Raw genomic sequence first — 115,343 nt, 5'->3', positions numbered from 1 at the left:
TTTCTTAGAAAGTCATGTGTTAAGAGCAATGTATACTGACAAGCCTGGAACGCAGCCTTCACTATTAGGACCCTATTTTGTTGAAGGAACGCCTCTCATCGAAGCTAAGCCGGGACAACCACTTGTATTGACACAACGCCCTAATGAAGCTGGTGATGTCATGTACTTTAGCGGAAGTGTTAGTAGTACAAATGGAGAACCACTTGCCAAAGCAAGAGTAGAAATGTGGCAAAATGATGCATCTGGTAAGTATTCAGCATTTGATTCGGATGCACCAAAATATAATTTCAGAGGACATTTTTATACAGATGAAAATGGGAACTTTGAAGTTAAAACAATAGTACCTCTTCCGTATTCAATTCCGACTGATGGACCGACAGGGGAATTTTTAGAATATACTGATCAGCATCCAATGCGACCAGCACACTTACATTTAATGTTTGAGGCAGAAGGTCATGAAACACTAATTACCCAAGTGTTTTTCGAAGGCGATGAATGGCTAGAAACAGATGTAGCAGACGGTGTTCGCTTAGACTTAATGACAAAGCTCGAAGAAAAAGACGGGCATAAAATCTCCTCCCTAGACTTTGTAATGCGCACTGTATAAGTAAAATTCAAGAAGAGAAGGGTTTTATCCTTCTCTTTTTGTACAATTGAGAAAGCGAGGCGACTATTATGATTTGTTTTCAAAACAATCAACTAGAATTGAATCAATCTGTTGTGACGATTGGTGCATTTGACGGGATTCATAGAGGACATCAAGCTTTGATTAGGCAAGCTAAGGCACAAGCGGATCATTATGGGGTACCACTAGTTGTTTACACATTTGATCCCCCACCCAAAGTTTATTTTCAAAATCAATCCATGCTGACTTCGCTACCTGAAAAGAAAAAGTTTCTTGAAGAGTTAGGTGTCTCCTATACCGTTTTCGCTTCGTTTGATCAGGTGTACGCGTCAAGAAGTGTGCAAGATTTTATCAATGAATTAAGTAAAATTAATCCGAAAGAAATTTGGGTTGGATCTGGCTTTCACTTTGGAAGTGGGAAAAGTGGTTCGATTGAAGATTTAACCAAACATTTTAATGCATTTCAACATCCTGTAGTTACGTGTTCAAAAGGTGAAGTTATCTCGTCAACACGAATCCGTGAACTTTTCAGTCAACAAAAAGCAGAACAAGCTTATTACTTATTAGGTAGGAAGCCATATGCTTTAATTAATGCACAATAAAATTATTATGGGGGACATATAAATGGATATTAAAGAATTTAGAAACTGCATGGGGAAATTTGCAACTGGCGTAACCGTTGTGACGTGCAAAACAGAAAATGGATCTCATGGATTAACAGCGAACTCATTTACTTCCGTATCATTAGATCCACCTCTTGTATTAGTGTCAGTGGACCGTAAAACAAAAGCATTTGAACATATGAAAAACAATGCATTTACCGTTAATATTTTAAATTCTGGCCAAGAGGAGGTCGCGATGCATTTTGCAGGACGACCGAAAGAAGTTGCACCTTTTAACTGGATTGAAGGTGAACATGCCCCTCGCCTAGAAGAGTCGCTTGCTTATATTGAATGTAAGCCATGGCAAGAATATGATGGCGGTGATCATGTGTTATTTGTTGGTGAAGTACAGAACTTCGTAAATAATGAAGGGGATGCTCTAACATATTTCGCTGGCAAATTTGGGAAACTAACAAAAGAGATAGTAAAAGTTTAAACATAATTAATATGGAAATTGCTTATGCTGAATTGTGATGTATCAGTGTAAGCATTTTTTCGTCTTAATAAGAAATAATCATCAATAGAACCCCATATACTGTACCGCTCAGACTTTAGACTGATGTACAGTTCAGTCATCTGGTGGACTCAATTTTATCAAGTTTCGCTTATGATAGAGTAAAGGAGTGGGAATATGCGGAAAACATTGATAACGTTGGTAGGAGTAGTGCTGTTAGGCGTAGTTAGCTTTTGGGTATATGACTGGATGAAAACAGACAGGGTTTCTGGTGCATTATCCATTGAAAAGGACCATGCGAAGTCACTGGATGTTGCTATACGTTTTGGTGCGGGTAAACTTCTAATTGAGGGCGGAGCCACGGGATGGGTGAATGGGGACATTGATACGAGTGTGAAAAAATGGTACCCGTCCGTTACGTATAAGAATAAAAGAGATGTAGGATATGTGGAGATTCAGCAGAAAATGAAAGGTTTTTCAGCATTGCGGAAGCAACGAAATGATTGGAATCTTCAACTGACAAATGAAATACCTGTAAATCTTGACGTTGAAATGGGTGTATCCGATTCAGAACTGAGATTGGCAGGAATTCCACTTAATCATTTAGCAATTGACGCTGGCGTTGGTGATACCCTAATCAATTTAGATGGCGAATGGAAGGATGATTTTGACGCGGATATCAACTTAGGAGTGGGCGATGCAAAAATTTATTTACCTAAAGGGACTGGAGTTAAAATATCCGTTTCAAAGGGTATTGGTAGCGTGGGAACGAAAGGCTTACTATCTAAGGGTAAAGACATCTATGTAAATGAAGCATACGATCATTCGGATATTACCATTCATTTGAAGGTTAATGTTGGTGTAGGGAGTGTAGATTTTTTACTTATGGAGTAGCAGGAAATTTACAGTAACCCACTGAAAATGAAGCTGAATTCTGAGATGATACACAATCGAAGTAGATATGCATAAAGATATCTGCAGACACACAACGCTAAACCTGACCGCAGACATTACGTGATATGACTAATGAAGGATTGTTCTATAAAGATAGTATAAGGTAGCAAAAATGCGTGAGGGCAATGTCATGATGGCAGACAAGGCTACCACGCATTTTTTATGTCTAGAGAATTAGACACGCAATGTAACTACCGGAATGGCTTCGTCTACGAGTATGAATTATAATACATAACTATATGCATTAAATGGGACCATCAACGCATGTAGTAGACTGGGGGGATAAAGGTGGAAACACAGCCTAGCGCGAAGCCGTATGTACTCACAATTGCAGGAGCCGTCTGTTGGGGATTGATCGGTTTATTCATAGCGCCACTGTATGCACGAGGATTCACGGCTTGGGATGTGGTAGCGATTCGAGGAATCCTAAGCTTTGTATTTTTAATTGCCATTATGATGCTGTTTTTTCGTGATCAGTTACGGACACGAATAAAAGATCATTTGTTTTTTGCGAGTGCAGGTATTTTCAGTCTTGCGCTATTTAACTACTTTTACTTCGAAGTGTTTTCACGATCCAGCTTGTCTCTTGCCGTGACGTTATTATATACAGGGCCGATATTCGTGATGGTTTTATCGCGGATCTTCTTTAAGGAACCGCTGACCACACGCAAACTTTTAGCATTGGCATCAGCTATTGTAGGTTGTGCATTGGTGGTTAGACTATTGCCGCTTGGATCGGAAAGTATTCCTATTCAGACGCTGTTCATGGGTGTTCTTTCGGGGTTTTGCTATGCATTGTATAGTGTTTTCACCAAGCCGATAACGAAAAGATATTCGGCATTGACGATTACTACGTATACATTCTTTTATATGGCCTTGTTCATGTCGATGACAAGTGATGTCTGGCGCAAAGTCGATACATTTCAGCATGTTGATGTGTGGATAGCTGCTTTACTACTAGCGCTAGTATCCACTGTGGCAGCGTATGTGTTGTATACATCGGGTTTGAAATATTTGGAAGCAGGGAAGGCATCGATTCTTGCGACAATTGAACCCATTGTTGCAGTTGTAGTTGGTGTATTATTTCTTGGGGATCAATTGCTTCTGTTGCAGTTATTCGGCATCGCACTGGTGTTGTATTCGGCCATTCTAATAGTAGGTAGGAAAGTGAGAGGGGAGAAAAATTCGTGAGAGGAACTAACCGCGTTTGACGAAACAAGCGAACGGAATATCTTCTCTCACAAATGCGCTTTATAATTTGAGTTTCCCTATCTCATCCGCAACCACAAATGCCAAATCATCATTCCCGAATAGTTGCAGCACATCCAGCATCGTTTCATTATCTATATGTAGCTCGTCGAATTCATCATTGCTTTCCACGACTTCCTTTAGCGCGGGATTTGCTTGTTGTTCTGGATATGCTCTCTGATAAAGTGCTTGCGGGTCCAGTTTATGATTCGCGCACCACTGGACAAACAAGCGGATCATCAAGTTTTCGTCGTCTTTATATTTTTGAATGACTTGTTCCTCGATACTTTTAAACTCCATAGTGCAGACCTCCCTAATTGTTTGGTTGTTTTAAGTATAAACGATAGGGAGACTATCTAGTAGTAAATGTGGTTGATATTGATTGGGATAGAAAAACGCTGCTCTATTCTGGCAGCGTTTTTTATTTATCAATATTATTTCTTTTGCTTCACAGCAGTTAACTCCGTATAAACTTTCCCATTTGTATCTGTGCTTTTGATAATTCCAATACCTTTTGCAAGATATTCCCTGGAACCGTTCGGGTAACGAAGTATGACGACATTGCGGAAAGAACCGGCTTTAACTTTGATCGTCTTTGTCGTGCTTTCCACTAAGACTTTATAGTTTTGTTCAAAATGGTATTCGGTAAAGCTTGTACCTTGTCTTAAAGGAAGTACGGCATCAACAAAAATAAAGTCAGATTCTGCCACTCCCATTAAAAGTCTATTTTTGTCCTCATGATATACAAATTCTGCATAAGAGAAAGGCGATTTTTTATTCTTATTGAATAAGTAAGTAGTTTCTCCATCTCTTCTAGTAATAAAAGTTTCTTTAGTATTAACCATAAATGAAGGCTCGTAAGTGAGGGTCAGACCACCCACTGGTGATAAACCACCGTTTACTATAGTGGGTGCGGCGTTAGGATTCTTTTTAGACAATGCGGACGTATACACGAATCCCTTACTCTTGCCTGCTTGTACATGTGACCATCCATTGGATGAAGAAAAGACCGTTAACTTGGAATGGTTTTTGATAGTACCCATTCTTTCTGCATTTTGGGATGGCTTTGTGCGTAGTACGATGTCATTCTTTGCATCTACATACATAGTAGTCGTTTTCGCTGCTGCATTTGTCCCAGTAGGAAGAGCGATGGAAAAGGCGAGTACTATTAACATACATGCAAATACCATTTTTCTCATGTCATTCACTCCTTATTTGTAGTTATTTATATGCATAATTACGAATGAGTCGTAATAGGTCCATACTATCAAATCATACTATTTTGCTTGCTAGTTTGGCAAGCTAGTTTACAAGTTATTTATTTTGTGTTGCACGACGTATTTACCAGTGCAAAGGCAGACGGATGATTTTGTATTCTTACAAAGTTTGCTACACTAGTAGTATCACCGCTAGTCAATGATACAAAAGAAAGTGTACGTACAGTTTTGATGAAATAGCGGATACTATAATCGGGGAGGTTTTTGAAATGGCGGAAGATCGCTATCAACGTGGTTTGGAAAAGTTAATGGAGCTTACGTTATCGGGTGAAGATAACCCAGCAGGTGAGATGGAAATTGGAGAGAGCTTCAAAGATGTTGCACCTGATTTGACTAAATATGTTGTAGAATTTGCGTTTGGAGATATTTATTCGCGACCAGGATTGGATAATAAACAGAAGGTCCTTACGACGATTACGGCTCTTGTGGCACAAGGCAAGCCGCAAATTCAGATGCATATCAAAACAGGTCTTGATGTAGGCTTGACACCAGACGAGATTATCGGTTGTATTATGCATCTAATACCGTACACGGGATTCCCGAGCGTGCTGAATGCTTTATCTGTCGCTCAAACAGTATTTACAGAACGTGGAGTATCGATTACGAAAACGGACGAGACCTGAGCGTATTTATTTCGAATGGTTCATCATAAAGTGGTTTCAACCGGTGACTTTTAAAACGGTTGAAGCCACTTTTATTATCTTTGAAATGGACTAACTACTTCACTATAATAAACTCGTGAAGATCGATAACAAACAGTACACTATATTGCGTAAACGACTAGGGGAGAGATATCACATGTTTTCGAAAGAAGAAAAAGATGCAATTTACAAAGTAATTTATAATAGAAGAGATGTGCGAAGTTTTTTACCAACTCCCATTCCGGAAGATGCGATACATAACATATTAAAAGCCGCTCACCAAGCACCTTCCGTCGGCTTCATGCAACCTTGGAATTTCGTGATCGTTTCATCTGATGAAACGAAAGAAAAGTTGGCGTGGGCAGCTGATAAAGAAAGACGCGCGCTAGCGATTCATTATGAAGACGAGGCAGAAAAAGAGACAAAGTTCCTTGGCTTAAAAGTACAAGGATTGAAAGAAGCACCCATCACTATTTGCGTAACATGTGATCCGACGCGTGGCGGCTCACATGTCTTGGGACGTAATTCCATTCCTGAAACAGACATGTTATCGACTGCTTGCGCCATACAGAATATGTGGCTAGCAGCATGTGCAGAAGGACTGGCAATGGGCTGGGTGAGTTTTTATAAAAAGAATGATATACGTGATATTTTGAACATACCTCCTCATATTGAACCGATTGCTCTTCTATCTATTGGTTATACGGAGCATTATCCTACTGCGCCTATATTAGAAACAGCAAATTGGGAAAAACGAAGAAGTTTAAATGATTTAATTTTTACAGATCAGTGGAATAATCGATAATTGTATAGTGGTTAGTGACTACAGTTGACGTGGCCATGACAAATAGGAGTAGTTTACTAATAATTTGTGGTGGTAGCTCAAAGAAGTGGAATTCATCGATGCATTTTTTGTATAATAGTAAGACTGGCATCTGTAAGGGATAAGTATATGTAATAAAACCATTTCTGTACATGCAGGTGCAAGTTATGAAGAGAGGATTTGAACGTAACGATGAGTACTAATTTTTGGCGTGATTTACCACGGCCATTTTTTATATTAGCACCGATGGAGGATGTGACGGATGTGGTTTTTCGTCACGTAGTAAGCGAAGCTGCACGTCCTGATGTATTCTTTACCGAATTCACAAATACGGAAAGTTTTTGTCATCCAGAAGGAATTTTCAGCGTGCGCGGACGTTTGGCATTTACAGAAGACGAACAGCCAATCGTTGCTCACATTTGGGGGGACAAGCCTGAACATTTTCGCGACATGAGTATTGGAATGGCCGAACTTGGTTTTAAGGGATTGGATATCAATATGGGATGCCCTGTGCCAAATGTAGCAACAAAAGGTAAAGGCAGTGGTCTGATTAACCGTCCGGAAACAGCTGCGGCAATTATCCAGGCAGCAAAAGCTGGCGGATTACCTGTTAGTGTAAAGACTCGTCTTGGCTACACAGATATAGAAGAGTGGCATACATGGCTCAAACATGTACTGGAGCAAGATATTGCGAACTTGTCGATTCATCTTCGTACCCGTAAGGAAATGAGTAATGGGAATGCACATTGGGAATTGATTCCGGAGATCAAGAAACTTCGTGATGAAATAGCGCCTGACACACTGCTGACGATCAATGGAGATATTCTTGACCGTCAAATGGGTCTGGAGCTTGTGGAAAAATACGGTGTCGATGGGATTATGATTGGACGCGGAATTTTTAATAATCCATTTGCATTTGAAAAAGAGAAGAGAGAGCATGATCATAAAGAGTTACTGGATCTATTGCGTCTTCATCTGGATCTATTTGATAAATATTCGACAGAACTAGAACCGCGGCTATTTAAACCGTTACGTCGTTTTTTTAAGATTTACATTAAAGGCTTCCGTGGAGCGGCTGAACTTAGAAATGAATTAATGAGTACGAATACGACAGATGAAGTGCGTGCATTACTGGATAGTGTGGAACTCGATTAATACATTTTAGATAATTCATAGCGGACATGATCTGTTTATATAAGCGAAAGCCTCCTTGCCATTCCAGGAATACTGGTATGAGTAAGGAGGCTTTTTATATAATGAGGTGATAGCGGAATGATTTCTTGTTACTTAAATAAACCGAGCTTTTCAATACGGCGAACCGCTTCTTGCAATCGTTCTTCACTTTCTAACAACCCGACTCGAATATATCCTTCGCCGTATACACCAAATCCGTTCCCTGGCGATACCGCGACATCTGCTTTATCCAGTAATAAATTGGCGAAGGTTTCACTTGTAAAGCCTTCTGGGACAGGTAGCCAAGCGAAAAACGAACCAGTAGGTGCTGTAACGTCCCAACCTATGCGTTCACATTCCGTTAGCAATACCGTCAGACGACCTTCATAGAGCGCCACTAACTCTTCGACGCATTGTTGGGGACCCGTCAATGCTTCAATAGCTGCACGTTGAATTGCTGGGAAGATGCCAGTGAATAAATGGTCTTGCAATACGTTTAATGCTTCTATTATTTCAGAGTTGCCGACTGCAAAACCGACTCGCCAGCCTGCCATATTATACATTTTGGACAGAGATAGCATTTCAATGCCGACTTCCTTTGCTCCTTCAGTTTGTAAAAAACTAATCGGTTTCTTACCTTCAAAACCAATGCCACCATACGCAAAATCTTGTAAGACCGCAATCTGATGTTCTTTGGCAAATGCCACCGTTTTTTCATAAAATTCGGGTGTGGCTGTAACACCCGTTGGATTACTAGGATAGTTTAAGTACATGAGTTTGGCATCTTTTTTCTGATCATCCGTTAATTTATCGTACTCAGGAAGAAATCCATTCTCCTTACGTAGCGGCATTGTATCATATCGAATGCCTGCTAAGCTGACGCCGGATAAGTAATCAGGATAACCCGGGTCTGGCAGCAATAATAATTCACCTTCATTCATAATAGCAAGAGGTAGTTCTACGACACCTATTTTTGTACCGCCAAGTACCGCAACTTCTGTTTCGGGATCAATCGTGACATTGTATTCACGCTGATAATATTCAGCGACTGCTTGTTTTAAAGCAAGTGTCCCCCGAAATGGAGAGTAACCGTGTGTAGCTGGATCTTCAACGGCTTCTTGCAATGCTTTAATAATATGAGGAGGTGTTGGCTGATCAGGATTTCCACGTCCTAGGTTAATCACATCTCTGCCTTCATCCATAGCCTTTTCTATTTTATTTAATAATAATGTAAAGAAATGCGGAGGGAGTTGTTGTAATCGGTTGGATAATGCCATAGTCTATTCCTTCTTTCTTTGATAGGGTATGTGCGTTAAGTATACATAGATCATACTAGACTTTTCAATAGAAGGATGGTTATTCGATTCTAGAGGATTGCCAAAACTAGTCAATGGAATTTAAAACTGATAGAATAAGTCGGGTATTCTAATAAATTGGCGTTATTCACCTTGACAGTTTTATTAATTCAGATTAGTATATGTTTTATGCATATAATTTAATAGCAATCTCTTATCAAGAGCGACGGAGGGAAATGGCCCGATGATGTCCAGCAACCCCTTGAATGATACAAGGAAGGTGCCAAATCCTACAGTATGGTTTTCCATCTGAGAGATAAGCTGAGAATATTTCAGTCCCTCTTTCATTTAGAAAAATGAAAGATTTTTTTATTTAGAATAGAAATAAACTATAACCAACTGTTGATGATTATTATTTACTTGAATGTAGAAAGAAGTGAGAATATGATCCAAATTCAACATTTGTCTAAGGAATATCGGACAAAAGAAAAAGTGATAAAAGGTGTAGATGACGTATCACTAGACATCGAGACTGGAGAAATATTTGGCATTGTCGGTTATTCAGGGGCCGGAAAAAGTTCGCTTATACGTTGTTTGAATTTGTTGGAGAGGCCAACGAGCGGCACTATTTTAATAGATGGTGTAAACTTAACGAAACTTTCGGGGATCGAGCTTCGGCAGGCACGCTTGAAGATCGGAATGATTTTTCAGCACTTTTATTTAATTAGTCAAAAGACCATTTTTGAAAATATCGCATTCGCTTTACAGGCAGCGAAAATGCCTTCAGATAAAATAGAGAGCCGCGTAATGGAACTTCTCGAAATGGTGGGGCTGTCTGACAAACGCAATGTATATCCTGCCCAGCTAAGCGGGGGACAGAAACAACGCGTTGGTATTGCGAGAGCACTAGCCAATAATCCATCCGTTTTGCTTTGTGATGAAGCGACATCTGCACTGGACCCTAACACGACCATGTCCATTTTACGATTGTTAAAAAAGATCAATCGAGAATTGAATATCACCATTGTTTTAATTACGCACGAGATGAATGTGGTAAAAGAGATTTGTGATCGCATGGCGATTATGCAAGACGGAAAAGTGATAGAAGATGGGCAAGTATATGACATCTTTTCTCATCCAGTTCAACCATTAACGAAGGAGTTTATCAGCAGTGTGGTGTCTTACGACATTCCTGAAGCCGTCATGTCCAATTTGGTCGGTACATTGATAAAAATCACATTTAAAGGTGAAGTAGCGATGGAGGGTGTAATTTCCGATACTATGCAGAAATATAAGGTCAAAGGAAACTTCCTGCATGGTTCGATTGAATATATTCAAGAACGAGCACTTGGGATTTTCTTGATGGAATTACAAGGTGAGTGTGAAGAAGTAGATCAAGCGATTGCATACATACTCGAACAAAACGCACAAGTGGAGGTGATCCGACAACATGTTTGATCTATCTCACATCATGGAACTCATGCCGGATATTACAAAAGCATTTGGTGAAACATTGTACATGATCGGCATCTCGCTTACGATTGCGCTGATTATTGGATTGCCGCTTGGCGTTCTGTTATTTACAACAGATAGAGGATTATTTTTAGAGAACCGTGCAATTAATTCGGTTGTTGGGTTTCTCGTCAACATCATTCGCTCCATCCCATTTATTATACTACTTGTGGCTCTAATACCTTTGACGAAACTGATTGTCGGAAGTACGATTGGACCAGCAGCTGCCAGTGTATCGCTTTCCGTTGCAGCCATTCCTTTCTTTGCTAGGATTGTTGAAACATCAATGCGTGAAATTGATAAAGGGGTTATAGAAGCAGCAATTTCAACGGGTGCTTCGCCCTGGATGATTATTTGGAATGTGTTATTGCCTGAATCAAAGTCGAGTATTATCCAAGGACTTACACTGACGTTAATTAACTTAGTTGCCTATTCGGCAATGGCTGGATTTGTTGGCGGAGGTGGAATTGGGGACCTCGCAATACGTTTTGGCTATTACCGATATGATGACAGTATTATGCTTGTCACCGTCGCCATTCTAATAGTACTGGTGCAGTTGATTCAATTTGGTGGGGATCGTTTTTCAAAAATGATAGATAAAAGATAATAGGGGAGAGATGGATTATGAAGAAACTGGTACTTGCATTCATTCTAACTGCGTTAGTTGCGGCATTAGCGGCTTGTGGAGAAGAAAAGTCTACTGAAAAATCGGATGACGATAAAAATATTCACTTTGGTGCAACTGCAGGTCCTTATAGTGACATGCTAAAAAAAGCAATACAACCTGGACTTGAGGAAAAAGGATATACCGTTGAAATCACGGAGTTTAGTGATTATATACAACCCAATATTTCGTTGGATAGCGGAGATATAGATGCGAACCTGTTCCAAAATATCGCGTACTTGGAAAACTTCGAGAAAGAAAATAAAATGGAACTCTCTGAATTGATTATCGTACCGACCGCGCCATTAGGTATTTATTCAAACAAATATACATCTCTTGATGAAATTGAAGAGGGATCAACTATTACTATTCCAAATGATCCAGTGAATGCTGCGAGAACGTTATACGTATTGGAAGATGTAGGGTTAGTGAAAATGGATGAAGGCATTGACCAATTAACGGCATCTGAAAAAGATATCACGGAGAACCCAAAAAACTTAGTGATTCAGCCGGTTGAAGCAGGGCAATTGCCTCGTTCGGTAGAGGGGGCTGACTTGGCTGCAGTACCTGGTAACTTTGCAATTGCAGCAAATATGGATTTGTTAGACGCATTAGCTTTAGAAGATATGCCCGATCAGTTCCGTAATGTTGTAGCCGTGAAAACAGAAAACGTAGATAAGCAATTTGCGAAAGACATTATTGAAGTAGTAGAATCTGAGCAGTTTTTAGAAGTGATTGAATCCGAATTTAAAGGTTTCGGTAAACCAGCTTGGATGGAAAAATAATAGTTGGATGTAAAGGAATACGGTAAAAAATATACCAGACTTGAAGACAATAGAAAGTGTCTTCAAGTCTGGTATTTTACTGCGTGTTTATTCTGTCTCTACTAATACAATATCATCAATAATAGGCACGTCGCGTTTTAACTCCGTAAGCATTTTTTCATCTACAGAGCTATCGATTTCACAAATCGTAATAGCGGGGCCGTCAATTGCAAATCGTTCATTCGCCATACGGGCAATATTGATTCCTTTTCTCGAGAGAATACCTAAAAGATCTGCAATGACGCCTTTTTGATCGGTGTGGCGAATCAATAGTGCTGGACGTTCGCCTGAGAATTTTAATGGATAATCATCAAGTTCCTGTACTTCGATTTTGCCTCCGCCAAGTGAACTGGCGAGGACTTTTATTTTGTTGGTCGGTCCTGTTAACTCGACGAGCACGGTATTTGGATGATAGCTCCCAAGCACACGTTTCGTAAATTCATATTCTAATCCTATCTCAATCGCAAGTTCTATCGCATGCGGAATTCTATCATCTGTCGTATTGTACCCCATGACACCAGCAAGAAGTGCCAAGTCGGTACCGTGTCCTTGATAAGTCGTTGCGAAAGAACCCATTAGTGAAAACTTCGCATGAATGGGTTGCTCGTTCAATAGCTGATGTGCAACGTTTCCAATTCGTACGGCTCCAGCAGTGTGGGAGCTTGATGGCCCAATCATGACAGGACCGATGATTTCATAGGCACTTTGGTATTTAGCAGGCGCACCACTGCTTTTTTCTTTTGACTCTTTTTCTTTCCCGAATACTTGGTTTTTCAGTTTTTGCCCTGTGGGTGTACCAGCTAGGCCACCGATACCCGTTTCGCGCAGTGACTCTGGCATATTCTGTCCGACTTCGTGCATGACATGGATCACTTCGTCTGGAGGGATGATACTCACCACTCCTGCCATCGCCATATCTGCAGCCGCTTCAGCTGTGATGGCATGTAGTCCATTTCGAATGATACAAGGGATTTCTACAAGACCCGCCACAGGATCACAAACAAGTCCCAATGAGTTTTTCAGCGCAATACCTATTGCATGACCGACTTGGTCAGGTGTGCCACCGGCAAGTTCCACTAATGTTCCTGCCGCCATTGCAGTAGCAGAGCCGATTTCTGCTTGGCATCCTCCTGCAGCTCCAGAAATGGAAGCGCGATTTGCGATGACTAAGCCTAGCGCGGAAGCCGTGAACATGGATAAGACAACTTGTTCGCGTGTGTACTTGCCACTATCTAGCGCATGTACGAGAACGGCAGGCAAGATTCCTGCTGATCCCGCAGTAGGGGTTGCGACGATTCGTCCCATATTCGCATTTACCTCTGAGACAGCTAGCGCATTTGCAGCGGTGTGTAGAGTAGAAGGATGAACGAAAGAATTCCCCTTTTCGGCATAGTCATATAAGCGCTGTCCATCACCGCCAGTTAGTCCTGTGCGTGACATTACGGATGTAGTTGTCCCTTTACGAACAGCTTCTTCCATCACCGTAAACTGTTCTGACATTTTCTTGATGATAGTTTCCCTCTGCATGCTTTTTTGCTTAATTTCGGATTGAATCATTAACTCGTATATTGGTTTTTGACTCTGTTCCGCATGCTCGATCAGTTGGTTTAAGCTTGTGAATGCCATATGTGCTTGCTCCTTAATGAGAACTGTTCGAATATAAAGATTCAAGAAACGTTCTCGTTATATTTAATATAAATCATTGTATATTTGAAAGCGCTTACCTTTTATTATTTGTTATATTACGTGAAATGTCAATCAATCGAATAGATTCTAAAGCATCTAAGGCCCAGTATCTTTTGTATATATTTACTAACTTTACAGATCTGATAGCAAATAATGATACGAGTTGTTGTATGAGTTCCGTAATCTCGCTTGTATCGGGTTGATAAGCCGTATAATTAAACTCCTTTGATTGGATATTTACTAATTTAGTCTATCGTGTTAAATGTATAGTTTCAACGATTTGCAACGAACTGGATAAGTCCAACACGATCATCTTATGGTATGATTAATCCATGAAAATATAAGTATGTGAATATACAATATTACTTGCTAGGTGGGGGATTCTTACATGAATGGAGAAACAAATTCAGCACAAGAAATTACAGAACTTAGAAAACAAATGATAAAGTATGAGAAAATTATAGAGGATTTATCAGCGCCAATAATTCCTTCTATCGTACCAGAAACCATTTTAGTTCCGCTAACCGGAGTTCTTTCAGTAGGACGCTTTATGCATATCCAAGAAAAGATTGTGCAAAGAATATCTGCTAACAACATACTTACAGTAGTCATTGATTTTACCGATATCAGCACATTGGCAGTAGAAGAAAATATGGGGTATGAGTTATTGAGTGAAAAAATTAATGAATTGGTCAGTGTGTTGCAATTAATGGGCACAGAAACCATTTTTGTAGGTTTTTCACCGGAGTTTGCTCAAAATTTAATTCTATCCAATGTATCGAAATTTAATCAAATTCGTGCGTTTACGAATTTCCGTGAAGGTCTTCGATACTTATTGGATCAAAAGGGAATGGAAATTGTTTATAAAAAATAAACGAATGCCTGTGTAACAGCGGATTTTTAAGTCTACTGTTATACAGACATTCATGTATTATTTTACACTACCTCGGACGACCAATACGTCACAGGATGCAGTCAAAACAATTGCCTCAGAGACAGAGCCTAGAAAAAAATGCTCTGCGTTCTTCACACCTTGAGCACCGCAGACGATTAAGTCGGCTTCTATTACTTGAGCAAGTTCTTTGGAAATACTTACTTTCGGATCACCATGTTTGATGTATGTTTCCACATCGTCAATACCTTTATCTTTAGCAAGGGTTTTACAGCTATTCAGCAAATCCCCTATGCGTTGCTCTTCCCGTTCTAGATAGGAAGTGTCATCTTCGTCAATCGAAAAGATATCAATGACGCTGACGATGTGCAATCTCGCATTTTCTTCTAGCTTTACAACCTCTATCGATTTATAAAAAGCCCGTTTTGCCTCACTTGAACCATCTACCGCGACTAGAATATTCATATATCCATTCATCTTAAAATCTCCTCCCGAAAATCAGAGTCATCTTTCATTAGTCCGATGTAATAACGATAGTATGGTAATAATCTGCTTATTATTATACCATGTTTATAAGTGAAATCTGTTAATCCATAGAAAAATCCGAGAGATCTGTGAGGTAGTACCTTTACGTTTTCTAGTCACCGGGCACAGTATGACCATTAATTTTCGTATGATAGTTTGAAAAAATGGCTCAACTACTTGTATAAAAAATTAAAATGAACATACTACACCTAGTAACCAGTGCGTTAGAGTGAATAAGGAGGAAGAGAACATGACAAATGTAAATAACAGGTTATCAACAGAACAACTGGAAAAAATCCTCGAAACACTTCAATTACGTTTCGTGAATAATATGTTTCGCCACGCAGATATGGATTGGTCTTCATTACATGCCAAGCTTTTAGAAAACGGGGAAAAGCTATGGTCCCTTAATGAAATGGAAGTTACAGGAGGGGAACCAGACGTGGTGGATTATGATGAAATCACGGGCCAATATATCTTTTTTGATTGTTCAGCAGAGAGTCCTGTCGGTCGCCGAAGTGTTTGCTATGATCGAGAAGCTTTAGAATCTAGAAAGAAGAACAAGCCGGAGAACAACGCGATGGATCTGGCGAATGAGATGGGAATTGAATTATTGACGGAGGAACAATACCGTTGGCTCCAACAGTTTGGGGAGTTTGATAGAAAAACATCGAGCTGGGTGCAGACACCAGAAGAAATCAGGAAACGTGGTGGAGCTCTTTTTTGTGATCGTCGATATGATCAAGTATTTTTGTATCACAATGGAGCAGAGTCGTATTATGCTGCAAGAGGATTCCGAGGCTCACTCAGACTGTGAACTAGAAAGTACTATAATCTGTGTAGTTTCAATTAACCATTCTCTTTTCTAGTGTATTTCATCTGTGGTAAGATTGAGAAAATGTAGTTTGATATGGGGATGTATTATGAAGTATAGAGGTAGAGTAGTGGCGTTGTGTATTGTTATATTGTTCAATATCTTACGCTATTGCTATTACAATATCTATTTAGGTTATCTGTTCGAAAAGAGTTTCTTTATTTTGACAGGGATTTTTTTGCTGGTTGCCTGGATCGGTGGTAGACAATACGACGTAGCCAAGTTTTACGCAGAGAAAGATCCGCTAACCAATGCATATAATCGGCGGACAATAGATAAAGTATTTAGGAAACAGATTTCCCAATATAGTAATCAAAGGAAGAAAATTGGCGTAGTATTGATTGATCTTGATGATTTTAAGAATATAAATGATACATTCGGTCATCAAACAGGTGATGAATTATTACGTCAAGTTGCCGAACTAATTATGAGTAATGCGAAAAAAGAAGATTATGTTGTGCGATGGGGTGGCGACGAGTTTGTGCATGTAATTCTCGATTTAAAAGAGGATACTCTTTCAGACTATGTTCGGTGTTTAAGAAGTAAATTATCCAATTTGGATATAGAATCGGTCAACGTTGTTAGCGCTTCAATGGGAATCGCAGTTTATCCGGATGATGGAGAGACTTTTGAGGCGTTGATTCAGAAAGCAGATACATCCATGTACGAAATGAAAAAAGCATAATTAGTTTCTAATCCTAGTTCAGTCTGCATAACAGACTGAACTAGGATTTTTGATGTGAAAAAATGTTGGTGATGTATTAAATGTACTATGCACTTCGGTAAGAGTTTAACGAATGATGCGACTCGGATATACAGGATAGCTAGTAGTTATGCCTAAACTTCTCACGTTCTCTCAATAGTCGCTGTAATTTCCACACCCGTCAAAGCCTGTGTGGCTAGACGGTCTGCTTCGCTGTTCTTCTTGCGTGAAATTAGTTCATACCGTGGTTGGAATCCTAAAGATTCCATCTTTTCTTCAATTTTATTCGCCCAACTGTACAGTTCTTCTTCAATTACAGGCCATTCTTCGCTTAAATGATTGATTACGACCCGTGAGTCACCCATAATCTCAATGGGTAAATGGTGCGCTCCAAGCGTTTCAAGTTCTTGCAAGCACAGATGAAGTGCTGCATATTCTGCTTCGTTGTTTGAGGATAAGTGTGTAGCAATGGCATTTTTTCGTAGTCTATAAGATTTACCATTTTGGTTATAATAGAGTACGCAACCGAGACCGGCCAACTTTGTATCCCAATCGAATCCACCATCGAAGTATACAGCGATATTATGTGGCTCTGTTTCGATGCCCTTCAAATAGCTTTTTAATTCCTTAATAGTCCAGGAACTATCAAATTGATCTGTAAACATGATTTGCTTTGTGCGACCTGTTTTCTCTAAGTCCTCAGCAATTAGCAGGGCTTGGTCTGCAGGTAATTCTCCGGACTTGAAAACGGTTGTTGTTCCTTTTTTTGATTTATAGTGCCATTCAATTAATACATTCAAAGTGATCCCTCCCATGTATTCAGTTTATCCGATAAAGACATATAAAAACCTATTAATAAGTAAATGATATCGACATAACGGAGATAATGAATATGATCTTGAGCCATACTTTTATGAAGGTACGAAAACGTATGCTTATGAAGTCTATGAACAATTTCAAGGGCATACGGTGAAGTCGGTCGTGAATGAAGTAACTCTTGCGGAAGGTTTTGCCATTGAGTCACCAGCCTGGTCCAAAGAAATAGTGGAAGCTATTAGGGAGACTGGAGGTATGTTCATTACTATCTCTGAAGATGAAATTTTAGAAGCCCGCATCAGTTTCCAACATGACAAAAAACTGCACGGAAAGCTGTCATGTTTTGTGCACATGAGAGTTTCCCGTACAGGAATTAGTGAAACTTATGCAATTTCCGTATTCTTTGGCGCCTTTTCAACATCTGGCTCACCTAACACACCTTCTGTTTGCGCAACGATAACAGCACATGCAGCGTCACCGGTAATGTTGACAGCTGTACGCACCATGTCAAGTAAGCGATCTACTCCGAGAACGAGCGCAATTCCTTCAACCGGAAGTCCGACTGATGTCAGAACCATTGCTAGCATGATGAGGCCCGCACCTGGAACAGCAGCCGTTCCAATACTAGCCAGTACCGCTGTTAAAACAACAGTGAGTAACTGTCCTATAGTTAATTCAACGCCATAAGCCTGTGCGATGAAGATTACAGCTGCCCCTTGCATAATTGCGGTACCGTCCATATTAATAGTGGCCCCAAGGGATTGCGTGAACGAACTAATAGACTCGGGTACTTTTAACTTTTCCTGCGCTGTTTTCATTGAAATCGGTAGTGTTGCAGCAGAACTTGCTGTACTGAATGCAACAACTTGTGCTGGAAAGAAGTTTTTAAAGAACCAAATTGGGCTACGCTTACCGATCAATGCGATTGATCCGCCATAGACGAAAATGGTATGGATTACGAGGGCTCCGAGAACCACTCCCATATACATACCCATTACCTTCAGTGCATCTATACCCTGGCTTCCAACAGCTGATGCAATCAAACCGAATGCCCCGTATGGCGCGAACTTCATGACAAATGTAATCAGATACATAATGAGTTCATTTGCTTGCTCGAAAAACTCTTTTACTCTTTCAACTTTACTACCCATCATGGCCATTCCAAAGCCAACCAATGCTGCAAAGAAGATAATCTGAAGCATATTACCTTCTGCCATAGCACTAACCGGATTTGTAGGAATAATTCCTAATAGGGTTTCTGCTACTGGTGGAGCTTCTTGTGCTTCGTAAGTGGCATTGGCTGTTTCAAAATTACCTCCTTCACCAGGCTTTAATAATAGACCGAGTGAAATGGCAATGACTAGGGCGATGGCTGTAGTTATCAAGAAATAGCCGATGGTCTTCCCACCAATTCTACCTAATTTCTTCGGATCACCAATTCCAACCGTTCCAAGGACGATAGAAATGAACACCACGGGCACGACTAGCATCTTCATCAGATTCAAGAAGATTATACCAAGTGGTTTAAAAAGAAATGCGTCAGCTTTTGTAAAAAGACTAGGAGTGAAGATATTCAATAGTAAACCGACGACGACCCCTGCGATTAGGGCTATAATAATATTTCTGGCCAACTTCATACATATCCCTCCTTAACATAATCTATTCAATTAGTAAGTTAAAAATGTAAGCGCTTTCTTTCTATTATTCGATATATTTTGCAGAATGTCAACTAATCTGTTATATACATAACAGATTAGTAAATAGTTAAGGAGAAACAATGAAAGCGTGTAAAGTTAGTTTGGTGGTTATTCCCAACCAAGCAATTCGCAAAAGAAATAAACTTTGCGTAAGTTGAATTTCTGTAGCACCCATTCGCCAGAAAGCGTCCAATCCATAGTATACATACTATTAAATTATATCTGTCGTGAGTCGTATGTATAACGCCTTATAAAAGTGTAATAGTTAATATTAATATATAGTAAGAATAATTTAATCAGAACAAGTAGATTGATATCTTTTAAAATTCAATATATTGTTTGGTTTTATTCGCATATCGCTGTACAATATAATATATATATGAATAATTTTTATATGAAGATGGGAAGTGGGTTAACTGAAAAAAAGAGGCCGACGAGTAGGGGCAGATGGCGAAAAAAGTCGTAAAACACTTTTGGAAATTTCCGCTACACAATTCGCTATTCATGGTTTTTATAAAACGAAGATTAGTGAAATCGTGAAGGAAGCAAATGTCACACAGCCAACGTTCTACTTATATTTTAAAAGTAAAGAAGCTGTATTTCAGGAATTAGTCGATATATTCAAAGAAAAATTATATCATCAAGTAGCACAAAGCAAACTTCCCGCAGATATAGCAGAAGAGGGGCTAATGGAGCGTATTGCTTATGGTTTATGTGCTGTTTTTGAACTATTCCAGCAGAATGAAGAAGTTGCACGGATTGGTTTTGTTGTTTCGGAAGAAGCCGCTAACATTAAAGAACAAATGACCGCACAATTAGAACGTAATCTTAAAGAAGAAGCAGAGCTTGGATATTTTCATACCAATATAAACTTTGGCGTTGTCGCTGCAGCAATGGTTGGAGCTATTGAATATCTCGCGATCACCAAACTTTGGACGGGCACACATACACCAGAAGAACTGGCTGAAGAGATTACACTCTTATTTTTACAAGGGTTGAAAAAATAAGAATTGAATACACAAGCATAAGCTCAAATATAGAGTTTATGCTTTTTACTTCTGAAAACATATCAAAATAGGTTGTTAAGCACATGTGAGATGGGACTCCAGTTGAAGGGGTATAATCCATGGATAAATACAAAAAAGAATCAAATCAGACAAGATGATGAAGAATCGCATGAAGGCAGTGAGATCAAACAGTGAAATCATTCAATTTTTCGTAATGCTTAGAATTGATAACATAATGGAAAAAGATGCGTATTTGCTAGGTGGTTTATTACCTTCAGTGGCTAAAATGATAATGGAAGTATAAAAGTCTGAAAAAGTGTAATCCATCTAACGTCCTAGAGTAAACAAATAACTAGAAACGATTGACACATATATTTATATACTATAAAATACATGTCAACGCTACTTAAGGAATGGTTTACTCAAAGGGGATTAAAGAAATGATAGACTCACGAAATAAATTGAAAATGATGATTGTAACCGCATTATTCGCGGCCATTATCGGTATTATGGCACAGCTAACGATACCACTGCCATTAGTTCCGATTACAGGACAAACACTTGCAGTTGGCTTAGCAGCTACTATTTTAGGTTCACGTTATGGAACGATTTCTGTACTAATATATTTAGCTATGGGAGCGGTAGGGATGCCTGTATTTTCGGGTATGTCTTCAGGGTTCGGTGTGATTTTTGGACCTACCGGCGGATTTCTAATTGGCTTTATCCCAACCGCATTCATTACGGGTTATTATATGGAGCGCACAAGTTTCAAACTATCAAATGCAATTATTGCAAATATCATTGGAATGTTCATCGCCTTAGCGTTTGGTACAGTATGGCTAAAGTTTATTGCGGAACTTTCTTGGACAGCTGCTGTCATGGCGGGCTTTGTTCCATTTTTAATCGGTGGTTTCATCAAAGCATTTCTTGCAGCGTGGGTGGGTATTACAGTTCGCGGAAGATTGCTCGCTAATCGATTATTGCTCGCTTAATTTAATCTCACATTATAAAAAACGTTAATTCATATTATATGAGTTAACGTTTTTTTCAGATGTGTTAGTCCATTCGTATTCCACATTGATTGGATTACTGAATATTATCGTCTTCTGGTATATACTAACAATAGTGATTATTCGAAACAATGGGGGGCTGTTAGTATGAAAATTGCTGTAGCTATAGATGGTTCTGAACATGCTTTTCGTGCAGCGAAATATGCGCTGACACTTTTAAAAGATGCACAAGACGCGGAGCTTGAAGTAATTTCTGTAACCGACTATAACAAAGTGGAAGATGAACAACTCCTGTTGCAAAATCTAAAAAGCTTATCCTTATATCAAGATCGAATTGTGAGGCCAGTAGTGAAATTGGCGGAAAAAGTCGGAGTTAAAACGAGTATCACGCTGTTACGAGGAAATCCAGACCATGAAATCATTAAACATCTGCAGACAGCAAATGTTGAGCAATTGGTACTGGGTAGTCGTGGAATGAACATAATGCAGGAAGTAGTGCTTGGTAGTGTAAGTCGCAGTGTAATGGAGCAAGCAAATTGTCCAGTCACAATTGTTAAGTAAATGAAGTGGTCATATTGTCTTGTTACTGGACTTTAATATTAGAATTATGGTTTTATAGGAAGCTGATTGTTGGATTTTTGTTAAATAATTGGTAGAATGATTTTGGATTGATAGAACAGGTATTTACTGCTGGACTATATGATTCGTGAAAAGGGTATAGAGTATGAGAATGGAATGTTATGTCTGTGACGGAAGCTGAGAGAAGATCTCAATTGTACAAACGTAGAAAGTAGTTTTAGGAGGTTTTATCATGAAGATTGCTGTGGCGGTAGATGGCTCAGATAATGCATTACGGGCAACAGATTACGCGATCATGTTAATGAAACAATTTTCTGGAGCGAAACTGGAATTGATCCATGTGATCGACTTTAATAAAGAGGATGAGCGATTGTTAAAACAAAGTCCTAACAGTCTTGCTATGTACCAGAAGAAGAAGATGCAATCGGCATTGAAGTTAGTCAATGATAGTGGAATCGTAGCAGAAGTTACAATGCTCCGGGGAAATCCGCATCAGCAAATCATTAAACACGTAAACACGAATGAAATTGATCATCTCATCCTAAGCAGTCGCGGTTTAAAATTACTTAAAAAGCTAGTTATGGGTAGTGTCAGTCAAAAAGTAATTAAACATGTGAATAGCTCTGTCACGATAATTAAATAAACAATATAAAGCAGAACTGCCGTAGCGTATCCTACAGATATGTTACGGCAGTTTTTTTAGAGTCTTTTACTGTCCACGTATGCTGGTTCTGGACTATGCATTTTCATGTCGGTAATTGAAGAATTACCTTCCCACTTATCTAGTATCACTGCATTGGCTGTATTGCCAAATACGTTCAACAATGTGCGGAAGCCATCAGTCAAACGATCCACTCCAGCGACAAGCGCAATACCCGCAAGAGGTAAGTTGGCGGCAGCAAGTACGGTGGACATCATAATGATACCTGCCCCTGGAACACCTGCTGTACTAAATGACACGACAAGTGCACTGACAATGATCGCTAGGATTTGTGTGCCACTAAGTTGGATGTCAAATAGCTGAGCAACGAATAAAGCATTGAATGTCTGTAAAATGCAAGCACCGTCACGCTTCAAGGCAGTTCCTAAAGGTATTGCAAAGCCTGCAATATCCTCCTTCATTTTAAATTCTTTTTTGCTATTTTCAATAGCGACCGGCAACGCAGCATTGGAGCTAGCAGTACCGAATGCGATACCGAATGTCGGCTGGAAGCTTTTCCAGAAGTGCTTTGGAGACACATGTAAGAAGCTTAGAATAACAAAGTACGCGATAGCCATCAGTGTCAAAGCTAAGATTAATCCTAAGATATAAACAAATAACTTCTGCACAATATCAAGACCTTGGGTGGCAATTACGGAACTGATTAAGGCGAAAACACCTATTGGAGATAATTTTAAAACAAGCATTGTAATCTTTTCTACGATAGCATGTACGCTTTCTACGAATGAAAGAAATGGTTTTGCATGACTGCCAGCCATACGAATTCCAATGACAACAATAATTGCCGTGAAGATAATCTGCAACAAATTCCCTGTTGCAAATGCTTCGAATGGATTGGTAGGAACTATCGAAATTAACCATTCAAGTATACCTTGTCCTTCCTTTGCCTCGCCGGCTGCCAATTCCCCTAAGCCATCTACCATATTCCCTGGTTTCAAAACTGAAGCGGTAATGTAGCCAATGACAAGCGCGAGTATGCTTGTGCTTATGTAAAGGAATAATAACTTCCCTGTCAACCGTCCAACTTTTTCAGAGTTATCTATACTAGAAAAACCTACAATCAATGATGTAAAAACAATGGGTACTACTACGAACTGGATTAAGCTCAAGAAAACTTTACCGATTGGAGAAAGTACGTATTCATTCAATAGAGGTACTGCTTGTGGGAGAAGGATATTTAGAATAATCCCGAAAACAATGCCGAACACGAGACCGACTGTGATTTTTGTTGAAAGTTTCATAGAAAACAACTCCTTAAAATCTTATTGATATAGTAGGTTTAATATAATGAAATGTATATGCTTTGTCAATACTAATAATTCTAACTATTCGAGAGTGCATACTATTCGCTAGGTTTGTTGAGTCTTGTTCCATAAGAACAAATGGTTTCGTGATTATTTGAAACGACTACCCCAATAAATAGCAATTACGTATATATCAAATATTAAATAATTTACTATACCCATGCAGGTATATAAGGAGAGATAGATGAAAGAACAATAGTATAAAAACAATACACGCGTAAAACCTATGCAATACTATTTTTGGTTACCATTAAGCTTTCTATTGCTTTTGATAACAGCAATCTATGAAATTTATCAATTTGTAAAGCATGGTTTTTCCAATGCAGATTATGCTATTATTCGCTGTTATCGTTCTCGCTATTATTCCAGGAATGCTCACACGTATTTATGCGTTGTATTTGCAAGATCGGTTAATTGTCACGGAAGAGCAGCTTCGTTACTTCATGCCGACGGGTAACAGTTTACCTACAAAATTGATGAAATCACAATGGATTGCATGGCGATTTGCTTCAGATAGAGATTTATGTGGAGCTTATGGATTGGTATCGGGCAGTATTTGAAGAGCTGTCACCCCAGAAGCTAAAGAAGTCCGTAAAATCATTAGCATGTGGAATGTAAAAAGAGAGCACAGAATCTGAACTAGAACTGTGCTCTCTTTTAATGTGGTTATACAGGATATGTGTTGGTTATCGAGTAACTATTTATAAACAGATAGTAAAAAAGCTAGAGATAAACTACATATCATGACGAGTACAAAAACCACGTCTATTCCATTATACCGTGTAGGATAATAATACGTCCTTGCAGCACCCATCTGATACTGTTTCGCTTCCATCGCAACGGCAATGCGTTGCGCACGGCGTATACTTTGGGCAAAAAGAGGAACGGTATAGGATTGCAATCGCGCATACACACCTTTAATCCCTTTGGAAAACTGTATATTTCGTACTTTCAACGCGTTCCTGCGAATTTGCAGCTCTTCAGTGACAGCAGGAATTAAACGAAAAGCTGCAATAAAGCTATAAGCATATTTGGACGGCAGACGAAACTGCTGCATCATAGCATAAAAGAATAGTATGGGTTGGATTGTTAAGATAAACGTAAAACCGACGAAGCCAAATGAAAGTGATTTACTCCCGAGCAACAGCGCGTGTTGAATACTCTCCTCGGAGATCTTGAATAGTCCCCATTGCCACAACACCGTTTCACCCTTACCGAATAATAACATCGTCAATCCAGTGGATAGGAATGAAATGACTAACGGAATGGAAAGCAATAAAAGTTTCTTTAGTGAATAGCCACTGAATACATAAAATAATATTCCATATAGAATAGCCTGTGAGATAGCAAAAGGTAAACTTTGATTCACAAGCGTAATGATCAAGAACGCAAAAAATACGATGAATTTTAGCGCTGGATTGACTCGGAATAGCCAGGTTTCGCGTTTAGGTGTGAACCAATTGAACATCCATCGCACCCCCTACGCCACTATCCGTTTGCACAACGCCATCTACTACAGTCCAAACAGCAGTAGCAAAGTTCTCCACAATTTCCGTATCATGCGTAACCATCAAAATTGTCATGCCTTTCGTGCGCAACTGCTCCAGTTTCTCAAGAATAGCGAATGTGTTTCGTGCATCCTGTCCAAAAGTAGGTTCATCGAGTAACAAGATATCCGTACTAGGAGTAAGGGCAGTTGCTACACTCAAGCGACGCTTTTGGCCCGTAGATAGTTGATAAGGATGGCGTGAAACGGAATCGGGCAGGTTAAATAAGCGCATCAATTCCTTCGCATACATGTTTGCATCGGCTTTTGGCATACCGTGCAAAGATACTGTTAATTCTTCCGTAATCGAGTTCGTTACAAATTGTAGTTCGGGATTTTGAAAGACGAGCGATAGACCTTTCGGGAGTTGCCGTTTCTTCTTTTTCCATACAATGGCTACGCCGTTCACTTCATAGACGCCGTTAGTCCGAAGCAATTGCATAAGAGATAAAAGCAATGTACTTTTACCTGAACCATTTTCCCCTACAATTGTAATCCAGTCACCGGCCTGTACAGTCGCATGCTTGGCAGAAATCTTCTCCACTTGACCACGATAACCGTGAAAATCCTCGATATGAATTTTCTCTTGTGATGAAACCGCTTGACGATTTAGCATCATCAATTGAAATGCATCAGAAGTTTTATATTCTTCCCATACCCCTGGATACCAAATGCCATAACGTTTCAGTTCTTCCTGAAAGTTTGCAAAAATATCTGCAGGTGAACCGTCTGCTAGTATGACACCATGATCATTAAACAACACAACACGATCTACCCAGTCAGCAATCAAATCGATTTTATGCTCCACGATGATCACAGTTTTATCAGCGGTTGCTTCTTTAATAGAAGTCCAAATCTGTTGCGTGCCTTCCGGATCCAGTAATGCGGAAGGTTCGTCCAGAAATAGCACGTCCGGTTCCAATAATAAAACAGAAGCCAATGCCAACCGTTGTTTCATACCTTGAGACATTTCGTTGATGGGCGTGTGGGCATCTATCAAGTGCAAGTTTACACGCTTCAACACCTCCTCAATAAGAGGGGCCATTTCTTCACGCGGCACTTGAAGATTCTCCAAAACGAATGCGAGTTCTTCATCGACGTAGGTCATACAGAACTGTGTATCTGGGTCTTGGAAAACGAACCCCCACGAGTCAGGTAACTGAATGCTTGTTGCTTTCATTGGCAGTTCGATAGAGTTCGGGATAATGCCACTCAGTACTTGAAGTAAAGTGGATTTCCCACAACCGCTAGGACCGAGCATAAGAACTTTTTCACCGGGCTGAACAGAGAAGGAGAGGTCCTTAAAGACCAAAGCATCTTCTCCAGGAAACTTCAGTCGTAAATCGGTAACGCTGATGTTATTCATAGTTGGATCATACCTCCGCTTTTACTGATCAAGCATCGTATATTCTTTCTTATCGACGGGGCGAATTAGCGATGTCACACCTGTTGCTTCTAGCGCTTTTACAATAAACACAGCGAAAATACCTGTGAAGATGAATGCGCTGATTGCACGTAATCCGTATTTCACAATGAGTGCCCATGTTTCGAGTGCTGCATAACCATAAATCAAATCAAGTCCGAAACTTGCAAGACATGACGCGACTCCTGCTAACCCTGCAATTAAAATAGAATAGCGTCGATAACGGAATGCAGCGAACAATAATTCAGCAGCAAGTCCTTGTACGAATCCATACATCAATACTTCAATACCATGGCCGGCAAATGCAGACAAGGAAGCCCCCGCAATACTTGCGATGAATGCAGTACCGGGCTTTCGTAATAATAGGAAGGCAAACGGCCCCACCATGAACCACATACCGTAAAGCAGTTGACGTGCAACAGGCATGATCGGTTTGACGACAGTGTATAAATCATCCCAAAACTTCATGAGCACGCCAAATACAACGCCGATCATGATGGTGATCAATAAATCGGTAAACTTTAACTTTTTCAAACTCTTCCACTCCTCGTTATTTTTTATACAAAAAAGCCGTCTGAAGAGCAGACGGCCGAGGAAGGAAAGAGATTCCTGTATAATTCCATCGATCACGCTCTCTACGCTGGCATTACCCAGATCAGATTAACGGTCAGCAGAGGATTCATCTGCTATCTCAGCCTGATTCTCTCAAGCACCCGGACGGACAATCATGTAAGCAATCCTAGTATACAGCACGTTGAATTGTGTGGCAACTTATGAAATTACTAGACGTTCAATTAAATGCTGACAGTTCAAATGGAACATATTGTATTGAAATCCTGATATACTAAAAGGATAGAACTGTTCATAATTATATTCTCGATATCATGCAAATAGAGTGTAAAAGGAGTTTTCACATGACAAAACATATAGCATTTATTGACGTGGAGACAACAGGCATGCGTGCCGAGACGAGTGAAGTAATCGAGTTAGGGGTTATGCTTGGAGAGTATGAAGATAATCGTATTGTTCGAGTGGCAGATGAGTATTGCGAGTTTCAAGAACCGTTCTATTCTATCTCCCCGATAATTACCCAGCTCACTGGCATTACCGATCAGATGGTTAGAGGGAAGTCGCTTGATATGGATAGAATACTAAAAATACTAGATCAAGCAGACGGTATAGTAGCACATAACGCATCATTTGATAGGGGCTTCGTCAGTCGACTATTACCTGAAACGCTCGACATGGACTGGTATTGCTCCGTCAGACAAATCAAATGGAAAAATTACGGATTTGAAAACGGCAAACTGCAACAATTGCTGAGAGCGCACCGAATTCAAGTGCATAACGCCCATAGAGCGCTCGATGATGCGAAGAATCTAGCTGTGTTGCTGAACTCATCCAATCCCAGCTTGGCGGATGATACATTCATCTCGTATTTGATGAATAAAGCCCCAATGAAGAAACCAGCAAAATCAAGATTTTAACTACTAGAAAGACCAGTCATCATGGGATGACTGGTCTTTACCTTTTCGATACGACTCTTGGGTTACTGCGGCCATGTGGTTTGTATGCTACTACTATATTTAGTCGCGCGTCATGTCATTGATACAAAAAACTACAAAAATCTACTGTCTTTGGAATAGTTTATATCGATAAAAGGGTATGGTAAATAGAAGTATGTGACTTACTAAATAACTGAAAGGAATGAGATAATGAAAGTAATTACAAAGAAGTCACATAAGACATTACGTCTTCTATTTCAAGCCTTTTTCGTCATGATGGGTGCAGTGATTACAGCGTATGGACTTGAGTCAGTCCTTATTCCAAATAATGTATCGGATGGTGGGGTTACAGGACTAAGTATTGTGGGTTCTAAAGTTTTTGGACTTCCGTTAGGTGTATTAATTGCGATTTTAAATATACCGTTTATCTTCCTTGGTTACAAACAGGTAGGTAGGCGCTTTGCAGCACTTTCTGTGGTGGGCATCGTATCCTTAAGTGCCAGTACAAGTTTAATGCATCATATTCCCATCATTGTACAAGATGATACATTATTGATAACTGTCGTTGGCGGAATCATTATTGGAGTCGGAATCGGAATAGCTTTGCGTAATGGTGGAGCACTCGACGGTATTGATATGCTCGCAGTATTGCTTTCGAGAAAACTTCCATTTGGGACAAGTGATCTAATTTTACTCTTAAATATCTTTGTCTTTATTGTCGTTTCAACCGTCTTTGGGTTGACTGGTGCGATCATGTCAGCAATTGCTTATTTCATCGCATCGAAAGTCATATCTATCATGGAAATTGGATTTAGTGGTTCCAAAACATATAAGATTGTAACGGATCAACCTGAATTGATGATAGAAGAGATTCACGGACGTTTAGGTCGGAGAGCAACATATCAAGTAGTGCAGGAGAGTTTTACAAAAGAGGAATTCATAGAAATCACTTGTAATATTTATCATTTGGAAGATAGTAAGATGAAAGAAATCATTCGTGACATAGATAAACATGCATTTGTAACGGTATATGAAGTTGTAGAAATTAAGCGAGGCAATTTTGGCAGAAGTCAAGCACGTTAAATGGATGTGGATTGAAAAAATATTTGTCTGCAGAATATAATTGTACAGTAAGTAAGTCTAGCTTTGGTAAAAGAGTGTAGGGATTAAAATATTACAACTTCGCAAAAGGAAAACAACAAACAATTACACATCTGTTTTAAAGGGAAAAGTATCTAGAATACTAATCACATATGTGAAAGCATTATTATTAGCCCTTCACTAACGCAGTGATCTTGATGCTTATTCGTCTATTTTAATAAGACAAGTGTTGTAACATGTACGGAATTCTGTATGTAAATGTATTGTAAACAAAACCTTATTAAGTGGAAGTGAATATGGATTCCAAAGTAGATAGTCTTCAATATGATCGATTAGGAAACAATCATGATACAAAAGTTAGACCTGTAGATGTGGAACCACTGATCTTCTAGTATGCGAACCTTAAGGAAACATAAAAATCCAGATAGGTTCGCGCATTTAATTTATGAAAAACTGCTGAATTAAATGTCGTTTAACTTTTTAGAGTAGTAAGTTATAATGGAATAGACAATATATAGATTTGGATTAAGTTTTTTGTTTATATATTGCGGTCGCTCCCTGTATAGAGGGTGTGGATTGAAATACCACAATGGTTCAATACTTGGATGTCTTTTATCGTCGCTCCCCGTATAGGGAGTGTGGATTGAAATTGTCGGGAGAGGTTGCAGAAGGGATATTTATTTCTCACCCTTTAAAAAATAAAACGAATCACGTAAAAGCGTCTGCATAGTAGCAGACGCTTTTTCAATCATAAAGTAAATTTTCGTACAAGCGCATTGAGTTCTTCAGCCAATCGGGCTAAATCGTCGGAGTTACTTGCTATTTCTTCTATTGCGCTACTTGCTTGTTGTGAAGATGCTGAAGTTTGCTCCACACCTGCAGCAGACTCTTCAGTAATCGCTGCAATCTCTTCGATGGACCCACTCATTTCCTGACTGCTTTCCGAAATATCTTGAAGGTCGTTCGAAATACTTTGGATCCGATTGACCATATCCGTTACGGCGTCACTTATATTATCAAATGTTTCATTAGTACGTTTTATTTGGTTTGTCCCTTCCTCCACTTGCTTATATCCTTCTTGTAATGAATTGGTAACCATAGTGGACTCAGTTTGAATCCGATTGACGATTTCAGTGATATTGGTAACGGACGCGGAAGATTGTTCTGCCAGGGTCCGTACTTCATCGGCCACCACAGCAAATCCTTTACCGTGTTCACCAGCTCGAGCTGCTTCGATCGCTGCATTTAACGCTAATAAATTAGTTTGTGCTGCAATTCCTTGTATAACCAAAACAAGTTGGGAAATTTGTTGTGTATGCTTGTCTAATCCTTCTACATTTGTCACTGCATTATGGACGATTTGATCGATAATCTGCATCTGTTCCAATGAAGAATTCATCACTTTGCTCCCAGTACTTGTCATGTTCAGCACTTCATTTGATGACTGGTGAATATGGACTCCATTTTCATTGGCGTCCATTACTTTAGAGACGAAGACTTCCATTGAAGTCGATAAACTACTCGCGTTAGTGGCTTGGGATTCAGTGCCGTAAGCTAAGTCTTCCATTGTAGTGGCGATCTGAGTAGTACCTATCTTTATTTCTCCAGCAGATTGAGTCAGTTCTTCACTTTGTGATGAAACCGTTTGAGCCACAGTATGTATCTCATCCAATAGTTTGTGCGTATTATTACTCATCTCATTCGTAGATGCGAACAGTTGTCCAATTTCATCTCGCAAATTTGTTTCTAAAGGCGGACTGCTTAAATTCCCGGTAGCGATACGTTTCATTCGTTCCATTACCACGTGAAGAGGCTTGGAAATAGAATTGGCGGTAATGGCGGCAACTACCATGCTCAAAAGAATAACTAAGGTTATTATACTTGTAACCAAAATCAATGTATTTTTGCCACTTGCAAGCAAATTCTTTTCAATATCAATAATGATGACTTCACGATCCTCAGCTGCTTTTTCGTATGAGTGCATTAAGCTGCGTGCCTCATCATTCGAGGCCAACAAATTACGTTCAGCCAACTCTTTGTTACCACGTTCATATTCCGCGAAAACATTTTCTGTGATGTACTCCCGCCATTCGACGGTTCTTTGAATCAAATCCTGTATTTCCTTCGAATTTCCCAGCTCACTAACAGTGGTTTGATGCTTTACACCATCTTCTGTATATGTATCAAATATCTCTTTGTAGCTTGATTCTCCTGTCATAATATATCCCCTGGAGGAGGCGATCCGATTCGCCATACCAAGTGCCAACTGCTCGTCTGCAATTAATAGAGGCAACTCTTTTTCTAGAATGTTTTTCGTTGCTTCATTATTTGCTTGGAGGGTAGAGAAAATAAATATACCTAGTAAAACTATTAATAAAAGCACAATAGAGAAGCCTGTTAGTAGTTTTGACTTAATACTATTGAATCTAATCATCAGAAATCCTAACTCCCGTCTGTTTTTATTTCATTATACATCCTGGTGAAGTTTAAATCTATGAAAATAGGTTAAAAGTCTATTACTTACACTAAATAACATATAGGTCTAGTTTCTTACAATATCAAGAGGTTAAAATCAATTATTTATCTTTAACGTAGAAGACGGTACATTAGATGAAATGAGCATTAAATTATTCTAATAACACGGTCTATAATTTGTTGGAATAGATAAGGATGGCTATTTTGGATCCATTGCGATAGACAAAAATAGTCAGATGTAAATAGTTAGTTACTATTTGAGGTTGATGAGGATTGATTATCTAAATAGTGATAAAATGTTGACTTACTGATACCAGTTTCTTCTTTGATATCGTATATAGTGTTAGGAGGTGTATTGTTTGATTAGTTGGCTGTTCACCTACAATCGGACGAATATATCTATACACTATGTATCCAGATTGTTTCCTAAAATGATTCAATTAAGGGGTTAGAAATGATATGCTGTTTGTCTTCTAACATAGTATGAACTTTTCCATAACGAGAGGGGAACAATATGCAAACTTTACAACAGCAATGGTTTGGTAATGTGCGTGCCGATATATTAGCAGGTATAGTCGTAGGACTAGCGCTCATTCCGGAAGCATTGGCTTTTGCGTTTATCGTCGGGGTTGATCCGCGTGTCGCGCTATATGCATCATTTACTATTGCCATTATTACTGCGTTTGTCGGAGGCAGACCTGGATTAATATCGGCTGCTACGGGTGCCATGGCATTAGTACTTGTCAGTTTAATGGCCGATCATGGTCTCGAATACGTACTGGCAGCCACTATTTTAACGGGTATTATTCAATTGATTTTAGGCTCACTAGGAGTCGCAAATTTAATGCGCTTCATACCGAACTCCGTGATGTTAGGATTCGTAAATGCGCTAGGAATTATGATTTTTATTACACAGCTACCATATTTGATTGGTTCGGGTATGATGACGTATGTATTTGCGATCGCTACATTGATTTTAGTATATGCAGTACCGCGTTTCTTTACATTGATACCGGCTCCGCTGATTGCGATTGTGGTTATGACAGCCATTGCGCTGTTCAGTGGAGTTAGATTACAATCGATCGGAGATTTGGGGGCGATGCCGAGTTCATTGCCAACATTCTTTTTCCCTAATATTCCATTGAACTTTGAGACCCTGAAAATTATTTTACCGTATTCATTGGCACTGTCGATTGTCGGGTTACTAGAGTCGTTGCTGACTTCGCAAGTGCTGGATGACATGACAGATACATCGAGCAATAAAAACCGTGAAGCACGCGGACAGGGTATTGCTAACTTCATCACTGGATTCTTTGGTGGAATGGCAGGCTGCGCGTTGATAGGGCAATCCGTCATAAACGTCAAATCGGGTGGTAGAGGTCGATTATCTACATTGACTGCTGGAGTATTTTTACTGTTTTTGATTATGGTATTAGGGGATTTGGTCTCCAAAATTCCGATGCCTGTTCTTGCAGGCGTCATGGTTATGGTAGCGGCTACGACTTTCAACTGGGGATCGTTTAAATTTCTTCGAACTGCACCACGATCAGAATCTATTGTTATGCTGATAACAGTGGTGATTATTTTATACACGCATAACTTGGCAATTGGTGTAGTGATTGGGGTTGTTCTAAGTGCATTATTCTTCGTTGCGAAGATATCGCGTGTCTCGGTAACGAATAAAGAGGGTATCTATAAAATACAAGGTCCATTATTTTTTGCTTCTACGACGAAGTTTATCCAGACATTTGATGAGATAAATGAAAAGCAAATTGTCATTGATTTTGAAAATAGTCAGCTGTGGGATGAATCTGCAGTGGGTGCCATTTTAAAAGTGGTATCAAAGCTTGAAAGTAAAGGGACAGCAGTCACGATTCGTGGACTAAATTCTTCAAGTGAACAATTATATGAAAAATTATTGTGAGGGAGTGAACCATATGAAAATAGCTGTAGCGATTGATGGGTCTGAAAATGCGATGCGTGCCGCAAAACATGCGATTATGCTAGCAGAATATTTGCCTAAAGTTACGTTAGAGATTATCTATGTGCAGGATTTTAGCAAGGCGAAGGACGAAAGACTGTTAGAGCAGAGCCCTGAGAGCTTAGCACTGAAACGCGAACAAAAGATGCATCCGATTTTAGCTATGGCGAAGGAAGCGGCAGTGGAAGCAAAAGTGATTATACTCAGGGGGAATCCTAGCGAGGAAATCATCAACTATGTAAACGAAAAGAACATTGGTAATCTAGTCATCGGCAGCCGTGGGTTAAATTCATTTCAAGAAATGGTTTTAGGTAGCGTCAGCCATAAGGTAATGAAGCATGTTGTGTGTCCTGTGACCGTTGTGAAATAAAGATATGCGTCTCTTAATAAATAAAAACCGTCTTCCTATGAATTGATTTATAGGAAGGCGGTTTTACCAAGCGTTGTTTTATCTTCTATAGCATTAAGTTGTAGCCCCTTGGATGCGTTGGTGTATCTGCGAGTATGTGTCAAATAGAAGAGAATAATTTCGAGATACTTCACAGGCAATGTTAATACAGCAATAGCCATGATGGATTGTTCTTCTTATGATCAATTGGTCATGTTCAATATGTATGGTTTCTGTCCAATGTTTTTGAATTTCAGATTATGAAAAGACCTGTATCGTAAATGATCTTTACAGCGGTTGACTGTTAGTTTGGTTAAGTAAGCTCGTAACTTTCCTTATTCTTGATAGTTCGACTTCTCATAAAAAGAGATAAAAACTTCCTATATGATATCCTTCGCCATGTCACGGTCATGTAAAAAAGTATGCCATCTTCACTAAATATTTTCCCTACCTATCCACTATGTGCTCCAGTTGTGCCGAATTCATTTCCATCACCGCCACACTACTACACTAACGAAACTTAAATTGAAATAGTTATAAACTGCCAAAACTTTATATAATAAATAAAAAACACGACGAGAAATTCTCGTCATGTTTTCATGAAAATTAGTTTACGACCTGATCTTCGAGATTCTTCCACAGATGGTGGGCTTCTCTCGCAATATGTTCCAGTAAATCAGGCGGAGCCGTCGTAACCGCAGCACAGGCTTTGATCAGTTCACTTAATTCCAGCTTAAAAGCTTCAAGTGCTTTTGCTTCTTTTATCACCATTTGATTGAATGTATTTAACACAGGTGATACTTCATTACGTGGTCTACGGATGATGGTCTTCAAAGCTTGCGCTTGTAGTAAAAGGTTTTCAAACTTCCTAGTCATCGCGCGCACTTGATCGTGTAATTCATAGTTAGAAGCATCCACGTAATGGCTGATGAATAGTAAGTGGTCAAGCATTTGACGAAGCCAGAAGTTGCTCTCATGTAGTGTGGCATCTGCTGGTGTGATGTAAGAATTCGTTTCAATTAATTTGAACACACGCTCTGCTTCCTCAGCTTCCCGAATCATGTGATCAAGAAGGGAAGTAGGGGTAGAAATAATTACATCGCAATGTAACGCACGATCCATCGTATGCAGGAGTAAATCAGCGAACTCTTTTGTAGAACTCTTTGCCTCGTCGATAATTAATCCGATGTCACCGGTTTTAGATTCAGTCTTTTTAAAAATTTTCCCCATGCGGTCGATCATTTGCTGATTGGCGCGTGCTAACTCTAACTCATGATGACTGATTTCTCGATCGAAAAACTCACCATGTTCAAAGTTATTGCGCACCCAAAAATCAATAATACCGTACGTATCCCGTTCATAATTATCTGTATAACCAGCCACTCATACATACCCCCTAATTTATCTATCTGTTATCCATACCATCCTATTCGTACCTTGTGTTTTTTATGTATAGATAGGGTATTGAAGGAGAAAGTCATCTATTTCTGAAAGAAGTGTATATACTGAAGGAAGAGGTGTTGTAAAATGAAAATCGGCATAATCGGGACTGGCAATATTGCGCAGTATCTTTTAGAAAGTATTAACGGGAACAGCAAAGTGGACGGTGAAATTATTTCCATATTCGGTCGAAACCAAGAGGTGGGACCGGTACTAGAATCACAGTACAGTGCAACGTTCTATACAGACTTTCAGGAGTTCATTCAATCTCCTATGGACGTTGTCGTGGAAGCTGCAACGATTGAAGTAGCGATGAAGCATATGGAAGAAGTGCTGGTGAATAAGAAAGACATGATACTAAGTAGTATCGGAGCATTTAAAGATGTTGCATATTTGAATGAAATGAAAGAAGTGGCGCGGAAGAATCAGCAACATATTTATCTGCCTTCAGGAGCGATTGGTGGATTGGATCTCCTACAATCAGCAAATTCTCTAGGTGGATTAAAGGAAGTACGCATTACGACTAGAAAGTCCTATCCATCACTAGGACTTGATGTGAAGTCTGTAGAAGAATGCATTTTTGATGGCGTGGCATTGGAGGCAATTGAAAGATTCCCTAAAAACGTCAATGTTGCATTACTCCTATCCATTGCAGGAGTTGGTGCGCATAAAACGGCAGTACGCGTGATAGCAGATCCGAATATTCAACGAAACACACATCTTATTGAAGCAAAGGGTGATTTCGGTAAAATGAATTTACTGATCGAAAATGAGCCAATGCCAAACAACCCTAAAACAAGCTATCTTGCGGCATTAAGTATAGTATCTACTTTAAAAAATAGAGGAAATGCGATTACCATAGGAAGCTAATTAGAGAGAAGATTTTTCATATATATGGAGACAAAAAGAAGAAATTCTATGTAAAGTCAGCAGATGACAACCTGTCGCTAGGTAGAATATGTTTTAGGTAATCGAAATAAGGAAGTAGAATAGGTATATGAGATGAAGACTGGAAAAGTTTTTCAGTATGATATTGGTTCACTTTCTTCCACATTCAGGCGCAATTGTTTAATAACTATCTCTATTTTTTGAACAAACAAGTGCTTTATTTGAAGATTATTGAGCTATTTAGACGGCCTTTTTTGTTCAATTAAAGTGGCAGTTTAGTTGAATAAGGATAATTAAAATTAAGAAAGAAGGAAAACGTTTTGATGTGGGGATGGGGAGAATTTCTTGCAGGATCTATAGCAATATTTATACTGATATTTGGAATTTTTTACTCGGAGGAATACCATGAAAAGAACAGGAAAAAATCGAGTTCAGGTGATGGAACTATAATAGGTGAGCTACTCGCCGCTACCTTAACAAATAGTCCCTACTACGTTTTGAAAGCATTCTTTATTTTGGTAGCAATCTTTATATTGGTTTGTATTGTCATATCGAAAATGTAAAAAGCAGTTAGTGGAAGTATAGTATATTGAATTTGGAAATTAGCGGGAGTGGTACTATTGAAAGCAAAAATGAATTTAAAGGTTTGTGAAAAAGGACATACTTATTACAAAAGTAGTGACTGCACAAGTTGCCCTACTTGTAATAAAGAGAATAAACCAAAAAGTGGATTTCTATCGAAGTTAAGCTCACCTGCCAGAAATGCATTAGTTCATAATGGTATTGATACTCTGCAAAAACTATCAAAATACACTGAAAAAGAAATTCTAAAAATCCATGGCATTGGACCCGCTTCCTTACCAATTATGAGAACTTTTTTAGAAAAAGAGAGTTTATCATTTAAAGAATAATACTGTATTTTCTTATAAATTATACTTAGGTGGATAGATGATGCTGGATGTCAACGTTGAGTTGATCCATCATCCAGCAAGAGGACTCTACCTATGAATTCTAAATGGAAAGAGAAACTTGATTAAGTCATTGAAACCACATTAGTCATGGATTGCTAAGAGCATCTATGACTAATGAGTTGTCGACGGACGAGGACATATTTTCCATAATGCCTTTGCTGTACATCAATGCAAAGAAGGCTTTGAAGCAATTTATCAAAGAATTCAATGAGATAAATCTTACTAAAAATTAATACCCCTTAAACTAGACTTTTACAAAGAGTCTAGTTTAAGGGGTATTTTTTATACAGCGTGAAGAGCGTTGTTATTATTTTAGATGGTTAATGTGTTTATCGCTCCTAAAGAACATACCTGCCATCAGTAATACTATACATCCTACTAAAATTACGCTGGCAATAAATGTTCCAAGTGTATCTTCGTCCCATCTAGTAAAGATTATATAAACTTGAAAGATACTCAAGAGAATGATTCCAACTTTTAACGGTAATGTTTTTGTTTTCATGTCGCTCACCTATTTTAGCTATTATAAGCAGTTATTATACACATTTCTAAGATTAAAGAACACTAAGAATAAGAGTTTTGCATCGCCTGATTGTGAAATACCAGTAATATCCCGCAGTACGTAAGTAGTTATCTAATTCTTGTAACGTATCATGAAAACATACTCAGAAAAGTACTAATGGACGAATTGATAGTGGATAAAAGAAGTAAGAAAAGTAGACAGGGTACTGTAAAATTAGTAAGTCCAAAACTCTTATCATAAATTAAAGGCTAGACATGAGAATACGATTGATTAGGCAATAATCCATGAAGGAATTATGGATTGAGCGGTTAAAACCTTTCTATTACAGTCACACTGTTACATAAAGAAAACAATGATTCGTTATTATGAACTGAGGGGATGTCTATATGGATACTACTATAAAGAAGTTACATGAAATAAAAAAGGCATTGAATGCAAAGTTCTTTGAACGTGAAAACGAGGTAGAAGGGATCTTAATAGCTCTCCTATCCAAACAACATATGTTAATGATTGGGCCAGCTGGTACAGCGAAATCTGCACTATCAGTAGAACTAGCAAAAATCGTGAACGGCACGTCCTATTTTCAATGGTTACTGACAAGATTCAGTACCCCGGAGGAAGTATTTGGACCACTGTCGTTAAAAGATTTAGAAGAAGGCGTATATAAGCGCAATACGGCAACAAAAATGCCAGAAGCACATTTGGTATTTTTAGATGAAATCTTTAAAGCAAATTCTGCCATATTAAACAGTTTATTGACCTTAATCAACGAAAGACTATTTTATAATGATGGACAACCTATTAAAGCACCCTTAATGTCAATCATTGGCGCTTCCAACGAATATCCCGAGGAAGGCGAAGGTCTAGAAGCTTTATTTGACCGCTTCCTATTACGATTTGAAATTAATTTCATTGCAGATGAATCGAACTTTGTATCCATGATGAAAGATGAAGGCGAACATGTCGAAATGCCGACTATGCATTTGGATGAGTTAGTGCAACTTCAAAGTATGACCAATAAAGTGCATATTTCAGATGAAGTATTTGATACATTGTCTACAATTCGAAGAGAACTCCAGGACGAAGGAATACAGCCGTCAGATCGTCGATTCAAACAATCTTTAAGTATCTTGAAAGCGAGAGCTTTGATCAATCAAAGAGAATCTGTACAGCCGGATGATATGGTGATTCTTGGGAATGCACTCTGGGAGACTTTGGATCAAAAAGAGACGGTTTGCCGTATTGTCCGTAGACATTCACAGGATAGTTTAGCACAAAGACTTTCAGCAATTGAAAATGAAGCGAATGAGATCTATGATTGCGCATTGCGTGATGAGTCAACAGAAGCAGGTATGGAAGCGGTCCAGAAAATTTCTGCCTTATCAATAGAACTCAATAATTTAAAAGAGCAAAATGGGAGCTGTACTACTGAAGTGGATCATTTACAAAAACAAATTATTTCCTTGAAAAATGAAGTAGAAAGTAGCCGAATGGATACTGCTTACTACGGTGGAATGAACGAAAAGAAAGATGGAAATAGTGAGCGGCGTGGTATCTTCTTCAGAATGTAAAAGGAGTGATATTTTATGAAAAGAAGTAAAATAATTAGAGATCATCGCTCCGTACTGAATACAGATGCATTTGATAAAAGACGCTTTAAAGAACTGTTCGGGATGTCAGACGGTTTGCAAAAGGTCAGGGAAGAAGGACAATTACCTACTACGGAAGCGTTGCTTGGCGATGTCTGGGCATCGTTATATAAAATGAAACCACGAATTTTACCTGAGCAAATGGATCCAGCACTGAAAACGAATAAAACCATTATAGTAAAGCTAATGAAAGATGAAAAGTTTGAGGAATATAGAAATTTTACTCGACTGGATGATCTCGCTGCAACTGTTTGTACCGTAAAGTTGGTTGAGAAAATTAATCAATGGCTAGCGGAAGCACTGGCTATGGATGAAGACTTACTGAAGAAATTGGAAACTGTAAAAGCGCTACAAAATGACGTGCCAATTGTACATTTGGATCGACAACAGGACGAGATAGAAGATGGACCTATCCAAGAACTGGCCGATGCTACTGATAAGTTAAACGATCAGCTTGAATTAACACTTGAAACGAATGGCGAACGATTTATGCAAGCGATCGATGAAGCGGTTGAAGAATCGATCAAAGTAAAAGATAGTCTGATTTCTTTGATGGGCGGGAGTAGTGTCGGTAAAGGGGACGCAGAGTTAAAAAAAGTACCATTGCGTGAACAACTGGCAGTAGCAGATCAAATAGCAATGGATCCCAAAATACAGGAAATTGCAGAGTGGGCTGGTCGTTTTCAAGAAGTGGCGCGGAAAAAGCAGAAGACGAACTATGTGGAGGCGATAGAGAGACGTGGCGTAACTATTGGAAATGAAATAGAACGTCTCCACCCGATGGAATTAGGACTATATTCAAATGACTCGACGAAAAAAGATTTTCTGCGGCGCTTTGCGGAAGGAAACACCATGCAGTTTGAACAGAAGAAGCGAGAGAATCTTGGCAAAGGCCCAATTATTTTTTGTCTTGACCAATCGGGAAGTATGAAGTTGCTTGATAATCAGTCAAAAGGGTTCATCTTGGCGTTTTTATCCATCGCCAAGAAACAACGCCGGGATTTATGTGTTCTTTTATTTTCTAAGACTATTCAAAAAGAAGTATTCACTAAAGGTAAGATCACTTCAAATGAACTTGCACGACTGGCCAGAACATTTTTGGGTGGTGGAACAGATTTTACACTATCACTGCAAGGCGTACTTGAAGTAATGGAAGACAGTACATTCAAACATGCAGATGTCATTTTTGTTAGCGATGGAGAAGACGAGATTAGCGAAAGTTTTCTAACGGAATTCAATGATAAGAAAAAACAAAAGGAATTCAATGTACTTACCCTAGCAATAGGAAATGATACAGCTGTCGCCGAATTATTCTCAGATCGTATCCTTCATATAACCGATTTTGATGACGAAGGAAGCTTTATCGCTTTTGAAATCTAGTCGATGCAAATCCTAAAATCCTTCAGTGAGCAGAGGGTCTTTTTTGTTTATCATAATATTCATTTTTCGGGGTATTCTAATCAAAACATACAAGCTAGTTGAGGTGATTGGAATGCTAATTGAAAGATCGTCTTCTTGGAAAGAAGGATTTATTCAACGACTTGAAAACCATGAACCATGGAATAATGCGGTGCTGTATAACATGAGTTATGACATCACGAAAAACAACTTAATTACTGATTTTACTGGATTGCAGTCACTTGCTTATTTACCTAATGTAAAACCGTTACCTCATCAAATAAAAGCGGCTGAACGAGTGATTGAACAGATGAACGGTAAAGCGATTTTGGCGGATGAAGTTGGGCTTGGTAAAACCATTGAAGCAGGTCTGATTATCAAGGAATATTTGCTGCGAGGTCTCGTGAAAAAAGTGCTGATACTAGTACCAGCTTCTCTAGTTAATCAATGGGTGGAAGAGCTATATACGAAATTCCATATCCCTGCGCTGTTGTACAAAAAGAATTATGAGCTAGATTATGTAGATGTAGTCGTCATGAGTATGGACACAGCCAAACGCAGTCCACATAAGGAGAAAATTTTTGCGCAAGATTATGATTTGATTATTGTAGATGAAGCGCATAAATTAAAAAATCATCAGACGATCAGTTATGAATTTGTACAAAGTTTGAAGAAGAAGTTTTGTTTACTGCTTACAGCAACACCGATCCAAAATGATACGTTTGAATTGTTTTATCTAGTGACGTTACTTAAACAAGGCCATTTAGGAAACTATGAGGAGTTTTCTTCCGTGTTTTCTGCTAAAAATCGTGATGAAGAGCGAGATAGTTATTTAAAAGAGCTAGTCAGCCAAGTCATGGTACGTAATAGGCGGCAGGATACGGGTGTGGAATGGTCTACACGAAAAATTCATACAGTTCCTATCACATTCACGGACAATGAAAGACAGGCCTACACCGCTATATCCAATCTGAAACAAATATCTCCGCTATTCTCCGATGCATTTTCCACAATGACTTTACAAAGGGAAATGTGTAGCAGCCCCGATGCCACGGTTGGTACATTAAGGATGAAACTGCAGGAATGTAAACAAGCGGAAGAAATCTCCTATGTGGAAGATGTCATCGATCAATTGGAAAAATTGACGATTCATTCTAAAGCTAAAAAGGCGGCCGAATTGATTGCACAAGCGAACGAAAAAGTGATTATTTTCACTGAATATCGTATGACGCAATTATATTTGAGTGACTATCTGTATGCGAATGGGATTTCGAATGTTATTTTCAACGGTAAGTTAAGCAAAAGCAGCCGGGAGTGGATTAAGCATTTATTTAAGCAGCAAGCGCAAGTGTTAATCGCGACAGAGTCTGGAGCAGAGGGGATTAACCTGCAATTTTGCCATCACGTCATCAATTATGATCTTCCTTGGAATCCAATGAAATTGGAACAGCGGATTGGTCGGGTACATCGACTAGGACAAGAACACGATGTACAGATTTATAATTTGGCTGTAAAAGAAACGATTGATGACCATGTGGTGAAAGTGCTGCAAGGAAAGATTGAGACGTTCGAACAAGTAGTAGGCGAACTAGATGATATTTTGGAAATGAAAGAACAGTCTGTGTGAAGGAGGAGAATGTATGCATTCGACAGAAATCCATACGTATCTTCACAGATTCTTCACGGAAAATGACTGTGAAATACTTCATGGAAATGAACATTATCTAACTGTGCAACTAACCATCGATATGGATAAACGAATTATGAACCGCCCTTTTTATTGGAGGTATATTGAAAGCGTCAATGAAATACCGAATCCGGCACAGCTCACGCTAATTACAAATATGCAGCAGTTGCAAAACGGGATGAAAGGAGAAGTAATTCATCTAGGATCTCCGCGGCTACATCAATTATTTCGATTGACCAAAGAGATGGGGCAGTATGTGAAAATGTACGAGCGCATAGTAGACACTAACGAACAGCGGATTTTAACTCCGTGGGTGGGTGTAAATTATAAAGTGTCATTCACCAGCCATCAAACGAAGGAAATACTGTATTCAGTAGGCATCAATTTGATGACGGGTACTGTCGTAAAAGAGTTCCAGGAGACTATTGGTATGCGGGATTTGTCCGAGCAATCGTCTGAACAAGTATTTCACTTACCTTATATCATCACGCCTATTCGCGCACTTGATCGATTGGATGCTGTGATCTCTCAAGTAATTGAAGGTGAAGATCTAACGTGGGTGGAGGAAGCGGAAAAGAGATGGAAGAAAGACCAAGCGGTATTAGATTATTTCTATGAGGGGCAGGAACCGAAACCTGAGTGTTATGAGATGGAGAAGCAAGCAATGGAAGAGCGTTTTAAACCGCGCATTACGGTGGATGTGGTGAATGGTGGGTTATTTTATTTAATATAGAAATCAAATCAGCGCGCAAGTGAATCTACTTTCACTTGCGCGCTGTTTTGATTCTGACTGTTTATAGGATAAACTAATAGCAATGAAGAAAAGTGTGGTGAGTTCATTGTTTACAATTATGCTGATCGAAGATGATCAAACATTATCTGAGGAAATAAAAGAACGTTTAACGCAGTGGTCTTACTCTGTGGCGGGAATCGAGGATTTTGGAAATGTACTGCAAGAATTCACAGAAATCAAACCGGACCTTGTCATCATCGATATCCAATTACCAAAGTTCGATGGATTTCATTGGTGTCGGATGATAAGAACGCATTCCAATGTCCCAATTATTTTCTTGTCTTCACGGGATCATCCCACTGATATGGTGATGTCGATGCAACTTGGAGCCGATGATTTCGTTCAAAAGCCCTTTCACTTTGATGTATTGATTGCAAAGATTCAAGCGATCTTACGCCGTGTGTATAACTATAGTGCCGATCAGACATTGGAAGTGAAAACATGGTGTGATGCCGCTGTGGATTTCTTGAAAGGTACGCTCACCAATGAAAAAGGAACTATTGAATTGACGAAAAATGAAATATATATCTTGAAAGTATTGATAGAAAGAAAGAATGAAATCGTATCCAGGGAAGAAATCATCACGAGCCTTTGGGATGATGAACGATTTGTCAGCGATAATACGCTGACTGTCAACGTTAACCGTTTACGGAAACGGATCGCGGAAATCGGCTTAGTAGATGTTATCGAAACAAAAGTGGGGCAAGGGTATATGGCAAAGGAAGGGCAACTATGATCGGATTCTTTCTTAAAGAACGGGCGAGTTGGATACTGTTCTTCGTTTTCTTGCAATTGCTCGTTCTGACGATGGGCTATTTGGACACGAGCATTCCATTTTTGTCTACTGTCTATATAACATTCATTTCCTGTTTATCTTTCGTTATATTTATAACCATACGTTATGGAAAAGAAACGAGGTTTTATAAACACTTACAATCCTTAGAACCATCATTCGATCTAACTGCAATCCCTGAAGCTAACAGTCCTTTCGAAGCCATTACTTCTGAAAGAATTTCCGAACAAGTTCAAGTGTTTAAAAATCAGTTAGATGAATTACAAATTAGTTTAGAGCAAGAGAAAGATGACATGTTGAATTGGATACATGAAGTGAAAACACCGCTAACAACTCTGCAATTAATGATTGAACGCACGAAAGATCCTGTGCTCCGATCACAGTTAATGTACGAGTGGCTTCGAATCCATTTGTTACTCGACCAACAACTACATCAAAAGCGCATCCCATTCATCCAGAATGATTTATATATCGAAAAGACGAATGTGCAGAAGTTACTATTTCAAGAGATAAAATCGTTAAGACAATGGTGTATGCAAAAGCGCATTGGTTTTGATATATCTTTGGAAACAGAAGAAGTATTGACTGATGCAAAATGGCTCGGCTTCATTATCAGACAATTGCTGACGAATGCGGTGAAATACAGCGAGAATTCGGACATACATATCCGGGGTACTAGTAAGGAAGGAATTACCACGCTATCGATTAAAGATTTTGGGCAAGGAATTGCTCCAAGGGACTTGTCTCGCATATTCGATAAAGGCTTTACTGGAACAGCTAACCATCAACATCATGCTGCCACAGGAATGGGGCTGTACTTAGCAGACGAAGTAGCAAAATCCCTCTTGATTACATTTAAAGTAGAGTCAACAGTAGGTGAAGGTACGAGGTTTTCTTTGATCTTTGCGAAAGAAAACGAATTGATTCGTATAGCGCGTATGTAGGAGCATGTGACATAATCGTCACATGCTTTTTCGAATTGTCATATTAAAGGCAGGAGAAAAATCTGTACATTGATTAAGATAGAATGAACAAGGAGTGATAGACATGGTGATTTTACAAGCAACAAAAATTTATAAAACATACGGTAATAAATTCAATAAACAAGAAGTATTGAGTGCACTGGATCTAAAAGTGCAAAAAGGTGAATTCGTCAGCATCATGGGGGCATCGGGCTCGGGGAAAACGACTCTACTGAACGTGCTTTCATCCATTGACCGCGTCAGCCAGGGGACGATCAGCATAGAAGGGCAGAACCTCAACGACATGAAAGAAAAGCAAATGGCAGAATTCCGAAAACGTCATTTGGGCTTCATCTTTCAGGACTATAACCTACTCGATACGTTAACGGTAAAAGAAAACATACTACTTCCATTATCTGTGCAAAAAGTGTCTAGAAAATTAGCCAATGAAAAATTCCTTGCAGTGGCGGAGGAATTGGGTATTTCAGAAATTGCTACTAAATATCCAAATGAAATCTCGGGTGGACAAAAGCAAAGAACGTCTGCCGCACGAGCATTCATCCATGATCCGAGTATCATTTTTGCGGATGAACCAACAGGCGCTCTTGACTCAAAGGCAGCATCCGATTTGTTAAACAAATTAAGTGATCTCAATACGAAACGAAATGCCTCTATCATTATGGTCACTCATGACCCTCTTGCCGCAAGTTTTAGTGAGCGTGTCGTGTTCATCAAAGATGGACAAATTTATACGCAACTGAATAAAGGAGACCAAACGCGGACCGAATTTTTCAATGATATTATCAAAACGCAAGGTGTACTGGGCGGTGTGCAACATGACGCTTAATCAGCTAATCTTCCGGAATATCAAGAAAAACCTCAAGCATTATTATGTGTATATCTTTGCACTGATTTTTAGCGTAGGCTTATACTTTTCATTCGTAACCTTGCAATTCGATCCAGCATTGGACGATGCAACAGAAGGGAGGAAAGGTGCGGCAGCCATTAAATCAGGTTCAGTTATTCTGATTGTTATCGTGTCTGTATTCCTGCTATATGCTAACAATCTATTCATTAAACGACGCAGTAAGGAAATTGGATTATTCCAATTGATCGGGATGACAAAAGGAACTGTTTTTCGTATTTTAAGTGTGGAGAATTTCGTTTTATATATCGGTTCACTCATTGTAGGGATATTCTTAGGGTTTTCGATGTCACGATTACTCATGCTGATTCTATTTAAGGTTACCGGTGTAACGGATGTCGCGACTTTGCGTTTCTCTTCGGAGGCATTACTTCAGACGCTGATCGTATTTGCAGCAATCTTTGTATTGATTTTGATCATGAATGCACTATTCATTAAACGTCATAGTATATTGTCTTTGTTTCGTGTGACGACCGTGACGCAACAGCGGGTGAGAAAGATGACAGTGTTTCAGGCGGTCATTGGTGTGTTCGGTATTCTCCTCATTGTATTCGGCTATTATTTATCATCCCGATTATTTAGTAGTGTATTTCTTGGAAATCAGCTATTTCTAGTGATGATCGTCATACTAGCTTCTGTGATCGTAGGCACCTATTTATTTTATAAAGGATCTGTCAGCTTTATCTTTAACTTGATTCGTAAACGCAAAGGAGGATATCTGAACGTTAACGACGTGCTATCACTCTCTTCGATTATGTTTCGAATGAGATCCAATTCTCTTTTATTAATGATTATTACATCTTTATCTGCACTATCCATAGCATTACTTTCATTAAGTTATATATCGTATTACTCAGTAGAAAAGTCAGTAGAGCGTACGATTCCCGCCGACTTTACCATTCCGGATACTACACGCGCAGTGGAATTCACACAGTCACTTGAAACTGAAGGTATTGCCTATACGGAATCAGCTATTGATCTATTGACTATGCCTGTTGATTTATCGAGAGTTCTATCTATTCCAGGCGGAGAAAGTCAAGAGATGAGTTACACCGATATGCAGATGATTGTCATAAGTGATGAAGTATTGTCGGAGATAGACGTAGAAGAAAAGCAATTGCTCTTCGTTAACTCCGATAGTTTGACGGAAAACTTTATGAAATTCCAAGCGGATCAGCAAATCGTATTTCAAGGCAAAGAGCATATGTATGATCTGACACTGAAAGGGACGGAAAGAGTAGCTGTTCTTCCAACGCGTGTAGCTTATGGTTTTGTTGTCGCGGTAGTGGATGATCGGGTGTTCCAGAAAATGAATGTAGATAAAGACCCTTCCATAACGCCTGAATTCACTGAGTATCATGGAGTGGATATTACTAATGAAAATGATCTCGAAAAAGCGAATGAACTATTTAATGTGTTGGGAATAAACGAATGGGCAGGGCATGAATCAAAGCTTGAGGAAAGAACGAAACAGATGCAAAGTGCTGGCATGATCATGTTCATCGTGGGATTCCTTGGCCTTGCTTTCCTTGTTACGTCTGGCTGCGTCTTATACTTTAAACAGATGGACGAAAGTGAAGATGAAAAGTCGAACTACACTATTCTTCGTAAACTAGGCTATACACAAACGGATTTACTGAAAGGGATTCAACGAAAGCAGTTATTTAATTTCGGTATTCCATTAGTCGTCGGTCTCTTACATAGCTATTTTGCTGTAAAATCCGGCTGGTTTTTATTCGGTACTGAAATGCTGACACCAACGATTATCATAATGTTAATCTACACAGCACTATATTCAATATTTGGTTTGCTTTCCGTGTGGAATTATAAGCGTGTGATTAAAGATTCTCTATAACAGATTAATCCCCCTGACAAGGCAAGGACAGGGGGATTTTATTATGAATTAATTACTACCTACTAATTCAGCTACTACGATTTGATATGCTTTATCTAAATTAGCCAATTGTTTAGCTTTTTCTGCTGAGTTGTAGGTATGATCTTCGGAAATTTGTTTCTTTACATCTTTCACCAATATAGGAAGGGGGGTAGAGTGAGTACCCACACGTTCCGACATCAATGTGTCCTTTAATAAGTTTGTAAAGTCGTTAATAGTTTGATTGCACATCATTCATTCTCCTCATCGTGTTTGTATTAGTTCGTTGACATAAAAAACATCCATCCAGTAAATACCTGGAAGGATGTTAAGTGGGAAGCCATGACGAATTAAACGGTTCGGCAGGAAAAACATTTACGTTGGATCGACAGAAACTATATCGAAGCCTCCTAAAGAATGTCCTGATTCCGTTTTTTCGTACGTCGGCTTGTGTATGATTTTTCATAAGCCGCACTTGACACCTCCTATCCGCGTAGGGTATTGGTGTGTACTGATCTAGGCAGGTCTCCTGGCTCGTTTTCATCGTATAATTCACCTTCCCATTTCCCTTGCGGTGAAACAGTGGTAACGAATTATACTCCAACTCACAGTTGCGGGACAGCATCGGTTTTTCACCGATTTCCCTTTTAAGCGTTTAAGAAAATAAACGCACCTATCTCTAACACGATATTCAGTTGCCCTTTTAGTATATCACTCTTATTTAGAAAGGAACAAAAATAGTACAGCATCCTCCACTACATGACGAACACACCCTAATCCTACGGGTCGCGCTACTTGGAACAACGATTTATGTTTCCGGCCTATTCTATGGCTTAAAGTCTACCCAATTAAAGAATGCCGTGTAGCGTTTCGTTGATATATGAAAACACCTACAAACACGACAAACTCAGACGCTGGAATAGATAACCAAATACCGTTCAATCCAAAGAAGCGAGGTAAAATCATTAAGAAAATCAACATAATGATAATTTCGCGTGAAGCTGTGATCCAAGTTGCCATCCGTACATTGCCGATAGACTGATAATAGGTCATCATGACAAAGTTCGTACCTGTAAATAAATAAGCAAAGAAGAATAAATTAATTCCTGTAGTAGCCAAATCTCTTACGGCTTGTGGGAAGTCCTCGAAGATCGATACGATAGGGCTTGCCGCGAATTGACCGACAAGGAAGAACACAGCACCTGCCATGACAACGGTGAGAGTGGCCTTTTTTACAGTTTCCCTCATCCTTGCCTGGTTGCCGGAGCCTTGATAATAACTGATAAGTGGCTGAATCGCACCACCCATTCCAAGGAACAGCATGAGCATGACACTGTGTACATAGTTCAAAATAGAGAAGGCCGCAACACCTTCCGTGCCGGCCATCCGTTCGAACGCGATATTATGTGTAATGGTAAAGAAAGAGATCCCTAGCTCGGAAAGGAAGCTCGGAAATCCAACAAGTAGAATGGCTAGAAACAGCTTTTTATTAAACTTCAAGCGAATCAGTTTCAAGTTATTGTTCTTTTTTAAGAAGTGGGTTGCGAGTACTAGCATACCTATGAATGATGCAATAATGGTGGCGGATGCAGCACCGGCAACACCGTAATCAAAAATAAATAAGAATATATAATTCAGGACGATGTTAACGACAGATGTCACAATTAGCCCAGCCATTGAAAGATTCGGTGCTCCATCGTTGCGTACGAAAATACTAAAGGTGTTTTCTACAGTAAAGATAAAGCCAAATAGTAGAATGACAAATAAATATTGTGAAACATAAGGGAAAGTGGTCGTATTGGCTCCAAGTGCATAAGCTAACGGATCCCTATAAATAAAAGCGGTTAAACCTACTATAATGGTGGATAAGAAAATGGAGAAAATTGCATGTGTGAAAATCGAACGAGCTTTCAGCACATCTTTGGAACCCATTGCCATCGAGTATTTCGTGGCGGCGCCTATACCGATCCATAGGGAAATAGCAAAAAAAATCGTATAAACGGGAGCCGAAATTCCGACTCCCGCTAATGCTTCTGCACCTAATCGATTACCGACCATGATGCCGTCCGCTACAATATTGATTGCCATCAGCAACATACCGATAGTTGACGGTATTAAGTACCGTAAAAAGATACGTCCTACTGGCTCCGTATCCAATAGATTTAACTTGGGTGAAAAGCTCACTGCAAAGGACTCCTTTGAAGGTCAAGCTCCATGATAAGACAAGGGAATTCACCCAAATCATCAATTTGTCCATTTAACTTAAATCCGAACTTTTCATATAAGTGTTGTGCTGCTTTATTATCTGGATAAATACTTAAATAAATCTTGTCACATTGATATTTTTCTTCCATTCTGGTAAGTAGAAGTGTTAGGAATCTGCTGGCATAGCCTTTTCCTTGGTGATGCTGATCGATCATAAAGCGATCAAGCCATACATTGCCTGTATCTGCCTCACGTCCATGCATTGCATAACCGACTAAATCTTCTCCATCATATAATCCAATGGACTTCCATTCTGGTTCAAATTGCGATTGTGCTAGTGAAAATGAATTACTTTCAATAAAGTTCTTTTGGTTTTCGTGTACGGATAAATAGGCAACATCTTGCCAATTTTCATTCGTTACCTCACTTGCGTGGAGGCTCATAATTCCATCTCGCTTTCAATTTTGTGTAAAACGGTAAAACTATTTTTGTTTTATCAGTTTATTTATTCATCGCTTTATAATAAACCCAAACAACAAAATATCCACTATGGAATCCAGTGCTTCGGTTACAGTCATACGATTTTCATAGAAAAACTTTCGATCAAGCGTGGAGTTCGTTGCATCTATGATCAACTTCATCAGTAACTCTACGTTTTGATCTGCAATGATTCCTTCATGAATTCCTTGTTCAATCAATTCGCGAAGTTCATCCCATTCATTAAGTGCTGCGTGGACGCGTTCCCATTGTTCGGGATGCGTTTTTTTCATCTGATCAAGGATTTGCCAGTTATAAAAATCATTGTATTTCGGAATGACTGTAATGACTTTCTTGATCTTATCTACAAGAGGTAGTTCTTGGTCGTTCATAATCTTATCGGTTTTTTCGTCGAACTCCTGTAATGTTGAGTCTATAATTGCATCTAAAATTTCCGTTTTGGAAGAAAAGTGTTCATACAAAGTCCGTTTGCTAATACCCAGTCTTTTGGCTAGATCATCCATTGTGAACTTCATACTTTTCTCATGAACTTCTTCGAGGAAAGCCTTCATAATACGTGCTTTCATTTATCGTACTCCTATCCCTATATACAGAATGGAAACTAAAAAAACATATATAGTTTTCATCGTTCTTGTATTAGTATAAACATATTTTATATAAAAAGCAAAAACTATTGCTTAAAATAGTATTATTTAAATAAACAGGCTTATAAAACTCTTAAATAGAGTGATTTTATTGTATACGTACAGGAGGTTGTGTGGCTGTTTGGGAGAAAAGAAATTGGTTGTAGCTGTTGCGGGTGCGAGTAGATATATTGGCCATAATTTATTGGAAGACTTAAAGGAAAAGCCAAAGTGATTAGTCTGTCGCAGAATGGAGATCAGCGGAAAAATACAGATGAATTAGAGTGGCGATCTTGTGATTTGTTTTCTATGAAAGATGCAGAGAAGAGCTTGGCTGGTGCTGACATTGCGGTATATCTTGTGCATACTATGCTGAAGACAGCGAAATTATTTCAAGGTGTTTTTGAAGATATGGATGTCATTTTATCGGATAACTTTGCGCAATAAAGTTCTTGTTACTGCATTACGTGCAGGGCTGATTGTCGGTCCACAAGGCACTTCCTTCCCAATTGTAACGAAGCTAGTTAGACGACTCTCAGTAATGATTTTACCTAAATGTTGATGATGAATTGAATTGTCGCATCTAATGTACGATAAAAATCCGGATTCGTAGTATTGCACTGTGAATCCGGATTTTTATCGTCTGGAATGAATGTGCCCTGCTTGCGCTAAACACTCAGGCTGTTCTTAATAAGCTTCAAATGTTAGGTTCATGCAGTACAGGTTACGTTATTCTAAGAATAAAATTACCATTTTTACATAACCGCAAAACGCACGGATGTTGTATAACAAAAAGCAGCCGAAATCTATTCGGCTGCAGGGGTTATTAGGCATTTAGAGTTGCTTGCTTAGCTTCTACAAGCGGACCGCCTTCTTTTAAATACTTCTCTACACCTTCTGCTGCACGATATGCCAACGCGCCAATAGTTGAAGTGGGGTGATGACCTCCGAATTGGGGAAACGCTGAACCGCCGACAACGAATAGGTTGTCCATTTCCCACATTTGAAGGTAATTATTTACTGCAGAGGTTTCAGGGTCTGCTCCCATGATGATGCCGCCCGCATAGTGACCGCCTGAATATATGTGGTCAAACTCTTCTGGAACCTCATCTTCGTCTATGATATCTGCACCCATTTCTTTCATGATTTCGCTACATTTTTCAATTCCGAATTTAGCAATGTTGCGGTCTTGATCTGTGTAACGATTCGTAATGCGCAGTAGGGGATCTCCGTATTCGTCTTTGTACGTTGGATCAAGATCCACGTAATTATGCCACCATGACATGACAGCAGGTGTATACCATACAACTAGCGAACGATTCGCGTAATGGATCGAGTTTTTCTTAAACTCAGGTCCCCATTTCGGTGTCCCTCTAGGAACATGGTTCGTCGAAATAGCACCATCCCCGTATTGGCGCATTTCGATGCCGCCACCGTTAATGAAATCCAGATTAGAGTGATCAAAGTTATCGCCGGCGAAGTCACTCATAGCACCACCAAGAGCACCTGCCCCCATATAGAGGTTAAACTTCTTCTTTTCAAAGTATCCTCTTGCTCCAAGGAATGTAATGTTAAATTGTCCATTAAAGTTCCGTCCAATTGTTCCTTTACGTGTTGTTGGATCATACTGTGTCCCAATCTCGGAAAGCATCAATAAGCGATTATTGGTAAAGGAAAATGCACCTAATACGACAACGTCTGCAGGTTGTTCATATTCAATTCCTGTACGTGTATCAGTAAATAGTACACCGGTCGCTTTTCCATCTTTATGCAGAACGCGACGCACTAAAGAGTTGGTCCGAATTTCGCAGTTTCCAGTTTTTCGGGCAGTTGGAATAACTGTAGCCAATGGGTCCGATTTAGCCGTGAAGTCACAGCCGTACATCGTACAATAAGAGCAGAACATACAAGCATTTAATTTTTCGCCATCGGGATTCGTATACGCCTGTGATAAATTTCCAGAAGCAACTTGGTAAGGGTGATAACCCATTCTCTTTGTGGTTTCTTTAAATAACTTTACAGCTGGCGATGCTAGCATAGGAGGATTAGGATAATCATTAGAACGCTTATCTCCAAGTGGATCGGGTTCGCCTGAAGTACCGGCGGTTTTTTCCCACTTATCGTAATAAGGTTCCATTTCATCATACGTGATGCCCCAGTCTTGAATCGTCATACCTTCAGGAATTTTCTCTTTGCCGTAACGTTCAATGGTTTTAGAACGCAATTCAAAGTCGATCGGTCTCCATCGATATGTCGCACCTGCCCAGTGGACACTACCACCGCCTAAATCGGTACCAGCCATCATTTCTGCCCTTGTCCGGACAGGAAGGGCAGTATCTTCTATGTTTACGCGTGACGTAATGGTTTCAGGAGATAGATTTTGCATCATCTCGTAACGATTAGTATAGCGTAATTCATCTTTAACACCGATATAGTCCCGTCGGTCTTGTTTTTTGCCACGTTCTAGTGTTACTACTTGATAGCCGGCTTTAGCTAATTCAGCAGAGACTACTCCACCTGCCCAACCACTTCCTACTACGACAACATCTACTTTTTTTAGTTTTTTCGCCATATGAGTTCCTCCCGTTATCAGTGACCTTGGTAATTACGTAAGCTTTCAGGTTTCATTGCTATGAAGTCTTCTTTTTCAATATCTGCTGTATAGCTCATACGTGGACCAGGGAATTCTTTCATTCTCCAGCCTTCCATATTACGGTTCCCTCCATAGACTGGGTCAGCATACGCACCTTCAATGGTTGTTTGTAGTAACAGATTAAAGAACGTCGTCGAAGCGACACCGTTCACTTTCCCTTTACCCTCATCGAACATGTGCAAAATCTCATCTTGCTGCTCCGGTTCTAAATTACGAAAGTTTGTTTCGAATTTCTCTTGTGCCGTTTGTTCCAATGCATGTACGCCTTCCGTGAAAATATCTCCTCTTGTCATGGGAGTCTGATACCTGAAGGCTGGTGTAGGTACTTGCGTTTCAGCATTTGGACCTTGGTCTTGCGTCGTATCTTCTTGGTTTTCATATGGATCTGTGGCACCTGTTTGCAAAAACGGCCCTTTCATATATTCTTTTCCGTTCATTCCCCATTCCCCGGCAAGTTGTCGATCGATAAAGTAGGGGACTCCTAGTTCAATAGCGCCTGGGCCTAAATCATCTTTGGGAAACAGCCTTTCAGTAGCGGCGGAAAGTATAAGAAAGTCTTCGGCATTACTAAAGAAGGTACGTGCCTCCAATAAGTGGTTATCTTCTTTTCCCGTGTTTGTTGGTGCGCCTGGTTTTTGGAGCTGGTTAGTCAATAATCCACCGAATAGTGATCCACCAACTAGACCACCAGCTAATAGACCGGTGTTTTTCATGAAATTCCTACGACTCATTCCTTTTTGTGTATCTTCAGGTTGTCTAGGTTCTGTCACGTTGCTCTCCTCCTTGTATATATGACTTTCATAATTTACCAATGCACCACTACTTCTCATAGTGTGATGAATGGGGAAAAATTATACGTAGTGCCAAGATCTTACACAGTAAAAATGGGGAAAATTGAGGGAGTAATAACTCAGAATGAATATGTAAAATAAAAACCCCTCTATAAATCATCGTATTTGAGTGATTATAGAGGGGACTGTTCATACTATAGGTTATTCATCATTATTTTTAACTTCAGTATCTGTGTCCGGTTCCGGTTCCGGTTCCATATCTACTTCTGGCTCGTCCACATTCACATCATCATCTGGCGTTACATCAGCGGGTTGATCTACTTCAACATCGTCATTTTCATCTATAACGGGATCATCATCTCCGCAAGCACTAAGAACACCCACAGAAAGAATGGCAGCTGTTCCTACTTTCAATAAATTACTTTTCTTAAGTTTATTCAAATTCATTAGTAATTTCCTCCTTTAGATGTTTGATAGACTTTCTTATGTTGTACATATCCTATTTTTTGTTTTGTAAACCTGAAAGTTCGGAAGTGGTACTTTAGTCATGATAATGACCGTACAGGAAAAGATAAAATGTAGTGAAAAAATGCATACTCCAAAAGAATACGTGATTACAAGTGGAGAAAACTGAAGAAAGATGGTGAAAGTGCTATGATGGATATAGACATGCCTACTTCAAAAGTGATGGACAAAATCTGTTACGTAAATTGGCTTATTTGTAAAGGAGAGAATGTTTCATGACAAAAGAAGAACAACAGAATTTATTCAAAGAAATTATGGGGAATTATCCCACTGGTGTAACAGTGGTGACTGCAGTAACTGAAGACGGCACACCAGTTGGATTGACAGTAAACTCTTTCGCCTCTGTATCCTTGGATCCGATGCTTCTCTTATGGTCTATTGATCATAGAGTTTCTTCTATTAAAGCCTTCACAGAAGGCGGTAAATTTGCTGTGCACGTACTAGCAGGTGATCAACAAGAGCTTTGTAATACGTTTGCGAGTCGCGTAGAAGATCGTTTCTCTACATGTAAATGGGAAATGTCAGATAACGGATTACCAATTATCGAAGATGCATTCGGTGTATTCGAATGTAAAACGTTCCAAACGATTGAAGCGGGAGATCACACTATTCTTATAGGCGAAGTAATCGATTTAAAAATCGAGAAAAATAAAGATCCTATGTTATATCACCGTAGGGTATTTGGATCTGTGCCACCCGTTTTCTATCAACAAGATGACAAAGCTTGAATTTGGAGCATTTCATAACTACACAAAAGCCGTCTTCAAAGAGACGGCTTTTTTCATGCGTATTTTATTAATTATGTTTTTCGTGTTTTCACAAGTAGCTTAATCCTACCCTAGTTTATCTTCTGCAGTAATATCATTTGGCTCCCGTACTAAATAATATTTGCCTTTTGTATACATGGCGATGATTACTGTCAATACAGCAGCTAATATAGCAGCCATAAATGCAGCTGTAGACTGTAGGAATATCCCAAGATATCCAGACGCCGCGACAGATCCGAATGTGCTGGCTATAAGTAGCGAAGCAACACCAACAGGGTTCCATTTGTACAAATACTCTTGTCTAGCAACATAATAGGTCGGACCTATTTTCAGCCACTTTTTGACGACTACTGCATCTGTCACAAGAATAGCAGCCCACGAAAATAAGAACACACCTTGGAATGTCATGACAGTATCTAAGTGATCCACGATTCCACCAAGCATTAATAAGATAGCACTTACAGCTGAGATAACTACCCAGAATCTGCGTCCGGGCGTGAAGCGGAAAACATTCTCGAAAAAATTTGATAGCGATAAAGAACTACTGTAGATATTGGTTACGTTAATACGCAACTGTGTCAACATCGTAAATAATGCACCACCGATACCTAACAACAGTACGATGTATACGCCTGGATCTTTTTCCAAGAATCGCACTCCGAACCAAATACCGAGTCCGCCCATTACTCCATAACAGAAAATCTGCGGAATGAAACCGATTGCAATTGAACCGAACTTTCTATCGGACGGCTTTAGGAAACGTGCATAGTCTGATGCGAGTAAAGCCGTTAACCCCATAATTCCATTGTGCATCCCGATACAGAACAATAATGCTGTTCCTCCAAACTGAACGCCTTCAGGCATATAAGAGAACACAGGTCCTGTATAAACAGCCGGTTTGATGAACGATAATACAATGGCCGTGACCAGGAATACCATAAATATTGGCATGGACCATTTTTGAAGCTTGTCCAATTGCTCAATTCCGAACCAATTCAGTGGAATAACAAGCGTACCGAAAATGATAATTAAAATCCACTTGGGAAAATCAGGCATAAAAAAGTGTACAGCGGAAACGAGGATTAACCCTTCAAACGCACAATACATAATAAAGTTCGAAGCATAAATCAATGATGTTAGCGATGATCCGATATAGCCAAATCCGCCACCTCGTGATAATAGATTAACGTTCATGCCAGATTTAGCAGATAAATACGCAATGACTGTACCAAGCAAACCGGCGACGATAATAGCATAGATAGCCGAAACGATAGCGTTTGGTGCACCGAATTGCAAAGCCATGACACTACCCATTTGAAAATAAAAGATAGCAGTTGCGATTCCGAACGTGATGTTCGTAATGCTCAGCCAACTTTTATTTCGGTCTTCCAAAGGTACACGATCCAAGGAATAATCCTTTTCCGTTTCATCTTCTTCCATAGTATTCAATATTCTTTCTTCTTCCGTAGTCATACACATCAGCTCCTTGTAATAAGTAGTCAACCCCTCCTGCCAGCCTAGCTAGCATGTTCTGATTCATGCAAAATGATGAATTTAATCCGTTCATTGAATTGACACGTTGCTAGTTTAACAAAAGTGTAATAAAAAAATCAAGTTTGAAATGTATTTGTAAAAATAACAATACAAAAGTCTGATTTTGCACATGATTATAGATTCATAGGAAAATGACTCGTAGAAAAAATCCTTAAAAATATTAATTTATAAATGAAAACGGTAATACTATAAAATACCATTGGGATTTTGGTACATAGTTGTAAATTCTTTTTACTAACGTCGTGTTGCTTAGCTGATTCATCGGGCTACGCGGAACAAAAATGTATTAGTGGATCAAAGACGAGAGATCTTCTGTTAATTTATATGAAAAGGGTTTATCGTAACGTTCATGTTTCGTTATTTCAGTTGTTGGGCAGGCAATAGTGGGGAGTATCAATTAAAAACTACTTCTTCAGCGTATTGTGTTGGTAAGTGTAAAAGTATAGATTCCTCTCGTTCAACTAAAGAAATGAGTTCATTTTCTATAAAAGTGCGGCCATTATAATCAGTACTTTGAGGAAGAGTTGCCATGTAAATAAGGTAGCTTGTCTCGCTGGGGAATTGCTCTTTATAAGTATGCATGAATAGAATAGGGCTGAATACCTGAGTATTAATTAAATCGTATGTAATGCAACATACGTCGTGTGTAAATCAAACCTTCACGTAGTAATATACCCTTCATTGATTAAAAATAACCCAGATAAGAATATAGAATTTAGTATCAATTACAGCAATACAACTTTCAGTAGGGGTACTCTAGAGAACAATTTTTAGATTGCTTTAAAAGTGATATAGTCTATTAAGACGGCTATTATTTTTTCTGCAGAATGTACTGATTTATTAGTGTATGAATTATTATTGCAATTACTCTATACTACAGATTGTAAAAAAAAGATGACTTCGGCACCATACCGAAGTCATCTGACAGCAACATAATTACTGCAACTCAATCTATAAAAGATCCATTAAATAGGTTTAGCTGAAAGGATTGGAAAGTCTCCTATTTACGTATCATCCAGCTCTCTAACGAGTGAATAGCAATTCCACGGAACCCTTCAGCATGACTAAATGATCTTTCAACTTCTTTTAACTGTTTTTCCATATATGCGTTATTTTTACCGAAGAAAGATAGATAATCGCCTTCAGAAGATTTACTAGTTTCTATGGCAACGCGCGCTTGCTTGCCTGCAACGCTAGCATAATTTATTTCGCTTTTTGCTAAACTGATCATTCCATTGTGTCCATCCGCCTTGTTACGGTAAGCCATGACATTTATACTATCGGACTGGTCGATCAGCCATTCTGAAAGTACACCTTCACCTATGACATTCGAATAGTTGATGGAATCAAACCAAAACGGTATATCAATTCCAAAATGTAATCCAAGGTTAGCGGATTTGTCAGCTGCAAATCGAATATTCTGCTGATAGCTCTGAACGGTCCCTTGTAAATTAGAATCCCATGTAGGCAAAATATACGGTTCGATATCCAAATGAATACCGGTAAACTGTTCAGTGTTTTCGGAAACTGATTGATATTTTTCTACCCATTGAAAGAAATTTTGAGCAGATTGTTGGTCAGTTGCCCAATATGGCGCGCCATCCAGGGCGTGTACTTCTATATTTCGCTCACTCGCTTTGCGAATAAAGCGTTGGTAAGCATCATTTGGTATATCTGCGTTAATTTGCAAATACAGCGTGGATACATTTTTTTTATCTAAAAACTCGATGAGTGTACTAGACTGATTAAGTATTTGCGATGTATGCCACAACCATGTGGCTTTTGGTTGGTCAATGCGCATTGTTAACATTGGTTTTAACCAAATAAAGTTAGATAGAATCAATAGAATCGCTACCATCCAAATACTTCGGGATTTTTTAGACATAGTAATCACCTTTCTCTACTTACGCAGATAGAATAGAATTTCATGATATTTTAGTACTATTAATTAATTATACACTAACACAACCTCAGTTTTCTAGTATATTTATACTGTTATTACGTACTGACAGATTGTTTGAAAGAATACTAGACAGTATAATAAGAATGGATTTGAAAAATTAACTAGTAATCAATATATGTAAAGGAGAGACATCTTAGTGAAAAAAATAGCAATAGCTATACTGTTGATTTTACTCGTGTTGTCTCCACGAATTTATTGGGCTTTCAAAGAAGAGAAAATACTGGATATAGCAGTGATCGATAAATCGGTCGCGAAGGAAGATTATCGTGAGCATAACGGTTTATTTCATGTATTAGAAGGAAAGAAAATCGTGCGGCCTGACAAGGAACCTTATGATAAAAGTCTTGATTATTATGGGTTCGATCCGTATGACCAAGTCGCGATGGAGCCATTTCACGAACGGCCACTTGATATGATCTATGTAGCGGATACGTATGGTGTATTCAGCGATGATCTTAAAGCTAAACCTGATGGTTCACGATCGAAACTATTATACGGTGGTATGGAATTGATGGAGTGGAACGAACTCATGGCTAGCAAAGGTGAGGATACGACATTAATCGCAGAATTCAATAGTTTTGCATCACCAACAAGTGAAGAAATAAGTACGATCATGCAAAAGGAACTAGGGATTACTTGGACAGGATGGATTGGACGCTATTTTACTGATTTGTCGAATGCAGAAGTACCCCAATGGCTTATCGAAGGGTATAAAGAGGAGAAGAATAGTGAATGGTTGTTTGCTGGTTCAGGTCTCGCGTTTGTTCATATATCTGGAAAAGTGATTGTCTTAGATGGACAAGAAAATAAAAGTGCTGCCCATTTTAAGTTAACGAAAGATGGAAAAGAAAAATTCCCAAAAGTATATTCATCGAATTATATGTATTGGTTCGATGTAGTCGAACCGTTTGAACAAACCAAAATATTGGCGACATATGAATTTAATTTGACGGAAAAAGGTCGTAGTGTATTACAAGAGGCCGATATTCCTCAAGTATTCCCTGCAGTGTTACATCAAGAACAGGCGAATACCTATTATTTTGCGGGAGACTATGCAGATTTTGATAAGAATCCCATTGTTAAATGGCAAGGGGTACATACCGTATACAAATACTTTGCTAAAGATGTTTCGGCTTTCTATTGGCTGACATATTACCCGATGATGGAAGAGATCTTAGATGAAACCTATAAGAGAAAAAACAGTCAAAAGGGTAGTGATACCTTTACTGGAGAATGAGCGTAAGCTCACTAACATAGCAATGATAGATTCACTTACTACGCATAGTCTACTTGAAGAAAGATTAACAATAAGTTAGCTGAGGAAGGGTGTAATGAGTATGCAAATAAATAAAAATGAACTGAATATCTTGGATGCTTCACTCTTTCGTTCACTCTTTCATTGGCAGATGGCCAACACCAAACGTTTCCGGCAAGTGTTCACCCTTGTCTTTGTCAAAAGCCCTGAAAGTCCTGAAATGAAGCAAATTCTTCTGGAGCAGATGCGTACTTCAGATTTATTATTCAGTTTCCCGATAGGTGAACCGGATATCATTTTAATGGCGAATACCGGAGAAGATGAAGCAGATGTCTTTATTGAAAGATTGCGCCGCACCGAATCTACTCGTTCTTACCGAGTGGGCGTTTCGGTAATTGAAATTCGTAATGGAGATGCGATGTTTGAAGATGTGTTACAAGTTGGAAAAGATTCGGTAAACCGTGCATTGCAATTACGAGGTGATACGCCTTATGTAAAAGATCGTTCTTTTAGAAAGTTAGAGCGACAATGTGTGCGAGTGAGTATTATAGAAGATGACCCCGTTGTCACGATGATTATACAGAAGCTAGTGGAGCGTATTTCAGTAAAACAACTGGACCTGGATATCCAAGTGTTCCGTGATGGACAATATTTCATTGAATCCAATTGGTATCAGTCTTCCCACACTCATTTAGTCATTATGAATGATATTCTTCCAAGAAAAAATGGATTAGAAGTATTATACACACTACGCAAATTGCCGAATACGCAGAAATATCACGTCTTTATGATGACCAAGAGAAAAAGTGAAGCGGAAATGATTTACGCTTATCAATACGGGGTCGATGAATACATAACGAAACCATTCAATCCGAAATTATTTGAATCACAAATAAAGAAAGTATTGAGACGAATTTATCATGGATAAGATATTACTATCATTGCTACTAGTCATCGTAGTGTTGCTGATTATACTTTTCGCTCTGTTCTTTTTACTTGTGTTTTATAGAATGCAAGAAGTGAAAAAAAAAGAGGCGATTGGAAAGTATATCGAAGATCGTCAAGTCGACTGGTATGAATATTTATTCGGAGACGGATTGTCACATGTAGCGCTTAGACCTCATAAGAATCTAGAACTCGAAGCGATTGATGAGTTGTTTTTTCGCATTAGCTACCACTTTTCCTCAGATGAAATTAATGACAAGGTAAATACTTTTGCTTCGTTATATATGAGTGATTACTATAGTAAAAAGCTCACTAGTCGGAGTAGGGAACTGCGTATTAATACGCTCAATAAAATCAGCTTATTCAACTTACAGTTTATGCTAGACCCGGTTTCATCGTTATTGGAAAAAAAGAAAAAGCATTCGAAAACAGAATTATTATTGATTTATGAGATTATAGTAAAGTTTTCTCGTACTGATTTCGTAACTCACTTCGTGGCTCCGAAAGTTCCACTAGGTGAATTTGATTATAAAAAATTGTTGATGGAGTTAGATGAAGAACAGATTAATTTACTAGCGGAAGATTTCAATGTTTTGCCTGAATTGCTTCAGCTGACGATAATCGAAATTATAGGTGTTCATCATTACCTTGATTGGCTTCCTTTATTGCATCAGTGTTTAGACAATCGGGCGCAAGAAATACGGATTAGAGCATTAAAAAGTATTGCTGAGCTGGAAGTAGCGAATTCGCTTGAGTTATATGAATCATTCTCCCATTCAACCATCTGGGAAGAACGTCTGATGACAGCGAAGATTTTCCGTTTTGCACCGACGGAAGAAGCATTACCTATACTTGAACGTTTAATCAAAGATCCAAACTATCAAGTTCGTGCCCAAGCTGCTAAATCGATTAAATCTTTGAAAAATGGTCACCAAGCACTTTACTCTGTCATAACGATGTCTACAGATGAGTTCGCAATCGATGTAGCGGAAGAGATGTTCGGGAAGGAGTACTAAGATGAACGCACCTTTAATCACGTCTTCGTTTTTTGGGTTTGTTGGCTATATATTGCTCGTCTATATGCTGGCTGTTATTTTTTCGTATTCATCCATGTTACTTATCGCTTTTATTCAGTTAGGAAAAGAACGGAAGTTGCAGAAAAAGTTATCGGATGAAGGAGCGGTAGATTTTATATATACGCAACCCGTAACGATAATTGTTCCTGCTTACAATGAGCAAGAAGGTGTGCTTGGAAATATTTATTCGTTGTTGGCATTGCAGTATCCCCAATTTGAAATATTAGTAATCAATGATGGGTCTATAGATAATACGGAGGATGTCGTAATTGAGCATTTCAATATGAAGCCAATTCGGAAAGTAGTGAATCAACAACTTGAAACACAACCTATTGAAGCTATCTATCAATCCGATATGCACCCCAATTTACTGTTGATTACGAAAGTGAACGGTGGAAAAGCGGATGCCTTAAATGTGGGAATTAACGTGTCAAAATACCCGTATTTCTGTTCAATCGATGGTGATTCGATATTGGACAATACATCACTGCTACGTGTAATGAAACCTATCATGGAATCTAATAAAGAAGTGATTGCGACAGGCGGCACTGTGCGGATCGCCAATGGCTATGAAATACAAATGGGGCAAGTCGTCAGGGAAGGTTTGCCGAGCTCAACTATCGTCATAATGCAAATTATAGAGTATATGCGTGCGTTTCTTATGGGGCGGATGGCGCTTAGTAAATACAATATGGTGTTAATCATATCGGGAGCATTCAGTGTCTTTTCAAAGAAATGGGTATTGCAAGTAGGCGGATATACCAAGAATACAGTTGGAGAGGATATGGAATTAGTAGTTAAGCTACATGAAGAAATATCAGATCGAAAAGAAGATAAAGAAATTGTGTTTACACCAGATCCTGTTTGTTGGACAGAAGCTCCTGATAACTTCAAAGATTTACGTACTCAGCGTCGACGTTGGCATCAAGGACTAGCCGAAAGCCTATGGTTACATAAGAAAATGGCGTTTAATCCCAAGTACGGTTCTGTAGGGCTACTATCTATTCCGTATTTCTTGTTTATTGAATTGCTTGGACCGGTAATAGAATTGGCTGGCTATGCCTATATGGTCCTATGTCTATTTATGGGAGAAGCGTATATAGTTTTCGCTGGAATTCTTGGGTTATTATTCATCTTATATGGATCCCTGTTTTCGATGGCATCCATCTTATTGGAGGCGTGGAGCCGTAATACGTATCCTGCAGTGAAAGATCTATTTCGTCTAGTGATTTTGTCATTAACCGAAGTGTTTTGGTATAGGCCATTGACTCTGATTTGGCGCACGGAGGGAATTAGTAGTGCACTGCGCAGAAAACGTGAATGGGGAAGTATTCAACGTAGAGGATTATCAGAAGATCGTGAATGAAAAATGAGGCTGGGACAAAACCTCAAAAGGTATGAAGGAGAAGACACCTTCATACCTTTTTTAATTCACTGAAACTTATTTATAAAGTTTAATTAGTTAGTAATCAAGAGTGTAGCGTAGGGGAACGGACTGTTTTTTAAGTTATGTCCCAGCCTCATTTCTTAGTAAATAACGGGATGTTTTTCCATATTTTCAGCCATCCAATAAAGGTTTCAGTAACTAACTGTAGAAACGTTAACGATTGACCGCCATTATTCATGAATGTATGTTTGCAAACTTGGTCTGAATAGGATGACTAAAATGGTAGTGTCGAAAAATATGCTGTTAAAACTTGTATAATTTTAAATTAAAGTTTTCATCTTTTTACCTAACGCCACGTCGCTTGGCAGATTCAGCATATGCTTTGGAACGAAAATGTAATATTGGGTCGTCACTGCATTCTATTCCTTCTATAGTGACTGTTGGATCAAAGATGAAGGACTCTGCGTTATCTGCACGAAGAGATTTCAGTGTCAGGATTCCTGCTTCAATTTTTTCTCGATCATCGGGCCAGGCGATAGTAGGATCATCAATTGCATCTCCTGGTTCAGCGAATTGTATGAGTAAGCGAAAACGTATAGACTGGTCTAGTTTAACCTTATGAATGAGTTCATTTTCCATAGAGTTGTTGACATTCCCATCATCATTTTGCGGAAGAGGTTGCCATTCGAATCGGACGGCTTGTCTTTGAAAGTCCTTATTTATCAAATAATACGCATGGATAGAATAGTAATGAAGAGACTCGAAATTACGAAAAGGGTGTAGTTTTTTAAAAATGGAACCAAATGCTTTGTGCTCTGTATCCTGTATCAGTGCATTTATTCGTTGTGACCATGTACTATTGGAATCGAATGCCTGTATTAGCCGAATAAAGGCATCTGGAGTTTTACTGACGAAGATGGGTATATTGGCCATAGTCAAGTTTGTGAAAGTACCATCAAATAACTGAAAGCGCACTGCCATTCCTTTAACTGGATTCAATTGCTCATTTGAGTTTCGGCTTGTAGAACTGTGAGAAAAACGTACAACAGCAGGAACTTCTGTTTGTTGTAGATGAGCAGCTATTGTCCAAGGTACAGCAGCCCCAGTTGGCTGGAAAGTCGCATCAAATGCGACACCTATTGCGTGTGCACGACGTAAATGATTTTCTGTACGCACTGCTGATTCAATAGAATCAATAGCTTCTTTAGCGGTTAAGGAACCTTGATTATTCATAAGAATCACTCCTTTACGTACAACATACCCTTCATTAATTAAAACTAAGCGATTAAAACATAGAAATATGGGTAACAATAAAAGTAAGACAACTTTTAGGAGGAATAGTATATGAATCGTCTGTTACTAACTGGAATATCTGTCATGGCACTCAGCCTCGCGGCATGCGGGACTGATACAAAGAATGATACTGTGGAAAAAAACTCAGGCACAACGCCCCCTGTGGAACAACCTTTGGAGCCTGCAACTGAAGATGCTAACAAAAACACCGTCGACGAAGGTAACACAGACGCTGTACAACAATCAGATTCTGCGACGGATAATATGAAAGCAGATATGGATAAACTTTCATTTGAAGAAATCAAGATAGAGGTTTCGTACAGTGGAGATAAAGAATACGAAGCAGAAATTGAACAAGACAAAAACGAACCAATTGAAGCGAAAGTGAAAGATGAGGTAAATGACGTATACCTAAAAAATCAAGAAGCATTTGATGATTTATACCCTAAGGTTAAACAACTCGATTTGACAAAAGATAGCACAAACCAGGAAGCGATTGATCAAGTGCTGAAAGTCTTTGGCTTGGATGCAAATTACGAGAAGATTGAAGTGGAAATTAAATTTAATGATGGAAGTAAATTAGACGTAGAAGAACGTAAATAACTACGAAAAGAGCCTTTCCTTAAGGAAGGGCTCTTTTAATGTGGAAAATAATAGACCTAAGGTGTTCTGTCAGGATTAAAAATTATAAATAGTATACCAGAAGCGCAACAATCATCAAAAGGAAAGTTGGGATACCAGCGGTGAAAAACCATGCCGGACTCATTGATATCGTCTCAGATGGGGCCCGCATCGAATCTAGCGCTTCCCTCTGGCCTTTTAAAGCAAAGACCTTTCGTGTACTCTTCATGAAAAAGTCAAAAGAGCCTGTACGGATAATGAATACCACTGCACCGATAAATAGCAGAAACCCACTGACGAAAAAGGAGACATTAATATAGCCGAGTAGCGAAATTTCATCGTATACTGAATAAACGGAAATAACAATTACTAATTGAGATAGTAGAAATACAATAATATTACGTTTCATATGGAATCCTTCTTTTCATTTATAGAGTGAGTAACTACTTTCTATCATACTAGATATATATTAAAATGTGTAGAATCTTCCATAATGGTTCAAAATTACGACAATAGTGTTGTTAGCGTTTACATCTATACATTTTTCTTGTATAATGAAAAAGTTAGGACTACAAAAACATCAAAGGGGAGGTCAACAATTTGAAGAGAAGTAAGTGGCTTATATTAATGGCACTAACATTAGTCTTAAGTATGTTCTTAGCTGCATGTGGCGGTTCGAAAAACGAAGAGAAGCCAGCAGCAGACGGAGACGACAAGGACAAAGATGCAGCAACTGAAGAAAAAAAGCATGCCAAAGACGAAGACGGAGAGCCAGATGCAGAACAGGTTCTTTACTTGGCAGAACGGGCAGCTATCCCATCTGTTGACTCATCCATCGTAGAAGATCAAGTAGGCTTCAACGTTTTAAACAATATCAACGAAGGTTTATATCGATTAAACCAAGAAAATATTGCAGAACCTGCAATGGCTGCTGAGGAAGCGGAAGTAAGTGAAGATGGATTGACGTATACATTCAAACTTCGCGATGCTATGTGGGCTGATGAAACACCTGTTACAGCAAATGATTTCGTGTATGCTTGGCAGCGTGCAATTGATCCCGCAACCGGTTCACCTTATGGACCATTCATGATGTCTGGCGTAGTGAAAAATGCGACAGCTATTTCTGAAGAAAAAATGGAAGTATCTGAGCTTGGAGTTAAAGCTATAGACGAAAAGACATTTGAAGTAACACTGGAACGTCCAGTACCTTATTTCTTGTCACTTATGTCATTCGGAACTTTCTATCCACTTAAAGAAGAGTTTGTAGCTTCTAAAGCGGATGCATTTGCAACAAACTCTGATAACCTTCTTTCAAACGGACCATTCGTTTTAACTAAATGGGATGGAACGGGAGATAGCTGGACTTATGTTAAGAACGAACACTACTGGGATGCAGAAAATGTTAAGCTAAATGAAATTCATGTAAACGTAGTAAAAGACCCTGCAACCGCAGTAAAACTTTATCAGAATGGAAAATTGGATCGAGCAGAAATGTCTGGTGATCTAGCTCAGCAATATCGCGATGATGAAGAAGCAGTGGTTCAACCAGAAACATCTGTATTCTATTTCAAATTTAATCAAGAGCGCGATGGTAAAGAAACACCACTTGCTAATGAGAACATCCGTAAAGCTATTGCTAAAGCTTTCGAAAAGGAAGATATGACAGATGTAGTACTAGCTAACGGTTCATTACCAGCAAACTTCTTAGTACCAACAAATTTTGCATTTGATGAAAATGAAAAAGATTTCCGTGAGTTAAGCGGCGACCACTTGGAGTACAATGTGGAAGAAGCACAAGATCATTGGAAAAAAGGCCTTGAAGAACTGGGCGTTGAATCTCTTGATCTTGAAATTCTAGGTGGAGATACAGAAGCTTCCAAGAAAATGGATGAATACTTCAAGTCTCAACTAGAAAGTAACCTTGAAGGACTAAAAATTTCATTGAAAGAAGTACCATTCTCTGTACGTCTGGATTTGGACGGTAACCAAGACTATGATATTCAAGTATCAGGTTGGGGACCAGACTTCCAAGATCCAATTTCATTCTTGGATCTATTTGTAACAGATGGAACAAACAACTTAATGTCTTACTCTAATCCTGAGTACGATAAGTTGATTGAAGACTCCAAAGGCGATTTGGCGCTTAAACCACAAGAACGTTATGAAGCATTCGCAAAAGCTGAGAAAATTCTACTTGATGAAGATGCTGCAATTGCACCAATTTATCAGCGTGGTTTGATTTTCTTGCATAAGCCTTACTTCAAAGGCTTAGTGGATCACCCATTTGGTGCAGATTATAGCTATAAGTGGGCGTACATTTCAGGTAAATAATTGTAGTGTAGTAAAGATTTAAGTTTAATAGGGGAGAGTATATGGGGGTAGATATCCATATACTCTCTTTTTAGTAACAACGAATAATTTCAATATTTAATTTACTGTCGAAAAATGTCAAGTGGTTACTTGCATAATAAGTAAGAAACTCTTTTGGAGGTGTAACATACCGTGGTTAAGTATATTGGAAAACGTATAGTATATATGTTCATAACGTTGTTTTTAATTGCAACGGCCTCTTTTTTCCTTATGCAGACATTGCCAGGTTCACCGATTGCTTCTTACAACAAATTGAATGATACACAGAAAGCAATTGTTGAAAAGAAGTATGGAATCGATAAGCCTAAGCCTGTGCAGTATGCAATCTATATGAAAAACTTGGCGAAAGGTGATTTGGGTACGTCTTTTGTATTTAAAGGAAAGAGTGTCAACGATTTATTGGCTACAAGATTGAAACCTTCTTTAATCTTGGGAGCGCAAGCGATGGTCTTCGGGACTATTGTTGGAATTCTGCTAGGTATGCTTGCTGCATTGAAGCATAATACATTCTGGGATTACGGAAGCACCTTTTTTGCGATACTAGGTATTTCCATTCCGTCCTTTGTATTTGCATCGTTGCTACAATATTGGATTGCTTCAGAGTGGCATCTATTACCAGTCGGATTGTGGAATGACGGTTGGAAATCTAGTGTCCTGCCATCGCTTGCACTCGCTATGGGGCCACTTGCCCTATCCGCGCGCTTCATACGGACTGAGATGATTGAGGTATTGAATTCAGATTATATTATGTTGGCTAAAGCAAAAGGTGCCAATGGTTTCGAAATTGCTTTCAAACACGCATTCCGAAACGCATTAATTCCTTTGATTACAGTTCTTGGACCACTAGCAGCTGGTTTGGTGACGGGTTCACTTGTTGTAGAACAAATTTTCGCTATTCCAGGAATAGGTGAACAGTTCGTATCGTCTATCATGACGAATGACCACGCCACGATCATGGGTACGACATTATTGTTCTCGGCTTTCCTTATTGCAGTTATTTTTATTGTGGATATTTTATACGGGGTTATCGACCCACGTATTCGTGTGTCTGGAGGTAAGGGATAATGCGCAATGAAAACGAACAAGAAAGATTAACACCAGAAGATTTTGAGCGATTGACAATCGACGCGCATCATTCCGAACGAATTGAGAAACCGAGTTTAAGTTTCTGGCAGGATGCGTGGTTAGGCCTCCGCAAGAATAAAGCTGCTATTGTCAGTATGATTATTCTTTTAGTAGTTATAATTATGGCGCTCATCGGCCCCCATTTAAATGGACATGCGGGAGATGCGCAAAACTTACGCCATGCAAACTTACCGCCTAAAATTCCGGGTATTGAAGCAACAGGATTTTTTGATGGGGATGGTAAGCTAGCAGGGAAGACTGTCAATCTATACGAAATGAAAAAAGTCGATGAATATTATTGGTTCGGTACAGATGGACTTGGTCGAGACTTGTTTACGAGACTATGGGAAGGTACTCGTGTTTCACTATTCATCGCATTCGTAGCCGCGGCTATTGATATGGTTATAGGTGTTGCATACGGAGGGATTTCTGGATACTTCGGTGGACGTACAGATGATATCATGCAACGCATTGTCGAGATCTTGATTGGAATTCCTACATTAATTGTCGTTATTTTGATGATTATGATTATGGACCCTGGAATAACCGCCATCATTGTCGCGATCACCATAACGGGTTGGATAGGAATGTCACGTATTGTCCGTGCTCAGACATTGAAATATAAATCACAGGAATTCGTATTGGCATCACGTACGCTAGGCGCCAAAGATGGAAAAATCATTACGAAACACTTACTGCCGAACATGCTAGGGATCATCATCATCAATACGATGTTCACGATTCCAAATGCGATTTTCTTTGAAGCATTCTTGAGCTTTATTGGAATCGGACTCCAGCCACCAGCTGCTTCATTAGGTACATTGATCAACGACGGATACAAAGTGATGGAGAATCAGCCATACGTATTATTGTTCCCGGCCATTGTCATTAGTGTTCTTATGATTGCATTTAACCTGATAGGTGACGGACTGCGTGATGCACTAGATCCTAAAATGAAAGATTAAGAGGAGGAGAGCAAGTTGACAAACATATTAGAAGTAAAAGATCTCGAGCTTTCCTTCCATACATTTGCAGGTGAAGTGAAAGCAATTCGTGGGGTAAATTTTGATTTGCAAAAAGGAGAGACGCTCGCTATTGTAGGGGAGTCGGGATCCGGTAAATCTGTAACGACGAAATCTATCATGAGACTTCTTCCTGAATCAAGTGCTGAATATAAGAATGGAGAAATTCTATTTGAGGGAAAAGATTTGACGAAAATTCCTGAAAAAGATATGCGAAAAATTCGGGGAAAAGATATATCGATGATTTTCCAGGATCCAATGACTTCATTAAATCCAACTATGACCATTGGAAGACAAATCATGGAGCCGATCATAAAACACCAGAAGCTCAATAAATCAGCAGCGCGTAAAAAGACAATTGAACTATTGAATTTGGTCGGTATACCGAATGCGGAAAATCGGTACAAGATGTACCCTCACCAATTTTCTGGTGGACAGCGTCAGCGAATCGTTATTGCGATTGCGCTTGCATGTAATCCGAAAGTATTGATTGCAGATGAGCCGACAACAGCGCTAGATGTCACGATTCAAGCGCAGATTCTCGAATTGATGAAAGACATCCAAAAGAAGACCGATACTTCTATCATATTTATCACGCATGACCTTGGCGTAGTAGCAAACGTTGCTGATCGGGTAGCTGTTATGTATGGTGGACGAATCGTAGAAATTGGTACAGTAGATGAAATCTTCTATAATCCCCAACATCCTTATACATGGGGCTTACTAAGTTCAATGCCGTCTATGGATTTAGAAGATCAAAAGCTGTATGCGATTCCCGGCACACCTCCAGATTTATTAAATCCTCCAAAAGGTGATGCATTTGCATTGCGCAGTGAATATGCAATGAAGATCGACATGGAGCGTCAACCTCCCTTCTTCAAAGTGAGCGATACACATTACGCAGCGACATGGTTATTGCATTCTCAGGCACCACAGGTTGAACCGCCTGCCCTTATTATTGAGCGTATGAAAACATTTAAAGGTAGCCGGTACTATGTTGATCAGACGGGAGGTACTGTGTGATGTCAGACAATTTAATTGAAGTACGTAACCTTAAACAATATTTTAATGCAGGGAAATCTACTGAAGTCCGTGCGATAGATGATATTAGTTTCACTATAAAACGTGGAGAAACATTTGGTTTAGTAGGGGAGTCAGGTTGCGGTAAATCCACAACAGGGCGTACAATGATCCGATTATATGATGCGACAGCGGGTCAAGTTCTCTATAATGGTGTAGATGTACACGCACCAAAAAGTAAAAAGGAAAATCACGAACTGAATAGAAAGATGCAAATGATTTTCCAAGATCCATATGCTTCTTTGAATCCACGGATGAAAGTTTTGGATATTATTGCAGAAGGACTAGATATACATGGTCTAGTAAATGGTAAAAAGGATAGAAAGCAACGGGTCATTGATTTGCTTGAGATTGTTGGCTTAAATCGTGAACATGCTGAGCGTTATCCGCATGAGTTCTCAGGTGGTCAGCGTCAGCGTATCGGAATTGCACGTGCATTAGCTGTGGATCCTGAATTCATCATTGCGGATGAACCGATATCTGCACTAGACGTTTCAATCCAAGCGCAAGTCGTCAACTTGTTAAAAGAATTACAGGTAGAAAAAGGGCTGACATATTTATTTATTGCTCATGATCTATCGATGGTTAAATACATTTCCGATCGTATTGGCGTGATGTACTTCGGCAAACTGGTGGAGATGGCTCCAGCGGATGAATTATATCGAAATCCAATGCATGCTTACACAAAATCTTTGCTGTCAGCGATTCCACTACCGGACCCAATTTATGAACGTTCCCGTGTGCGCCACCCGTATAACCCGAAGGATCATCAATATGGACCTGACGATAAAGTGGAATTTCGTGAAGTGGCACCTGAACATTTTGTATTATGTTCAGAGAAAGAACTTGCTGAGATGCAAGCTACACATGTATAAAACAACATCCCTCTGATTTGCAAGTATCAGAGGGATGTTTCTTTTTATCATAGTAAAGCCAACGATGATTCAGATGATTTGTATGTTTTATGAAGTAATATGCTACTATTAAAATAATAAATGTCATATGAATTGATAGGATGTGTTTAAAATAAAGAAATTAACGGCGGCGGTTCAAAGTCAATTGATGGAAGCGATCATTAATGGAAGTAGAGTTGGAGCTTTGGTAACGGATGATTCGAAAGATGATAATCCAATAATTTTTGCTAACAAAACATTCGAAACGATGACAGGGTATACTCAAGAAGAAGTACTTGGGCGTAATTGTAGATTTCTTCAAGGTAAGGATACAGATCCTAGTACAGTCTCGAAAATTAGAAAAGCGGTTTCAGAAAGAACACCTCTTACAATCGTATTGAAAAACTATAAAAAAGACGGTACGTTATTTTGGAATCGACTCAGTCTTCGTCCAACCGTTATTGATGGGGTACCATATTGTATTGGTACACAGACAGACGTTTCTGTACAATACAGGCAAATTGAAGAGCTACATACAAAGGATCATGAAATAGAACAACTCATGTTACCCATCATGAGAATTTACGATAATCTAGCGGCTGTTTCATTAATTGGTGAAATGACTGAAGAACGTTTTAATTTATTAATTACGAAGCTTAGTGACTACGTTCACTTAAATGAAGTAGATCATGTAATGATTGATATAACGGGTTTATATTGGCAACAAGGAACTTCGATTGATCGGTTGCTAGAAATCCAACAAGTATTAAAGCTTATGGGATGTCAGCTTTATATTACAGGCATCTCGCCAGATCTTGCACAAAAATTAGCGTCAGCTAAAGATCCACAGCAAATACTAAAAACCTTTTCAAGTATTCAGCAAGCCATTTACTATATTCAGCGATAGTAAAAAGACCTCTACCATTACGAAATGTTATGGTAGAGGTCTTTATCAGATACCGAGTTGTTCTTTTACTTCTTGAATTTGTTCAACATGGCGTAGTTCGTGATAACCGACAAATGGAATCCACTGCGTAAGACTCATTTCACCAAAAACAGGATGAGGATAAGACTTCACTGCTAATTGATCTTCTGTTGCATTTTTGACTATATCATGTAAAGCCGAATGAGTAGCAGAGAGCTTGCTCTTCAAGTCATGGAGAGTAGAAAAGTCTGGAGTTGGTGTCAGGAAATCAGGCGCATCTACTTTTTTAGAACGATCCACAGTCAGTTGAATCGGCTTCTTTGTCGTGATGTTTTGATCACCGTTAGAAAGCTTAGTCTGAATAGTTTTAGCAACGCTACCTTCCATTAAGTACAGATGTTGTACAATTTGTTTAATAGACCATTTGTTTTCAGCTGGTTTTCGATTAATCACTTCATCGGACAGGTCTTCTATTTGCGCTAAAAGCTCTTTACGTGCTTGATCATTAATTTCCATAATAGTCACCCCTTCTAATCATGGTACCACTCGTAACACGATAAATCTTTTATAAAAGCTTGAGGAGCAGATCTACTTATGAAAATAAATCAACCTAAAATACCCGAGCATTTAACGTCGGGACAGTTACAAGACCTACTTCACGAAGAGGATCCATTCTTGCAAAACACAAGTATTGTCGATTCGCGAATAGATGGGCAAACAATAGAACGTGCGCAATTAACAAGTATGCTTATTAGGAATTCCAGCTTTCAAGGAGCTGTTTTACCAGAGCTATTCGCTACAGATGTTCGATTTGAAAACTGTGATTTCTCTAGTGCGGACTTGACGGGTATTAGTATTCACCGTGTGAGTTTTCATAATTGCAAAATGCTTGGTGTTAACTTTGCAAATGCTCGATTCACGGATGTGATATTGGAGGAGTGTATATGCAATCTTTCTGCATTTGTCCATACAAGATGGGAAAGAGTCTGGTTCGATACCTGCCAAGTGAAAGAAGTGGACTTTTTTGATTGTAAACTAAAAAAGACATACTTTATGGAGTGTAATCTGGATGCTGCAAGCTTTGATGAGACACCTCTAAAAGGAGTGGAGATCAACACTTCAGAATTCGAGAGCATGACAGTATCTATAAGAGATTTAGATGGTTGTGTCGTGTCCTCTATGCAGGCGATTCAATTTGCTGCCATGTTAGGATTAGATATTCGTGATGAATAAAGCGACGTAATTAGGTATTAAAAATACTCATGAAAAATAAGATATCATATACTAACCCTCTTCTAATTATGCTAAAAAGCTCCGGTGGTTTTTTCCGACAGCTGTAAAGCCAGGGTATAGTGAATGTTCACGGAATAAATTGACGGCTATTAAAGGAGCTATGCTATGTTTGTACATCAAGTGACAGAGGATATTTCATTGAAACTGGTAGGACAGAAAGATGCAGAAGCATTATTCGCTCTTGTAGATGGATCAAGGGAGTACTTACGTGAGTGGTTGCCGTGGGTTGATTCCATGACGGATGTGGATCAGTATGGTCCAATCATAAATGCGTGGTTACGACAATTCGCTGAAGAAGATGGATTCCAGGCAGGGATATTGTATAAAGGAGCTCTGGCAGGTTTTGGTGGATTCCATTCAGTTAACTATACAAATAGGCAAACGAGTATTGGTTATTGGCTAGCTCAAGATTATCAAAGAAAAGGTATAATGACGGCGGTGGTGTCTGCGCTGGTAGATTATGCATTTGAAGAATATGACCTACACCGTGTAGAAATTCGATGTGCTACGGAGAATAAAAGAAGTCGGGCAGTTCCTGAGCGATTAGGATTTAAGAAAGAGGGAGTCATTCGTGACGGCGAGTTTTTATATGACCATTATCATGATTTAATCGTATACGGTATGCTAGAAGATGAGTGGGGAAAGTGTAAAAAAACATAATACGTTTCATACAGAGTCCTTCTCAAAATGGACTCTGTTTTTTATGAAATAATAACGAGTATAGTACAATGAACATAAAGGGGGGATCGCCATGATAACCACTACTGAAATAGATGAAGAGCTAACGAAGAACAGAGTGTTGAAGACCGCGACATTTGGAATGGGATGTTTTTGGGGACCTGAAGCGCGCTTTGGCAGCTTGCCAGGTGTCATTAGAACACGTGTAGGATACACAGGCGGAACTACGCCAGCGCCAACATACCAGACGATGGAAGATCATACTGAAACGATAGAAATTGATTATGACCCGACGAGTATTTCTTACGAGGAAATACTTCTACATTTTTGGCGTAATCATTATCCAAACCGTGATCAATACAAAGGGCAACAATATGTTTCATCATTGCGCTATCACAACCTGCAACAAAAACAGATAATCGGTTTAGTCAAGAGGGAAATGGAGATAAAGCTTGGAGAACCAATTGAAACGGAAATCACCCCATTAGGCCATTTTACATTAGCTGAGAACCGCCATCAGAAATATTATTTGAAGCGTTATCCGAATGTATTGGAGCAGTTACATTCATTATATCCTTCTGCAGAGTCGCTGATCCATTCTACATTTGCGGCAAGATTGAATGGATTCGTTAAAGGTTTTGGAACACGTGATCAAATTGTGACTGAAATGGAAAGCTGGCCATTACATGAAAATGCACGACAACAACTCGTTCAGCAGTTCTTGAAAATAAAGTGGTGAAATCACTAAAATTCCGAATCTTTTCTTCTTGTAACTTTATTCTGTGGTTGCTATGATATTCCAATATCAACTTAGAATGAGCGTAGGAGAGAGTAGATGAAAAAGGAAACCATCACGTTAGGTCTGCTACTGACCAATTTACTAATAGCATTTTTGGGAATTGGATTAGTTATACCAGTTATGCCAAGTTTAATGAATGAATTACATATATCGGGTACAGTGGTTGGCTATATGTTCGCGACTTTTGCGATGGCTCAACTGCTTGTTTCACCTTTTTCAGGAAGATGGGTAGATACAGTTGGTCGAAAAAAAATGATTGTCGTTGGGTTAATCATTTTTAGTTCTTCCGAATTCTTGTTCGGGATTGGACAGACCTTGCCGGTATTATTTGCATCCAGGATTCTAGGCGGGATTAGTGCGGCTTTCATTATGCCAGCTGTTACTGCCTTTATTGCAGATATTACAACAATGGAAACTCGTTCAAAGGCATTAGGCTTTATGTCCGCTGCCATATCTACGGGATTTATATTAGGTCCAGGGATTGGCGGATTTCTGGCGATATATGGTACTCGGGTTCCTTTCTTCTTTGCGGGGGGACTCGCTCTGTTTGCAGCGATCTTTTCCTTTATTGCATTGCGTGAACCGGAACGTTATCGAGAATCGGTAGCGGAGGACGCAACTAAACCGGGATTAAAGCGGATCTTTGCGCGTCATTATTTCATTGTCTTTATTATTATATTGATTTTATCTTTTGGTTTAGCTTCATTTGAATCGATTTTCAGCTTGTTCGTTGATCATAAGTTTGGATTCACACCCAAAGACATTGCGATCATCATTACAGGAGGCGGGTTAGTCGGAGCAGTTGCACAAGTCGTATTATTCGACAAGCTTGCGAGAACGATAGGGGAGAAACGTCTAATCTTATTCTGTTTAGTTTTTTCGTCCATTTTAGTTTTTCTGACAACGTTCGTTCAAAGTTATTTTTCCGTACTGGCCGTTACAATGATTATCTTTGTAGGGTTTGATTTGATACGACCAGCAGCAACCTCTTATTTGTCAAAAATTGCGGGAAATGAACAGGGATTTGTCGGTGGTATGAACTCGATGTTTACGAGTATTGGAAATGTATTTGGTCCAATCATCGGTGGAGCATTATTTGATGTCGATGTAGATTTTCCGTTCTATTTTGGAGCATTTATATTATTACTTGGTGTTGTGTTGAATTATATCTGGATCAAAAGAACGCCATCTTTCAGACCTACTATTTAGGGGGGATTGATTTGACCATTATTGGTTTTGTACGGCATGGTGTGACTGCTTGGAATATAGAAGGGCGTGCACAAGGAAGTTCAAATATACCGTTGGATGAAGAAGGCATAGAGACTGCAAAAAAGTTGGCATTGCGCTTGGCAAGTGAGGAATGGGACGTCATTTTTACTAGCCCTATGACACGCGCTAGACAGACAGCAGATTTACTTGCTAGGCAGTCGGGAGTTGAAGTCGTGGAAGATGATCGACTGCGTGAGCGTAGTGGCGGGTTGATTGAAGGAACGACGGAATCAGAGCGACAGCAGAAGTGGGGACCACAGTGGAGGGAATTAGATTTACAGTTTGAAACGGCGGAAAGTGTTGTAGCGCGAGGTCTTGAATTTGTGAATGAACAGATCGAGAAGAATCGACATCAACGACTGATCGTTGTGAGTCATGGGAGTTTTATCAAACGGATCATTGTGGCTTTAATGGAAGATGAAACATATACAGTCAAGATCGATAATACTTCATTGACTATAATAAATATAGAAGAGAAAAGTTGCTTGCTGTTAAATGATACAGCACACCTTGCGGGAGGAATAAATGGAAATCCAGTATGATTTAACGGAACAAGATGTGGTAGCTTTTAATTTGTATCATGTAAAAACGTCTAAAGTCGGTAAAAATTCATTGCAATGGCAGCGGTATATATCGCCGCTAATATTTTTACTGTTTGCATATTTTTTATCTGTTTTTACAGATATGGCGAAAGGTCCGTTATTTGCTACATTTGGAGTAACGGCTATTCTGTGGGTGATCTTTTATCCTAAGTATTTTTACTTTCATATTACACGGCAAGTGAGCAAGATGCTTAGAGGCGGTAAGAATGAAGGGCTTGTTGGAGAACACTCTATGAAGATGAATAAAACAGGTATAACAGATCAGACAGCTGTTGGTGAAACAAACGTACAATGGGCTGGCGTGAAACAACTGATAGAAGACACGGATTATTTCTACATATATACGAGTACGGTAAGCGCATATATCATTCCAAAGCGGGATGTATATTCGGTCGAAGGGCTAAAGAGTTATATCCAACAACGGATGATCACGGAAATAAGGTAAATAAAAAAATCAGAGGCTACTGAGCCCCTGATTTTTATTTTCCTAAGTGACGATATTTCCAAAATGAAATGAGTAGTATTACACTAGATCCAATCGCCAGTTCGCTATGGAAATTTATCAAGCTATAAGTAAGTGTAGCAAAAGATCCAACCGCGATGAATCCGGCGAATAGACGATTTTGCATCTTCACTTGAAATTCACGCTGGTCTATATCTCGTTGTATGAGGTAGGTATGGATCAATGCAGGTTGCTCCAAAAAAGAGGTGATTTTTCGAGGAAAGCTACCAACCTGTCCAACACCGTTTAATACTGAGCGTTGAAATTCTTTTCTATTCGTAAATGGGTTCTTATCTTTACTCTTTTTCTTTGCCCACACAACTAAACGGGGGCGTGTAATAGCGAGTAGATCTATTTCAGGATCTAGTATATAAAGTACACCGACAAATACTGAGACTGCACGACCTAAAAAAGCAAATTCAGCAGGCATTTGAACAGGCTGAGTTCGGACAATGACTTGCAAATCTTGTAGAATATTCTCTACAACCATACTATTCATATCATATAAATCATTAGATTCGTACGCTTTAACAACTTTTTCGATTGCGTCAGCCAATACTTTACGATCCGCGTTTGGCAACAGAAAATTCATAGTTTCAAGTCCGTCGATGACCCGATTGTATTGTTTCAAAATTATTCCTTCCGTAATAATGAACATTGCGTCCGCATCTTCTTTTGTAATATTTACTACCATACCAAAATCGATCAATACGAGCGTACCGTCTGGCCGTATAAGAATATTGCCGCCATGAGGATCCGCGTGGAACTGACCACCTTCAAGGACTTGTTCTAAAAATAAACGAAAGAGCCGGTTAGATAGATCTTTGCGATCAATATGATGCTTTTCGAGAAATGCCAGATCGGTTATTTTAGAACCTTCAATCCATTCCATTACAAGCACTTTGCGAGTCGAATATTCATCATAGTAGACGGGAAATTTTACCCCTGTCATATTAGGAAAGCGTTCAGCAAAACCTCGTCCGTTTCTTATTTCCTCCAAAAAATTCAATTCCGCTCCGATTACATCTGTCATTTCTTTATACAGTACATTCAAATCAATCTGTTTGCTTAATGAAGACCACTTCTTCGCAAGCCAAATTACAATTCGTACTGCATTAAAATCTGCACGCAAAATTCGTTCGATATTGGGACGCTGAATTTTTATAGCAACTTCTGCCCCATTATGTAATACTGCTTTGTATACTTCGCCGATAGATGCGGATGCGACAGGCTTCGACGTAATATCCCTAAGATACTCGCTATGCGGTTTTTCCCATTCATCATCTAGTAATTGTAATGCCATTTCGGAAGGGACCGGTGTTACTTGATCAGTCAGACCTTCTAATTCTTCAATGAATGATGCGGGCATGATATCTGCACGTGTTGAGAGGAATTGCCCTAGTTTGACGAGTAATCCACCTAATTCAAGAGCCGTCTTTTTATAGACTTTTGCTTGATTCGTAACAAGTGTATTCCATTTTTCGGTGACAGTCGGTGTGAAATTACCCCGGTGACGTTTCTGGAATAATAGGACTTGAATAAAAAAAATGACCGCCATCCAGACGATGCGTATAATACGATAACTAGCAGAACGCTTCATAGGTAGCACTTCTTTCTGCAAAAAGATATTTACTTTTTAGTGGGTTTCATCTCTTTCAAGCCGATTCTCATAGCGGCTACAGCACACGTAACATTTAATATAATTGCGATCGCTAAAAACAGCCACTTTAATTTTTCAGGTAAATCGAGAAAGACCGCTAAAAATAAAAATGTGAAGCCGATGACAAGCATGGACAAATAGATAGCCAATTTCTTAGACACAAGTAGTCCACCTTTCCTAAATTCTATCCTTATTGTATCATGAAAAAACAGGTAATTAAAAACGTGTGTTTTTATTTCATGAATCTGGGGAATAATAAAGTTACTTAATCAGACAGGAGTGTGGAAAATGACGAAGAGTTATGCAGATACACCTAAAGATGATAAGGATAAGAGTTCAGCGAAATTAGCTAACGATGCAGCAAAAAAAGCTGAAGAACAAGTAGAAGAAATAAAGAAGGAAGCGAGAGAACAAGTAAAAAAAGAAAATAAGGAATGACAAAAAGCGATTATTTCCTCGGAAATAATCGTTTTTTCTTCCAATTCATTTATTTTGGCAAATAATGTAACATACGCTCCTTATCATCAAAAAACTGCTTCATTATTTGGTAGTGACTTGTTTCTTCCAACGGTGTTTCTTGCACACCTTCATCTGTGAATTCGAGGATTTTTGCACCAGGAAAGGATAGTAGAATTGGGGAATGTGTTGCAATTATAAACTGTGAGTCTTCACTAACTAAATCGTGAATCCTGCTCAACATAGACAGTTGACGCATTGGTGATAAAGCTGCTTCGGGCCATCCAGTAAGTAAATGCCCATAACCTCCATCTAGTACTTCTAAATAAATATACTGTAGAAAAAGAATAACCGGCTATTATGAAAATATCAAATGCATTTTTTTAGTTTTAGCACATGTATATTAAAATTTCGAGCAACTTCAAGGCATATGTGATCAGTAATTGATAAACTACGAGATAGACAACAAGAAATGAAAGGGGTTTACAAAGTGAATCAAGATAAAAAAATAGTGTTTTTTGATTTAGATGGAACATTAATGAACCACGACAAAACAATTTTAGAATCGACGAAACAATCTCTTAAGGCACTACGCGACAAAGGCATATACACTGTAATTTGTACTGGTAGAGCTCCACTTATGTTCAAATGGTTGCTAGAAGAACTTTCATTTGATTCCTATGTTTCCATGAACGGGCAGCATGTGGTACTGGAAGGGGAAGTAATTTACTCGAATCCTATGAAGCCAGAAGTTATACAACAACTTACCGAACTTGCGCATAAACAAGGACATGGATTGACATACTCCACGTTTGAATCGTTCGTGTCGAACGTCGAAGAACATCCTCTTGTTCAGGAAGGAACTGCACGTTTAAAAATACCGTACCCACCTGTAGATCCTAACGTATATTCTCATTCTGTTGTGAATCAAGTGCAAATTTACTCTACTCCAAAGGAAACTGAAAAGTATATGGAGTTATTCAAGGATTATTCCTTTATTAGGTGGGATAAAAACTCCGTAGATATGTTGCCTGAAGGAGCTTCTAAGGCCATCGGTATACAAAAAATGCTTGAACATATGGATATCCCTATTGAAAACAGTTATGCATTTGGAGATGGTGCCAATGACATGCAAATGATCGAGACAGTAGGTATTGGGGTAGCAATGGAAAATGCTATACCCGAATTAAAAGAAGTAGCAGATCACGTGACCGCATCTTGTTCAGAAGATGGTATTATGAAAGGCTTGATCAGTTTAGGGTTGCTAGAGGAAAAAGATATTCCGTTGCTGCATGAAAGTATGAAGAGGTAATTCAAAAAGTGTGAAAAAACATTCTTGACAGTTCTGTGAACGAAGAGTATATTAAGATGATATACAAAAAAAGAATTGTTTAACTTTTCAAATTACTTATAGAGTAATTTGGTTCACATCTTGGAGGAGGCCATATTTACAATGAAACTAGAAAAGCAGTGTCGGGAATCAAGGGTCGTACGAACGAGCAGAGTATTTCCAAACGATGTAAACAACCATAATACATTGTTTGGCGGACGTTTAATGAGCGATATTGATCAAATTGCATCGATTTCAGCAGCTCGACACAGCAGAGCAGACTGTGTGACGGCATCTATGGATTCCGTAGACTTTCTGTATCCAATCCGTCCTTCCGATTCAGTCTGCTTTGAGTCATATGTGACTTGGACTGGAAAATCTTCCATGGAGATTTTCGTGAAAGTGATTGCGGAAGATTTGGCAACTGGTAATTGTAAAATTGCAGCCACCTCATTGTTAACATTTGTTGCATTGGATGAGAATAAAAAGCCGTTGACTGTTCCGCGTGTCATTCCAGAAACCGAAGAAGAAAAATATTTACATGAAACTGCACCACAGCGCGCAGAGATCCGTAGAATGCGTAAACAGCAAAGCAAAGACTTAGCTTCAGTTTTAACGAATAACTATCCATGGCATGATCCTGTACAAGTGAATGCATAAAAATACTCAGTCAACCCGGTTTGACTGAGTATTTTTTAAAATCATGTATAACATGTAACTTAGTGTTCCATACTACTAATAGATAGGACGTTCTCTAATTACTTTTCTTGGAGGATACCTATCTTTTTATTGTTCAAAAATATATTCATCTATATAAAACGTCTTGCCATAACAAACAATAGTTAATTACAGCTATAATGAGAAGTATCATAGTAGAGTTAGGGGTTGGATCAGTTTATGGTTAAAATGATTACTGCAGAGGAATTATTCAGGAAGATACAAACTGAACAAGCACTTGTACTAGTAGATGTACGTGCTGAGGATAAATATAATCAATTCCATATCGAAGCTAACACGGTGGAGGATATAAACGTGCCGAAAACGGAAATCTTTATGTTAGATGATGAAGTGGAGAATGTGCTCCCACAGTTGCCGAAGAATAGAGAAATGATTATTACGTGTACAACAGGAAATTCTGCAACTAAATGTGCTAACATCCTTTCTAGTAGAGATTACGATGTTACGGTATTGGAAGGCGGAATTACCGCGTGGAAAGAATATATTAGTAAAGAGTCAATTGAGCGGGTATGGGAAAAATTCAAAAGAACACATCCCGATGCGCCTGAACAGTACGTAGCTTGGTCATTTGGTAATTCAAAACAAATGGCGGATGAACTTGCTTCATTGGTAGTAGAGGGAACTAAAACGGCGACTTCTTCTAACTACACGCTCTATGAATTAGAAAATGAACCGTTACCAATGGTAGGTCTTCACAATATTATTCTGGATGGCAATGGAATAGCGGTCGCAGTCGTAGAAAATATAGCAGTAAAAGTAGTGCCTTTCAATGAAGTGACGGAAGAACATGCGAGTTTGGAGGGTGAAGGGGATCGTTCATTGCGTTATTGGCAAGAAGTTCATGAAAAGTTTTTCACGAATGAATTAAAAGAAGTTAATCAAGATTTCCATCATGAAATTCCAGTAGTTTGTGAAACGTTTAAATTGGTGTATAAGAACTAAATCTGTCATGGAGAATGATTGGGCTAACAGTAAGTATAGATAATAGCATTCAATGATAGGAAAAGGAGATGTTAAAGCCGTATTCATTACGACTTTTAACATCTCCTCTTGTTTATGGAAATTGTTGTTGAATAGGTTCAACTCCTTCTTTTTCTTCTATCGTTACATCCTCTTTACTTTTATACACCCAGCTCTGAAGTAATGGCTGGAATCGCGGCATCATCTTGCCAAGGATTTTCCCGATAAAGTATGCGGCTAGAATGGTTCCAATCCCAATGGCTCCTAGCGATTGAAGAAATACTAAGCAAATGATACCCGCAAGTGCGACGTTTAGTAAATCACTGGATATTTTCGCTTTGCTAAATTTCATATTAAAACGTTCACTTACAACATAGGTTAGTGCATCATAAGGCATTAAAGGCAATCCTGCTGAAAAATAGGCTAACAATCCAGCAGATATAATATATAAACTTATGAAAAGGAATAGATATTTACCTACTAATGTGTCAGGTGTAGGAAGTATCTGCACAATGGCTAATGTAACATCCATGAACAGACCAAATAGAATTACAATAATTAACTGAACAACAAATTCACGTAATCCGATACGTTTTTTATTCAATAGAATCTGCGCGAAAATGAATAAGATGTTTGCAAGTATTGTCGTGATCCCGATTGTCAAACCCGACGTAAGGGAGATCGCGTAAGCTAGTGATGAAACAGGAGAAACTCCAAGGTTAGCCTGGATAGAGAAACTAACGCCCAGAGATAATAAAAATAAACCTATTACATATAGGGTAAGTCGTTTGGAAATATTATTCATCTGGATGAAAACCTCTGCTTTCGATATGTGATTCAACTAATTTTATCACGTAAAGGGAGATATAAATAATATATAATAATGAAAGACGACATATTAAATAGTTTATAACGGAGTGGGAATCATGGATATTAAACAGTTGCATTATTTTAAGGAGATTGTAGACCAAGAAAGTATTTCGAAAGCAGCGCTCATACTACACATTGCTCAACCGCCACTCAGTCAACAATTAAAAAGGCTGGAGACTGAGCTTGGCACAACATTGATTCACCGCTATCGACAAAAATGGGAGCTGACAGAAACAGGGCACATCCTGTACCAATATGCAAAAAGGTTATTGCGTAGCATGGAAGATGTTAAGAAAGAAATTGAGGAAATTGAAAGTGGCAGTGCAGGCACATTACGTATTGGAGTTTCGTCTGCCTGCTTGAATTTGCTTGTCGACTACATCAGTATATATCGTAAACAGTTTCCGGATATCAAAATCAGCATTGAAAAAGGAAGTTCCGAGGAATTGTTAAAGAAGCTGGATCATAAAGAAATTGAAGTGGCTTTGTTATTACGACTAGAAAATAGTGCACATTGTGATGTATTGGAGTTAAAACAACAGGAATACGTGGTGGTAAGTCCGCGGAGCTGGGGAAATGTTTTTTCATCCGAGCACGTTACATTTCAAGATCTCGCCAAGCATCCTTTTATTATGCTTGCTGCCATGGAAGGACACTCTTACTATGAAAAGATCCTAAAAGCTTTTGAAGAAGCGCATACTACTCCTAATATTGTAATGGAAAGCAAAGATCTGACAACTGTTATCGCAATGGTTAGTAAAGGTTTAGGATTTTCTATTATTCCACGTGTAGCATATGCGGTGCCAATGGACCAATTGAAGATTTATGAATTAAAGCAATTTGATTTTCGTGTTGAACCAGTCATGATTAAGACAAAGAATGAACAAGTTTCCAAAGCAACATCCCAATTTTGGGCGTTAGTAGATTCTGTACATATCAACATTCGCCATGACTCTCGATAACCCGTATGGCTTGATGGCAACTCTAATTGAAGATGTTGGAGGTACAGTGAGATGCTTAATGAAACTTTTACTAATACAAACTCTTCCAGTATTAAGCAAGCACGTACCGAAATGAAGTGAATAGGATAAATCAGCAAATACTGTCTTTCATGCTGTATCTGATTTTAACTTAATCTGCATAGAATCATACATGAAAAAGCCAATCACATTAGTGGTTGGCTTTTTCACGTATAGAATATTACTTCACTTGATCTTTAGCATCAACTTGTTGCACTTCTATCTTCTTAGGCTCATCATCGTCATCCATGATGTCTTTTGCCGATTTTTTGAATTCAGATAATGTTTTTCCTACTGCCGAACCAATTTCAGGTAGTTTTCGGGGGCCAAACAAAATTAATATAATTACTAAAATAATGATTAAGCCAGGTACTCCAATTGCTGCTAAGTTCATAGGGAATCCTCCTTTCATAGCTTCAAAAAATGTAGTCCTCTGTATACCATAACCCATTTGGCATCTAATAAAACACTATTTGAAAATTTAATTGTGGAGGAGTATTCCTCCTCTCTTATGATTAAACTTCCATTCATTGGACAAACTAACAACTAACTTGTTCGATGAGAAAGAAGTGATGAGTATGGATGAAACAACCAGTCATACAGAACCACCTGCATACTTTACACGTTTGGCTAAACGATTGGAACCCACTTCGGATATAGTGAAAAAAACCTTGAAAAGTAAAGATCGAATCGTGCATTTGCTATATTTGAAAAGTGTAGTGGATATTATGCAACTACAAGAAATTGTAGTAAAACCTTTCTATGAGATGTCAGCAGATCAGAACTTTGCGGAGTATATTTTTTCATTACCTTATGAAACCAAGATGCCAACTGGAGATGAAGAGGTTCTTATAGAAATTACGAAGGGTAATGTTTTTGTCATGATTGACAAGCAAATAACGTTACTGGAGTTAAAAGTGGTAGCTGCCAATGCAGTGCAAGAAGCCATTATGGAACCTACAATTCACGGTCCTCAACTCGGACTTAGTGAGAGTATAGAGACGAATATTAATCTAATGCGGCAACGTTATCACAAGCCGTCCTTGATAATTGAACCAATCCAATTGGAAGATGTATCAAATCGCGATATTGCATTAATTTACGATGGAGAAAAAGTAAATCTTCAACTGCTAAAGGAAATAAGAGCTCGCATTCTCACGTTGGATGTAGAGCTGGTTCAAGCAAGTGGAGACTTACAATATTACTTAAACAATAAAAAATACAGCTTGTTTCCAACGAGCCTTCTGACTGAGCGACCGGATCGGATTCTTCATAATGTGGCGGGTGGAAAAGTCATTATCTTAGTAGATGGAAGCCCTCACGCAATTATTGCTCCTACAACATTCTTTGATTTTATGCTATCGATGGAAGATGCATATTATTCCTTTTGGGTAGTAACGCTTATACGATTTCTTCGATATGCGGGATTGTTTACATGTATTATGCTGCCAGCTATATATGTTGGCGTCACATCGTATACACCGGAAGTCCTCAGATCTGAACTTGCGCTAACAGTGGCAGCGAGCAGGATTGGTGTTCCGTACCCATCATTTATTGAAGTGTTTTTCATGTTGATATTTATCGAACTACTGACAGAAGCTAGTATGCGGTTGCCCAATAGCATTAGCGCTACGGCTACAACAGTTGGAGGATTAATTCTTGGAACCGCGGCAGTAGAAGCTGCATTGACTTCGAACATCATGGTCATCGTCGTCTCACTTGTAGCGATTTCCACATTTGTTATCCCAATCAGTGAAATGAATTATGCTGTTCGAGTCTGCCGTTTTTTACTATTGGTATATACGACGTTGTTTGGTATTGCAGGTATGATGCTTGGAATGCTTGGACTGTTGTTGTATTTGGTAAACAAAGACAGTTTCGGAGAGCCGTATTTACGAATGTTTTGGAAGAATAGAAGAGAAGAATTAGAGGCGGATGATTCATGAGCAGGTTTGTCTATTTTTTACTCATATCCAACATGATTGCCAATCTTATTGCTTCCAGTCCGAGAATCTTATTCGGGAAAAGTGAAGAAGGTGCGATTGTCACGATGATCATCGCACTGTTTTTTGGGGTATTTATCAACTGGGTATTAATCACTTTCTTTAAAGCATTTCCAGGGAAGAGTTTACCACACATTTTATCGCTATATTTATCGAAGTGGATAGCAATTCCTACATTATTTATCCTGGGAATTGTTTGGTATGTTTCAGGTATGCAGACACTGATTACATATATAGATATTCTTTTACGATTTATAACACCTGAAATGTCTGTTTATTTAATAATTGCGATGTTCATACCGGTGATTACTTTTGGAGTAATCATGCAAAGTCGAAATATATTATTTACACTTGAATTGGTGTTTGTTTTGTCGTTTCCTGTTGCTGCATATTACGTAGTCAAACTCTATTTTTCTGAACAGGTCAGTTGGGATCATGTGGCGATTGCGATGACTTTTATCGATAACCCACCGGATTATACAGTGTTTTCTACGATGACGTATTTATTCGTTGGGGCTTTTGATATCATAATTTTCAACTCGCTCCTAAAGAAAAAAATGACTTTCGGTATTAAACAAGCACTAATGATATTTATTTTGGGAGCATTTGCGATTTTCACTACTTACTTTATACCAATTGGCGTTTTAGGATTTGATCAAGTGGAAAGTATCCTGTACCCATGGATTCTGACTAGTGACTCTATTCGAATGAAGTTCGGGGTAATTGAGCGCGTAATATTTATCTTTTTGCTACTATTGTTAGCGATTGCCTTTTTAAATATTACAATTCATTGGCATGTCGCTTGTAAATTATTTCAGAGTGCGTTTGGTATAGAAAAATTGAAAATAAAGTTGCGTGAAAAAATCAGCCTTGGAATAGTGGTTGTAGTATTCTGGTCCATTGCAATCTATACAACATTAAAAGTAACCGAATACGATCTATTTCTCTATAGTAAGTATTACTTTAATTCGATACCCATTATATTAATTGGTCTGATGGTTCTTATGCTTGTAGTGAATAGGAGGGCGAAGGCTTGAAATTCCTCTCATTAGGTAAATGGTTTCTGGTGGTTTTATGCATCAGTGGTATGTTAATACAATATGGCTGTGCTTTTAAAGATATAGATAAACGCCTTTTTGTGTCTGCGATTGGGATTGATCCTGCGGAAAATGTAGAAAATGGATATAAAGTAACAGTGAAGGTGGCTTTGCCCTTTGGCGCTATTAAAGATTCCGCTAAGCCGAGTTTTGCGTACCTTTCACGTGAAGGACATTCAATAGGCGAAGCGATTCGTATGCTGGAGACACATATAGACAAGGTGTTAGAACTTGGTCATATGAAAACAATTATTGTTCATGAAAAACTTCTGAGAAATGATATGCAAACTTTTATGGATTATTTTATTCGACGCGGTGATATCCAATTAATCTCATATGTTGCAGGGGCCAGACCTTCTGCCGAAACTATTCTAAAAGTCGAGCCCAAAACTGAAGCGCCAGCATCAGTTGCTTTAATCAACTTTTTTGGAGCAACAGCGAATGATAGTCCGTATGTCGTGACGACTTTTTTGTTTCAATTGCGAAGAGATATACTCGCAGATGGTATTAATCCTGTTCTACCATTAATTGAGACGAATGAAAAAGGTGATGAATTAATAGTAAATCATTCTGTAGTAGTTGATGGGAGAGAAGATCCCACTGTTTTGTCAACTATTGAAACGAAATACTTCAATTCATTATTGAAAAATTCAACAGGACTTACCTATCTAGTCAAAAAAGGAAGCCTCGAGTTATTATTGAACATTAGCCAAAGTGAAATGACCTATCAATTTGTACCGAGGGAAGGAAGCGGAGTGCCACGTGCGATAGATATGCATATTGTGATGAAAGGAATTATAGGTGAATCCAATAAAGATTTATCTATTGCCAAGTTGGATGAGTATAATCGATTGGCCTCAAAAGAAGTGAAACAAAAAATCCTGCACTTTCTAATTAAAATGCAAGAGGAGAATCTAGACCCATTTGGCTTTGGTTTACATTTCCGTACTACACGGTTGTATACAGAAGATCTATTTACTGCGTGGCAAAAAGCATACCCCGATATAGAATTTAAAGTTACTGTGGAAGTCAAACTACAAGGAACAGGAACAATAGAATAATTAGTAGAACAACGTCATCACAGTATGGGATGACGTTGTTCTACTAGGTTTTATGAAGGTCTTTTTACCTTCTATGATTACGTCTCTCTTGGTTTTCTAGGTTAGCGGGTTGCCGGCGTTTCTGATCGAAGGTAAACTCCTCACCAAACTCCGTACTATCTAGCCGCTGGGGTCGCTGATACTGTACAGGTTGTTCTTGTTGTTTTCTCTAAGGCTTACGATTCTTCCTGTGTATACTCATCCTTCCTTATGATGATATGATTTCTCCCATAGTTAGAATGAGCACAACCACAGAACCTATTCATAATAAGAAAAAAACTTCATCGAGCATATACACGCTCGGTGAAGTTATGTGATAATCAGTTTAAATGCAATGGCGGAGGGATAATCCAACCTTTTGATTTATTCAAGCTCAGCAACTTGGCACCAAATGCAACTTTCTCCATGTGACACTTTGCAAACATGGCTGCAACGTCTTCACGTAGACATTGACCCATAGCCATACTACAAGAAACGAGTCCTTGTCCAACATTAATAGAAATAGCGCCGCTGATTTCAGGGTCCATAAAGCGTGCGCCTGCAGGAATATCTTCAGCATTTGCTTTCGGTCTTTCCGGAAGTGCAGGTGGCGGTGTGATGCCATTTGCTTTCAGTACTTTACCGAACTCTTTATTTTCAGCCTTCATCATCTTAATTGCTTCTTCAAGTAGACGAATAAGATCCTCATCTTCTGCGTGATTGACGAAAGCCTCATAGCCACTGATCAGACCGTTATTTGCACCCATAAACGCCCAGATAGCAGTGATTTCACCGTAATGCATAGGTTGATCTTTTGGATTACCATCTAAAATACCCACAAAAACACTCTCCTCATCATTATTTTCACTTCAAGAGTAGTCTTTGCAAATATCGCTTATTTATACTTATTTTTTATAAGTCGTAACAAAAGAAGGTCCCGAGAAGATATTAGGACGTTGATCGACACCATCTTCTGTGCCGCGTTTCGCATGCGCTTTTCCGTAAGCTTGTGATTCTTGCCAGTTTTTGAAGGATTCTTCGTCTTCCCACATAGTCAAAATCACATATGTGCCAGAGTGTACGGGGCGCAATACGCGGATCGCTACGAATCCTGGTTCTGCCTCTATTAGACGTGCGCGATTATTAAAGCGTTGTTCAAAAATCTCTCTTCCTTCTTCAGTTACTGGAATATTGTTTAATACAGCGAAACGCCCAGATGGAAGATCTCCGCTTTGATCCAAAACATCGTATTCGATTGCATTGTCTAGAGTTGTTTCCTGTTCTTGCAGTACAAGCACTTCTTCATCATTATTCATTAGTGAAGCACGTGCTTCTTCTGGTAAGTTACCTGATTCCTCCAGTGGCCCTGTCCATTTAAATAATTTCAATTTAAACACCTCATCTTTTTCTTTTTATAATTAGTATATAGTATAACGTAGAAAGGAAAATGCTTTCAATGAATAAGGAAACAGTGCTAGTAGCTTGATATTAAAAATACGCCAATGCACTAGATGTAGTAAAGAAATGTGTAAAGGCATGTGATCATTTTTTTAACGCATATGTAAAAGAAAATTGTCGTCTGATAGCGAAATACTTTCTTAAGAAAATAGTAGTTGAAAAAAGTTGGCCTTTGCTTTTCAAGTCATTTTGCATACAAAAAACCCTTCCATCCAAGATAGAAGAGTTTGCATTTGTTTATGTAAGCCGTGTTTGCCGTACTTAGTCATAGAAAGTTTTAAACCACCACTCCTCAAAGTGGGTGTTTGTGGAAAACGTTCCTGTATGTCTGGATTGCTAAAAGGAACCCAGTATGCCATTTGCGTTTCGTAATAAACTCCCTTTTACAGCTTAAAGGTTAAAACTTAATGTTGTACGAACAATACAGCTTGTAGATATATCTTACACCCGGGATAGATGAAATGCAAATGGAAAGTTCTCCTGTACGTTGAAACCAAAACGTAAGATAGAACGTATTGAAGTAAAAAGAAAAGGGGCGGTTATGTATGGAACAACATGAAAAAAACTCAGAAAAACAAGAGCTGGTCGTAAGGCAGACGCAAGAAATTAGTAAGTTAAATCAAGAAATGGATGAACTCCGTCAAGAGATAAAACAACTTCGGGAGGATATTGAATTAATCGATATATTTCAAAAGAAACCAGTCGTTTCATCTGCAGTAATCGGGCAAATCGGATCGTTTATAATTGCGATACTAGTTATTATCGGAATATTCTTTTAGCGGAAAGACTCCGTTGTGATACTATAAAAGTAATAGTATGAAAGGCGGAGATGATTGCGTTGAAAAAGGTAGTAACAGTAGAAGCAAATACAGTGGAAGATGCGATTCAGCAAGCCTTGGAAATTTTAGAATTGCGACGTGAACAGGTAAATGTAGAGATTCTTACCAATCCGGCACGCCGTTTAATGGGCCTACGAAAAGTTATGGCCGAAGTAAAAGTTGCAAAGGCAGAATATAGTGAAGACAAACAGTCCGTTGCACGTCCACTTTCTAAAATTGAGGAACTTGCTGGATTGCTAGATGAAATAGATATGAAAGCCATTATCACCTCTTCATTCCAACCAGAGCATAAAGTGACGCAAGAACCATCAACTACAGAATCGAATCGGCAGTTAAGCAGTGCTAGAATTCACAACGGCGACATACAGTTTCAATTTGTTGGAGACAGCCTGCCGTCAATTATACCGAATGATCGAGCAATCATAACGCGTAATGGGGAAGTACTAACAGAACCTGTATTGATTCAGCCGGAAGATAAAGTAGAGGTTACAATTCAAGATGTAATCGTTGCCTCGAAGTTCACGATTCAATTGATGGAGGACGATATGATTGCGTTACTCTCCTTCACGCCAGGTAAACAAATTAAGCGTTCATTGGTAGATACCATTTGGTCTTCCAGATTGGCGATTCGCGTGGAAGAAACAATCGAATATACCAATGATCTGCAGCCACAGACGATTGTGAATGAATTACAAGCAATGGGAGTTCAACACGGGATTTTATTCCCGGCAATCAAAAAAGTAACAGAAGTAGATAAGCCATATGAGCTAATCGTCGCAAAAGGTATACTCCCAGTTATGGGAACAGATGGTGATTTGGAAGTGCATATTCATTATGAAGAATTTGACCCGAATAGCGAAGGAAAAGTGGATTTCCGGGAAATGAATGCGATCACAAATGTGCAAGAAGGTCAAGTGATTGCGACACATATTGTGCCTGTTCCGGGCACGCCAGGAAAGAATTTATTAGGACGTACGATTCCTGTGAAGCCTGTTCGTGATATTGTGCTACGTCCTGGGAAAAACATTAAGAAAGTGCAAGAAGATCTTGTGACGTTAATTTCAGGAAAACCTGTATTAGATAGAAGAGGTCAATTTGTGAAAATTGATGTAAATAATGAATTCATTCATCCTGGAGAAGTAAATCTCGAAAGTGGCAACATACGCTTTGAAGGTGATGTTCGTATCGGTGGAAATATTTTACCGTCCATGTTTGTAGGTGCGACGGGAGGCGTATTTGTCATTGGATCCATGACGAAAGCAGAAATTCATGCGACGAAGCAGGTGATAGTAAAAGGTAATGTGTTGTCCTCCACAATAAACGTTGGTAAGCAGGAAGCCGCGGTCAATGAATTAGTAGTTTTGATTAAAAGCGTGACGGAAATACTTATTCAGATTAAAGAGGCTGTGAACCAGATATTCATTATTCGTGGTAGGGAGGAATTGGAGCTTAGTCCATCAGAGTTGAAACGCTTAATTTATTTATTAATGGAGAAGCGTTATGCTCAGTTCGAAGACCTTAATAAAACATTCATAGTAAAAGTTCGTGAACAAAATGATAAAATAGACGAAGAGTGGTTGAGCGTAGCAAACCGTCTATATGCTATCTTTATTAATCCGCTCAATGAACATCTCCAGAGTATGAAGGAGTTTGAGCGGTTAATTGAAGATGCATATATTCTTACTCAGTTGTATGCTAAAGAAAATTCACCGCAGACTAAGTTGATCATTCCATATGCGGTTAATAGTAAACTTTACAGTAGCGGACATATTGAAGTGATTTCGAAAGGTATCTATCATAGCGATTTAACTGCGGATGAAACGATTAGAATAAAAGGTGTGTGCAGGGGAGGAGAGATTTACGCGCGTCGAGAAGTCGCGATGCAGGAAGCTGGCTCCGAAAACCCTGTCAAAACCGTTGTTCGCACAAGTGCAGAGGGGCGTATCAAAATAGGAGCAGTGTATGCAGGCACGGAGATTTATGTCGGTACCCGCAAATACATTTTCTCTAAATACGCAACGAACATTACCGCGCAATTGGATGCTGAAGGGGAACTAGATCTCGGGTGATAATGTTTAGTCTCTTTATAATGTGGAATAGTATTTATAGAACATCATATAAGGAGTGGTAAGCATTATGGCTAAAATTGCAACAGTACTTGGAGATATGTTCGAGGACTCGGAATACTTGAAACCAGCTGCTGCTTATAAAGAAGCTGGACATGAAGTAGAAGTGATCGGTGCGGAAGCAGGATCAGAAGTAACGGGTATGAAAGAAAATACTAAAGTGAAAATTGATAGAGCAATTGCTGACGTCAAATCGTCAGATTATGACGCATTGTTTATTCCAGGTGGATTTTCACCGGATATTTTACGTGCAGATGATCGTTTCGTAAAGTTTGTCAAAGAATTTATGGATGCAAAAAAACCTGTATTTGCAATTTGTCATGGTCCACAATTGCTCATAACAGCAAAATCACTTGAAGGACGCGATGCAACGGGATATACGTCCATTCGCGTAGACATGGAGTATGCGGGTGCAAAATACGCTGACAAAGAAGTCGTAGTCTGTCAGAATCAACTTGTAACAAGCCGTACACCTGATGATATTCCAGCCTTTAATCGTGAATCATTAAAACTACTAGAAGAATAAAAAAATTGAACGTCAGGGTGTAAAAGCCTTGACGTTTTTTTGTTTCTTGCACATTAAACTACTGCCTACAACATACGATAATAGTACATGTTAACAAACATTGAAAAAGATTCTCAATTGTACTTGAAAAAGGTTCTCAATGAGAGTATGATAAAAGCAACGAATAAATCAGAGAGACGATCGCGTCTTGCAAATGAAAGGTCGGGGGTCTAACATGTATAAGATTGTTGCGTTGGCGGTATTAGCAGGAATTGTATTAGGTGCAGCAACTGGATTTTCCTTTGGAAGTAAAGAACTGGCGGGTATGTTCGCCGGAATGGCGGCGCTTACGTTTATCGCAGCACCGGCAGCGGTCGTCTATGCGAGTGAAAAGAAAAAATGGCATCAAGCTCATTAATAAAGAAAAGCATCCAATATAATTGGATGCTTTTTTGTATAGATTCAATCGGTCGTGTCTTGCTATGAATGAATTAAAATAACTCGAACTGTCATAGTTAAATTGACTGTTCGAGTTGTATTGTTTACTATTATTGAACTTTTACGCCTTCTACTACTTCTTTTGCAGCATAAAGGGCTTGTTTTACATCCGCAATCAAATCTTCTACATCTTCTACTCCCACTGAGAAACGGAGCAAACGGTCGTCTACTCCACGACGATTACGTTCTTCTAATGGGATATCCATATGCGTCTGTGTAGTCGGATACGTAATGAAGCTTTCCACACCGCCCAAACTCTCGGCGAATGAAATTAAGTTCATATTTTCAAGGAATGGCCCGACCCACTCACTATTTTGTACTCGGAATGATAACATACCACCGATTCCAGCGTAGAGCACGTCGGCAATAAGAGGTTCTTGTTCTAAATAAGAGACCATCATTTTCGCATTTGCATCATGCTGTTTCATGCGTAAATGCAATGTTTTTAGACCGCGTACGACAAGCCATGAATCAAGAGGAGACAATGTAGCTCCAATCGCATTATGATTGGTAAATAGACGTTCGCATAAATCCTCACCTTTTGCCACGACTAGACCTGCAAGCACATCATTATGTCCACCGATATATTTCGTTGCGCTATGAATGACAATATCTGCGCCTTCCTCAATTGGCCGCTGGAAATAAGGTGTTAAAAACGTATTGTCGACAATTAGCAATAAATCATGTTTTTTAGCCAATTCCGCATACGTACTAATGGCTATGTTTTGCATTAATGGATTTGTAGGCGTTTCCAAGAAGATCGCTTTTGTACGATCAGTAATCGCTTGCTCGACTTCTGAAACATCATCGAACGATAAGTAACGCGTCTTAATATTATACGTCTCTTCATATTGATTAAACAGGCGATAGGTACCGCCATATAAGTCTTCAGGCGCCAATAGTTCCGAACCTGTTTTAAATAAAGATAAAATAAGTTGAATGGCTGCCATTCCAGAACTGCATGCAAATCCTTGGTCACCTGATTCTAGGTTTGCAATTCCATCCTCTAGGATAGAACGCGTAGGGTTTTTTGTTCGTGTGTAATCATATCCCGTGGACTTGCCTAGACCTTCATGGTGGTACGCTGTAGACAAGTATATCGGTGTATTGACTGCTCCGGTTTTCTCATCACTGTGGTTTCCAAGTTGTACTAATCTAGTTTCTAATCCGTTGTTTGTCATGAATATCCATCCCCCCGGCAAAATAAAAAAGAACCTCTTCTTTTCGAATAGGCCCTCGAACATACAAGTGTATACAGTATTCTCATCTTCAAGGTGGTTGTCACCCTTGGAATTAGCACCGTGCCTGTGGCTGGTTGCTGAGACATCGCTGGGCCTATCCCTCCGTCTCTCTCGATAAGAATATTCATAATATAGGAAAAACTGTTGACGAATTTATTCTATCACGCAGATATACTAGATGCAAGTTTCCTTTTAACATCAGTTATTGATTTTTTGTTTCAGTAAAAGATTTGTTATACTGATAGATACTATTCATAATGGAAAGGAGATTTTCATTTTGGCTTGGGGCTATGTCGCATTGGCGGCTGTTATAGAGATCTTCTGGGTAGTCGGTCTTCGTTATTCTGAAACTGTAATGCAATGGACCGGAACGGTTATGGCGATTGTATTGAGTTTTTATTTCATTATAAAAGCATGTGAAAGATTACCTTCCGGCACGGTATACGCTGTTTTTACCGGATCTGGTGCCGCTGCAATCCTTTTAGTGGATATATTCTTCTTTCAAGCAGGTTTTACGTGGGTTACGCTGACCTTCATCGGATTCATCGTCATTGGGGTAGTCGGCATTAAGCTGACAACAGATGAAAAAGCCGATACAGAAGGAGGTGGCTGACAGTGGCGTGGGTATACTTAGTGATTGCCAGTCTCGGTGAGATTTTCGGTGTGGTGAGTATTAATTATTATTTACAGAAGCGTTCAATTAAAAGACTGTTACTAATTGTGGGGATTTTTGGTTTTGGTTTTGTTTTCCTGTCTCTTGCTATGCGCGAAATACAGATGAGTACAGCGTATGCGGTATGGACAGGGTTAGGAGCGGCAGGAGCCGTATTGATGGGGATTTTGATATTCAAAGAATCTGCTAGCATCAAACGTCTCTTCTTTTTATCGCTCATTATTTTCGGTGCTGTAGGCTTGAAGTTGTTCGGATGAAAGGGGAGTGGCGTAACTGATTTATTGGACAAATTTTGATTTTAATGAATGGATTGTAACAATAGCTGCTACAAAACAGGGACTGTGCTATGCCGGACTAGCTGAAGATAGTGTAGAACGTATGAAGGACTGGTCGTACCGGTTTGATACAGTTGACTTAATAGAAGATGAAACAAAGCTCGGAGTCTATATAAGCAAGATGAAGGAGTACTTATCGGGTACAACGAAAGATTTTTCAGCGATTCCACTTGATTTAAAAGGAACATCGTTTCAACTGCAAGTATGGGAAGCACTACAACGAATACCGTATGGTGAAACTATGACATATTCAGAAGTTGCGGTACAGATTGGGAAAGTGTCATCTGTTCGTGCTGTAGCATCTGCAATAGGTAAGAATCCTGTGATGGTTGTGGTGCCTTGTCACCGTGTTATTGCGAAAGATGGCAGTTTGTCAGGCTATCGTGACGGGATAAACCAAAAAGCGAAGCTGATTTTGCTTGAAAGTACTCTCACAAGGAAAAATGAATAACAGTATGAAGAGGCTGGGACATAGCTTAAAAAAACAGTCCGTTCCCCTACGCTACAAAAGGCACGCTTTCCGCGGGGCGCGCTTGAGCCTCCTCGTCGCTGGCGCTCCTGCGGGGTCTCAACATTCGCGCTGAATCCCGCAGGAGTCGGCCTTTTTCCGCTTCGGTACACTCTTGATTACTAACTAATTAAACTTTATAAATAAGTTTCAGTGAATTAAAAAAGGTATGAAGGTGTCTTCTCCTTCATACCTTTTAAGGTTTTGTCCCAGCCTTTATTGTTGCTATTTATGATGGCTGTCGCAAGATATTTGCAGACAACTTACGTTTATCTGTGGACATCTTCATTATAAAACCAACAACAATGATGATTGCAATGAGTAGCCAGATATTGAAAATTCCATGAATAATTGCCATTCCCAAGAAACCTGCAGTCAGCAGATAATAACTTAGAGGGAAGAGGACGCGTCGTATGAGTAGCCCTTCCTTGCCTATCAGACCAACTGTAGCCGAAGCAGCCACGACGTTATGCACACAAATCATGTTTCCGGCAGCGCCGCCGACTGCCTGCATCGCTACAACAATGCCTGCTTGAGCAGTATCAAGACCGATATTGCCTGCTGCGCCAAATTGGAACAGTGAAAACATCATGTTGCTAAAGGTGTTACTGCCGGCAATGAATGCGCCGAGCGCACCGACAATTGGTGCAACAATCGGCCAAAACTCTCCGCTTACGACGGAAACGCTTTCAGCTAAAATTAGCGGCATGTTTTCACCGACCAAAGATGCGCTATCTGCAGCCACTTTTCCGGCTGCCAATGAAGTATTCAAAAATATTTTAATCATTGGTACAGCAAATATTAATGCAACTCCTGCAGTAACAGCTGTGTGGAATGAATTCTTCCAAGCAAGTACGTACTCAGAAGGTTTCATACGATACAATAAATAACCGAACAATGAAGCAACAATAAAGAAGAAACCGGGCAGGAATAATGGTGTAGTTGCCGTTGTGATACCCGAACCGAATATATTCTCAAATTTGAGTGTGACAGCGGAATGTTTAAGTAAAGCAGTGAAGGGTTCAAGCGTTCTTGAAAGTACAAGCAAACCTGCTAGCACTAAATATGGCATCCATGCCTTCAAAGTCGAAATTCTACGGCTTTCATCCAGCGGTTTGGGTGCTTCGTGATTCAGTTTGCCGAACCAATCTTCCTCCCACTGTGTGCGCGGTGGGAAATCGAAAGTATCTTCTACTTTTGGCATGAATAAACCTTTTCTAGCAGCGGGGATCACAATGATTAATGAAATGAGTGCACCCAGCAAGGAAGGGAATTCTGGACCTAATGTAATTCCGATAATGAAGTAGGGAATAGTGAATGCTAGACCTGCAAACAACGCAAACTTCCACACTTTCAATCCTTCACGGAAGGACTTGGCAGGGCTGAAGAAGCGTGTCAGCAGGGCAGCCAGAAATAACGGAATCAAAGAACCAATTACTCCGTGAATTAGTACAGTATTCGTAGTAATTTGCAGTAGAAATTCGGGAAAACTCATGCCTACTTTTTCAAGTGCTGCCATTACAGCGGGCTGATCGGAAAGGCCTGTACTGACACCAATCTGAATAGGGGTTCCGATCGCTCCAAACGATACGGCTGTACTTTGAATTACTAATGACACCATAACAGCAGCAAGTGCAGGAAAACCGACTGCGACTAACAGGGGTGCCGCAACTGCAGCTGGTGTCCCAAATCCTGATGCACCTTCGATGAAGGAACCAAATAAAAAGGCGATAATAATCGCTTGGATACGACGGTCTGGTGAAATGGAAGTGAAACCGCTACGAATTGTGTGGATTGCTCCGCTTTCTTTTATTGTATTGAGCAAGAGTACGGCGCCAAAGACAATGAATATAACCTCTAAAGCGGTAATTAATCCATTGAACGCAGCACCTGCCACGATATTTGTCTTCGTTCCCCAAATGAATATAGCTATCAAAGCAGTAACGACGAGTGCAATAGGCATAGCCCTACTTGCGGGCCAATTCAATAAGACTAAAAATACGAAAATAGTAATAATGGGCAGTAAAGCAATAAGAGACAGTACAAGTAAATTCAAATAAATAACCTCCAGTATCATTTTATGGAAACGTTTTCATTAAACCACTACTCATTAGGTCATCTGATGACCTAATGACTTCTTTTTCTGATTATATAGACTGCCAAATTAAAAGACAAGAAAAATTTTGTGTTTTCTGATAGTGAATAACTTATTCGAATTTAGCACAGGGTGTATTTTTGGATTATAATGAATACAGCAGACAGGAGTGAAAGATCATGAAGTATAAGCAAATCAAGCCTAAGAAAATATATGAGGAAGTAGCAGATACTTTACTGGAAATGATTCGAAGCGGCGAGCTTAAGCCGGGAGATAAACTGGATTCCGTCCAGCAATTGGCAGAAAGCTTCAGTGTCGGAAGATCAGCCATTCGGGAAGCATTGACATCATTGCGTGCATTGGGGCTCATTGAAATGCGGCAAGGTGAAGGGACGTACGTCAATGAATTTTCATCTGAAGACTTGGCATTTCCATTGCAAAGCGCTATTTTGATGAATCAGCAAGACGTCGATCATTTACTAGGCGTGCGGAAAATACTAGAGGTAGGAGCAGTTACCAACGCGGCGCTAAATCGATCAGATGAAGACTTGGCGAAAATGGAAAAGGCTTTGCGCAGTATGAAGGAACATGCAGGTGATATTCTTCTTGGAGAAAAAGCGGATCTTGACTTCCACTTTGCGATTGCAGAAGCTACGGGCAACACGTTGCTCGTTACACTAATGAACCACGTGGCAAGCCTCATAGGAGAATCCATGAGGGAAACTCGGAGAATCTGCTTGTATACGGAAACAGCGACTGTTGATCGATTATATGAAGAGCATGAAGCGATTTTTCTAGCGATTAAAAAACAGCAGCCGGATCTCGCAGCAATTCATATGCAAGGACATTTGGTCAACGTAGAAAATGTATTGTCTAATTATTTGAAGTCAATCAAAATATGAAATCACCCGTCTTGTTACGGGTGATTTTTAAGTTATTTATCATAAATATCTGTTAAATCAATAAGCTTTATAGTATGCTAGGAAATAACTTAAAGTCATCTGATGACCTGTTGACCTTATGAAATCTATCTTGAAGAGGTGAATGACTATGAAAGTTAGCTTGTTTATCACATGCCTAGTGGACATGTTCTATGCAGACGCTGGTAAAGATATGGTAGAAGTGCTCGAAAGACAAGGCTGTGAATTGTCGTTTCCAAAAGGACAAGTATGTTGCGGACAACCTGCTTATAACAGTGGCTATGTAGAAAATTCAAAATCAGCGATGAAAAATATGATCAAGACATTTGAAAATGCAGAGTATGTAGTTACTCCATCCGGATCTTGTGCCACGATGTTTAAACTATATCCTGACGTATTCAAAGATGATCCGAATTGGTTACCGAGGGCTCAAGAGTTGGCAGATAAAACGTATGAGTTCACACAATTTCTCGTGAATGTGCTGCAAGTAGAAAATGTAGGAGCGAAATTGACAGGAAAAGCGACGTATCATCCGTCTTGCCATATGACGAGATTACTAGGCGCTAGCGAAGAACCGAAAAAGTTATTGAATCAAGTGGAAGGACTCGAAATGATCCCTTTACCCAATGCTCATAATTGCTGCGGCTTTGGCGGTACATTCTCCGTAAAGATGGGGGATATCTCTGAACAGATGGTAGATGAGAAGGTCAATAGTGCCATAGTGACTGAAGCAAATTATTTAATCGGGGCGGACTGTGGTTGTCTGATGAATATTGGAGGACGTGCAGAACGAGTGGGTAAACCAATCCGTGTCATGCACATCGCGCAAGTGTTAAATAGTAATGAGTAAATAAAAGTGAGGTGATAGTAATGTCTATGAAATTCAGCAAGAAAAACTTTACCGATCGAACAAAGGAAAATATTTCAGACGATTTTATGAGACAAGCAGTGGCCAGTGCTCAGGAGCGTTTGCATGGTAGACGACTAGACGCTGCAGAGGAGCTGGGTAGTTGGGAAGAATGGCGTTCACATGGAGAAGAAATTCGTCAGCATGTCCTTGAAAACCTGGACTTCTATTTACATCAGCTAAGTGAAAATGTAGCAGAACGTGGCGGTCACGTATTTTTTGCGAAGACTGCTGAAGAAGCGAGTGATTATGTCCGGGATGTCATTAAGAAAAAAGATGGTAAAAAAGTTGTGAAGTCTAAATCGATGGTAACGGAAGAAATTAATCTGAATGCTGTACTGGAAGAAGCCGGATGTGAAGTCATAGAGACAGACCTAGGAGAGTATATCCTTCAAGTGGATGATCATGATCCGCCGTCTCATATCGTAGCACCTGCCCTTCATAAAAATAGGGAACAAATTCGCGAAGTTTTTGAGAAAAAGTTGGATTATCATAAGACTTCTAAACCGGAAGAACTGGCTTTGCATGCACGTGAAAAGCTACGCCAGGAATTCTTGGATGCAGACATAGGTATTACAGGCTGCAACTTTGCGATTGCTGAAACCGGCTCCATTAGTCTTGTGACGAATGAAGGGAATGCACGACTTGTCTCTGCATTGCCGAAAACTCAAATTACGGTAATGGGCATGGAGCGGGTAGTACCTTCTTTTGAAGAATTCGAAGTATTGGTCAGCTTATTGACACGAAGTGCAGTGGGGCAAAAGTTGACGAGTTATGTCACAGCGTTAACTGGCCCTAGAGATGAAGGGGGTGTGGATGGCCCAGAAGAATTCCATTTAGTTATCGTCGATAATGGACGATCCGAAATTTTAGGGACAGAATTTCAATCCGTGTTGCAATGTATCCGATGTGCTGCTTGCGTCAACGTATGTCCTGTTTATCGTCATATCGGTGGGCACTCCTACGGCTCAATCTATTCGGGTCCAATAGGTGCTGTGCTATCGCCATTGCTTGGCGGTTACGACGATTTTAAAGAGCTGCCTTTTGCTTCCACACTATGCGGAGCGTGCACGGATGCTTGTCCGGTGAAAATCCCTCTTCACGAACTACTTCACACACATCGACGCATCATTGTGGAAGAAGAAGGTCGATCACCTATTTCCGAAAGACTGGCAATGAAAGCATTCGGGATTGGTGCTGCATCGAATCCGTTGTATTCTATGGGCTCAAAGGTAGCATCTACCGCGATGAAACCTTTGACGAAAAATGACCGGATATCAAAAGGTCCGGGTCCGCTGAAGGACTGGACCGATTTACGGGAGTTCCCAGCTGTCGGAAATACGCGTTTCCGTGACTGGTTCTATGATCAGAAAGGGGGCAAATAAGCATGGGAGGAACAATTCAAAACCGTGATGCTTTTCTAGGTACCATTGCGACACAATTAGGGCGCAAACCCAAAATGAAAGTAGAAAAACCGATCTGGAAACATCAGCCACAGCGTACAGTGTTAGCAGACGCTTCACTAGATGAATTGCTCGGAGTATTACGTGTGCAATGTGAGCAAATTCATACAGATATAGTCGAAACGACTAAAGAATCATTGCCAGTTGCGCTAGATGAAGTGGTAAAAGCTTATGGTGGCGGACCACTATCTCTATGGAGAGACGGACGTTTTGGGGATTATGGATTATCAGACCTGTTAGAGACAAAGTGGCCTTCAGAACAGATTGAAGTCAATAGCTGGGATCCTTCACTTGGAGAAAAGAACATCGAATTGGCTGAACAAGCAAATATCGGCATCACATTCAGCGACATGACCCTTGCAGAATCCGGCACCGTTGTACTATTCAGTAGTGCGGACAAAGGTCGTTCAGTCAGCTTGCTTCCAACGCATTATATTGCCTTAATCCCTAAAAGCACGCTAGTCCCAAGAATTACCCAGGCATCAGATATGATTCGAGAAAAAATAAACAATGGCGAGCAAGTCCCATCCTGTATTAACTTCATCACAGGTCCAAGCAACTCCGCGGACATTGAAATGAATCTCGTCATCGGTGTACATGGTCCTGTCAAAGCAACATATATTGTTATAGAGGATTGCTAGAAAAAGTGATGTCTCCCTTCGTGTAGAGAGTGGGAAGCTAGACTACATTTCACTGCAAATCATTACGTGAGACAGAAGCTGAATTCCGAAAATAATCGGAACTTGCCTTCTGTCTTTTCTACATTAGCGTTCCATATAAGAAAACAAAACCAGTTGATCGTAAGTGGGAAGCGTCCGTCTGGATTGTCGATTAACGTTGCTTTCGTGTTCACATTTCCTCATTTAACCTTTCTATACCCTATACGTAAAAAAAGTTTTCAGAATTCAATTTACGACTTGATGATTACTTTGCTGAGAAACAGGGGAAATAGTGTATAATGACAGTATTATTGCAGCAGAAGAAGGAGACGACTATGACTTCATCATATAAAGACGACAGTTTAGCGTTACACACAGACCTATATCAGATCAATATGGCCGAATCGTATTGGGCGGACGGCATTCATGAACGGAAAGCAGTATTCGAAGTGTATTTCAGAAAAATTCCATTCGGTAACGGTTATGCGATATTTGCAGGTCTTGAACATGTACTGAAGTATCTTGAAGAGTTTTCATTCACTGAAAGCGATTTAGCTTATTTACGAGAAGAGCTTGGTTTTGCTGATGACTTCCTCAATTATTTGAAAGGCGTCCGTTTTACCGGGGACGTGTACTCCATGAAAGAAGGAGAACTCGTTTTTGCGAATGAACCCATCATACGGATTGAGGCGAACTTGATTGAAGCGCAATTGATCGAAACAGCATTGCTAAATATTATTAACTATCAAACGTTGATCTGCACAAAAGCTAGCCGGATCAAGCAAGTAGTGAAAGATGATGTGGTGATGGAGTTCGGGAGCCGACGTGCGCATGAAATGGATGCCGCAGTTTGGGGCGCGCGTGCAGCGGTCATTGGTGGCGTGGAATCTACGAGCAACGTACGCGCAGGAAAACGTTTCGGACTAGCTGTTTCTGGAACGCATGCACATTCATTTGTCCAAGCTTATAAAGATGAGTACACGGCATTCAAAGTGTACGCACAACGTCATCGCGATTGCGTGTTCTTAGTGGATACGTATAATACTTTAAAGATTGGTGTTCCGACAGCTATTAAAGTGGCAAAAGAACTTGGAGACAGCATTAATTTCATCGGCGTACGACTGGACAGCGGAGATATTGCATTCTTGTCAAAAGAAACTCGCCGCATGTTAGATGAAGCCGGTTTCACAGAGGCGAAAATCGTAGTATCCAATGATTTGGATGAGTATACGATTTTAAACTTGAAAGCCCAAGGAGCCCAAGTCGATATTTGGGGCATTGGGACCAAACTGATTACGGCATATGATCAACCGGCGCTTGGGGCAGTCTATAAAATTGTCTCCATAGAAAGCGATGACGGGGAAATGCAAGATACGATTAAAATCTCGGCAAACATAGAAAAAGTGACAACACCTGGCCGCAAAAAACTCTATCGAATCATTGACCTTGAAAATGGAAAAGCAGAAGGTGACTACATTACGATGCATGACGAAGATCCGACAACGGAAGAACGTATCAAAATGTTCCATCCCGTGCATACATTTATTTCGAAGTTTGTGACGAATTTTGAAGCGGTAAACTTACACGAGCAAGTTATTCGCGATGGGGTAACCATTTATAAAAATCCACCAGTTTATGAAATTCGTGAATTTGCACAACAAAATCTTTCCTTACTATGGGAAGAATATAAACGTTCTTTGAATCCAGAAGAGTATCCTGTGGACCTTAGTCAAAAGTGTTGGGATAATAAGCGACGTAATATTGAAGAAGTACATGAAATGGTCGAGAACTATACAAAACGATGAAAAGGAAGTGGGAGCGTTGACATTGCAGCAAGAAATTATCCAAGCATTACGTGCGAAGCCGGAAATCGACCCGCAGCAAGAGATCCGGACTTCCATTGACTTTATGAAAGCATATTTGAAAAAGAATACATTTTTACAAGGATTCACATTAGGTATTTCTGGTGGTCAAGACTCTACATTAGTTGGCAAACTAGCGCAAATGGCGATTGATGAACTTAACGAAGAAGTAGCGGAAGAAAAATACCGCTTTTATGCACTCCGTTTACCGTATGGCGTGCAGTTTGACGAAGACGATTGTCAGGATGCATTGCGTTTTATTAGTCCATCGGTCGTCTATTCAGTGGATATTAAAGAAGCGGTCGATGCCAGTGAACGGGCTATGATCAAGGCGGGTCTTTATATCTCTGATTTTGATAAAGGAAATGAAAAGGCGCGCGAACGTATGAAAGTGCAATATTCTGTAGCGGCCGTCCATCAGGCGGTCGTTCTAGGTTCAGATCACGCAGCTGAAGCAATCACTGGCTTCTACACAAAGTTTGGTGATGGTGCAGCGGATCTTATGCCGATTTACCGTCTGAATAAACGTCAAGGAAGACAATTATTAGAAGCATTAGACTGTCCGCCACATTTATACAATAAAATCCCTACAGCTGATTTAGAAGGTAATAAACCCGCTATTCCAGATGAAGTAGCGCTAGGTGTAACGTATGATGAAATCGATGACTATCTTGAAGGAAAAGAAGTGTCGAATGAAGCACGAAAGCAAATTGAAGGACATTATTTGAAATCAGCCCATAAACGGCATTTGCCTATCACGGTATTTGATGAATTTTGGAAATGAAAACTGCCGACCTCTTATAAGATAAAGGGTCGGCAGTTTTTCTGTTTGTCGGCATTATTCGTTTCAGGTATGATAGTTTCATACAACAAGACGGATTCAGTTCGTGACGGGAGAGAACAACTATGCATTCACAATGGATCGAACGAGTATTACACAATATCGAAAAAGTTATTGTGGGAAAACGTGATATAGCGGAGTTAAGTATGACAGCGTTATTAGCTGGCGGTCATGTGTTACTAGAAGATGTACCAGGCGTTGGCAAGACGATGTTAGTCAGAGCACTAGCCACTTCAATTGGCGCAAAGTTTAAACGGATCCAATTCACGCCAGATTTATTACCTTCTGATGTTTCAGGCGTATCTATCTATAATCCACAGACGATGCAATTCGAATTTCGTCCGGGCCCTTTGATTGGGAATATCGTATTGGCTGATGAAATCAACCGAACATCACCCAAAACACAGGCTGCTTTATTGGAAGGTATGGAGGAGGCGTCGATTACGGTAGATGGAACGACTATACAATTACCGAAACCGTTTTTCGTAATGGCGACACAAAATCCTATTGAATATGAAGGGACATATCCTTTACCGGAAGCACAGCTTGATCGTTTTATCTTTAAGTTGAAAATGGGTTATCCGACAAAACAGCAAGAGATAGAATTATTGAAAAGAGCGGAACAGCAAACGCCAATTGAGCAAATTGATGCCATTCTAACAGTGGAGGAATTACTGGAGCTACAGTGGCATGTACGCGAGGTGACTGTAGACGATACGATTGTTTCGTATATTGTGGATTGTGCAGATGCAACTCGCCAGCACGAATCCGTTTCGTTAGGCGTAAGTCCACGCGGTTCGATGGCATTAATGAAAGCTTGTCAGGCATATGCATTCATAAAAGGGCGCACGTTTGTTTTGCCTGACGATGTACAATACTTAGCGTCGTTTGCATTTCCACATCGGATGATTCTACATCCCGAAGCGAAATACGAAGGAATTGATGCTGAGGAAATTGTTAGCTATATCCTCAAACATTTGCCGGTTCCAGTTATGCGCAGGTCTGCTACTTTATGATTGAATTGCGATCGTTCGGACGTTTCGTGAATGTCTTATCTATTGGTATCGCCGCCTACGTCTTTGCAAAATTTCAAGGGGGCTTCGTTAGCTGGTTCATCTTCTATACATTGATTCCGTTTGTGATATATTCCGTGCTACTCTACTTATATCCGTTACGAGATCTAACCGTGGAACGATATATCGAAGACCGACATGTAACAAGAAATGGACGGGTATCTATTCGTGTGGTTATTAAAAGGAATCTTCCCTTCCCTTTGTTGTACGTAGTTCTGATGGATAAACGAGTGCATGGCAAGCGCGAAAAGATTGAACGGAAAATCACACTACTAGGTTTTCGAAGAACATATGAGCACACCTATTTGTTACAGAATGTTCAGCGTGGTGAATACACATTGCCGACAGTAGAAGTAGAAGTAGTAGACTTTTTTAATTGGATTCGTAAAAGAAAAGTATTTGTTGTTCAAGACCATTTTTTGGTCTATCCTCGCGTCACAGCTATGGTGTATGAATCGGCATCCAATGGAACGAGCGAAGGACAGCAACGTTCCGCTTACATGCTGGCGAAAGATGCAACCACACCATCTAGCATCAGGGAATATGCACCGGGGGACCGGATGTCTTGGATTCATTGGAAGTCATTTGCTCGCACTTCGAAACTTATGACAAAGGAGTTTGATGAACAGCGATCGGAGCAACATACGGTATTGCTGGATTGTGGAATGTCGGAAACATTTGAAGAGGCAGTGGAGTTTGCTGCGTCGATTATTGTATCTGCTAGGCAGAATCATGCCAAGCTGACCATGATCACGGCAAGTGACCAACCGAAAATATTTCCGTCTATACATTCCGCAGATCATACTAGGCAAGCGTTAGTACACCTTGCTAAAATCCAGCCGAAAGATTTACAACAGGTAAGGTTACCGATAGAGAAAGCGCCATCTCGGGATGCGTTGTTGCTTATTACAGGTAATCTTCGCATGGATTTCATCCACCGTGTATTAACGTATACTCGTGATGCATCCACAATAGTTTGCTTTGTAATGTTGCCGGACGATACGCATGTTAAATCCCTCGAGCCTATTATTGATCAAGTGAAATTACTCGGTATTACTGTGAATCTGATGTATCCATCTGACTATTCATCGGTGTTGAAAAAGGCGGTGTCTTCATGAAGAAACCGATATTGAATTGGAAAGTGCTAGTGTTTTTATATGCACTTAGTGTCGTTTTACTGTGGGAGTGGTTTGTCCCCATTATGGAGCTGACAGATTTCGGCCATCCTTCTTTATTTATCATCTATCTGGTGCTCTTCTTTGCATTGGCTTTACTTCGATTACCCTGGTGGATCAGTGGAGCGATTCAAATACTTTATGTAGTATGGGCTATTCATTATATGTATTTTGACCAACTATGGATTTCAATAGAAACGACAGGCTACATTTGGCAAGATGTCCAACAGAATGTCTTGTTGCTATTCAAAGGTGATCTGGGTGAATTATCGAATTTATTTCGTACGGTATTGTTGTTTACATTAGTTTGGATGATTGCCTATTTGCTTCGCCACTGGATTGAAGTGCGAAGTAGTATGATGATGTTCTTTGGTTTTACCATAGTATTTGTTGCGCTGTTGGATACGTTCACTCCATATGATGCTACTACGTCTATTGTGAGAATTATGATGGTGGGTTTAGTAATCGTAGGTACTCTCACATTAATTAAACTATCCGGTGAAAAGGGATTGTCACTTCGTCCTAAAAGATTACTTTTGCTTTCATTACCGGTGGTACTGATTGTTATATCTGTCGGATTGCTTTCCAGAAATGCACCCGTATATCCTCCAGCATGGCCTGATCCCGTACCGTTCTTATTGTCTTTGAGCGGAGTGGAAGACAAGGGGTCTGATAAAAGACAAGCCAGGGCGGGTTATGACCCTAATGATTCGCAACTAGGTGGAGCTTTCGTCCAAGACAATCAGTTAGTGTTTGAAGCTTCCGTGGAACAACGTCAATATTGGCGAATCGAAACGAAGGACACTTACACTTCGAAGGGCTGGATACAGGATCAAGAATCAATGAAGGAGCTACTGGATACAGGTGAAGATTTATGGGAACCTCTTGTAGGTGGGGAAGTGTCGCGTGCTTTATTGGATTTCGCTGAACCATTGCCGTTTCTTGCCACTCCCTATGGCACGACGAAGATTTCCTCACCTGAAGGTTTGAACCTTATGCATGAGGTGGCAGCGAACCGACTATACTTGCTAATGGGTCTGCAGGAAAAGATTGAACAGTATGAAATAGAATTTGTTGAACCTACATACATCATGTCAGATTTGCAGAAAGCAGAGATGGTGAATTATGAGACCGTTCCGGAAGATTTAAATAGCTATGTGCAACTTCCGGACGAATTACCGGAACGCGTGAGGGAGCTAGCGTTATCGATTACAGAGAATGAAACGGCCGTCTATGACAAAGTGAAAGCGGTAGAGCAATACTTCAAAAAGAACGGTTTTGTTTACGAGACACAAAATGTTCCGATACCTGATGAGGAACAGGACTATGTGGATCAGTTTCTATTCGACACCAAAAGGGGTTACTGTGATAATTTCTCCACTTCTATGGCGGTCATGCTCAGGTCTGTAGATATACCAACACGCTGGGTGAAAGGTTTTGCGCCCGGGGAAATGGCGTTTAAAGCCTCAGGCGAAAGTATCTATCGCGTGACGAATGATGAAGCTCATTCATGGGTGGAAGCGTATATTCCTGGAATTGGATGGATGCCGTTTGAGCCGACGCTAGGTTTTACACAGCCGACAGAGATCGAATTTGATATTCCAAATGAAAGTCCTGAAGAAGAGGAAATTAATAAAACGGTGAAACCAGAAGTGGAGCAACAGAAAGAGCTTCCAAAGAAAACAAAAGGTTCGACAGCGTTTGACGTATTCAAACAAAAGCTTGCATGGTTGTTTAGTCAATGGTGGATTTATGTAGCGCTATTCGTGTTGATAATAGGAGCGAGTGTCGTTATATATAGTAAAAGAAGTAATTGGTTACCGAAATGGCGTATAAAACAATTGAAGAAACTGCCGAACGGTCGCGTGAAATTCGAACAGCAATTTACACAGTTATTACAACAACTAGCGCGTACCGGTTTGCCAAAGGATACCGCAATGACACTATCCAACTATGCAATACTTGTGGATGAGCGGTACGGCGGCGATCGAATGGCCGTATTGACCCGCGCGTATGAAATCGGGGTATACGGTAACGATTGGCAATCGCAAGAGTGGGATAAGTTGAATGAAGTATGGGAAGATTTAATTATTAGCACAATTTGTTGATTTTTTAGCGAAATATGCGTAAAATATAGATCGGATGATGCTTGGAATATCCTCGACATTTCTTGCACTAACGAACGTCAGCTATCATTGAATAGCAGTACCTAGATTCTTTGATGGAAAAGACGCGTGGAAAGTTGACTTTCTAACGCGTCTTTTGTAGTTGAGGCATGAAACGGTATTAAAAAATTGGAAGAGGTGGATTAGTTGTCAAATGCTCCTGTGTTAGCTGGACAAGAAAAAATTGTAGTTCTCGATTACGGCAGTAAGTATAATCAGCTCTTCACGCGTACAATTCGCGAATTTGGTGTGTATAGTGAGTTACACGCACATACAACGACAATTGAAGAAATCAAAAAAATGAATCCAGTCGGTATCGTACTTTCTGGTGGTCTAGCATCTGCTGGCGACGAGAATGCGTATGATATTGATCCGTCAATATTCGAATTAGGTATTCCTGTATTGGGCATCAGTTATGGAGCTCAAGTAATTATCGATCATTTAGGCGGTAAGGTAGAAAAGAATACAAGTGACGAAGGCAAAGAAGAAACGTTGACCGTGGATACGGCGTCTGCATTGTTTGCTGGTCAGACTGAAAAACAAAATGTCTGGGTAAGCCACAGCGCTGACATTGCAGAATTACCTGAAGGGTTTACTGCATCTGCAAAAGACTCTAGTGGTAATATTGCAGCGATTTCAAACGATGAAGAACAAATCTATGCGATTCAATTTCATCCGGAAGATTATCGTTCGGAAAATGGGAAAGACTTCTTGCGTAACTTTGTTTTTGAAATTTGTAAAGCTTCAGGCGACTGGACAATGGATCGTTTCATCGAAATCGAAATTGAGAAGATCCGCTCAACAGTTGGTGATCGTAAAGTACTTTGCGCACTAAGTGGTGGGGTTGACTCTTCAGTAGTGGCAGCTTTGATTGACCGTGCAATTGGTGACCAGTTGACATGTATCTTTGTTGACCACGGATTGCTTCGCAAAGGTGAAGTCGAAAGTGTAGTTAAGACTTTCAGCGAGCAGTTCAGCATGCACTTCATTAAAGTAGATGCACGTGAACGCTTTTTGAACAAGCTCGAAGGCGTTACAGACCCTGAGCAAAAACGTAAGATTATCGGTAATGAATTTATTTACGTATTTGATGAGGAATCTGCTAAACTAGATGGCATCAAATATTTAGCACAAGGTACGATTTATGCAGATATTATCGAAAGTGGAACTGCGACTTCTGCAACTATTAAATCTCACCACAATGTGGGCGGTTTGCCTGAAGATATGGAATTTGAGTTAATCGAGCCATTACGCGCATTATTTAAAGATGAAGTACGTGCGGTTGGGGCGGAACTCGGATTGCCTGAAGAAATTGTTAACCGTCAACCATTCCCAGGTCCAGGACTTGGAGTTCGTGTGCTTGGTGAAATTACAGAAGATAAGCTTGAAATCGTTCGCGATGCTGACTTTATTTTACGTGATGAAATTGCAAAAGCTGGACTCGATCGTTCCATCTGGCAATATTTCGCAGTATTACCGAATATCCGCAGTGTAGGTGTGCGTAATGAACAACGGTCTTACGACTATGCGATCGGTATCAGAGCGGTTCATTCAGTAGATGGCATGACAGCAGACTGGGCTCGTATACCTTTCGATGTACTAGAAAAAATCAGTACGCGAATTACAACTGAAGTGGATCAGGTCAATCGTGTTGTATATGATATTACAGCTAAACCACCTGGCACAATTGAGTGGGAATAAGATAAACAACAGAATATGATCGTATAACGCTGGGAATAAGGCCTAGAAGTCTCTACCGAAACACCGTAAATGTTTCGACTACGATTCAAAATAGAAATGTTTTTTCTATTGAATTAGAAGAGAGGCATGCGATTTTTTTCGCGTGCCTCTTTTTACATAATGAGAGTAAGGAAGGTCACAATGAAAAAATACTTTGAGTTCGACAAGCTTGGAACCAATTATCGTCGCGAAATCATCGGTGGAATAACTACTTTTTTAGCCATGGCATATATTTTAGCGGTAAATCCCATTATGTTATCTTTGGACGTTGTACCTGATTTGCCTGATTCTATGCGTATGGATAAAGGCGCTGTATTTGTTGCTACTGCGCTCGCGGCGGCTGTTGGAACATTATTTATGGGTCTGATAGCTAGATATCCGATTGGTCTAGCGCCAGGTATGGGATTAAATGCATTTTTCGCTTTCACAGTAGTGCTAACCTACGGTATACCATGGCAAACAGGATTAACTGGGGTATTATTCTCTGGATTAATCTTTATAGTTCTTTCATTGACAGGATTACGAGAAATCATCATCAATGCAATACCAGCCCAGCTGAAATTTGCTGTAGGTGCAGGGATTGGTTTGTTCATTACATTCCTAGGACTGCAAAATGCCAAGATTATTGTAGCAGATGCAAATACGTTAGTAGGCTTAGGTGATTTAACAGCGGGTCCTACATTACTAACGATCTTTGGATTAGTTGTCACTATTATTATGATGGTTAGGAAAATCAAAGGTGCTATTTTCTATGGGATGATCATGACCACAGTTTTAGGTATGGCAGTCAGTCTAATAGACATACCACATAAGGTAGTAGATAAAATTCCGTCAGTTGCTCCTACGTTTGGTGCAGCATTTGATGCGATTATTCACGATCCAGGTTCATTGATGACAACACAATTTCTCGTTATCGTTATCACATTTCTATTTGTAGATTTCTTCGATACAGCCGGAACACTAGTTGCAGTTGCTACTCAAGCGGGTTTAATGAAGGAAGATCGTCTTCCACGTGCAGGTAAAGCGTTGCTTGCGGATTCCTTGGCGACAGTAACAGGAGCAGTAATGGGTACATCCACTACCACATCTTATATTGAATCTACTGCAGGTGTTGCGGCGGGTGCCAAAACAGGCTTTGCTTCTATTGTAACCGCCTTGTTGTTCTTACTGGCATTGTTCTTCTCCCCTTTACTATTAGTCATCACACCGGCAGTTACAGCGCCGGCATTAATTATCGTTGGGGTATTGATGGTGTCGACCTTAGGAAACATACAATGGACACGTTTCGAAATCGCTGTTCCAGCATTCTTTACGATTATCGCTATGCCATTGACGTACAGTATAGCGACAGGTATCGCAATCGGTTTCGTTTTCTATCCTATTACGATGTTAGTTAGCGGTAGAAGAAAAGAAATTCATCCGATTATGTACGGGTTATTTGTAATCTTCATATTGTATTTCATCTATATTAAATAACAACGAACCGCTTCCCGATTCAATAGGGGAGCGGTTTTCACTATTCCTTAAGCTTCGTTTTGAAAGTGTTAATGGTATCAAATCTAAAAGAAAGTAAAAGAAATTAAAAAAGGTTGTTTAAAGTTGTTGACAGTTTAAAATACGTCTGATATAGTAATAGAACAGTCAAGAAAGCGGCTGTGACATGAACCTTGAAAACTGAACAGCAAAACGTTAACGAAATACAGTTTGTGCACCTAACGGTGACACAAACAAAATGAGTATCTTAATTGATGCCAGCAAATGAAACTCGAGCTAATCGATTTTTCATCTACTGGGCGTCGAGTTGCAGTGAAGTGCTAGGAAGTGATCGAGCGATGAAGGGAGCGTACTTAGGTACGTGACCGACTGAGTAAATGAAACTGACGACGCAATTCGCTGTGAATCGGTGGCCAGTATTATGGAGAGTTTGATCCTGGCTCAGGACGAACGCTGGCGGCATGCCTAATACATGCAAGTCGAGCGAACTGTTGGAAGCTTGCTTCCTTCAGTTAGCGGCGGACGGGTGAGTAACACGTGGGCAACCTGCCCT

The 115,343-nt window shown here is 39.5% G+C and carries 111 protein-coding genes, 1 rRNA gene, 1 pseudogene and 5 riboswitches (1 of these 118 running past the window's edge); of the genes and pseudogenes, 79 read left to right on the top strand and 34 right to left on the bottom strand.

What is annotated here, in order from left to right:
- The 5 genes from CSV75_RS13980 to CSV75_RS13960 all read left to right on the top strand — a co-directional run.
- On the top strand, nucleotides 1-607 hold the 3' portion of the coding sequence (locus CSV75_RS13980; protein WP_099631824.1) for a dioxygenase family protein. Its footprint begins 176 nt before the window's first position; only the last 607 of its 783 coding nucleotides appear in the window; its start codon lies off the left edge, out of view; the stop codon is at nucleotides 605-607.
- A 68-nt stretch (nucleotides 608-675) separates the two neighbouring features.
- Nucleotides 676-1,227, top strand: coding sequence for an FAD synthetase family protein (locus CSV75_RS13975; RefSeq protein WP_099676324.1), 552 nt, complete (start codon nucleotides 676-678; stop codon nucleotides 1,225-1,227).
- 22 nt (nucleotides 1,228-1,249) lie between these two features.
- Nucleotides 1,250-1,723 carry a flavin reductase family protein gene (locus tag CSV75_RS13970; protein WP_099676323.1) on the top strand — a complete coding sequence of 158 codons (474 nt, stop codon included), beginning with the start codon at nucleotides 1,250-1,252 and terminating at the stop codon, nucleotides 1,721-1,723.
- 195 nt (nucleotides 1,724-1,918) lie between these two features.
- A complete protein-coding gene (locus tag CSV75_RS13965) occupies nucleotides 1,919-2,635 on the top strand; it encodes a toast rack family protein (RefSeq protein ID WP_099676322.1) in 717 nt (238 codons plus the stop codon).
- 348 nt (nucleotides 2,636-2,983) lie between these two features.
- Complete coding sequence (locus tag CSV75_RS13960) at nucleotides 2,984-3,886, top strand: DMT family transporter (protein ID WP_099676321.1); 903 nt, start codon at nucleotides 2,984-2,986, stop codon at nucleotides 3,884-3,886.
- 60 nt (nucleotides 3,887-3,946) lie between these two features.
- On the opposite strand, the gene CSV75_RS13955 is transcribed toward CSV75_RS13960, so the two are convergent.
- Together CSV75_RS13955 and CSV75_RS13950 are read right to left on the bottom strand one after the other, a co-directional pair.
- On the bottom strand, nucleotides 3,947-4,243 hold the full coding sequence (locus tag CSV75_RS13955; RefSeq protein ID WP_099676320.1) for a hypothetical protein: 297 nt from the start codon (nucleotides 4,241-4,243) through the stop codon (nucleotides 3,947-3,949).
- A 134-nt stretch (nucleotides 4,244-4,377) separates the two neighbouring features.
- A complete protein-coding gene (locus CSV75_RS13950) occupies nucleotides 4,378-5,142 on the bottom strand; it encodes an SH3 domain-containing protein (RefSeq protein ID WP_099676319.1) in 765 nt (254 codons plus the stop codon).
- Nucleotides 5,143-5,429: 287 nt separating this feature from the next.
- On the opposite strand from CSV75_RS13950, the gene CSV75_RS13945 reads away from it, so the two are divergent.
- From CSV75_RS13945 to CSV75_RS13935, 3 genes are all read left to right on the top strand, one after another.
- Nucleotides 5,430-5,843, top strand: a complete 414-nt coding sequence (locus CSV75_RS13945; protein ID WP_099676318.1) for a carboxymuconolactone decarboxylase family protein — start codon at nucleotides 5,430-5,432, stop codon at nucleotides 5,841-5,843.
- Between the two features lie 175 nt (nucleotides 5,844-6,018).
- Nucleotides 6,019-6,666: a 5,6-dimethylbenzimidazole synthase gene (gene bluB, locus CSV75_RS13940; protein ID WP_099676317.1), complete on the top strand. Its 648-nt coding sequence runs from the start codon at nucleotides 6,019-6,021 to the stop codon at nucleotides 6,664-6,666.
- A gap of 210 nt (nucleotides 6,667-6,876) precedes the next feature.
- Nucleotides 6,877-7,839, top strand: coding sequence for a tRNA dihydrouridine synthase (locus tag CSV75_RS13935; RefSeq protein WP_099676316.1), 963 nt, complete (start codon nucleotides 6,877-6,879; stop codon nucleotides 7,837-7,839).
- 128 nt (nucleotides 7,840-7,967) lie between these two features.
- On the opposite strand, the gene CSV75_RS13930 is transcribed toward CSV75_RS13935, so the two are convergent.
- Nucleotides 7,968-9,134: a pyridoxal phosphate-dependent aminotransferase gene (locus tag CSV75_RS13930; RefSeq protein WP_099676315.1), complete on the bottom strand. Its 1,167-nt coding sequence runs from the start codon at nucleotides 9,132-9,134 to the stop codon at nucleotides 7,968-7,970.
- Nucleotides 9,135-9,363: 229 nt separating this feature from the next.
- Nucleotides 9,364-9,475, top strand: a riboswitch (SAM riboswitch).
- A gap of 121 nt (nucleotides 9,476-9,596) precedes the next feature.
- On the opposite strand from CSV75_RS13930, the gene CSV75_RS13925 reads away from it, so the two are divergent.
- Genes CSV75_RS13925 through CSV75_RS13915 form a run of 3 tightly spaced genes read left to right on the top strand, consistent with a single transcriptional unit; the run spans nucleotide 9,597 to nucleotide 12,113 of the window.
- Nucleotides 9,597-10,610 (top strand): methionine ABC transporter ATP-binding protein, encoded by a 1,014-nt coding sequence (locus tag CSV75_RS13925; RefSeq protein WP_099676314.1) that lies wholly within the window; start codon nucleotides 9,597-9,599, stop codon nucleotides 10,608-10,610.
- Nucleotides 10,603-11,271, top strand: coding sequence for a methionine ABC transporter permease (locus CSV75_RS13920; RefSeq protein WP_099631836.1), 669 nt, complete (start codon nucleotides 10,603-10,605; stop codon nucleotides 11,269-11,271). The genes CSV75_RS13925 and CSV75_RS13920 overlap by 8 nt, the downstream gene beginning before the upstream one ends.
- Before the next feature lie 17 nt (nucleotides 11,272-11,288).
- Entirely contained in the window at nucleotides 11,289-12,113 is an 825-nt protein-coding gene (locus tag CSV75_RS13915) for a MetQ/NlpA family ABC transporter substrate-binding protein (protein ID WP_099676313.1), read from the top strand.
- Nucleotides 12,114-12,200: 87 nt separating this feature from the next.
- Here the strand turns inward: CSV75_RS13915 and sdaAA are convergent, their stop codons facing one another.
- Complete coding sequence (sdaAA, locus tag CSV75_RS16670) at nucleotides 12,201-13,823, bottom strand: L-serine ammonia-lyase, iron-sulfur-dependent, subunit alpha (RefSeq protein WP_369825388.1); 1,623 nt, start codon at nucleotides 13,821-13,823, stop codon at nucleotides 12,201-12,203.
- A 403-nt stretch (nucleotides 13,824-14,226) separates the two neighbouring features.
- On the opposite strand from sdaAA, the gene CSV75_RS13905 reads away from it, so the two are divergent.
- The gene (locus tag CSV75_RS13905) at nucleotides 14,227-14,712 is read left to right on the top strand and encodes an STAS domain-containing protein (RefSeq protein WP_099676311.1); all 486 of its coding nucleotides are present in this window, start codon (nucleotides 14,227-14,229) and stop codon (nucleotides 14,710-14,712) included.
- 57 nt (nucleotides 14,713-14,769) lie between these two features.
- Here CSV75_RS13905 and CSV75_RS13900 read toward each other — a convergent pair whose 3' ends face one another.
- On the bottom strand, nucleotides 14,770-15,207 hold the full coding sequence (locus CSV75_RS13900) for a universal stress protein (RefSeq protein WP_099676310.1): 438 nt from the start codon (nucleotides 15,205-15,207) through the stop codon (nucleotides 14,770-14,772).
- A 298-nt stretch (nucleotides 15,208-15,505) separates the two neighbouring features.
- On the opposite strand from CSV75_RS13900, the gene CSV75_RS13895 reads away from it, so the two are divergent.
- Nucleotides 15,506-16,072 (top strand): DUF4256 domain-containing protein, encoded by a 567-nt coding sequence (locus tag CSV75_RS13895; RefSeq protein ID WP_099676309.1) that lies wholly within the window; start codon nucleotides 15,506-15,508, stop codon nucleotides 16,070-16,072.
- A gap of 106 nt (nucleotides 16,073-16,178) precedes the next feature.
- The gene (locus CSV75_RS13890) at nucleotides 16,179-16,814 is read left to right on the top strand and encodes a GGDEF domain-containing protein (protein WP_099676308.1); all 636 of its coding nucleotides are present in this window, start codon (nucleotides 16,179-16,181) and stop codon (nucleotides 16,812-16,814) included.
- Between the two features lie 161 nt (nucleotides 16,815-16,975).
- Here the strand turns inward: CSV75_RS13890 and CSV75_RS13885 are convergent, their stop codons facing one another.
- On the bottom strand, nucleotides 16,976-17,632 hold the full coding sequence (locus CSV75_RS13885; protein WP_099676307.1) for a reverse transcriptase-like protein: 657 nt from the start codon (nucleotides 17,630-17,632) through the stop codon (nucleotides 16,976-16,978).
- Between the two features lie 399 nt (nucleotides 17,633-18,031).
- Nucleotides 18,032-19,285, bottom strand: coding sequence for a dicarboxylate/amino acid:cation symporter (locus CSV75_RS13880; protein WP_099676306.1), 1,254 nt, complete (start codon nucleotides 19,283-19,285; stop codon nucleotides 18,032-18,034).
- A gap of 533 nt (nucleotides 19,286-19,818) precedes the next feature.
- On the opposite strand from CSV75_RS13880, the gene CSV75_RS13875 reads away from it, so the two are divergent.
- The 4 genes from CSV75_RS13875 (at nucleotide 19,819) to CSV75_RS13860 (ending at nucleotide 22,584) form a co-directional block, all read left to right on the top strand.
- Nucleotides 19,819-20,352, top strand: a complete 534-nt coding sequence (locus CSV75_RS13875; RefSeq protein WP_158231671.1) for a TetR/AcrR family transcriptional regulator — start codon at nucleotides 19,819-19,821, stop codon at nucleotides 20,350-20,352.
- Between the two features lie 440 nt (nucleotides 20,353-20,792).
- Nucleotides 20,793-21,344 (top strand): biotin transporter BioY, encoded by a 552-nt coding sequence (locus CSV75_RS13870; RefSeq protein WP_099676304.1) that lies wholly within the window; start codon nucleotides 20,793-20,795, stop codon nucleotides 21,342-21,344.
- A gap of 165 nt (nucleotides 21,345-21,509) precedes the next feature.
- The gene (locus CSV75_RS13865) at nucleotides 21,510-21,923 is read left to right on the top strand and encodes a universal stress protein (protein WP_099676303.1); all 414 of its coding nucleotides are present in this window, start codon (nucleotides 21,510-21,512) and stop codon (nucleotides 21,921-21,923) included.
- A gap of 250 nt (nucleotides 21,924-22,173) precedes the next feature.
- Complete coding sequence (locus tag CSV75_RS13860) at nucleotides 22,174-22,584, top strand: universal stress protein (protein WP_099676302.1); 411 nt, start codon at nucleotides 22,174-22,176, stop codon at nucleotides 22,582-22,584.
- A gap of 56 nt (nucleotides 22,585-22,640) precedes the next feature.
- Here the strand turns inward: CSV75_RS13860 and CSV75_RS13855 are convergent, their stop codons facing one another.
- A complete protein-coding gene (locus CSV75_RS13855; protein WP_099676301.1) occupies nucleotides 22,641-23,903 on the bottom strand; it encodes a dicarboxylate/amino acid:cation symporter in 1,263 nt (420 codons plus the stop codon).
- Nucleotides 23,904-24,286: 383 nt separating this feature from the next.
- Here CSV75_RS13855 and CSV75_RS13850 point away from each other — a divergent pair, with 383 nt between their 5' ends.
- On the top strand, nucleotides 24,287-24,526 hold the full coding sequence (locus CSV75_RS13850; RefSeq protein ID WP_099676300.1) for a DUF6526 family protein: 240 nt from the start codon (nucleotides 24,287-24,289) through the stop codon (nucleotides 24,524-24,526).
- A gap of 137 nt (nucleotides 24,527-24,663) precedes the next feature.
- Here the strand turns inward: CSV75_RS13850 and CSV75_RS13845 are convergent, their stop codons facing one another.
- Genes CSV75_RS13845 through CSV75_RS13835 form a run of 3 tightly spaced genes read right to left on the bottom strand, consistent with a single transcriptional unit; the run spans nucleotide 24,664 to nucleotide 27,469 of the window.
- The gene (locus tag CSV75_RS13845; RefSeq protein WP_099676299.1) at nucleotides 24,664-25,434 is read right to left on the bottom strand and encodes an energy-coupling factor transporter transmembrane component T family protein; all 771 of its coding nucleotides are present in this window, start codon (nucleotides 25,432-25,434) and stop codon (nucleotides 24,664-24,666) included.
- Nucleotides 25,412-26,878: an ABC transporter ATP-binding protein gene (locus tag CSV75_RS13840; protein WP_099676298.1), complete on the bottom strand. Its 1,467-nt coding sequence runs from the start codon at nucleotides 26,876-26,878 to the stop codon at nucleotides 25,412-25,414. The genes CSV75_RS13845 and CSV75_RS13840 overlap by 23 nt, the downstream gene beginning before the upstream one ends.
- A gap of 21 nt (nucleotides 26,879-26,899) precedes the next feature.
- The gene (locus CSV75_RS13835; RefSeq protein ID WP_255406664.1) at nucleotides 26,900-27,469 is read right to left on the bottom strand and encodes an ECF transporter S component; all 570 of its coding nucleotides are present in this window, start codon (nucleotides 27,467-27,469) and stop codon (nucleotides 26,900-26,902) included.
- Between the two features lie 81 nt (nucleotides 27,470-27,550).
- A riboswitch (TPP riboswitch) is annotated at nucleotides 27,551-27,662 on the bottom strand.
- Between the two features lie 187 nt (nucleotides 27,663-27,849).
- Here CSV75_RS13835 and CSV75_RS13830 point away from each other — a divergent pair.
- Together CSV75_RS13830 and CSV75_RS13825 are read left to right on the top strand one after the other, a co-directional pair.
- Nucleotides 27,850-28,422, top strand: a complete 573-nt coding sequence (locus CSV75_RS13830; RefSeq protein WP_158231670.1) for an exonuclease domain-containing protein — start codon at nucleotides 27,850-27,852, stop codon at nucleotides 28,420-28,422.
- A 228-nt stretch (nucleotides 28,423-28,650) separates the two neighbouring features.
- A complete protein-coding gene (locus tag CSV75_RS13825) occupies nucleotides 28,651-29,523 on the top strand; it encodes a YitT family protein (RefSeq protein ID WP_099676296.1) in 873 nt (290 codons plus the stop codon).
- A 766-nt stretch (nucleotides 29,524-30,289) separates the two neighbouring features.
- On the opposite strand, the gene CSV75_RS13820 is transcribed toward CSV75_RS13825, so the two are convergent.
- The gene (locus tag CSV75_RS13820) at nucleotides 30,290-31,975 is read right to left on the bottom strand and encodes a methyl-accepting chemotaxis protein (RefSeq protein WP_099676295.1); all 1,686 of its coding nucleotides are present in this window, start codon (nucleotides 31,973-31,975) and stop codon (nucleotides 30,290-30,292) included.
- Between the two features lie 555 nt (nucleotides 31,976-32,530).
- Here CSV75_RS13820 and CSV75_RS13815 point away from each other — a divergent pair.
- Nucleotides 32,531-33,940: a SulP family inorganic anion transporter gene (locus CSV75_RS13815; RefSeq protein WP_099676294.1), complete on the top strand. Its 1,410-nt coding sequence runs from the start codon at nucleotides 32,531-32,533 to the stop codon at nucleotides 33,938-33,940.
- A 13-nt stretch (nucleotides 33,941-33,953) separates the two neighbouring features.
- Complete coding sequence (locus CSV75_RS13810; protein ID WP_099676293.1) at nucleotides 33,954-34,367, top strand: universal stress protein; 414 nt, start codon at nucleotides 33,954-33,956, stop codon at nucleotides 34,365-34,367.
- Between the two features lie 624 nt (nucleotides 34,368-34,991).
- Here the strand turns inward: CSV75_RS13810 and CSV75_RS13805 are convergent.
- Complete coding sequence (locus CSV75_RS13805) at nucleotides 34,992-35,768, bottom strand: DUF2935 domain-containing protein (protein WP_099676292.1); 777 nt, start codon at nucleotides 35,766-35,768, stop codon at nucleotides 34,992-34,994.
- Between the two features lie 144 nt (nucleotides 35,769-35,912).
- On the opposite strand from CSV75_RS13805, the gene nadX reads away from it, so the two are divergent.
- The 10 genes from nadX (at nucleotide 35,913) to CSV75_RS13745 (ending at nucleotide 48,269) form a co-directional block, all read left to right on the top strand.
- Nucleotides 35,913-36,695, top strand: a complete 783-nt coding sequence (nadX, locus tag CSV75_RS13800; protein ID WP_099676291.1) for an aspartate dehydrogenase — start codon at nucleotides 35,913-35,915, stop codon at nucleotides 36,693-36,695.
- 650 nt (nucleotides 36,696-37,345) lie between these two features.
- Nucleotides 37,346-37,624, top strand: a complete 279-nt coding sequence (locus CSV75_RS13790; RefSeq protein ID WP_199171373.1) for an RNA polymerase alpha subunit C-terminal domain-containing protein — start codon at nucleotides 37,346-37,348, stop codon at nucleotides 37,622-37,624.
- A gap of 969 nt (nucleotides 37,625-38,593) precedes the next feature.
- Nucleotides 38,594-39,778 carry an AAA family ATPase gene (locus CSV75_RS13780; protein WP_099676287.1) on the top strand — a complete coding sequence of 395 codons (1,185 nt, stop codon included), beginning with the start codon at nucleotides 38,594-38,596 and terminating at the stop codon, nucleotides 39,776-39,778.
- Between the two features lie 15 nt (nucleotides 39,779-39,793).
- Nucleotides 39,794-41,236, top strand: coding sequence for a VWA domain-containing protein (locus tag CSV75_RS13775; RefSeq protein ID WP_099676286.1), 1,443 nt, complete (start codon nucleotides 39,794-39,796; stop codon nucleotides 41,234-41,236).
- 112 nt (nucleotides 41,237-41,348) lie between these two features.
- Nucleotides 41,349-42,881, top strand: coding sequence for a DEAD/DEAH box helicase (locus CSV75_RS13770; RefSeq protein ID WP_099676346.1), 1,533 nt, complete (start codon nucleotides 41,349-41,351; stop codon nucleotides 42,879-42,881).
- Between the two features lie 13 nt (nucleotides 42,882-42,894).
- Nucleotides 42,895-43,674 (top strand): YqhG family protein, encoded by a 780-nt coding sequence (locus CSV75_RS13765; protein ID WP_099676285.1) that lies wholly within the window; start codon nucleotides 42,895-42,897, stop codon nucleotides 43,672-43,674.
- Between the two features lie 106 nt (nucleotides 43,675-43,780).
- Entirely contained in the window at nucleotides 43,781-44,470 is a 690-nt protein-coding gene (locus tag CSV75_RS13760; RefSeq protein ID WP_099676345.1) for a response regulator transcription factor, read from the top strand.
- Nucleotides 44,467-45,471, top strand: a complete 1,005-nt coding sequence (locus CSV75_RS13755; protein WP_099676284.1) for a sensor histidine kinase — start codon at nucleotides 44,467-44,469, stop codon at nucleotides 45,469-45,471. Before CSV75_RS13760 ends, CSV75_RS13755 begins: the two co-directional genes overlap by 4 nt.
- A 103-nt stretch (nucleotides 45,472-45,574) precedes the next feature.
- Entirely contained in the window at nucleotides 45,575-46,336 is a 762-nt protein-coding gene (locus CSV75_RS13750) for an ABC transporter ATP-binding protein (RefSeq protein ID WP_099676283.1), read from the top strand.
- Nucleotides 46,326-48,269 carry an ABC transporter permease gene (locus tag CSV75_RS13745; RefSeq protein WP_099676282.1) on the top strand — a complete coding sequence of 648 codons (1,944 nt, stop codon included), beginning with the start codon at nucleotides 46,326-46,328 and terminating at the stop codon, nucleotides 48,267-48,269. The genes CSV75_RS13750 and CSV75_RS13745 overlap by 11 nt, the downstream gene beginning before the upstream one ends.
- Nucleotides 48,270-48,317: 48 nt before the next feature.
- Here CSV75_RS13745 and CSV75_RS13740 read toward each other — a convergent pair whose 3' ends face one another.
- The 4 genes from CSV75_RS13740 to CSV75_RS13725 all read right to left on the bottom strand — a co-directional run bounded on the left by CSV75_RS13740 (nucleotide 48,318) and on the right by CSV75_RS13725 (nucleotide 51,556).
- Nucleotides 48,318-48,542 (bottom strand): hypothetical protein, encoded by a 225-nt coding sequence (locus CSV75_RS13740; protein WP_233191678.1) that lies wholly within the window; start codon nucleotides 48,540-48,542, stop codon nucleotides 48,318-48,320.
- Nucleotides 48,543-48,789: 247 nt separating this feature from the next.
- A riboswitch (cobalamin riboswitch) is annotated at nucleotides 48,790-48,979 on the bottom strand.
- A gap of 148 nt (nucleotides 48,980-49,127) precedes the next feature.
- Complete coding sequence (locus CSV75_RS13735) at nucleotides 49,128-50,471, bottom strand: MATE family efflux transporter (RefSeq protein WP_099676280.1); 1,344 nt, start codon at nucleotides 50,469-50,471, stop codon at nucleotides 49,128-49,130.
- The gene (locus CSV75_RS13730; protein WP_099676279.1) at nucleotides 50,468-50,935 is read right to left on the bottom strand and encodes a GNAT family N-acetyltransferase; all 468 of its coding nucleotides are present in this window, start codon (nucleotides 50,933-50,935) and stop codon (nucleotides 50,468-50,470) included. The genes CSV75_RS13735 and CSV75_RS13730 overlap by 4 nt, the downstream gene beginning before the upstream one ends.
- 66 nt (nucleotides 50,936-51,001) lie before the next feature.
- Nucleotides 51,002-51,556, bottom strand: a complete 555-nt coding sequence (locus tag CSV75_RS13725) for a TetR/AcrR family transcriptional regulator (RefSeq protein ID WP_099676278.1) — start codon at nucleotides 51,554-51,556, stop codon at nucleotides 51,002-51,004.
- A 288-nt stretch (nucleotides 51,557-51,844) separates the two neighbouring features.
- On the opposite strand from CSV75_RS13725, the gene CSV75_RS16765 reads away from it, so the two are divergent.
- On the top strand, nucleotides 51,845-52,060 hold the full coding sequence (locus tag CSV75_RS16765) for a hypothetical protein (RefSeq protein ID WP_099676277.1): 216 nt from the start codon (nucleotides 51,845-51,847) through the stop codon (nucleotides 52,058-52,060).
- A 379-nt stretch (nucleotides 52,061-52,439) separates the two neighbouring features.
- On the opposite strand, the gene CSV75_RS13715 is transcribed toward CSV75_RS16765, so the two are convergent.
- The 3 genes from CSV75_RS13715 to CSV75_RS13705 all read right to left on the bottom strand — a co-directional run bounded on the left by CSV75_RS13715 (nucleotide 52,440) and on the right by CSV75_RS13705 (nucleotide 55,504).
- Nucleotides 52,440-54,185: a GMC family oxidoreductase gene (locus CSV75_RS13715; protein WP_099631876.1), complete on the bottom strand. Its 1,746-nt coding sequence runs from the start codon at nucleotides 54,183-54,185 to the stop codon at nucleotides 52,440-52,442.
- Between the two features lie 17 nt (nucleotides 54,186-54,202).
- Nucleotides 54,203-55,036 carry a gluconate 2-dehydrogenase subunit 3 family protein gene (locus tag CSV75_RS13710; protein ID WP_099676276.1) on the bottom strand — a complete coding sequence of 278 codons (834 nt, stop codon included), beginning with the start codon at nucleotides 55,034-55,036 and terminating at the stop codon, nucleotides 54,203-54,205.
- Between the two features lie 222 nt (nucleotides 55,037-55,258).
- Entirely contained in the window at nucleotides 55,259-55,504 is a 246-nt protein-coding gene (locus tag CSV75_RS13705) for a translocon-associated protein subunit alpha (RefSeq protein WP_099676275.1), read from the bottom strand.
- 293 nt (nucleotides 55,505-55,797) lie between these two features.
- Between CSV75_RS13705 and CSV75_RS13700 the strand changes: the two genes are divergently transcribed.
- The gene (locus CSV75_RS13700; RefSeq protein ID WP_099673235.1) at nucleotides 55,798-56,310 is read left to right on the top strand and encodes a flavin reductase family protein; all 513 of its coding nucleotides are present in this window, start codon (nucleotides 55,798-55,800) and stop codon (nucleotides 56,308-56,310) included.
- A 105-nt stretch (nucleotides 56,311-56,415) separates the two neighbouring features.
- Here the strand turns inward: CSV75_RS13700 and CSV75_RS13695 are convergent, their stop codons facing one another.
- Both CSV75_RS13695 and CSV75_RS13690 read right to left on the bottom strand, forming a co-directional pair.
- Nucleotides 56,416-57,822 (bottom strand): purine-cytosine permease family protein, encoded by a 1,407-nt coding sequence (locus CSV75_RS13695; RefSeq protein WP_099676274.1) that lies wholly within the window; start codon nucleotides 57,820-57,822, stop codon nucleotides 56,416-56,418.
- A 1,081-nt stretch (nucleotides 57,823-58,903) separates the two neighbouring features.
- Nucleotides 58,904-59,788, bottom strand: coding sequence for an amidase (locus CSV75_RS13690; RefSeq protein WP_099676273.1), 885 nt, complete (start codon nucleotides 59,786-59,788; stop codon nucleotides 58,904-58,906).
- Between the two features lie 214 nt (nucleotides 59,789-60,002).
- Between CSV75_RS13690 and CSV75_RS13685 the strand changes: the two genes are divergently transcribed.
- The 4 genes from CSV75_RS13685 (at nucleotide 60,003) to CSV75_RS13670 (ending at nucleotide 64,508) form a co-directional block, all read left to right on the top strand.
- A complete protein-coding gene (locus tag CSV75_RS13685) occupies nucleotides 60,003-61,103 on the top strand; it encodes a hypothetical protein (protein WP_099676272.1) in 1,101 nt (366 codons plus the stop codon).
- A gap of 94 nt (nucleotides 61,104-61,197) precedes the next feature.
- Nucleotides 61,198-62,049 carry a response regulator gene (locus CSV75_RS13680; protein WP_099676271.1) on the top strand — a complete coding sequence of 284 codons (852 nt, stop codon included), beginning with the start codon at nucleotides 61,198-61,200 and terminating at the stop codon, nucleotides 62,047-62,049.
- Nucleotides 62,042-63,082 (top strand): HEAT repeat domain-containing protein, encoded by a 1,041-nt coding sequence (locus CSV75_RS13675; protein ID WP_099676270.1) that lies wholly within the window; start codon nucleotides 62,042-62,044, stop codon nucleotides 63,080-63,082. The genes CSV75_RS13680 and CSV75_RS13675 overlap by 8 nt, the downstream gene beginning before the upstream one ends.
- Nucleotide 63,083: 1 nt before the next feature.
- Nucleotides 63,084-64,508, top strand: a complete 1,425-nt coding sequence (locus CSV75_RS13670) for a glycosyltransferase family 2 protein (protein ID WP_099676269.1) — start codon at nucleotides 63,084-63,086, stop codon at nucleotides 64,506-64,508.
- A 363-nt stretch (nucleotides 64,509-64,871) separates the two neighbouring features.
- On the opposite strand, the gene CSV75_RS13665 is transcribed toward CSV75_RS13670, so the two are convergent.
- The gene (locus tag CSV75_RS13665) at nucleotides 64,872-65,762 is read right to left on the bottom strand and encodes a catalase (protein WP_099676268.1); all 891 of its coding nucleotides are present in this window, start codon (nucleotides 65,760-65,762) and stop codon (nucleotides 64,872-64,874) included.
- Between the two features lie 111 nt (nucleotides 65,763-65,873).
- Between CSV75_RS13665 and CSV75_RS13660 the strand changes: the two genes are divergently transcribed.
- Entirely contained in the window at nucleotides 65,874-66,425 is a 552-nt protein-coding gene (locus tag CSV75_RS13660) for a YusW family protein (protein ID WP_099676267.1), read from the top strand.
- Nucleotides 66,426-66,507: 82 nt separating this feature from the next.
- Here the strand turns inward: CSV75_RS13660 and CSV75_RS13655 are convergent, their stop codons facing one another.
- Entirely contained in the window at nucleotides 66,508-66,852 is a 345-nt protein-coding gene (locus CSV75_RS13655; protein ID WP_099676266.1) for a DUF3899 domain-containing protein, read from the bottom strand.
- 191 nt (nucleotides 66,853-67,043) lie between these two features.
- Here CSV75_RS13655 and CSV75_RS13650 point away from each other — a divergent pair, with 191 nt between their 5' ends.
- The 6 genes from CSV75_RS13650 to ytvA all read left to right on the top strand — a co-directional run bounded on the left by CSV75_RS13650 (nucleotide 67,044) and on the right by ytvA (nucleotide 73,840).
- Nucleotides 67,044-68,774, top strand: a complete 1,731-nt coding sequence (locus CSV75_RS13650; RefSeq protein ID WP_099676265.1) for a peptide ABC transporter substrate-binding protein — start codon at nucleotides 67,044-67,046, stop codon at nucleotides 68,772-68,774.
- Nucleotides 68,775-68,945: 171 nt separating this feature from the next.
- Nucleotides 68,946-69,878: an oligopeptide ABC transporter permease gene (opp3b, locus tag CSV75_RS13645; RefSeq protein ID WP_099636523.1), complete on the top strand. Its 933-nt coding sequence runs from the start codon at nucleotides 68,946-68,948 to the stop codon at nucleotides 69,876-69,878.
- Complete coding sequence (opp3C, locus tag CSV75_RS13640) at nucleotides 69,878-70,903, top strand: oligopeptide ABC transporter permease (RefSeq protein ID WP_099676264.1); 1,026 nt, start codon at nucleotides 69,878-69,880, stop codon at nucleotides 70,901-70,903. The genes opp3b and opp3C overlap by 1 nt, the downstream gene beginning before the upstream one ends.
- A gap of 15 nt (nucleotides 70,904-70,918) precedes the next feature.
- Nucleotides 70,919-71,983 (top strand): ABC transporter ATP-binding protein, encoded by a 1,065-nt coding sequence (locus CSV75_RS13635; RefSeq protein WP_099676263.1) that lies wholly within the window; start codon nucleotides 70,919-70,921, stop codon nucleotides 71,981-71,983.
- Complete coding sequence (locus CSV75_RS13630) at nucleotides 71,983-72,915, top strand: ABC transporter ATP-binding protein (RefSeq protein ID WP_099676262.1); 933 nt, start codon at nucleotides 71,983-71,985, stop codon at nucleotides 72,913-72,915. The genes CSV75_RS13635 and CSV75_RS13630 overlap by 1 nt, the downstream gene beginning before the upstream one ends.
- 142 nt (nucleotides 72,916-73,057) lie before the next feature.
- Entirely contained in the window at nucleotides 73,058-73,840 is a 783-nt protein-coding gene (gene ytvA, locus CSV75_RS13625) for a YtvA family blue-light photoreceptor (protein ID WP_099673248.1), read from the top strand.
- 45 nt (nucleotides 73,841-73,885) lie between these two features.
- Here ytvA and CSV75_RS13620 read toward each other — a convergent pair whose 3' ends face one another.
- Nucleotides 73,886-74,374 carry a DinB family protein gene (locus CSV75_RS13620; protein ID WP_099676261.1) on the bottom strand — a complete coding sequence of 163 codons (489 nt, stop codon included), beginning with the start codon at nucleotides 74,372-74,374 and terminating at the stop codon, nucleotides 73,886-73,888.
- Nucleotides 74,375-74,452: 78 nt separating this feature from the next.
- Here CSV75_RS13620 and CSV75_RS13615 point away from each other — a divergent pair, with 78 nt between their 5' ends.
- From CSV75_RS13615 to CSV75_RS13590, 6 genes are all read left to right on the top strand, one after another.
- Nucleotides 74,453-75,091 (top strand): pentapeptide repeat-containing protein, encoded by a 639-nt coding sequence (locus CSV75_RS13615; RefSeq protein WP_099676260.1) that lies wholly within the window; start codon nucleotides 74,453-74,455, stop codon nucleotides 75,089-75,091.
- 165 nt (nucleotides 75,092-75,256) lie between these two features.
- A complete protein-coding gene (locus CSV75_RS13610; protein ID WP_099676259.1) occupies nucleotides 75,257-75,811 on the top strand; it encodes a GNAT family N-acetyltransferase in 555 nt (184 codons plus the stop codon).
- A gap of 91 nt (nucleotides 75,812-75,902) precedes the next feature.
- On the top strand, nucleotides 75,903-76,568 hold the full coding sequence (gene msrA / locus CSV75_RS13605; RefSeq protein ID WP_099676258.1) for a peptide-methionine (S)-S-oxide reductase MsrA: 666 nt from the start codon (nucleotides 75,903-75,905) through the stop codon (nucleotides 76,566-76,568).
- Between the two features lie 96 nt (nucleotides 76,569-76,664).
- Nucleotides 76,665-77,837 carry an MFS transporter gene (locus CSV75_RS13600; RefSeq protein ID WP_099676257.1) on the top strand — a complete coding sequence of 391 codons (1,173 nt, stop codon included), beginning with the start codon at nucleotides 76,665-76,667 and terminating at the stop codon, nucleotides 77,835-77,837.
- Between the two features lie 11 nt (nucleotides 77,838-77,848).
- The gene (locus CSV75_RS13595; protein WP_099676256.1) at nucleotides 77,849-78,439 is read left to right on the top strand and encodes a histidine phosphatase family protein; all 591 of its coding nucleotides are present in this window, start codon (nucleotides 77,849-77,851) and stop codon (nucleotides 78,437-78,439) included.
- On the top strand, nucleotides 78,423-78,944 hold the full coding sequence (locus tag CSV75_RS13590) for a YcxB family protein (protein ID WP_099676255.1): 522 nt from the start codon (nucleotides 78,423-78,425) through the stop codon (nucleotides 78,942-78,944). The genes CSV75_RS13595 and CSV75_RS13590 overlap by 17 nt, the downstream gene beginning before the upstream one ends.
- A gap of 34 nt (nucleotides 78,945-78,978) precedes the next feature.
- On the opposite strand, the gene CSV75_RS13585 is transcribed toward CSV75_RS13590, so the two are convergent.
- Together CSV75_RS13585 and CSV75_RS13580 are read right to left on the bottom strand one after the other, a co-directional pair.
- Nucleotides 78,979-80,601: an ABC1 kinase family protein gene (locus tag CSV75_RS13585; RefSeq protein ID WP_099676254.1), complete on the bottom strand. Its 1,623-nt coding sequence runs from the start codon at nucleotides 80,599-80,601 to the stop codon at nucleotides 78,979-78,981.
- A 29-nt stretch (nucleotides 80,602-80,630) separates the two neighbouring features.
- Entirely contained in the window at nucleotides 80,631-80,822 is a 192-nt protein-coding gene (locus CSV75_RS13580) for a hypothetical protein (RefSeq protein ID WP_099676253.1), read from the bottom strand.
- A 127-nt stretch (nucleotides 80,823-80,949) separates the two neighbouring features.
- Between CSV75_RS13580 and CSV75_RS16350 the strand changes: the two genes are divergently transcribed.
- A complete protein-coding gene (locus tag CSV75_RS16350; RefSeq protein ID WP_158231669.1) occupies nucleotides 80,950-81,099 on the top strand; it encodes a hypothetical protein in 150 nt (49 codons plus the stop codon).
- Between the two features lie 49 nt (nucleotides 81,100-81,148).
- Here CSV75_RS16350 and CSV75_RS13575 read toward each other — a convergent pair.
- Nucleotides 81,149-81,417 (bottom strand): annotated as a pseudogene (locus CSV75_RS13575) (AAA family ATPase); the annotation flags it as partial.
- Between the two features lie 190 nt (nucleotides 81,418-81,607).
- Between CSV75_RS13575 and CSV75_RS13570 the strand changes: the two are divergent.
- The 3 genes from CSV75_RS13570 (at nucleotide 81,608) to CSV75_RS16760 (ending at nucleotide 84,127) form a co-directional block, all read left to right on the top strand.
- A complete protein-coding gene (locus CSV75_RS13570) occupies nucleotides 81,608-82,429 on the top strand; it encodes a Cof-type HAD-IIB family hydrolase (RefSeq protein WP_233191677.1) in 822 nt (273 codons plus the stop codon).
- 141 nt (nucleotides 82,430-82,570) lie between these two features.
- Nucleotides 82,571-83,107, top strand: coding sequence for an acyl-CoA thioesterase (locus CSV75_RS13565; RefSeq protein ID WP_099631905.1), 537 nt, complete (start codon nucleotides 82,571-82,573; stop codon nucleotides 83,105-83,107).
- A 237-nt stretch (nucleotides 83,108-83,344) separates the two neighbouring features.
- A complete protein-coding gene (locus CSV75_RS16760) occupies nucleotides 83,345-84,127 on the top strand; it encodes an ASCH domain-containing protein (RefSeq protein ID WP_369825387.1) in 783 nt (260 codons plus the stop codon).
- 112 nt (nucleotides 84,128-84,239) lie between these two features.
- Here the strand turns inward: CSV75_RS16760 and CSV75_RS13555 are convergent, their stop codons facing one another.
- Nucleotides 84,240-84,950, bottom strand: coding sequence for a YczE/YyaS/YitT family protein (locus CSV75_RS13555; protein WP_099676251.1), 711 nt, complete (start codon nucleotides 84,948-84,950; stop codon nucleotides 84,240-84,242).
- A gap of 121 nt (nucleotides 84,951-85,071) precedes the next feature.
- Between CSV75_RS13555 and CSV75_RS13550 the strand changes: the two genes are divergently transcribed.
- Nucleotides 85,072-85,977 carry a LysR family transcriptional regulator gene (locus CSV75_RS13550; RefSeq protein WP_099676250.1) on the top strand — a complete coding sequence of 302 codons (906 nt, stop codon included), beginning with the start codon at nucleotides 85,072-85,074 and terminating at the stop codon, nucleotides 85,975-85,977.
- 238 nt (nucleotides 85,978-86,215) lie between these two features.
- Here CSV75_RS13550 and tatA read toward each other — a convergent pair whose 3' ends face one another.
- Nucleotides 86,216-86,428 (bottom strand): twin-arginine translocase TatA/TatE family subunit, encoded by a 213-nt coding sequence (gene tatA, locus CSV75_RS13545; protein WP_099631908.1) that lies wholly within the window; start codon nucleotides 86,426-86,428, stop codon nucleotides 86,216-86,218.
- 178 nt (nucleotides 86,429-86,606) lie between these two features.
- On the opposite strand from tatA, the gene CSV75_RS13540 reads away from it, so the two are divergent.
- From CSV75_RS13540 to CSV75_RS13530, 3 genes are read left to right on the top strand one after another with little or no spacing between them, the layout of a single operon-like run.
- Complete coding sequence (locus tag CSV75_RS13540; protein ID WP_233191676.1) at nucleotides 86,607-87,980, top strand: spore germination protein; 1,374 nt, start codon at nucleotides 86,607-86,609, stop codon at nucleotides 87,978-87,980.
- A complete protein-coding gene (locus tag CSV75_RS13535; RefSeq protein WP_099676249.1) occupies nucleotides 87,977-89,074 on the top strand; it encodes a GerAB/ArcD/ProY family transporter in 1,098 nt (365 codons plus the stop codon). The genes CSV75_RS13540 and CSV75_RS13535 overlap by 4 nt, the downstream gene beginning before the upstream one ends.
- On the top strand, nucleotides 89,071-90,195 hold the full coding sequence (locus CSV75_RS13530; RefSeq protein ID WP_099676248.1) for a Ger(x)C family spore germination protein: 1,125 nt from the start codon (nucleotides 89,071-89,073) through the stop codon (nucleotides 90,193-90,195). Before CSV75_RS13535 ends, CSV75_RS13530 begins: the two co-directional genes overlap by 4 nt.
- 359 nt (nucleotides 90,196-90,554) lie before the next feature.
- Here the strand turns inward: CSV75_RS13530 and CSV75_RS13525 are convergent, their stop codons facing one another.
- Together CSV75_RS13525 and CSV75_RS13520 are read right to left on the bottom strand one after the other, a co-directional pair.
- Nucleotides 90,555-91,052, bottom strand: coding sequence for a DUF3231 family protein (locus tag CSV75_RS13525; protein WP_099631911.1), 498 nt, complete (start codon nucleotides 91,050-91,052; stop codon nucleotides 90,555-90,557).
- A gap of 66 nt (nucleotides 91,053-91,118) precedes the next feature.
- Nucleotides 91,119-91,601: an antibiotic biosynthesis monooxygenase family protein gene (locus tag CSV75_RS13520; RefSeq protein ID WP_304442418.1), complete on the bottom strand. Its 483-nt coding sequence runs from the start codon at nucleotides 91,599-91,601 to the stop codon at nucleotides 91,119-91,121.
- Nucleotides 91,602-92,216: 615 nt separating this feature from the next.
- Between CSV75_RS13520 and CSV75_RS13510 the strand changes: the two genes are divergently transcribed.
- The 4 genes from CSV75_RS13510 (at nucleotide 92,217) to CSV75_RS13495 (ending at nucleotide 95,559) form a co-directional block, all read left to right on the top strand.
- Nucleotides 92,217-92,450: a hypothetical protein gene (locus CSV75_RS13510; protein ID WP_099676247.1), complete on the top strand. Its 234-nt coding sequence runs from the start codon at nucleotides 92,217-92,219 to the stop codon at nucleotides 92,448-92,450.
- 59 nt (nucleotides 92,451-92,509) lie between these two features.
- On the top strand, nucleotides 92,510-94,579 hold the full coding sequence (locus tag CSV75_RS13505; RefSeq protein WP_158231668.1) for a flagellar assembly protein A: 2,070 nt from the start codon (nucleotides 92,510-92,512) through the stop codon (nucleotides 94,577-94,579).
- Nucleotides 94,580-94,646: 67 nt separating this feature from the next.
- Nucleotides 94,647-95,162 carry a type 1 glutamine amidotransferase domain-containing protein gene (locus CSV75_RS13500; RefSeq protein WP_099631914.1) on the top strand — a complete coding sequence of 172 codons (516 nt, stop codon included), beginning with the start codon at nucleotides 94,647-94,649 and terminating at the stop codon, nucleotides 95,160-95,162.
- A gap of 214 nt (nucleotides 95,163-95,376) precedes the next feature.
- Nucleotides 95,377-95,559: a hypothetical protein gene (locus tag CSV75_RS13495; protein WP_099631915.1), complete on the top strand. Its 183-nt coding sequence runs from the start codon at nucleotides 95,377-95,379 to the stop codon at nucleotides 95,557-95,559.
- Nucleotides 95,560-95,689: 130 nt separating this feature from the next.
- On the opposite strand, the gene CSV75_RS13490 is transcribed toward CSV75_RS13495, so the two are convergent.
- Nucleotides 95,690-96,820, bottom strand: a complete 1,131-nt coding sequence (locus CSV75_RS13490) for a methionine biosynthesis PLP-dependent protein (RefSeq protein ID WP_099673263.1) — start codon at nucleotides 96,818-96,820, stop codon at nucleotides 95,690-95,692.
- Nucleotides 96,821-96,899: 79 nt separating this feature from the next.
- A riboswitch (SAM riboswitch) is annotated at nucleotides 96,900-97,001 on the bottom strand.
- A 156-nt stretch (nucleotides 97,002-97,157) separates the two neighbouring features.
- Here CSV75_RS13490 and CSV75_RS13485 point away from each other — a divergent pair.
- From CSV75_RS13485 to CSV75_RS13475, 3 genes are read left to right on the top strand one after another with little or no spacing between them, the layout of a single operon-like run.
- The gene (locus CSV75_RS13485; protein ID WP_099676245.1) at nucleotides 97,158-97,493 is read left to right on the top strand and encodes a DMT family transporter; all 336 of its coding nucleotides are present in this window, start codon (nucleotides 97,158-97,160) and stop codon (nucleotides 97,491-97,493) included.
- Between the two features lie 2 nt (nucleotides 97,494-97,495).
- Nucleotides 97,496-97,810, top strand: a complete 315-nt coding sequence (locus CSV75_RS13480) for a DMT family transporter (RefSeq protein WP_144034671.1) — start codon at nucleotides 97,496-97,498, stop codon at nucleotides 97,808-97,810.
- 16 nt (nucleotides 97,811-97,826) lie between these two features.
- Nucleotides 97,827-98,339, top strand: coding sequence for a methylated-DNA--[protein]-cysteine S-methyltransferase (locus CSV75_RS13475; RefSeq protein ID WP_099676244.1), 513 nt, complete (start codon nucleotides 97,827-97,829; stop codon nucleotides 98,337-98,339).
- Between the two features lie 286 nt (nucleotides 98,340-98,625).
- On the opposite strand, the gene CSV75_RS13465 is transcribed toward CSV75_RS13475, so the two are convergent.
- Entirely contained in the window at nucleotides 98,626-100,452 is a 1,827-nt protein-coding gene (locus CSV75_RS13465; RefSeq protein ID WP_099676242.1) for an L-lactate permease, read from the bottom strand.
- Nucleotides 100,453-100,670: 218 nt separating this feature from the next.
- On the opposite strand from CSV75_RS13465, the gene CSV75_RS13460 reads away from it, so the two are divergent.
- From CSV75_RS13460 to CSV75_RS13405, 12 genes are all read left to right on the top strand, one after another.
- The gene (locus tag CSV75_RS13460) at nucleotides 100,671-101,393 is read left to right on the top strand and encodes a FadR/GntR family transcriptional regulator (RefSeq protein ID WP_099676241.1); all 723 of its coding nucleotides are present in this window, start codon (nucleotides 100,671-100,673) and stop codon (nucleotides 101,391-101,393) included.
- A 148-nt stretch (nucleotides 101,394-101,541) separates the two neighbouring features.
- Nucleotides 101,542-102,261: a (Fe-S)-binding protein gene (locus tag CSV75_RS13455; RefSeq protein ID WP_099676240.1), complete on the top strand. Its 720-nt coding sequence runs from the start codon at nucleotides 101,542-101,544 to the stop codon at nucleotides 102,259-102,261.
- Nucleotides 102,262-102,281: 20 nt separating this feature from the next.
- Entirely contained in the window at nucleotides 102,282-103,703 is a 1,422-nt protein-coding gene (locus CSV75_RS13450) for a LutB/LldF family L-lactate oxidation iron-sulfur protein (protein ID WP_099676239.1), read from the top strand.
- A gap of 2 nt (nucleotides 103,704-103,705) precedes the next feature.
- Nucleotides 103,706-104,422, top strand: coding sequence for a LutC/YkgG family protein (locus CSV75_RS13445; RefSeq protein ID WP_099676238.1), 717 nt, complete (start codon nucleotides 103,706-103,708; stop codon nucleotides 104,420-104,422).
- Nucleotides 104,423-104,775: 353 nt separating this feature from the next.
- Nucleotides 104,776-106,245: a nicotinate phosphoribosyltransferase gene (locus tag CSV75_RS13440; RefSeq protein ID WP_099676342.1), complete on the top strand. Its 1,470-nt coding sequence runs from the start codon at nucleotides 104,776-104,778 to the stop codon at nucleotides 106,243-106,245.
- Nucleotides 106,246-106,261: 16 nt separating this feature from the next.
- Nucleotides 106,262-107,086, top strand: coding sequence for an ammonia-dependent NAD(+) synthetase (gene nadE / locus CSV75_RS13435; RefSeq protein ID WP_099676237.1), 825 nt, complete (start codon nucleotides 106,262-106,264; stop codon nucleotides 107,084-107,086).
- Between the two features lie 122 nt (nucleotides 107,087-107,208).
- On the top strand, nucleotides 107,209-108,159 hold the full coding sequence (locus CSV75_RS13430; RefSeq protein ID WP_099676236.1) for an AAA family ATPase: 951 nt from the start codon (nucleotides 107,209-107,211) through the stop codon (nucleotides 108,157-108,159).
- On the top strand, nucleotides 108,156-109,334 hold the full coding sequence (locus tag CSV75_RS13425; RefSeq protein ID WP_099676235.1) for a DUF58 domain-containing protein: 1,179 nt from the start codon (nucleotides 108,156-108,158) through the stop codon (nucleotides 109,332-109,334). The genes CSV75_RS13430 and CSV75_RS13425 overlap by 4 nt, the downstream gene beginning before the upstream one ends.
- Nucleotides 109,331-111,499, top strand: coding sequence for a transglutaminase-like domain-containing protein (locus CSV75_RS13420; protein WP_099676234.1), 2,169 nt, complete (start codon nucleotides 109,331-109,333; stop codon nucleotides 111,497-111,499). Before CSV75_RS13425 ends, CSV75_RS13420 begins: the two co-directional genes overlap by 4 nt.
- A gap of 204 nt (nucleotides 111,500-111,703) precedes the next feature.
- Nucleotides 111,704-113,257, top strand: a complete 1,554-nt coding sequence (guaA, locus tag CSV75_RS13415; RefSeq protein ID WP_369825386.1) for a glutamine-hydrolyzing GMP synthase — start codon at nucleotides 111,704-111,706, stop codon at nucleotides 113,255-113,257.
- Nucleotides 113,257-113,358, top strand: a riboswitch (purine riboswitch). (Overlaps the previous gene by 1 nt.)
- A 79-nt stretch (nucleotides 113,359-113,437) precedes the next feature.
- Nucleotides 113,438-114,772, top strand: coding sequence for an NCS2 family permease (locus CSV75_RS13410; RefSeq protein WP_099676233.1), 1,335 nt, complete (start codon nucleotides 113,438-113,440; stop codon nucleotides 114,770-114,772).
- 436 nt (nucleotides 114,773-115,208) lie between these two features.
- Nucleotides 115,209-115,343 (top strand): 16S ribosomal RNA (locus CSV75_RS13405); the annotation flags it as partial.

Origin of the sequence: Sporosarcina sp. P18a (assembly GCF_002743135.1) — a bacterium.
GTDB lineage: Bacteria > Bacillota > Bacilli > Bacillales_A > Planococcaceae > Sporosarcina.
This window is presented reverse-complemented; position numbering and strand designations above follow the sequence as displayed.

Bases quoted from the DNA above. Each gene is read 5' to 3' on its own strand.
- CSV75_RS13975 (WP_099676324.1), top strand. From the start codon at position 676: ATGATTTGTTTTCAAAACAATCAACTAGAATTGAATCAATCTGTTGTG.
- CSV75_RS13970 (WP_099676323.1), top strand. From the start codon at position 1,250: ATGGATATTAAAGAATTTAGAAACTGCATGGGGAAATTTGCAACTGGC.
- CSV75_RS13965 (WP_099676322.1), top strand. From the start codon at position 1,919: ATGCGGAAAACATTGATAACGTTGGTAGGAGTAGTGCTGTTAGGCGTA.
- CSV75_RS13955 (WP_099676320.1), bottom strand. From the start codon at position 4,243: ATGGAGTTTAAAAGTATCGAGGAACAAGTCATTCAAAAATATAAAGAC.
- CSV75_RS13950 (WP_099676319.1), bottom strand. From the start codon at position 5,142: ATGAGAAAAATGGTATTTGCATGTATGTTAATAGTACTCGCCTTTTCC.
- CSV75_RS13945 (WP_099676318.1), top strand. From the start codon at position 5,430: ATGGCGGAAGATCGCTATCAACGTGGTTTGGAAAAGTTAATGGAGCTT.
- bluB (WP_099676317.1), top strand. From the start codon at position 6,019: ATGTTTTCGAAAGAAGAAAAAGATGCAATTTACAAAGTAATTTATAAT.
- CSV75_RS13935 (WP_099676316.1), top strand. From the start codon at position 6,877: ATGAGTACTAATTTTTGGCGTGATTTACCACGGCCATTTTTTATATTA.
- CSV75_RS13930 (WP_099676315.1), bottom strand. From the start codon at position 9,134: ATGGCATTATCCAACCGATTACAACAACTCCCTCCGCATTTCTTTACA.
- CSV75_RS13925 (WP_099676314.1), top strand. From the start codon at position 9,597: ATGATCCAAATTCAACATTTGTCTAAGGAATATCGGACAAAAGAAAAA.
- CSV75_RS13920 (WP_099631836.1), top strand. From the start codon at position 10,603: ATGTTTGATCTATCTCACATCATGGAACTCATGCCGGATATTACAAAA.
- CSV75_RS13915 (WP_099676313.1), top strand. From the start codon at position 11,289: ATGAAGAAACTGGTACTTGCATTCATTCTAACTGCGTTAGTTGCGGCA.
- CSV75_RS13905 (WP_099676311.1), top strand. From the start codon at position 14,227: ATGAATGGAGAAACAAATTCAGCACAAGAAATTACAGAACTTAGAAAA.
- CSV75_RS13900 (WP_099676310.1), bottom strand. From the start codon at position 15,207: ATGAATGGATATATGAATATTCTAGTCGCGGTAGATGGTTCAAGTGAG.
- CSV75_RS13895 (WP_099676309.1), top strand. From the start codon at position 15,506: ATGACAAATGTAAATAACAGGTTATCAACAGAACAACTGGAAAAAATC.
- CSV75_RS13890 (WP_099676308.1), top strand. From the start codon at position 16,179: ATGAAGTATAGAGGTAGAGTAGTGGCGTTGTGTATTGTTATATTGTTC.
- CSV75_RS13880 (WP_099676306.1), bottom strand. From the start codon at position 19,285: ATGAAGTTGGCCAGAAATATTATTATAGCCCTAATCGCAGGGGTCGTC.
- CSV75_RS13870 (WP_099676304.1), top strand. From the start codon at position 20,793: ATGATAGACTCACGAAATAAATTGAAAATGATGATTGTAACCGCATTA.
- CSV75_RS13865 (WP_099676303.1), top strand. From the start codon at position 21,510: ATGAAAATTGCTGTAGCTATAGATGGTTCTGAACATGCTTTTCGTGCA.
- CSV75_RS13860 (WP_099676302.1), top strand. From the start codon at position 22,174: ATGAAGATTGCTGTGGCGGTAGATGGCTCAGATAATGCATTACGGGCA.
- CSV75_RS13855 (WP_099676301.1), bottom strand. From the start codon at position 23,903: ATGAAACTTTCAACAAAAATCACAGTCGGTCTCGTGTTCGGCATTGTT.
- CSV75_RS13850 (WP_099676300.1), top strand. From the start codon at position 24,287: ATGCAGATTATGCTATTATTCGCTGTTATCGTTCTCGCTATTATTCCA.
- CSV75_RS13845 (WP_099676299.1), bottom strand. From the start codon at position 25,434: ATGTTCAATTGGTTCACACCTAAACGCGAAACCTGGCTATTCCGAGTC.
- CSV75_RS13840 (WP_099676298.1), bottom strand. From the start codon at position 26,878: ATGAATAACATCAGCGTTACCGATTTACGACTGAAGTTTCCTGGAGAA.
- CSV75_RS13830 (WP_158231670.1), top strand. From the start codon at position 27,850: ATGACAAAACATATAGCATTTATTGACGTGGAGACAACAGGCATGCGT.
- CSV75_RS13825 (WP_099676296.1), top strand. From the start codon at position 28,651: ATGAAAGTAATTACAAAGAAGTCACATAAGACATTACGTCTTCTATTT.
- CSV75_RS13820 (WP_099676295.1), bottom strand. From the start codon at position 31,975: ATGATTAGATTCAATAGTATTAAGTCAAAACTACTAACAGGCTTCTCT.
- CSV75_RS13815 (WP_099676294.1), top strand. From the start codon at position 32,531: ATGCAAACTTTACAACAGCAATGGTTTGGTAATGTGCGTGCCGATATA.
- CSV75_RS13810 (WP_099676293.1), top strand. From the start codon at position 33,954: ATGAAAATAGCTGTAGCGATTGATGGGTCTGAAAATGCGATGCGTGCC.
- nadX (WP_099676291.1), top strand. From the start codon at position 35,913: ATGAAAATCGGCATAATCGGGACTGGCAATATTGCGCAGTATCTTTTA.
- CSV75_RS13790 (WP_199171373.1), top strand. From the start codon at position 37,346: ATGAATTTAAAGGTTTGTGAAAAAGGACATACTTATTACAAAAGTAGT.
- CSV75_RS13780 (WP_099676287.1), top strand. From the start codon at position 38,594: ATGGATACTACTATAAAGAAGTTACATGAAATAAAAAAGGCATTGAAT.
- CSV75_RS13775 (WP_099676286.1), top strand. From the start codon at position 39,794: ATGAAAAGAAGTAAAATAATTAGAGATCATCGCTCCGTACTGAATACA.
- CSV75_RS13770 (WP_099676346.1), top strand. From the start codon at position 41,349: ATGCTAATTGAAAGATCGTCTTCTTGGAAAGAAGGATTTATTCAACGA.
- CSV75_RS13765 (WP_099676285.1), top strand. From the start codon at position 42,895: ATGCATTCGACAGAAATCCATACGTATCTTCACAGATTCTTCACGGAA.
- CSV75_RS13755 (WP_099676284.1), top strand. From the start codon at position 44,467: ATGATCGGATTCTTTCTTAAAGAACGGGCGAGTTGGATACTGTTCTTC.
- CSV75_RS13750 (WP_099676283.1), top strand. From the start codon at position 45,575: ATGGTGATTTTACAAGCAACAAAAATTTATAAAACATACGGTAATAAA.
- CSV75_RS13745 (WP_099676282.1), top strand. From the start codon at position 46,326: ATGACGCTTAATCAGCTAATCTTCCGGAATATCAAGAAAAACCTCAAG.
- CSV75_RS13740 (WP_233191678.1), bottom strand. From the start codon at position 48,542: ATGATGTGCAATCAAACTATTAACGACTTTACAAACTTATTAAAGGAC.
- CSV75_RS13730 (WP_099676279.1), bottom strand. From the start codon at position 50,935: ATGAGCCTCCACGCAAGTGAGGTAACGAATGAAAATTGGCAAGATGTT.
- CSV75_RS13725 (WP_099676278.1), bottom strand. From the start codon at position 51,556: ATGAAAGCACGTATTATGAAGGCTTTCCTCGAAGAAGTTCATGAGAAA.
- CSV75_RS13715 (WP_099631876.1), bottom strand. From the start codon at position 54,185: ATGGCGAAAAAACTAAAAAAAGTAGATGTTGTCGTAGTAGGAAGTGGT.
- CSV75_RS13705 (WP_099676275.1), bottom strand. From the start codon at position 55,504: ATGAATTTGAATAAACTTAAGAAAAGTAATTTATTGAAAGTAGGAACA.
- CSV75_RS13700 (WP_099673235.1), top strand. From the start codon at position 55,798: ATGACAAAAGAAGAACAACAGAATTTATTCAAAGAAATTATGGGGAAT.
- CSV75_RS13695 (WP_099676274.1), bottom strand. From the start codon at position 57,822: ATGACTACGGAAGAAGAAAGAATATTGAATACTATGGAAGAAGATGAA.
- CSV75_RS13690 (WP_099676273.1), bottom strand. From the start codon at position 59,788: ATGTCTAAAAAATCCCGAAGTATTTGGATGGTAGCGATTCTATTGATT.
- CSV75_RS13680 (WP_099676271.1), top strand. From the start codon at position 61,198: ATGAGTATGCAAATAAATAAAAATGAACTGAATATCTTGGATGCTTCA.
- CSV75_RS13675 (WP_099676270.1), top strand. From the start codon at position 62,042: ATGGATAAGATATTACTATCATTGCTACTAGTCATCGTAGTGTTGCTG.
- CSV75_RS13670 (WP_099676269.1), top strand. From the start codon at position 63,084: ATGAACGCACCTTTAATCACGTCTTCGTTTTTTGGGTTTGTTGGCTAT.
- CSV75_RS13665 (WP_099676268.1), bottom strand. From the start codon at position 65,762: ATGAATAATCAAGGTTCCTTAACCGCTAAAGAAGCTATTGATTCTATT.
- CSV75_RS13660 (WP_099676267.1), top strand. From the start codon at position 65,874: ATGAATCGTCTGTTACTAACTGGAATATCTGTCATGGCACTCAGCCTC.
- CSV75_RS13655 (WP_099676266.1), bottom strand. From the start codon at position 66,852: ATGAAACGTAATATTATTGTATTTCTACTATCTCAATTAGTAATTGTT.
- opp3C (WP_099676264.1), top strand. From the start codon at position 69,878: ATGCGCAATGAAAACGAACAAGAAAGATTAACACCAGAAGATTTTGAG.
- CSV75_RS13630 (WP_099676262.1), top strand. From the start codon at position 71,983: ATGTCAGACAATTTAATTGAAGTACGTAACCTTAAACAATATTTTAAT.
- CSV75_RS13620 (WP_099676261.1), bottom strand. From the start codon at position 74,374: ATGGAAATTAATGATCAAGCACGTAAAGAGCTTTTAGCGCAAATAGAA.
- CSV75_RS13615 (WP_099676260.1), top strand. From the start codon at position 74,453: ATGAAAATAAATCAACCTAAAATACCCGAGCATTTAACGTCGGGACAG.
- CSV75_RS13610 (WP_099676259.1), top strand. From the start codon at position 75,257: ATGTTTGTACATCAAGTGACAGAGGATATTTCATTGAAACTGGTAGGA.
- msrA (WP_099676258.1), top strand. From the start codon at position 75,903: ATGATAACCACTACTGAAATAGATGAAGAGCTAACGAAGAACAGAGTG.
- CSV75_RS13600 (WP_099676257.1), top strand. From the start codon at position 76,665: ATGAAAAAGGAAACCATCACGTTAGGTCTGCTACTGACCAATTTACTA.
- CSV75_RS13590 (WP_099676255.1), top strand. From the start codon at position 78,423: ATGGAAATCCAGTATGATTTAACGGAACAAGATGTGGTAGCTTTTAAT.
- CSV75_RS13585 (WP_099676254.1), bottom strand. From the start codon at position 80,601: ATGAAGCGTTCTGCTAGTTATCGTATTATACGCATCGTCTGGATGGCG.
- CSV75_RS16350 (WP_158231669.1), top strand. From the start codon at position 80,950: ATGACGAAGAGTTATGCAGATACACCTAAAGATGATAAGGATAAGAGT.
- CSV75_RS13565 (WP_099631905.1), top strand. From the start codon at position 82,571: ATGAAACTAGAAAAGCAGTGTCGGGAATCAAGGGTCGTACGAACGAGC.
- CSV75_RS16760 (WP_369825387.1), top strand. From the start codon at position 83,345: ATGGTTAAAATGATTACTGCAGAGGAATTATTCAGGAAGATACAAACT.
- CSV75_RS13555 (WP_099676251.1), bottom strand. From the start codon at position 84,950: ATGAATAATATTTCCAAACGACTTACCCTATATGTAATAGGTTTATTT.
- CSV75_RS13550 (WP_099676250.1), top strand. From the start codon at position 85,072: ATGGATATTAAACAGTTGCATTATTTTAAGGAGATTGTAGACCAAGAA.
- tatA (WP_099631908.1), bottom strand. From the start codon at position 86,428: ATGAACTTAGCAGCAATTGGAGTACCTGGCTTAATCATTATTTTAGTA.
- CSV75_RS13540 (WP_233191676.1), top strand. From the start codon at position 86,607: ATGAGTATGGATGAAACAACCAGTCATACAGAACCACCTGCATACTTT.
- CSV75_RS13535 (WP_099676249.1), top strand. From the start codon at position 87,977: ATGAGCAGGTTTGTCTATTTTTTACTCATATCCAACATGATTGCCAAT.
- CSV75_RS13510 (WP_099676247.1), top strand. From the start codon at position 92,217: ATGGAACAACATGAAAAAAACTCAGAAAAACAAGAGCTGGTCGTAAGG.
- CSV75_RS13500 (WP_099631914.1), top strand. From the start codon at position 94,647: ATGGCTAAAATTGCAACAGTACTTGGAGATATGTTCGAGGACTCGGAA.
- CSV75_RS13495 (WP_099631915.1), top strand. From the start codon at position 95,377: ATGTATAAGATTGTTGCGTTGGCGGTATTAGCAGGAATTGTATTAGGT.
- CSV75_RS13490 (WP_099673263.1), bottom strand. From the start codon at position 96,820: ATGACAAACAACGGATTAGAAACTAGATTAGTACAACTTGGAAACCAC.
- CSV75_RS13460 (WP_099676241.1), top strand. From the start codon at position 100,671: ATGAAGTATAAGCAAATCAAGCCTAAGAAAATATATGAGGAAGTAGCA.
- CSV75_RS13455 (WP_099676240.1), top strand. From the start codon at position 101,542: ATGAAAGTTAGCTTGTTTATCACATGCCTAGTGGACATGTTCTATGCA.
- CSV75_RS13450 (WP_099676239.1), top strand. From the start codon at position 102,282: ATGTCTATGAAATTCAGCAAGAAAAACTTTACCGATCGAACAAAGGAA.
- CSV75_RS13445 (WP_099676238.1), top strand. From the start codon at position 103,706: ATGGGAGGAACAATTCAAAACCGTGATGCTTTTCTAGGTACCATTGCG.
- CSV75_RS13440 (WP_099676342.1), top strand. From the start codon at position 104,776: ATGACTTCATCATATAAAGACGACAGTTTAGCGTTACACACAGACCTA.
- CSV75_RS13430 (WP_099676236.1), top strand. From the start codon at position 107,209: ATGCATTCACAATGGATCGAACGAGTATTACACAATATCGAAAAAGTT.
- CSV75_RS13425 (WP_099676235.1), top strand. From the start codon at position 108,156: ATGATTGAATTGCGATCGTTCGGACGTTTCGTGAATGTCTTATCTATT.
- CSV75_RS13420 (WP_099676234.1), top strand. From the start codon at position 109,331: ATGAAGAAACCGATATTGAATTGGAAAGTGCTAGTGTTTTTATATGCA.
- CSV75_RS13410 (WP_099676233.1), top strand. From the start codon at position 113,438: ATGAAAAAATACTTTGAGTTCGACAAGCTTGGAACCAATTATCGTCGC.